This window comes from Mumia quercus, assembly GCF_025506335.1.
Taxonomy (GTDB): domain Bacteria; phylum Actinomycetota; class Actinomycetes; order Propionibacteriales; family Nocardioidaceae; genus Mumia; species Mumia quercus.
This window is the reverse complement of the sequence record NZ_JANZYO010000002.1, coordinates 448,064-558,106: the sequence shown is the minus strand read 5'-3', so window position 1 is coordinate 558,106 and position 110,043 is coordinate 448,064. Positions and strand designations below refer to the sequence as shown.

The following is a 110,043-nucleotide window of genomic DNA, read 5'->3' as shown; positions in this document are numbered from 1 at the left end:
AGCGGGCCTGCCGCGGCTCCCACGGCCGCTGCGGCGCCCCACAACGAGACCGCTCTGAGCTGCGCGTCGCCGGAGTTCGCGACCGACAGCAGGCTCAGCCCGCACGCGAGGATCGTGGCTCCGGCCGCGCCTTGGATCAATCGCCCGATGATGACCATCTCGCCGGAGCCCGCCAGCGCGATCACGAGGCAGGAGAGGACGAAGAGCAGCAGACCGAGCTGGAAGATCCGCTTGCGTCCGAACACGTCGCCGAGCGCACCCGAGGTCACGATCACCGCCGCCCCGACGAGCGAGTAGCCGGTCACCGCCCACTGCAACGTGTCGACCGACATCCCGGTGTCGTCGCTGATCGCCGGCAGCAGGATGCTCACCGCCGACGTGTTGGCGTTGACCACCAGCGTCGACAAGCACGTCGCGGCGAGCACGCCACCGGTCGTCGCCGCAGGACCCGGCTTGGTCGCCTCTGCCGTCATCGAACCCCCCAGCCCGACGGTCGTCGCGGGAGACCCCGACGCATCGGCCACAGGCTAGTGGGCCAGACGGTCCGCTGCACAGCGCTGATGCACATCCGCTTCTACGCTCGGAACATGGACGACCCCCGAAGCCCGTACGTCGCCGACGTCCTCGTCGTGGGAGCCGGCCCGACCGGCCTCACGCTCGCCCTCGAGCTCGCCACCCACGGCGTCCCCGTACGGGTGGTCGACGCCGCACCCGACTCCGTGCACGAGTCGCGCGCGCTCGTGGTCCAGGCGCGGACGCTGGAGGTGCTGGCGCGGCACGGCGTCGCCGACGCGCTCGTGGCCGAGGGCGAGAAGGCGTTCGGCCTGACGGCGCACGGCGCAGCCAAGGTCGCGACGATCGGTCTGTTCGACACGACGATCACGGAGACGGCGTACCCGTACCTCCTCTTCCTCTCCCAGGCCCGTACGGAGCAGATCCTCCTCGCGCACCTTGAACGTGCCGGCGTCGAGGTGACGCGTGACCGTGCGCTGGTCGACCTGCACCAGGACGCCGACGCGGTGACGGCGACCGTACGAGGTGCCGACGGGACGACCGAGACCGTGCGCGCGGGTTACGTGGTGGGCTGCGACGGTGCACACAGCGCCGTCCGTACCGCGTGCGGGATCGACTTCACCGGGTCGACCTACCCCCAGACGTTCGTGCTCGCCGACGTCGACGCGTCCGGGCTGGAGCGCGGGCGCATCCACGCCTTCCTCGGCGAAGAGGGCCTGCTGTTCTTCTTCCCGCTCCGCACCCCTGCGCCGTGGCGGCTGCTGACCGTACGTCCGTCGGGGGCCGAGGCGACGACCTTCGGCGACGTCCAGGCGCTGGTGGAGCGGCGCACCGGGCGGACGGTGAGCGTACGGGACCCGGTGTGGCTCACCGACTTCGCGATCTCCGAGCGCTGCGTCGACCAGATGCGTGAGGGGCGGGTGATGCTCGCCGGCGACGCGGCCCACATCCACAGCCCGGCGGGCGGACAGGGCATGAACACCGGCATCCAGGACGCCGTGAACCTGGGATGGAAGCTCGCGCTCGTGTGCCGCGGTCTGGCCCCCGAGATCCTGCTCGACTCCTACGGCGCGGAACGGTTGCCGGTCGCGCACGACGTCTTGGAGACGACGGGTCGGGTGTTCCGGATCGCGACGTCGTCCAGCCGGGTCGTCGCCCGGCTGCGTGCGGTGGTGGCGACGAGGGTGCTGCCGCTGCTGGTGCGGGTGCCTGCACTGCGCCGGGCTGCGTTCCGTGCGGTCGCCGAGCTCGACGTCCGCTACCGCGACGGCGCGCTCGCAGGGGAGCCGCATCCGAAGGCGTCACGGCGCGGGCTGCGTCCCGGCGACCGGGTCCCCGATGGCCCGGTCGTCGCCGACGGTGTGGTGACCACGATGCAGCGCAGTCTCTCGCCGACCGCGTTCACGCTGGTCCTGGTCGGACCGGACGACCACGCGCGCGCTGCCGACGTGGCGGTCCTCGTACGGCGCTGGGGTGAGCGGCTGCAGGTCGTGCGCGCGAGCGAGGTCCCGGCGACGGGGGAGGCGACCTTCGTGCTCGTACGACCCGACGGCTACGTCGGTGCGACGGACGCGGACGGCAACCTGGCGGCGGTGGACCGCTTCCTCGCCGACGCGGTGGGGCTCTCCCCTGCCCTCAGGTGATCTCGGGCAGCTCCTGCGCCGCGCCGAGCAGCACCCGGAACGGGTCGCCCTTCACCTCGAGCCGGTCCAGGACGGTCCGGATCGTCCACCGGTCGGGCCGCAGGTCGGGGTCGTCCAGCTCGTCCCACGTCAGCGGCACCGACACGGGCGCGCCGGGAGCGGGTCGGGGCGAGTACGGCGCGACGAGCGTCTTGTTGATCGCGTTCTGGGTGTAGTCGAGCCGTGCGAGCCCTTTGCGCGCCTTCACCTCCCACTGCCAGCTCACCAGCTCGGGCACGACGCGGCCCACCGTCTTCGACAGCTTCTCGACCCACGCGCGCGTGTCGTCGAAGGTGTAGCCCGGCACCACCGGGACCCAGACCTGGATGCCGCGTCGACCGGTGACCTTCGGCCGGGCGGTGACGCCGAGGTGCTCGAGCGCGGTGCGGTGCAGCCGCGCGAGGACGAGGAGGTCCTCCCACGACGTGTTCTCACCGGGGTCGAGGTCGATCAACGCGTACGAGGGCTCCTGCGGCGCGTCCGTACGGGAGGTCCAGGGGTGCCACTCGAGGCCGCCGAAGTTCGCGGCCCACACCAGCGCGGCCGGCTCGTCGGCCACGACGTACGTCGTGGTCTCGCCGTCGTCTGCGTCCTTGTTGTCCCAGGCGCCGAGCCAGTCCGGCGCGTGGGACGGCCGCTGCTTGTGCCAGAAGCCCTTCTTGTCCGCGCCGTCGGGGAACCGGTTGAGGTTGAGCGCGCGGCCCTCGAGGTAGGGGACCGCGACCGGGGCGATCCGGGCGGTGTACGCGAGCAGCTCGCGCTTGGTGACCGGCGGATCGCCGGGGAACAGCACCTTGTCGAGGTTGGTGACCTTGAGGCTGCGGCCGAAGACGTCCCAGGTGCCCTGCTTGCCGAGCGCCATGAGATCGTCGATCGCCTCGTCGGGGAGCGGGTCGGGCAGCAGCGACACCTCGGCGCTCGCGGCGGGAAGGTCGGAGCGCCAGAGGAAGTGGGGGTCGGCCTTCACCTCGTCATTCGTCCGGCCGCTGAGCACGGAGCGTGGATGGTCCTCCGGGTCCCATCCTTCGACGGCGTCGTCGTCGCGCTTGTGCAGCAGCATCCAGGCGTCCTGGTCTTCGCCGTCGCGGCGCACGAGCACGAACCGCCCGCGCAGCTTCTCGCCGTGGACCTCTGCGTGCAGCTCCCCGGAGGCGACGGCGGCGCGGGGGTCGTCGGTCTTGACCGGCTCCCAGGTGCCGGTGTCCCAGACGATCACGTCACCGCCGCCGTACTCGGCGGACGGGATGACGCCCTCGAAGTGCAGGTACTCGATCGGGTGGTCCTCGACGTGCATCGCGAGCCTGCGCACCTTCGGGTCGAGGGTGGGCCCCTTGGGGACGGCCCAGCTCACCAGCACCCCGTCGATCTCGAAGCGCAGGTCGTAGTGCAGCCTGCTCGCGCGGTGACGCTGCACCACGAACCGTGCCGGGGAGTCGCCCGACCCCTCGGCACGAGCTGCGGCCCCGGCAGGCTCCGGCGTACGTGCGAAGTCGCGCTTGCGGCGGTAGACCTCCAACGGATCGCCCATGCGCGACATGTTCCCTCGCGCCCCCGGACCATGCTCGTCGGATCAGTGACGGAGCAGCGCGTTCAGTCGGCCGTAGTCCGCCCCGTCCACGAGCCCGTCGAACGTGCCCTCGACCAGGACGGCACGTGCGAGCCGCTCAGTGAGCCCGTAGGCGACCTGGGCGATCCCGGCGCCGGTGCTGATCCTGCGCGCTCCGGCGGCGGCGAAGTCGCTCACGGACGGTGACCCCGGCCCGGCCATCACGTTGACCGGTGCGTCGACCGCAGCGGTGAGCTCCTGCAGGACGTCGAGGTCGACGAGGCCGGGGACGAACACGCCGTCGGCGCCGGCCGCCACGTACGCGCGGGACCGCCTGACGGCGTCGTCGAGGTCGTCGATGCCGAGCAGGAAGACGTCGGTGCGTGCGTTGATGAAGAGCGGGACGCCGTGTGCGTCGGCGACAGCCCGGGCCTCGCGCACGCGCTCGGACATGGTGTCGACCGGGACGAGCGCGCCGGACTCGGTGTCCTCGAGGTTGATGCCGACCGCGCCTGCGTCGATCACGCCGCCGACCGTGCCGGCGACGTCGCCGAAGCCCGCCTCGACGTCGGCCGAGACCGGGACGTCGACAGCAGCGACGATCCGCCGGACGGCGTGGATCAGCTCGGCCGGATCCATGCCGTGACCGTCCGGGCTCCCCAGGGCCCAGGCGACCCCGGCGCTGGTCGTGGCCACCGCGGCTGCACCAGCCTCTTGGACGAGCCGCGCAGATGCGGCGTCCCACGCGTTCGGCAGGACGAGCACGTCGTCGTGGAGGGCGTGGAAGGTCTTGGCGCGTTCGTCGAAGGTCATGCGAGCGAGTTTGGCGCGCGGGACTGACATCGGCTGGCGGGATTCAGACGGGACCAGGCTGCTGTCCTGAGGCTGTTGCCAGGAGGCCGGGAGCGCGGGAGGGTTGCCCTCGTGAAGAACGCGATCGTGACAGGGGCCGCCAGCGACATCGGGCGGGCCATCGCCCGCACCCTCGTGGCCGAGGGAACGCACGTCGTCCTGGCCGACAACGACCTCGACACCGTGCGGGCCGTGGCTGCGGAGGTGCCGGACACCGAGGCCGTCCACGTGGACCTCGGATCGGCGGAGTCGGTACGCGGGTTCGCCGCGGACGTGCTCGACCGAGTCGGTCCACCCGACCAGCTCGTGAACGGTGCCGCGCTGTGCCACGGCGGGTCGCTCCTCTCGGTGGAGGAGGACACGTGGGCGCAAGAGCTCGACGTCGTCCTCGCCGGCACGATCCGGGTGTCGCAGGCGTTCCTCCCCGCCATGCAGGAGGCAGGTGGCGGATCGGTGGTGAACATCGCCTCCGTCAACGGCCACGGCTACTTCGGCGCCGACGCGTACAGCGCCGCGAAGGCCGGCGTCCTCAACCTCACCAAGACTCTCGCCGTCCAGTACGGGCCGTACGGGGTCCGCGTGAACTCGGTGTCGCCGGGGTCGGTCATCAACGCCAAGCGTCGGCAGATGCTCGCTGAGGACCCGCACGTGCTCGACCGCGCGACCGACTGGTACCCGATGGGCCGCCTCGGTGTGCCGCAGGACGTGGCGGACGCGGTGGCGTTCCTGCTGTCGGACCGCGCGAGCTGGATCACCGGCACGGACCTCCTGGTCGACGGCGGCCTCCTCGCCGGCATGCGCGGCCTCGCCGAGGCGCTCGGCGGCACGCCCCCCGGCGAGCGGTGAGCCTGGTCCCACCCGCGAGGCCGCGGTGGGACCGGAGTCACCGCAGGGCGTCCCCCTTGCCCTCGAGCACGGCACGCTCGGCGGCGTTCCCGCACAGCTCGACGGCACGCGCGTACTCCTCCCGTGCCTCCTTGCGCCGGTCGAGACGGGCAAGCAGTTCGGCCCGTACGGCCGGGAGCAGGTGCGAGTGGGCGAGGTCGCCGCGCTCGGCGATCTCGTCGACGACGCGGAGACCGTCCGCCGCCCCTGACGCCATCGCGACGGCGACCGCGCGGTTGAGGTCGACCACCGGCGACGGAGCGACCTGCCCGAGCGCCTCGTAGAGCAGCACGATGCGGTCCCAGTCCGTCTCGCCGACCGACGGTGCGTCCGCGTGGCACGCCGCGATCGCCGCCTGCAGCCCGTACGGGCCCAGCCCGCGACCCGCCGCGGCGGCGCGTGCGAGCGCGGCACGTCCGCGGCGGATCGCGGACTGGTCCCACCGGCGCCGGTCCTGATCGGCGAGCAGCACCGGGTCCCCGTGCTCGTCGAGCCTGGCAGGGAAGCGCGCTGCGGTGAGCTCGAGCAGCGCGAGGAGCCCGAAGACCTCCGGCTCGGGGGTGAGCCGGACGAGCACCCGTGCCAACCGCACCGCCTCCCCCGCGAGGTCTGTCCTGATCCACGCGTCGCCACCCGACGCCGAGGAGCCCTCGGTGAAGATCAGGTAGACGACGCTCAGGACCGAGCCGAGCCGCTCGCGCCGTTCGTGCGGCTCGGGCACCGCGAAGGGGACGCGTGCGGCGGCCAGCGTCTTCTTCGCCCGCGTGATCCGTGCCTGCACCGTCGGCACGGGGACGAGGAACGCCCTGGCGATCTCCTCGCTGCTCAGACCTCCGACGACGCGCAGGGTGAGCGCGACCCGTGCCTCCTTGGCGAGCACCGGGTGGCAGGCCGTGAAGATCAGGGCGAGGACGTCGTCGTCGATCGCGTCAGGGTCGAACAGCTCGTCGGCACCGGCGACGCTCTCGTCGAGGTCACGCGCCAGCACCGCGTACCGCTCGTCGCGCGCCGACCTGCGCCGGAACGCGTCGATCGCCCGTCGGCGCCCGACCGCGAGCAGCCAGCTCACCGGACTGTCGGGGACGCCGCTCGTCGACCACCCGACCAGCGCCTCGGCGAGGGCCTCCTGGGCGACGTCCTCGGCCAGCGCCAGGTCGCCGGTGTAGCGCGCGAGCGCGCCGACGATCCGGGCCGACTCCATCCGCCACACGGCCTCGACCGCGCGCCTGGCCTCTCGTCCGTCCATCAGCAGCCCTCGCCGGCCGCGGTCCGGTCAGAGCAGCCTGGTCAGAGCTGTCCGGTCTGCTCGCGCCAGGCGCGCTCTCTGAAGACCCACTCGTTGTCCTGCGGGAACTCGTCGATCGACGGGACGCGGCGGATCTCGACCTTCGTCCCCTTGGAGTAGGGGAGGCGCTTGGCCCACTCGACGGCTTCCTCCTTGGAGGCCACGTCGAGGATGTAATACCCGCCGAACAGCTCCTTGGTCTCGCCGTACGGTCCGTCGGTGACGACAGGGGTCTCGCTGCTGAAGTCCACGACCACGGACTCCGCGGGATCATCGAGCCCTTCGGCCGCCAGCAGCACGCCGGCGCGCATGAGCTCCTCGTTGAAGCGGCCCATCGTCTCGAGCATCTCGTTGAAGTCCGTGTTCTCGAACTCCTTCATGCCCTCGTCGGTCGTCCGCATGATCAGCATGTACTTCGCCATCGTTCGCTCCCGTCTGCACAGGTCCCACTCGGACCCTCTCACCCCTGGGTCGAACGGGCCAGGCCTCGATCGACAGCGTCGAGAGATCGAGTGGCGAGTGGCGAGCGGGGTCAGTCCTTCTCGAGCCGCGGCATCTCGCCGAGGGCGTCCACCTGCTCGGTGAGTGCGTCGAGCACCGAGCGGAGCTGGATCTGCGCGACCTTCGCGAACGTCCGCACGTACTCGATCTCGGGGATCGGGTGGTCGTACGCCGCTGCGGCACCCTCACCGGACGAGGGGGCGACCGCCTCCGTCTTGCGGACGGCCTCGGTGGCGGCGTCGTGCGCCTCGCGGACGATGTCGCGCTGCTGAGCGCGTGCCGACATCATCAGGTCGCGGGCGTGCGTGACGGCCTCGTCGATGAGGCTGTCGGCGACCTTCTGAGCCTCGGCGAACATGAGGACCGCCTGCGCGCTGATCGGCTCGTTGCCGCGGTCCTCGCGGGCGCGCCGCTCCGTGCTGAGGTCGGCGCGCAGCCGCGCGTTCTCCGACTCGAGACGCTGCACCGTCGTCGCCAGCCGGCTCAGGTAGTCGACGACCTCGTCCTCGTCGAAGCCGCGCCTCCGAACGGTGAAGGTCGCCCGGCGGATCTCGGACGCGATACTGCTGACGTCTGTGGGGGTCGTCATCGCTTTCACCCGTCCTTTTGCGTGTCGGTACGCGGTCGGTAGCCGCCTTCGCCGAAGTCCTCGTACCGGATGTCTTCTGGGGGAATGCCTGCGGCCACGAGCTGCGAGACCGTGGCCTCGATCATCGCTCGCGAGCCGCACACCAGGGCGCGGTAGCCGCGCCAGCCGCCGCGGGAGACGGCGACGTCACCGACCGTGCCGTGCCGGCCGGGATAGGTCGCGTCGTCGGAGACCGCGGTGTCGTAGGAGAACCAGGGCCGGTCGGCGAGCGCGTTCATCGCGACCTCGTCGTACAGGTTCCAGGGCATCCGCGCACCGTGGAAGAGGTGGACCTTCGGGCCTCGGCCGGTGGCGAGCCAGTGGCGGTCGACCTGCTCGGCGACCGCCTTGAGAGGCGCGAGCCCGGTGCCGCCGGCGACGAGGAGCAGGTCCTGGGACATGTCGTCGACCGTGAGCGCGGTGCCGACGGCTGCGCTCAGCCGCAACGTGTCGCCCACCCGCACGTCCTTGACCATCGCGCTGCTGACCTGACCACCGTCGACGATCTGGACGTGCACCTCGAGGGTGCCGTCCTCGCGCGGGGCGTTGGCGGGCGAGTAGTAGCGCCACAGGCGGGGACGCTGTGGGACCTCGATCGCCACGGACTGTCCGGGCTGGTACGGCAGGGGCTGCTCGGGCCGCAGCTGGAGGACGGCGACGTCGAGCGTACGACGGTCGGCCGCCACGACCTCGGCGTTCCACCACGAGGGCGTGGTCTTGGCCGACTCCTCGGCACCCTGGACCATCGTCTTCGCGATCACGCCGTACGCGGTGGCCCAGTCGTTGGCGAGCTCGTCGGTCCACTGGTCACCGAGGAAGTGCTTCAGTGTGGCGAGGAGCGAGCCGCCGACCGCGTTGTACTGGTCGGGATCGACCCGGAACCGGCGGTGGTCGCTCCCCAGCTGGCCGAGCAGCGGAGCGACGGTGTCGAACTGGTCGACGTTGCTCACCACCGTGCCTAGCGCCGTGACCAGCTTGTCCCGCTGCGCCGACATGGAGACGGGGAACATGCTGCGCACCTCGGGGTGCGACAAGAAGAGGTGGGAATAGAAGAAGAGGGGGACGTCGTCGCCGCTCTTGGCGACGTACGCCCAGCTCTCCTTGAGTGCTGCAGGATCCACGGGCTCAGCTCTGCTGGCTGACGATGTCGGGTTGAACGGCCGTGAGGGTTTCGCCGAGGGAGGCCAGGATGTCGTCTGGGACGCCTGCCTCGACGAGGACGCCGACCAGGTGCTCGACCACGCGGCCGTACGCCTCCGGCGTGATGTCGAGACCCGCGTGCGCGTCGCGCAGCTCGCGTCCCTCGTACGACACCGGGCCGCCGAGGAGGTGCGAGATCAGCTGAACCTGGTGGCGCTTGAGGTTCGTCAGGTCGCTGTCGGTGAAGTACGGCGCGAGCGTGGGATCGGCCATCACGCGCTCGTAGAAGCGGTCGACGACGACGCGTACAGCGGCGCCCCCGCCGACGCGCGCGTAGGGCGACTGCTCGTCCTGGACAGTGTCGACGTCGGTCATCGTGGTGCTCCCGTCTGCGCGGTCGACTCCTTCTGCGACGCACGCGGTGTCGGCGCTTGTATACCAGCCGGATCGGTCCGCGGTAAAGGCTGCGAGCGAGGCGCCTGAAGGCGTCCGCGACATTTCCTGACACGCCGTCGATCTGGCGGGGCCGCCACCTGCGGCGTCACCAGCGGGCCGGTTTGCCCTGTGAGATCGGTCACATTTTGCATGCCCTGCGCGATCGGCGCGCGGGGCGGAAATGTGCTTGAACCGCTCGGTAAGGTGACGAAGTGCCGGCGTGCCCAGAGGTGGCCGCCGGGTGATGAAGGTGGACAGGAGAGCGACGTGCGGGACGCAGGAAGCGAGGCGGCCGTCTTGGCCTGCTTGGGCTCCGGCGCCGTCCTCTCGACCTCGGCCTCCTGACTCCCTCGCGAGCGGGCCGGGTCGAGCGTCTTCGCATCCCGTCCACGCCTTTCGAGAGTGAGTTCTCCCATGCAGTCCCTGACCCCTCAGCAGATCCGCGCGTCCTTCGTCAACGCCTCGCGCCGTGAGGCCGCCCAGGCGCCCCTTCCTCCGCACCTCGACGACCTCGCCTGGGAGGACCACGACGTTCTCGGCTGGGTCGACCCGAAGAGCCCGAGGCGCGCCTACGTCGTGGTGCCGACAGGGGAGCGTGTCGTCGGCCTGCTCCTCCGTACGACGAACCCGTCCGCGCAGCGTCCGGCGATCTGCACGTGGTGCGAGGACGTGAAGGAGACCGAGGACGTCGTGCTGTACGTCGCGAAGCGGGCGGGGGCCGCCGGCCGCAACGGCGACACCGTCGGCACGCTGCTCCATGCGGACCTGTCGTGCTCGCGGCACGCGCGACGCCGTCCAGGCCGCTCCGAGGGCGCCGGCGATCCCGAGGCTTTCATCGCCCGACGGGTCGCGGGGCTCCGTGACCGCTCGGCGCGGTTCGCGGAGCGCGTGCTGCGGGCGGACTAGTGCTCTCGTCGGTGTGGGGGCGCGGTGGCGCGAGCATCGCCATGACGGTGGTCGTCACCAGTCGCGGCGCGTCCTCAGCGGAGACCGACCCGTGGTGCACGGCGGTCGCCGCCGTGTGGAGGATGCTCTGGATGGTCGTGACCTGCCAGTCGAGCGGCAGGTCGCGCCGGAAGTCGCCGCTGCGTCGCCCGCGTCGGAGCAATGCCTTGGTGCGGTCGAGCTGGGCGATGTGAGCCTGCTGGAACCGCTCGGGGGACAGGGCCTGCTCGGCGGCCTGCACGAGGCCGCCGTACCGGTAGGTGACGCGCAGCGAGGCATCCAGCAGGCGCTCCATGGCCGGCGACGGGTCGCCGGTGACGTCGACGGCTCCGAGCGTGGCCTCGGCGTCGCGCAGGGCGCGGTCGACCACCTCGGCGACAAGGGCTGCGCGCGACGGGAAGTGGCCGTAGAGCGTCATGCGGCCCACGCCCGCCGCCTTGGCGATCGCGTTCATGCTGACGTCGGGGTCCGCGGCGAGGCTCTGTGTCGCGGCCTCGACGATCGTGGCGATGTTGCGCAGCGCGTCTGCCCGTCGCGGGGCAGACGCCTCCTGGACTCCGTCGACCATCTCGGCTCCTTCACTGAACGACCGTTCGCGACGCAGCCATGATAACTCGTACTCCCGGGTCCAGGTTCGTGCTACCGTCATCTCGTACATTCGAGTACGACTTAGGGGGAACGATGGACCGGAGCCACGACGCGGGTGCCGTCGCCGTCTCGACCGTGCAGCATCCCTGGTGGAAGCGGCCCGGCTGGGCCTTCACACGCCACTACCTGGAGATGATCGCCGCCATGCTCCTGGGCATGGTGACGCTGTACCCGCTGTGGACGCTGGCGACGGCGTCCGCAGAGTCGGCGTGGCTCCAGCGCGCCGACGTGGAGACCACCGTCATGGCGACCGCGATGGCCGCGCCGATGGTTGCGTGGATGGTCGTCCGGGGCCATGCCTTCCGGCCGGTCGTCGAGATGACGCTCGCCATGTACGCGGGGTTCTGGGTGCTCTACCCCCTGCTGTGGGCCGCTGTCCTGGGCGAGATGGGCGTCATGATGATCGGCCACGTCCTCATGCCTGTCTTCATGCTCCTTGCGATGCTGCTGCGCTTCGGCGAGTACGCGCACGTCCACCACTGACCGACGCTGACGCGTCGCGCCGGCGTCCGCGTGGGGTTAGGTTGCTGGGAGTCGACGGCAGGGGGAGACACGTGGCGGACGGCGACAGGCGGCTGCGTGCGCTGGTGATCGAGGACGACCCCGACGCCGCGAACTTCGCCCGCCTCGCGCTGACCCGCCTGGCGGGGATGGACGTCGAGCTCGCGAGGGACGCGGACGAGGCGGTCGCCGCGCTCGAGCAGAGGTCGTTCGACGTGGTCGTCAGCGACATCGAGCTGCCCGGGCTGTCAGGACTCGCGATCCTGCCGCGCCTGCGTGAGCTCGCGCCGGGGATCCCGGTCGTGATCTTGACCGCCCACGGCGTCGTCTCCTACGCCGTCGAGGCGCTGCGGCGTGACGCGGACGAGTTCCTGGTCAAACCGGTCCCCCCAGCCGACCTGGCACGTCGGGTCGACGAGGTCGCGCGGGAGGGCCTGGCGCGACGCGCGCGTGCACGTGAGACCGTGCTCGCCGTCGGGGCACATCCCGACGACATCGAGATCGGTGTCGGCGCCACCCTCGCCGCGCACGCGGCGGCCGGGGACGAGACCGTCATCCTCACGCTGTCGGGGGGCGCGGTCGGCGGCGAGGTCGATGCCAGGCACGAGGAGGCGCTCGCCGCGGCCGGCGTCATCGGGGCTCGACTCGTGCACCTCGACTTCGCCGACACCCACCTCGACCCCGCGAGCGGGCTGATCACCGCGATCGAAGAGGTCGTGGCGGACGTCGACCCCCAGCGCGTCTACACCCACAGCACGCACGACCGCCACCAGGACCACCGCGCCGTCCACCAGGCCGTCGAGGTGGCCACGAGGACGGTGCCCGGCGTGTGGTGCTTCCAGAGCCCGTCGGCGACGGTCGACTTCCGCCCGAACCGTTTCATCGACGTGGAGGGCTTCGTCGAGACGAAGCTCCGCATGCTCGCCGCGTACGCCTCCCAGTCCCACCGTGACTACATGGCGCCCGACCTCGTACGGGCGACGGCTCGCTACTGGTCGCGGTTCATGACCGCCCGGGAGGCCGAGCCGCTGGAGACCGTACGGGCGGCCGAGCTGATCGGGTCCCCTGCGGTGCTCACCGAGCTCTCCGGGGTCCACACGTGAGCGGACGCCCCTCCCTCGGCGACGGCTTCGGGCACGATCTGGGACGGCTGGTCAGGAGTCAGATCGACACAGGGGTGCTGGGCGCGCGCGAGCTGCCGTTCACGGTGGTGTTTGCGATCACGGTCACCGCCGTGCTCCTCGCCGACGACGTTCTCGGTCCGGTCTCGCTGCTGATCTCGGTGCTCCTCGCCGCCCTTGTCCAGGCGGTCGCGGCAGTCGGCCTGGTGCGTCGCTGGCCGCCTCGAGTGGGCCTCGTGTTCCCGCTCCTCCAGATCGTCGCGCTCGTGCTCTTCGCGTACGCCACCGGCTACGACCGTGGTCTCTTCGTCGGGCTGCTCTTCCTTCCCGTGATCAACCTCGCCCTGCAGCCGGGTCGCGCCGGTGTCGTGCTCGGCACGCTGGCGGTCGCGGTGCTGGTCTTCTTGCCCCCCGGGAGCGGAGCCACGCGCGAGCGCCTCGAGAACAGGATCGGAGGCGTCATCCTCGTCATCTGCGTCTTCCTGGTCGCTGCCGGCGCTTCGGCCGTCACGACCAGGCTGCGCGCGCAGGCCGACGCGCTCGCGGAGAGCCGTGACCGCGCGAAAGCCCTCGGTGACCGTGTCGAGGCGGCGCGGGCCGTGCTCGCCAGCATCGTCGACGCAGCCACCGAGCAGCTGGTGATCGCCACGGACCAGGACGGGCGGGTCCTCCTCGCGAGCCCTGGCGCGAGCACGCTCCTCCGTTCGCCCGACGTGACGAGGGTCGGTGCGTCGATCCTCCCGTACTTCTCCGAGGAAGAGCTGCGTGACGTCGCCGCTCAGCGTGGGATCCCGGACGCGCCGGCCGACCGGATGCGGATCATCGTCGGGGCGGCGGCGCACGGACGCACCGAGCAACGGGACTGGACCCTCGTCCGCGCCGACGGCAGCACGTTTCCCGCCGGCGTGATCGTCTTGCGCAGGCCGTCGCTCGACGAGCCGCTGCAGGACGGGTACCTCATCGTCGCCACCGACATCACCGAGAGGCGCAAGGTCGAACAGCTGCAAGACGAGTTCATCGGCCTGGTGAGCCACGAGCTGCGCACACCGCTCGCCTCGATCCTGGGTTATGTCGACCTCCTCCTGCTCGACGAGTCGCTCTCCGACGAGCAGGTCGGCCAGCTCGCCGTGATCGCGCGCAACGCCCGCAGGCTGCTCCGTCTCGTGGAGGACCTGCTGCTCAGCGGACAGGTCGCTGCGGGGACGTTCCAGCTGCACGGAGAGCACGTCGACGTCGGCGACATCGTTCGGGCCTCGGTCACCAGCCTGCGTCTCAATGCGGAGGCGGCGGGGGTCACGGTGGCCGTCGACGCACCCGTTCCCGTGCCGCTGCGGTCCGATGCCGAGCGCCTCGACCAGGTCATCGAGAACCTGGTCGCCAACGCCATCAAGTTCAGCGCGCGCGGTGCGACCGTCGACATCTCGGTCCGCCCGCTCGACGGGGGTGCGCGGGTCGTCGTGTCCGACACAGGTATCGGCATGACTGCGCGCGAGCTCGAGCAGGTGCGCACTCCCTTCTTCCGTGCCGACGAGGCGAGCCGCGGCCGGGTGCGGGGCGTCGGCCTCGGTCTGTCGGTCACCGACGCGATCGTCGCCGCGCACGGCGGGACCATGACGTTCGTGAGTGCGCCCGGGGAGGGGACGACCGTCACCGTCGACCTTCCTGACCTCCCCACACCGACGCCAGAACGGTCCAGTCCGCCGCGTCCAGCAGCGAGTACGGAGTGACGTTCACGGCGGCGATGCCATTGGTGCCCGCGCCCCTTAGCGCGACCTCGAACGTCTCGGGAGCGATCGTCCGTCGTGTGCCGTCAGCGTTGCGGCCTTCTGCCCAGACACCGACCGAGACGATGAGGCGCGTCATGTCGTAGCCCGCGCCGCGCAGCGCCGCCGTGAGGGCCTGCACCGAGGACGGCGCGCGAGCCGGGAGGCCCACGTACGCCCAGAGCTGGAGGCGCAGGTCGCGCACGGAGGACAGCAGCTGGGCGTAACCGTGCCCGTTGTACGGGCTGCCCGTCGCAGGCGCGTCCCAGTCGACGCGCACGTCGAGCACGAGCCCGATCTTGCGCCCCTCGCCGTCGCGGACGTCGTCGAGCGCGTCGCGCATCCGGTTGAGGACCCCCGCGATCACCGCGGTCCGCCAGCGACCGATCAGTGGAGAGGCAGTGTCGATGGCGCCGTCGCCAGTGCGGGGCCAGTCGGCCTCGCCGGTCATCTTCTTGTAGAGCGCGAGGTCGTCGTCCCCGAACGTGTACGCGCTGAAGTAGAGCTCGGTGATTTCGATCGCCGCCGGGTCGTAGCGGTCGCCGAGCTCGGCCACGTAGTCGACCAGGCGGTCGCCGACCTCGCCCTCGGCCAGCTGGGACGCCGAGGCGCTGTAGGCGCTGCGCTTCCCCTCGGCGGAGACCCCCGCGACCGACGGATCGGAGGCGATCCAGTTCGGGATGAAGGCGTCGGCGATGAGGTTGACGGCGCGCTGCCGCCCGTCGGGGGACTCGTAAAGCCCGCGTGCGGCGACGGCCAGGTGGTCGGTGCCCGCCTCCGCTGCGGCGTCCGGGTGAGCGTCCCAGTCGAACGCGGTGAACTCGACGCGGCCGGCGTTGAGGTTCAAGGCGTCGGCGTTCGCGTCGGCGAGCTGCTCGGAGACCTCGGCCCAGTCGGTGTCCGGGTCGGTGACGACACCGAAGTCGATGCTCACCGAACGGATCTCGCTGGGCAGCGGGTCGGGCCGCAGCGGAGGGATGACCACTGCCGCGTCGTCGTCGGGCGTCAGGCGAAGCACGGCAACCACGACGGCCACGACGGTGAGGACCGCAAGGACGCTCAGGACGAAGATCCGGTACGGCCGACCAGGCCGCTCACCGAAACCGTGCCAGTCCGGCTGAGCTTGTTCCATCGGTTGTCGGCTCCCTTCAGCTCGAGCCAGACGGCCCACAGCATCACGAGGCTCATCAGGGCGGAGTAGACGGGCCAGATCGGCAATGTCCACGCGAAGCGGAGGTCGCGCGGGGTCCGGTCGAGGAAGACGGCGACGAGCAGCAGGGCGACGGCGAGGGGGAGGCCGAGGACCGCGCCCGCCTGCCACAGCGTCGTCGGTGCGGTCGTCTCGCCCCCGAGCAGGAGGAGTGCGGCGACCGCGATCGTCCCGGCGACCTGCAGGAACGGCACGACGACCTGCGAGACGACGGTGTAGAGGAGGAACATCCCGAAAGCCCCGAGGTCGAGGTCGCCGATCATCGCGTGGTGGCGTCGGCTCACCTGGAGGAGACCGCGTGCCCACCGCACGCGCTGCTTCCACAACGCTGCAGGCGTCGAGGGGGACTCGGCGTAGAGGACGGCGTACGGCGCGAAGGCCACACGGTAGCCCGCGCCGTAGACGCGCCACGTGAGCTCGAGGTCCTCGCCGACGGTGTCGGTGCGCACGTCACCGATCATCGCCAGCACGTCTCGGCGGTAGGCGCCGATGTTGCCGGAGACGATCGGCAGGCAGTGCAGCTCGTGGAGGGCGCGGCGCATCAGGCCCGTACCGAGATGACCGATGAGGGCGAGGAAGCGCGTCTGGACGCGGTCGAGGTTCACCGTACGGTCGTTGCCGCAGACGGCGCCGATGTCGGAGTGGCGGAACCCCTTCAGCATCCGGGTGATGGTGTGCGGCTGGAAGAGTCCGTCCGCGTCGACGAGGAGGAGGACGGTGCCGCAGGCACGGGCGATGCCGGTGTTGAGCGCGGCGCCCTTGCCGGCGTTGGGCTGGGTGAGGGCCGTGACGTGAGTGGACTCGGCGGCGATCTCGCGCGCCACCGCGTACGTGCCGTCCGTGGACCCGTCGTCCACGCAGATCACCTCGTACGAGGGGTACCGGCTCTGGAGGATCGAGCGCAGGCAGTTCCCCAGGACGACCTCCTCGTTGTACGCCGGGACGACGATGCTGACCAGCGGCGGTGAGTCGAAGATCGTGTCGACGTCGACCGGCACGGTGTCGTCGGGCCGACGGTGCCGCTTCTCGAACACCAGCGCGAACGGGGTCAGCGCGAGCCGGAAGAACCCTGACAGGAGCAGGGTCAGGCTGATGACGGTGACGAAGGCGGCGAGGATCGCGGTCACGGCGTCGGCCGGACCCAGTCGTCGAGCACGTGGTCCAAGAGCTCCGGGGCGTGGGCAGAGAGGGCCCCGAAGCGCGCGTTGACCTCCAGGACGTACGGAGCGCCTGCGCCGTCGCGGCGTACGTCCATGTCGACCGGCCCGACGAGCCCGAGCGCCTCGACGGTGGACACCGCGAGCGCGGCGACGTCCGGTGCTGCTCCGTCCGCCAGCCGGACGGCTCCGGCGGCGTTGCCGACCCGTCCTTCCTTGAGCGCGGTCTTCTCGAGAACCACGACGGTCGTACGACCGTCGTGCGGTGACCGGTACGCCTGCGGGGCGTACTCGGCTCCGTCGACGAACCCCTGGACGACCCAGGAGGCGTCCGTGGAGGGCCACTCGAAGTCGTCGGGCTTCTCCACCACGGTGACGCCCCGCCCGCCGCGCGAGACCCGGGGTTTGACGACCACGGGCCCGCCCGCCCAGCCGAGCGCGTCGGCGCTGGTCGCGAAGTCCGTCGTCACGGCGTGCGTGGGCACGGAGATCCCTGCGGCGGCCAGCGCCCACATCGTGAGCAGCTTGTCTGCGGCGACGCCGGAGGGCCGGGCGCCGGAGAGGACGACCGAGGCGCCAGGGGCCGCGACGGCTGACAGCAGCCCGGCGAGCACGGCCGCCTGGGGCAGCTCGTCCTGGACCGTCGGGACCACGAGATCGGGGCGGAACCGCGCGACCGACGCCCGCATCGCCGGGGCGTACGCGGGGTCGACGGCGGCCGGGACGAGGGCGGTCTCGTCGAACGCCGTCCCGTCGAGGGGGCGTACGTCGACGCCGATCGCGCGGAGGTCATGGCCGTTCAGGCGCCGCTCCGCGAGCTGGCGCCCGAGGGAGGCGCCCGCGGGACCACCGGCGCCGGTCACGAGGACCGTGGTCATGCGTCGGAGTCTGCCACCGTCTGCGGGCCTGCGCCGGGGACCTGGAGCGACGCCGGCAACCCGAACGCCGTGAGGTCTGCCTCCAGGAACGCGACGACCTCGGTCACCCGCCCGCCCTCGACGGTGAGGACGTCCAGCCCACCGGGGCGGAACACCTCGAGGCCGGCGTCGTACAGGTACGTCCCGAACGCGAGCTGCCCGTTGGCGGTGGTCGGGAGGAACCGCCAGGACTCCCGGATCGGCCCGCTGCGCAGGAACGCGGTCACGTCGCGCAGGCCCCCGTACCACTGCGGAAGCGGAGGCATCGAGTAGCGGACGTCGTCGGCGAGCAGCGCCACGATCCGGTCGACGTCGCCCGCCTCCCACGCGCGGGCGTACCGGTCCGCCAGCGCGCGCACGTCCTCGTCCGCGGGGGAGCGGGGCAGCCCGCCCGCGACCGCTGCCCTGGCCCGCTGGAGCGCGCTGTTCACCGCGGCGACGCTCACGTCGAGGATGCCTGCGACCTCGGCCGCCCGGAAGGCGAGCACGTCGCGGAGCAGCAGGACCGCGCGCTGCGAGGCAGGGAGGTGCTGCAGCGCGGCCACGAACGCCAGCCGCACGGTCTCGCGGTCCAGGGCACGCTCCTCAGGCGTCACCTGGGTCCAGCTGCTGGGCAGCGGCTCCAGCCACGCCACCTCCGCCTCGGCGCCGTCGAGGGCGACCGGGAGCTCGCGGCGCGCGCGTCGTTCGGCGAGGGTCAGGCAGCGGTTGGTGGCGATGCGGTACAGCCAGGCACGGAGGTGACGTCCGTCGAAGCGCCCGAGCCCGTGCCAGGCCCGCACCAACGTCTCCTGCTCGGCGTCCGCGGCGTCGGCGGTCGAGCCGAGCATCCGGTAGCAGTGCAGGCGCAGCTCGCGACGGTGCGGCCCGACGAGGCGGGCGAAGGCATCCTCGTCACCCGCGCGGGCTCGCGCGAGGTCGCCGTCGTCACCGGCGGCGTCGGCGCGATGAGTCTCGTCGTTGCGCGGGGTTCCTTCCACGACAGCAGACTCTCAGAGAGAAGGCCCCACGATGGACCACGAATCCGACATCCGCTTCCTCATCACCCGCTGGATCGACGCCGTCGACCGGGGGACCGACCTCGACGCGGTGGTCGCCGACCACACCGACGACGTCATGATGTACGACGTCCCCCCGCCGTACGAGGGCAACCGCGGCCTTGCGGCGTACCGCGACTCGTGGCCCGAGTTCCTCGCCTGGCAGCGCGCGGACGGCCAGTTCGTCCTGGAGTCGTTGGAGGTGACGGCAGGCGAGGACGTCGCGTTCGCCCACGCCCTGCTGGTGTGCCGGTCGACGACGGCCGACGGCGAGCACCCGGACCAACGGTTGCGCCTCACCCTCGGCCTTCGCCGCGTCGACGGGCGGTGGCTCCTCGCGCACGAGCACCACTCGTTCACCGACGACAGCGCCTGGCGCAACCGCGAGGGCGAGGAGGCGGTCGCCGCCATCCTGCGGCGGTGGCACGACGACACGGCCGCGAAGGACCTCGACGGCCTGATGGCCGACGTCGCGCCGGACGTGGTGTCGTACGAGCACGAGGGGCCGCTCGTGCTGCCCGACCTCGAGGCCGTGCGCGAGAGCTGCCGACGGGGACTCGACGCGACGGAGGGCAAGGTCGACTTCACCGTTGTCGACCCGCAGATCGTGGTCCGCGACGACCTCGCCGTGGTGTGGGGGCTCGACCGCGTGACGATCCCTCAGCCTGAGGGCGACACGGCAGTGACCTCGCGGGGGACCCGGGTGTTCCGGCGACGGGGCGGCGCCTGGGTGCTCGTCCACCAGCACCTCTCGTTCCCGCAGGGCGGTGACGACCGCGCTCCCTAGACTGACGAGATGTCACGGACAGACGCTGCCTCGGTCGTGATCCCGAGGCGCTGGTGCAGTGGCTCCCGGGGGCCGGTCTCGCGTCCTCCCTGGAGAACCTCTCCCGGTACGTGACGGCGCACGGCTGACCGTTCTGCCACGCTGGGGCGATGGGGGAGACCGAGGTCGTTCTCATCGGCTTGCTGGTGGCGGTCGCCGGTCTGGGTGCGCTCGCGCAGCGCATCGCGGTGCCGTACCCGATCGTGCTCGTCGTCGGCGGCGCCCTCCTCGGCTTCGTGCCGGGGCTGCCAGAGATCGTGCTCGACCCCGACATGGTGCTCGTCCTCTTCCTGCCGCCGCTGCTCTACAAGGCGGCCATCTACGCCAACATCGGTGACTTCCGGGCCAACGTGCGCGGACTGCTGTTCAGCACGGTCGCGCTCGTCCTCGTCACCATGTGCGTGGTCGCGTGGGTCGCGCACGCGCTGATCCCGGACCTCCCGTGGTCGGCCGCGTTCGTCCTCGGGGCGATCGTGTCGCCGACCGACGCGGTGGCCGCGGCGACCGTGATGCGCAGGCTCGACGTCCCGCGACGTCTGCTCAGCGCCATCGAGGGGGAAGGGCTGTTCAACGACGCGACGGCGCTCGTCGCCTACCGGGTCGCCGTCGCGGCGGTCGTCGCCGGGAGCTTCTCGCTCGTCGACGCGGGTGGGGAGTTCGTGCTGGGCGCGGTCGGGGGAGTCACGATCGGGCTCGCGGTCGGCTTCGTCGCGGCGCTGATCCGGCGCTACGTCACCGATCCTCAGCTGAGCGTGACGATCTCCCTGCTCACCGGGTACGCGGCGTTCGTCCCGGCGGACGCCGTCGAAGCCTCCGGGGTGCTCGCTGTCGTCACCGCGGGGCTCTACATGGGGATCCGCGCTCCGCAGATCCTGCCCGAGTCGCAGACTCGGCTCCAGGGCTACTTCGTGTGGGACCTGCTCGACTTCCTCATCAACGCCCTCCTGTTCGTGCTGATCGGGCTGCAGCTGCGCACCGTCGTCGACGAGCTCTCGGGCTACTCCGTCGGCGCTCTGGTCGGCTACGGGATCGCCGTGGCCGGCGCGGTGGTGCTGGTACGCCTCGTCTGGTTCTTCACGGTCCCGTACCTGATCCGCGCGATCGACCGCCGACCGTCGCAGCGGGCCCGTCGCGTCGACGCGCGCTGGCGGCTGGTGATGGCGTGGAGCGGGATGCGCGGCGCCGTCTCGCTCGCCGTCGCGCTGTCCCTGCCGCTCGCCGTCGAGCAGGGTGACGCGTTCCCTCATCGCGACCTGCTGATCTTCCTCACCTTCACGGTCATCTTCATGACGCTCGTGGTGCAGGGCCTCACGCTGTCACCGCTGATCCGCGTCCTGGGCGTGAGCGACGGGGGAGCGGACTCCGAGGAGGAGGTGCGCGGCCGGCTGTCGGCCGCACAGGCGGCGCTCGCCGAGATCGACCGGCTGGCCGAGGAGCGCTGGACCCGCGACGACTCCGTCGAGCGGATGCGGGCGATGTACGCCTACCGCGAGGCCCGCTTTGCCGCACGTGCCGGTGCGATCGAGGACGAGGGGTACGAGGAGCGCAGCGCCGCGTACCAGCAGATGGTGCGGCGCGTGCTCGCCGCGCAGCGCGCCGCGCTCTTGCGGCTGCGGCACGAGGGCGAGCTCTCGAACGAGGCGATGAACCGGATCCTGCGCGACCTCGACCTGGAGGAGACCCGCCTGGACCGGTGAGAGCGGTGCAGCGCGTGCCCCGTGCGTCGGGCGCGACGGTCTGACGCACGGGGCACGCTCATCGGCGCGGGCAGGTCACGGCATGACCGGGAGCCGCCAGCAGTCCGAGGTTGCCCGCTTGCCCTGGAGGCGGTCGGTGAGCCAGCCGATCGCCTGGCCCTGGTCCTCGATCATCGGGAGGAAGTGGTTGGGCAGGACGAGCCCGTTCCCGAGGTTCGGCAGATAGATCGGCTCGTACGTCACGGTGGCCCGCTTGGCGCACCAGTCGACCGCCAGCTGCCGGGCCTGCCGGTGCGGGACGGTGTCGTCGGCCACGCCGGTCGCGATCCGCACCGGGGCGTTCGGCTTGATCCGACCGATCCGCTGCGCGTCGACTGCGGCCGTCACCGCGGGCTCGCGTGCGATGACGTCACCGAGCGAGATGCCGTCCTTGGTCCAGCTCTTGGTCTTGGTGAAGCCGTAGGCGAAGATCCCGTCACCGACGCACCGCGTCGCCACGTCGGCGAGCGCGGCGCGCCCCTTGTCGTTGATGTAGCGGTCGACGATCGGCTGCAGAGCCGGCACCGACTGGACGAGCCCGTTCACGGTCCACCCCGCCGCCGCGGCGAGCGCGCTGCCGTCGATGCCGGGCAGGACCTTCACGAGGTCGGCCGGCGGTGCGCCCGCGTACACGCCGGCGAGGATGACGTCGGGTGCGTACGCGGGCTGGAGCTCGGCCGCCGACGCCGTCGCGCCTCCGCCCTGGCTGTAGCCGTACAGGCCGACGGGGGAGGAGGCGGTGAGCGAGGTGCCGCTGAGGGAGCGGGCCGCGCGGACGGCGTCGAGGACGGCGTGGCCCTCGTCGACTCGGTTCACGTAGGTGTGGAGCCGGTCGGTCGCGCCGAGACCCACGTAGTCGGTGACCGCCACCGCGATGCCCTTGGCGAGGAGACGGTACGTCGCGAGGTTCTCGTAGCCGACCGACACCGTGCCCTCGGTGAGGTTGAGCGAGGCCGGGTTCTCGAGCGCCAGCGACGCCGCGCACTGGTCACCCTGGCCCATGGTCCCCGGGGCGAGGACGACGAGCGGGCGGGGACCGCCTCCGGTCCAGCGGGCCGCGGGCTCGATGTACGCCCCCGTCACCGCGACCGGCTGGCCGCTGGAGTCGGTCGACTTGTACATCAGGCGGGTCGCTGTCCCCGGGAGCGGGCCGGTGAGCCCCGGGAGGCGCAGCCCGAGCTGCAGCGGCTCGCTGCGGATGACGGTGCCGTTGGCCGACGGCAGGGTCGACGGTGGGTTGTAGAACGTCGGGATGGTGATGCCCCGGGACACCACCGGGGCGTCGTCGGCCGCCGACGCCGGGGCCTGGAGACCCACGAGGGCAAGTGCGGACAAGGCCGCGACCACGAGAGAACTGCGCAGCTGCTTCATGAGTGGCTCGCTTCGGAGTGCCGTCACACCTGTTTGCAACGACGTTGACGGGGAATGTAGTGGCCGCGCGTCGCCCCCGCAACCGGTGTCACCGCGCGGGGACCGGCGAGGCGGCGAAGGTGAGGCAGGCGCGCCCACCGGGGAGACCGTGGGGTGCCGCCTCGTGGGCGCGGGCACGCCCCAGGTTCCACTCGAGCCAGTCGCCGGTGGTGGTACGGCCGACCACCACGCACGGCTGCAGCGCCGGCGGGAGCGCCGCGAGGACCGGCGTCGCATCGGCGGACAGACTGTTGAGGTAGTACCAGTCGATCTTGCCGGTGGCCCGGTACCGTTCGATGTTGCGCTCCGCGACGTACGCGTCGGGGTTGAGCATCGCCAGCGCCAGCAGCGTGGTCGCGCCGGTCAGCAGTGCGGCCCGCGGCACCCATGCGCCCGACAGCCTGATCCCCGCGACGAGCACGAGCAGGACCACGACGCCGAGCCAGCCCTCGAAGAACGAGACCAGCAGCCGCAGAGTGGTGTACCCGTACGCTTCCTCGTAGATGTCCATCCGGTGCAGCGCCGAGGCCACGACCACCAGCGCCAGCACGCACAGCACGCCCAGCACCAGCCGCAGCAGCAGGCGGTCCCTGGCCGTGGCGCGAGGAGCCTTGCGCGCGGCCACGGCGACGACGGCGAGCGTGAGGACGGTCGCGAGCGTGAGCTGCGCGAAGCCCTGGTGGACGTACTCGGCGTACGTGAGCCCGGTCGTACGCCGGACGTAGTCGTGTCCGCCGAACATCACCGTGAGCTGCGCGACGACGAAGAGCGCGAAGACGGCGACGACCAGCGTCACCGGGACCAGCCATTCGAAGCGCCGCGTCACGGGCGCGTCCGGCAGCACGGCCAGGCGGGCGACCCGCGGCGGGTTGAGCGCGACGTAGACGCCCGCCAACGTCAGGCCCCCGATCGCGAGCACCACGAAGACCCGTAGCGGCGCGCCGTCGAGCGTGAGGTCGGGGACGAGCGCGTCCATCCAGCGGGCGAAGACCGCGTCGGCGGAGGCGAAGAGGGCGCCGAAGACGACGACCGCGAGGACGGACAGCACGACCGTCCGGACGATCGGCGCCCACGTGCGCGAGCGGGGCGCCTCGGCGAGCGAACGGCCCAACCAGGGGAGACCGCGCAACGCCGCCAGCGGGACCGCGGCCATCGACGCGGCGATCCCCGGCACGGAGCGTCCGCCCGCCAGCGCCGTGGCACCGACGGCGAACGCGGCGAGCAGGCAGAGCACGCCCACCCACTCCGCGGCGCGGAGGAACAGAGGCGTCAGCAGGAGGAGGCTCAGCGTGGCCGACGCGAGGTGGTACGGACGGCGGATCCGGTCGTCGGCGACCGCGACGACGACGCACACGCAGGCGAGCACGAGGAACGTGCCGATCCCGATCGTCCGGAACGGCAGGACGACGGCGGCGAGCACACCGACGGCCCCGGCGGCCGCGACCAGGCGAGGGCGCGCGCGCACGTCCCGGTCGGGCCACAGGTTCCCGAAGAGGACGTCGAGCATCGGCTCGGTCGAGGGGGTCGACGGCCTCGGAAAACGCGGGTACGCAGACGAGCTCACGCGGGGGTTCCTTCCTGAAGGTGACGGGGAAGACAGGCACGGATGCGGCAACCGGTCGCAGTGTCGGCGACCTCGATCGAGCCGCCGTGGAGGTCGGTGACCCAACGGGCGATCGCGAGCCCGAGACCGGTGCCGCCGTCGTGCGGCGCGACGCCGGAGCCGGTGGTGAACCGCTCGAAGACGGCCGCACGCTCCGCGGGGGCGATGCCGGGTCCGTCGTCGGCGACCTCCAGCACGGTCCCGCGGTCGTCGGTGTGCGCCCGGACGTGCACGGTGCCGCGCTCCGGACTGTGGCGCGCCGCATTGTCGAGCAGGTTGGCGACGAGCTGGTGCAGGCGGGCACGGTCGGCCCGTACGAGCAGGTCGGGCGGCTCGACGGCGACCTCGAACCGCACCGGTCGCCCGGCGAGCGCCGCCTCGCGTACCGCGTCCTCGAGGAACGGGAGGACCTCCATCGGACGCGCGTCCAGGGCGCTGAGCCCGGAGTCGACGCGCGAGAGGTCGAGCAGGTCGGAGACGAGGTGGCTGAGGCGCTCGGTCTGCGCGAGCGCGGTCCGCAGCTGCGCGGGGTCGGGGTCGACGACACCGTCGGCAAGGTTCTCCAGCAGCGCCCGCAGCGCGGTGACCGGCGTCCGGAGCTCGTGGGAGACGTTCGCGACCAGCTCGCGGCGCTGGCGGTCGACGGCCTGGAGGTCGGCCGCCATCGTGTTGAAGGCACGCGCGAGCTCGCCGACCTCGTCGCGCGAGGAGGCGGTCACCCGGCGCGAGTAGTCGCCGGTCGCCATCGTCCGGGCCGCGGCCGTCATCTCTCGCAGCGGCGAGGTCATGCCGCGGGCGAGCAGCTGGGTGAGGAGCAGGGCGACCGCCACCGTGACCGGCACGGTGACGACAGGGTTGAGACCGAGCCGCGAGCCCGCCAGCGGCAGGACGGCGGCGACCGCGACGGTCACGGCGACGAGGACGCCGAGCTTGGTCTTGATCGAGCGCAACCGGTCCAGCGGCCTCACGGCGCGACCTCCAGGGCGTACCCGACCCCGTGGACCGTACGGACGACGTCCGCGCCGAGCTTGCCGCGCAGCGAGCGGACGTGGCTGTCGACCGTACGGGTGCCCGCGGCGTCGGGCCAGTCCCACACGTCGGTGAGCAGCCGTTCGCGGCTGAGGACGGTGCCGGGTGCGGCGGCGAGGCAAACGAGCAGGTCGAACTCGGTCGGTGTCAGGTGGACGAGCTCGCCGTCGCGGCGGACCTGGCGGCGAGCGCGGTCGATCCGCAGCGGACCGACCTGGAGCGCGTCCGGGGCGGCGCTCGTGAGGACGGCAGCCCGTTCGACCCGCCGCAGCAGGGCGCGTACGCGGGCGACCAGCTCGCGCATGCTGAACGGCTTGGTGAGGTAGTCGTCGGCTCCGACGCCGAGCCCGACGAGCACGTCGGTCTCGTCGTCGCGGGCGGTCAGCATGAGGACGGGGACGGGACGCTCGGCCTGCACTCGGCGGCACACCTCGTGACCGTCGAAGCCCGGCAGCATCACGTCGAGCACGACCACGTCGGGCGGCCACGCGGCAGCGGTGGCGACGGCGCTGGGGCCGTCGTACTCCGACCGGACGTCGAACCCTTCGGCGACGAGCCTGTCCACGACGGACTGATTGATGACACGCTCGTCCTCGACCACCAGGATGCGTGCTGCCGCGTTGTCCATCTCATGAGCGTAGGAGCGCGGCTGCGCAGATGGCGCCGAGAAGGTGTGAAGATCCTGTGCAGGTTGACAGGGCTGCCTACGCTCTCGGCATGAGCCGCCTGCGTCGTCGCCTCGTCATCGTTGCCGGCACCGTCGCGCTGTCGGGCACCTTGGCGGTCGCGGCCGCCAACGCCGTCGTCCTCAAACGCTCCGACGGGTGGACCACTGCCGATCCGGAGGAGCTGCCGCACGCGCAGGTCGCGATCGTCCCGGGGTCGTGGGTCATGGCGGACGGGCGGCTCGGTGCCGTGGTGCAGCAGCGTGTCGACGCGGCGGTGGACCTCTACCGCTCCGGGAAGGTCGACAAGATCCTCGTCTCCGGCGACAACCGCACCCACGCGTACAACGAGCCGGACGCGATGCGCGACGCCGCGCTGGCCGCGGGGGTCGCACCCGAGGACGTCTTCACCGACTACGCGGGGCGCAGCACATGGCACACGATGCGCCGCGCGCGCGAGGTCTTCCGCGTCGACGAGGCCGTCGTGGTCACGCAGGACTTCCACGTGGCGCGCTCGGTCGACCTCGGGCGTGCGGCGGGGATGGACGTGCACGGTCTCGCCGTGGGTCACGCGAACCGGCTGCGGGTGGATGCGCGCGAGGTCGCGGCACGCGTACGCGGCCTGGGCGAGGCGACGCTGCGCCCGGACGTGGTGCTCGGCCCGCCGATCCCGATCACCGGGGACGGCCGCACGTCCTGGGCGCAGCAGTGACGCCTCGCGCGACGCTCAGGTGACGTCGCGCCGCCTGACGACGACGAGCACGAGAACCACGAGGCCGACGCAGTACGCGAGGACGGTCGCGAGCGCCTGGCCTCCGGACAGCACGTCGAGGACGCCCGGGGTCTCGTTGGGGTTCGTGGCGACGTCGACGAGCGCGCCCACCAGCGAGCCGCCGGCCGTGCCCGGCAGCACCTCCGTCACCGCCTCGACCGGCCCGAGCAGGGCGCCGACGCCTCGGAGCAGGTTTTCCACGACGAGCGCCCAGACCAGGCCCAGCCCGACGGCCAGCGCCGGGCCCCGCGCCACCGTACCCAAGGCGTAGCCGATCAGGGCCCACATCTCGAGCACCAGGAAGCCACCGGCGAACGATTCGGCGAGCGCGCCTGCCGACGGCCAGGCGAGAGCCTGCGACTCCGTCGCCGTGACGAGGAGCGAGACACCGGTGAACAGCACCAGCGTCAGCGCCAGGATGCCGACGACCGTGACCGTGAGGGCGGTGAGCGAGCCGCCCACGGTCGCCGTGCGCGACGGCCCCTGCGTGAAGACGGTCTTCCACGTGCCCCAGCCGTACCCGTTGCCGGCCACGATCGCGCCGAGCACCAGCGCGAGCGCCCCTCCGAACATCGGCAGACCCTGCACCAGCACGGTCGGCAGCGCCGCCGGGAGCATCTCGGCGAGCAGCTGGTCCCGGGTGTCGCCGTCGCCGGCGAAGCTGAGGTCGCCCGTCCGGTACGACAGGTAGGGGAACAGGTAGCCGAACACCAGGGCGAGCGCGACCCACACGGCCACCGTCACCCACACCGCCGGCCACTTCCGCATCCGCAGCATCTCCGCCCGCGTGCTCCGGGCGACCGGGTTCTCCACCAACGTGGTCATGCTGCCTTCTCCTTCGTCGTGGGTGCCTCGCTGGTCATCTCGAAGAAGACCTCCTCGAGGCTGCGTTCGGTGGGGGACACCTCGTGGACGTCGACCCCTGCGGTGACCAGGTCGCGCACCAGCGCGGGGGCACCGTCGGCCGTCATCGCGAGCTCGAGCCCGAGAGGCGTCCGACGTACGGCGTCCTCGCCGGCGACCCTCATCGCCACCGCGATCGCCGTGTCCTCCGGCGTCGCCCGGACGCGCAGGCTCGCCTCGCCGCGCAGCTCGTCGACACGCGCCTCCCGCAGCAGGCGACCGCCGTTGATGACGCCCACCCGGTCACAGATCTCCTGGACCTCCGTGAGCAGGTGGCTCGACAGGAGCACGGTCTGCCCGCCGCGCGCGAGGGAGAACACGAGGGCACGCATGTCGGCCATGCCCGCCGGGTCGAGCCCGTTGGTGGGCTCGTCGAGGACGATCAGCTCCGGGTCGCCCATGAGCGCCGACGCCACGCCGAGCCGCTGCTTCATGCCGAGCGAGTACGCCTTGAACGTGTCGCCCGCGCGGTCCGTGAGGTCCACCCGTGCCAGCGCGGCCTCGACGGCGTTCTCACCGAGGCCTCGGTAACGGGCCATCACCCGGAGGTTGTCGCGTCCTGAGAGGTACGGGAAGAAGCCCGGCCCCTCGACGAGCGCGCCCACGCGGGCGGTCACGTCAGGACGTCCAGCCGTCGTTCCCAAGACGCTCGCCGTGCCGGCCGTCGGCCGGATCAGTCCGAGCATCATCCGCAGGGTCGTCGTCTTGCCGGCCCCGTTCGGGCCGAGGAATCCGTAGACCTCGCCCCGTCGTACGGTCATGCTGACCGAGTCCACGGCGAGCCGGTCGCCGTACCTCTTGGTCAACCCGTCTGTCTGCACCACCAGATCGTTCATGGGCTCCACGGTGGTCGCCGTACGGCCGTGACGCGTCCGCCCCGACGCGGCAGTGCCGTACGCGGATCTGCGTACGCCGGAGCCTCGCGTGGTCGTACGCCTCCGGGCTCGGCGCGTTCTATCCTCGGCCCGTGAGCGACCGGTGGAGGGACCTGACGCACGCTCCCGCCTGGTGGCCGTGGACCGTGCTGATCGTGGTGCTGTTCGGGACCTTCGCCGCCAACCGTGAGGCAGGCGCCGGTCACGGCGAGGTCCTCGGTGCCGTCCTCGTCGCCGCGCTCGCCGTCGTGCCGGGCGTGCTCCCCGTACGGCCCGAGCTCGCGCTCCTCGCGAGCGGCCTCTGCACGGCGGTGTACTTCGGTGCGGGGTTCGCGGACGGGCCGGTCTTCCTCGCGCTGCCGACCGTCACCTTCGTGGTCGCGCTGCGGACGCGTTCGGCGCGCTGGATCCCGTGGGCCGCGGGCGCCGCGCTGGTCGCGGCGGGTGCGCTGCTGAGCCGGGCCCTCGCGACCGACAGCATCCGGACGCAGGAGGTCTGGCAGGCGATCGGTCTTGTCGCCGTCGTCGCGGCGGCGGGTGCGGTCGCGGTCGCGGTGAGCCAGCTCCAGGCCTCGCGTGCCGACCGGACCGCCCGTGCCGCGACGGAGGAGCGGCTGCGGATGGCGCAGGACCTGCACGACGGCGTCGGCCACGGGCTCGCGGTGATCGCGATGCAGGCGGGCGTCGCGCTCCACGTGCTCGACCGCGACCCGGACAAGGCGCGCGCGAGCCTCGAGGCGATCCGCGCGACGAGCCGTGAGTCGCTGGACGCGCTCCGCACGGAGCTCGGGCGCATGGCCGGCCGCGACGCCGTACGCCGGCCCGCGCGCGGGATCGGCGACCTCGATGCGCTGATCGAACGCGTGCGTGCCGGGGGCATCGAGGTCGTGCGCACCGGAGGTGCCGAGGTGGTCGACGAACGCGTCGGCGAGGTGGCCTACGCGGTCACGCAGGAGGCGCTGACGAACGTCCTGCGCCACGCCGAGGCCACGCGGGCCGTCGTCGACCTCGCCCTGGTCGACGGGGCGCTCGTGCTGACGGTGACCGACGACGGACGCGGTGGACCGACCTCCGGCAAGGATGAGGGCATGGGGATCCCCGGCATGCGCGCACGGGTCGCCGAGATCGGCGGCACGCTCGACGTCGGCCCGGCCGACGGATCGGGTCTGCGCGTCCGAGCGACGCTGCCGGAGCACCTGTGATCAGGGTGGCGCTGGTCGACGACCAGCCGCTGGTCCGGATGGGCCTGGCCACCCTGGTCGAGACCGAGCCGGACCTCGTGCTCGTAGGCGAGGCCGTCGACGGCCGCGACGGGCTGGCGCTGATCCGGCGGACCCGTCCCGACGTCGTCCTCTGCGACATCCGGATGCCGGTGCTCGACGGCCTGGCGCTGCTCGCCGAGGTGACCCGCGACCAGGCGCTCGACGACGTACGGGTGGTGATGCTGACGACCTTCGAGCTCGACGAGTACGTCTTCGAGGCGCTGCGCAACGGCGCCAGCGGCTTCCTCCTGAAGGACGCCGAGCCGACGGCGCTGCTGGACGGCATCCGCGTGGTGGCCGCCGGCGGGTCGCTGCTCGCACCGTCGGTGACGCGCACCGTGATCGAGCGGTTCAGCGGGGGACCGGCCGCTGCGCGTCCGCACCCGCAGCTGGGAGCGCTCACCGAGCGCGAGCGCGAGATCCTCGGCTGGGTCGCCACCGGGCGCTCCAACCAGGAGATCGCCGACGCCCTGGTGGTCAGCCCGGACACGGTCCGCACCCACGTCAGCCGCGCGATGGTGAAGCTGCAGGCGCGCGACCGGGCGCAGCTGGTGGTGTTCGCGATCGAGTCCGGCCTCGGGCGCTGACGCCGATATTCGGGTGACAGCCCGGGCCGTCGTCCGTACGGTGGCGTCCATGTTGATCACCTCCGCGCTGGCCGGCGCGTACGCGTGCGCCCCCTCGGCGCGCCTGCGCCGCGCCTGACGGCGCAGTCCCTCACCTGACCGCGCCGTCCTCCCGGATGCCCACGCACCCGGCAGCGCGACGCCCCACTCCCCGTGCCCGGGTGCTCCTCTCCTCTCCGGTTGGAGCGCTCCATGCGATCACATACCCCTCACGGCGGCCGACACGAGCTCGGTCAGAACTTCCTCCACCACCGTCCGACCATCGAGCGCATCGTCGCGCTCGTCCGCGCGACGGAAGGGCCGATCCTCGAGATCGGCTGCGGCGACGGCGCGCTCACGCACCCGCTGGCCCGTCTCGGACGCGACCTCGTCGCCCTCGACCTCGACCGGCGGCGGGTCAGCCGTCTCCGCGCGCAGCTGCCGTCCGTCACCGTCCGGCACGCTGACGCGCTCGACGTCCCGCTCGACCGTCCGGTGGTGGTCGGCAACGTCCCCTTCCACCTGACGACCCCCATCCTGCGACGCCTGCTCCGCTCGCCGGGATGGCGTCACGCCATCGTGCTCACCCAGTGGGAGGTCGCCCGCAAGCGCGCGGGAGTCGGGGGGAGCACGATGATGACGGCGCAGACCGCGCCGTGGTTCTCGTTCGGGCTCGACCAGCGGGTGCCGGCCCGTCACTTCACCCCGATGCCCAGCGTCGACGGCGGGATCCTCACCGTCGAGCGTCGCGCCCGACCGCTCGTCCCCGCACGCGAGCGTGCCCCGTACGAGCAGCTCGTCCGTGCGGTCTTCACGGGACGCGGCTCGGGTCTGGAGCAGATCCTCGCCCGGGCGAGCGGTCAGCCACCTCGGGTGGTGGCGCGCGCGCTGACGGGCGCCGAGGTCGCGAAGGGCGCGTTGCCGCGTGACCTCACGCCGTCGCAGTGGGCGTCGTTGTGGATCGCTCTGGGGCGACGGCGCGTCTGAGTCAGCCCAGCGCGAAGCCGAGAGCGACCGCCCTCGGCACCTTCGCGATGGAGGCGTACGCGTGGGCCTTCCCGTCGAAGATGACGGCACGGCCCTCTCGTACGCCCTCCGCCGTCAGACGGAAGATCTCCTCGGAGTAGAACGGGTCGTCGCTGCCGCCGAGCACCAGCGTCGGGGCTTCGATGCGGTGGAGGTCCGACTCGACGTCGAACGCGTCCTCGGCGTCGATCGTCGCCATCATGTCGGACACGTCGCCCTTCGCGAAGGCGTTGCCGACGAGCCACCCGACGCCGCGCACGGGGAGCGAGAGCGACCGCGGTGCGAGGCTCCCGAGGAGCAGGGCGGTGGCGCCACGGCGGTCGCCCGCCTCGACGAGCGCCTTCAGCTCCGCCTGCACCTGTCGCCCGTGCTCCGACAGGCGACAGGCCGAGGCGGCGACGATCAGCCGTTCGACGAGGGCGGGCGAGTCGACGGCGAGCTGGAGGGTGACGGACCCGCCGGTCGAGGTGCCGTGGACGACGGCAGGGCGACCGATGTCGTGCTCGATCACGTGCGCGTAGTCGGCCGCGATGTCGCCCATGGTCACCCCTGGGACCAGGCCGGGGCGACGGTTCGTCAGGTAGACCGTGAAGTGCTCCGCGAACGGCGCTGCCCAGGCCAGCGCCCGCTTGCGTGCGCTCCCGGTCGGGTTGAGGTGGTCCGTGCCGAGCCCGGGCGAGACGATCAGCGGCGGGCCGTCGCCGACGCGCAGGTAGTGCAGACCGGTCGAGAACTGTCCCTCCGCGACCGGCCTCATGCGCCGAGGCCGCTCAGCCGTGCGGAGAGCGCGGTCATGCGCATGTGGCGCGCGGCCTGGGCCGGCGTCATCTCGTCGAGCTCGGACTCGAGGTGCGGGTCGGCGCCGTGGTCGAGCAGCACCCCGGCGACCTCTTCCTGACGGGCGAGGATGCTCGCGACGAGCGCCGTCGACTGGAGCTCGGGATGGGCGTAGTCCACGTCGACGCCCTGGTCGAGGTGGTACTGCACGAGAGCGACGTCTCCCGTGCAGGCCGCGCCGAACATGTCTTTCCAGTCTCCGCCGGACATCGCGTCCTCCGTGCTCGCCCCGGGCTCGGATCCTCAGCCTAGTCCGCTCGTCGCCCGGTGGCCGCCTCGAGCGCGTGGGCGATCTGCACCGCGTCAGACGTGCTGAGGAGGAGCTCGTCGAACCCTGAAGCCGCGCGGTCGAGCGCCACCCGCAGCAGCGGCATCCCGCGCCGCATCGAGACCAGGCGCCGAGCACCGGACGGGTGCCGGAACGTGCCGACCTTCAGGTATCCCGAGACGACGAGTCCCGAGCGGAAGCCGAGCACCTCGGACGACCACCCCGGCTCGACCGTCACGCCGGTGACCGCGTCGTAGGGAGCGCTGAACGTCGCCCGGCCGGCCATCCACCGCTCCCAGCCCGGGAACGTGACGTGGATGCCGGTGGCATCGGCGCTGACGTGCGTCATGAGGGTCCTCCGTCGCTCTAGAATCAATCTGTCGTTGCGAACATTATCAGAGTGAGAATGATGAGAGGAGTCCTCATGGCGACACGCACGTCGGTGACCGATGTGGTGACGCATCCGGTGCGTCTGCGGATCGTCCAGCAGCTCGGGGGACGCCGGCTCACGACCGCCGAGCTGCGCGAAGCGCTTCCGGACGTCACGCAGGCCACGCTCTACCGGCACGTCGCGTCCCTCGTGGAGGCCGGGATCCTCGAGGTGGTCGGAGAACGACGCGTACGCGGGGCCGTGGAGCGCACGCTCGCGCTGGGGGAGCGGATGGCGCACGTCGACCACGACGAGCTCCAGATGATGAGCGACGCCCAGCTGCGTACGGCCTTTCTCACCTTCCTCGGTGACGTGAGCGGCGCCTTCGACCGCTCCGTCGCGCACGAGGACCCGACGACGAGGGACTTCCTCGGCTTCGGGGCGACGCCGCTCTACGTGACGACGGACGACCTCGCGGCGATCCAGGCCGGACTCGGCGAGCTGCTCGCGCCGTACCTCGTGGACGACGGGCAGGGAAAGCGCCGCGTCAGCCTGGCGACCGTCCTCGTCCCCGAGCCCGAGAACGGCTGAAACCTCTCCGGCGGCGACCGTCCTCGCGCACTACCCTCCGACCAGGTCGCGCGGGCGGCCACGACACGAGGGGGCCGCACGTGACAGACCTGGCGAAGGCGAGGGAGGCCGTCAGCACTCCTTCCCACCTGTCGACACCGTTGGGGGAGTTCACGCTGTTCGACGGCGTCCCGGTCGGTGACTCTGTCGCGAGGCTGTACGACGGGCTCGACTTCCTGCGCGGCGTCGAGGTCTTCCTCAACTCCGTCCCGGGCGCCGCGCTCGTCGCCATGCGACGTGGCCTCCGCAGCATCGGCCTCACCGGACCGCACCAGCTCGCCTACACCGACCCCCGCGCGAGCTCGGGGAGCTTCTTCCTCACCCCGAACACCGAGACCACGTACGGCACGATGTTCCTCGACCTGCGGGCCCACGGGCCGATGGTGATCGAGCCTCCGAAGCAGTCGCTGTGCGTCGTCGACGACTTCTGGTTCCGCTACGTGGCCGACATGGGCCTCGCCGGACCCGACCGCGGCGAGGGCGGCCGCTACCTGTTCCTGCCGCCCGGCTACGACGGCGAGGTGCCCGACGACTACTTCGTCTACCGGACGCCGACGTTCACGAACTGGGTGGTCTTCCGGGCGCTCGGTGGCGTCCCGGCGCTCAAGGAGACGACGGTCTACCCGTTCGCCGAGGCGCACGACCCCCTGCCATGGAGTACGTCAACATCGCCGACGCGGTGTTCAACACCGTCCACGCCAACGACTTCTCGTTCTTCGAGGAGATCGACGAGCTGGTCCAGGAGGAGCCCACCGGCTCCTTGGACCCGGAGCGTGCGGGCCAGCTCGCGGGCCTCGGCATCGTCCACGGCAAGCCGTTCGCGCCCGACGACCGCCTGCGCGCGGTCCTCGACGACGCAGCGCGGACGGGTGCGGCGATCAGCCGCGCCCTCGTCTACGCGCCCCGTGATCCCGAGGCGTACCTCTACGAGGGGTCCGCGTGGATGTCGGCGTTCCTCGGAGGCAGCTACGAGTTCCTCCGCGACGGTGCACGGCTCCTCGACGCCCGTACGCAGTTCCACTACTTCGCGACCGTGATCACGCCCGCCATGGCGCACGCGCAGGTCGGCTCCGGCTCCGCGTACGCGTACGCCGTTCGCGACGCCGAGGGGGAGGTCCTCGACGGGGCCAGGACGTACACGCTGACCCTGCCCGCCGACCCGCCCGCGAAGAACTTCTGGTCGATCGACGTCTACGACACGCAGACGCGTTCGCTGCTGCAGACCGCCGACCCGTACCCCAGCGTCATGAGCCTGACCGGCGACGTCGCCGCCGACGACGACGGGTCGACCACGATCTGGTTCGGACCGGTCGCACCCGAGGGGCGCGAGGCGAACTGGATCCAGACCGTGCCCGGCAAGAGCTGGTTCCCGATGCTGCGCCTGTACGGGCCGCTCGAGCCGTGGTTCGCGCGGACGTGGCGGCCCGGGGAGCTGACGCCCACCGCCCCGGTCAGCCCTCCCGCTCCTCCAGCGCCTCGGTGAGCAGAGCGACGAGCGCCTCCAGCTGGACGTCGGCAGACGCCTGCTCGTCGGCAGCCACGCCGTCGAGCGCCGTCGCCGCCAGCGCCGCCTTGGAGTCGATGAGCTCGGCGACCTTGGCGTCGATGGTCTGCGCCCCGATGATGCGCCAGGCGGTCACCGGCTCGGCCTGACCGATCCGGTGGACGCGGTCGATCGCCTGGGTCTGCTCGGCGTCGGTCCACGAGAGCTCCGCGAGCACGACGTTCGAGGCGACCTGCAGGTTGACGCCCACGCCGGCTGCGGTGAGCGAGCAGACGATGACGGCGACCTCGGGGTCGTTCACGAACGCGTCGATGTCGCGCTGGCGCTGCGTCGAGGTCTGGTCGCCGCGGATCGTCGCGTAGCGCAGGCCGCGCTTGGCGAACGTCTCCTCGGCGACGTCCATGACGTCGAGGTGCTTGGCGAAGAAGACGACCTTGCCGACGCTGCGCGCGAGCTGAGCGGTGTAGTCGGCGGCGAGCCCGGCCTTGGCCAGACCGATCCGGCGCATCATCCCGAAGACGTTGCCGGTCTCGTTGGTGTCCTCCTCGCGCTCCCACTTGGCGACGAGGCGGACGAGCTCGCGGTCGATCCCGTCGACGGTCTTGCCGGCGCTGCGGTGCTCCAGCGCGTTGTCGTACCGCGCCACCATCCGCCGGGCCAGCACCCGCTCGGCCTCGCGGATCGAGCGGCCGGTCTCGTCGTCGAGCTCGACCGGGATGTCGGCGACCCGGCGGGCCGGGATGTCCGCAGCGACGTCGATCTTGCGCCGCCGCACGATGCCCATGTCGACCACGCACTTGCGCGCCGCGGCGTAGAAGCCTGGCTCACCAGGGGACAGGCCGGTGTCCTCCAGGGCACCCATCAGCTCCGGGAGCGGCTTGCGGTCGTCGATCCAACCGAGGAACTGCCAGATGGCGCGGAAGTCCTCGATGTCGTTGATGAGCGGCGTGCCGGTCAGCGCCATCAGCAGCGGACGCATCGTCCGCGCGCGAATGCGCTCGGACAGCTCGAGGGCGTGCTGGGAGCGCTGGGACTTGCGGTTCTTGATGAAGTGGGCCTCGTCGACGACCATCCCGCGGAAGCCGTGCTCGCCGAGCCAGCCGATGTGGCGGTCGAGGACCTCGTAGTTGACCACGACGATGTCGGCGAACCCGTCGATCGTGGTGCCGTCGCCGTGGATGACGGTGGTGGTGCGGCGCGGGGTCCAGAGACCGGCCTCGCGTGCCCAGTTGATCTTGACGACGTTCGGGGCGACCACCAGCAGCGGGTACGCGTCGGCGGCCTGGGCGGCCAGGAGGGCCTGGGCGGTCTTGCCGAGGCCGGGCTCGTCGGCCAGGAGGAACGTGCGGTGGCCCTCCGCCGCCGACGCGATGAGCTGCGCCTGGTGCGGCATGAGCTCGCGACCGTCGAGCGTGTTCAGCGTCGTCGGGGTCGGCAGGTCCATGCTCGACGCCGGACCGCCGCGCTCGAAGGAGCGCAGGAGCGGCTCGATCAGCTCCCAGTTGGCGAGCCGGCCCGTACGAGGACGGCTCGGCGCGGCCGCCGAGAAGTCGGGGGTGAGGAAGGGGTTCGCGAGCTGGCGGGAGACGACCGACTGCGGGCGGACCTGCCGCTCGGTGGTCGACGCGGGAGCTGCGTCGGGCTCCGGCTCCGGCTCCTCCTCGACCTCGCGACCGGCGGCGACGAGCATCTCGCGGCGCAGCCGGTTCGCGGCGGGGGACACGACGGCGTCGTCGGCGAGCAGGGTGAACAGGGAGGGGTCGCGCGCCGCGGTCGTCGCGAGGATCGTCGCGATCCCGTCGAGGCGCTTGAGCTGCTCGGTCCGCCGGGCCTCGGGCATCGACTCGGTCTTCACGCGGGAGCGCTCCTCGCGGACCAGGAGCGCGACGACCTGGAAGGCGGTCCGGGTGGAGGCCGTCGCGGTGCCGCGCTGGACGGCCCGCTCGACCTCCCGTACGGCTTGAGCGAGCAGGGGAAGCAGGCCGACGTTGTCGGCGTCGTTGCTGCGCTCACGCTGCGGTCGGCGAGAACCCCCCTTGCGGCGGGGGTCAGGTCGACGCTGGGCCGGTCGGGCCAACGATCCTCCTCGGACTCGGTACGCCTGCGGGCGCTGGCGCACCCCGTTGCCAGCCGGACGACCAGGCCGAGACGCAGAGGAGACGGTCGTCGTCCCCGGTGCCTGCGGGCCCCGGCGTGGGAGGGACCGCCGAGCGAGTGCTCAGGGAGGAGAGCGTTGGTCGCCCCTCGAAAGAGGGCGCGGGCGCGGGTGTCCTCGTATGGGCTTCCGGTTGGCTGCGCCTTCGATGATACGCGCCCCGGCGGCCGACGTGTGGCGGGATGCGCCCGGCGCGCCCCCTCGCGCCGGGCCGCGCCTCATCCCAGGTCCTCGGCGAAGCCCTGCCGCCACGACGGGTAGCGCAGCCGCCAGCCGAGCTCGCGCTTCGCCTTGGCGTTGGAGAACGCCCGCCCCTCCGTCATCATCGCCACCGCGACGTCACCGGCCATGAGGCGCGCCACCCACACCGGCACGCGCATCGGCGGCTTGGCGCCCGCGCACTTCGCGAGGTACGGCAGCCACTCGCTCGCCGGGGCGGGTTCGTCGTCCACGACGTTGTACACCCCGCGTGCCTGCTGCTCGACGGCGAGGACCGTCGCGCCGGCGGCGTCGTCGAGGTGGACCCAGGAGGAGTAGCCGTTGCTCCGCCCGACCAGCGGGAACTGGCGCTTGCGGATCAGCGTGACCTGGTCGTCCGTCGCGCCCGGCCCGTACAGGCCGCCGTAGCGCAGAGCGGCCCCACCGGCCGCGAGGACGCTCTCCTCGACGTGCGCGATCGCTCGCATGCCGACGTTCGCCGGCGTGCCCTCGAACAGGTCGAGCGGGTCGTCCTCGGTCTTGATCCATCCGCCCTCGCGGATGCCGTTCCAGTTGCCGTAGCTCTGCGCGACGACGTGCGGCGAGCCGTGCCGCGCGGCCGCGGCGAGGAGGTGGTCGGTCCCCTCCGTGCGCAGCCGGTTCGTCGTCGCGAACCACTTGTCCATGTGCTTGATGTCAGGCTTGCCGGCGATGGCGGTCATCTGGTGGACGATCGCGTCGGCGTGGGCGCCGGCGACGGCCTCGTCGACCGACGCGGCGTCGAGCCCGTCCATGACGACGGCGTCGGCGCCCAGCTCCTTGAGCATCCCGAGCTTGGACTCGTCGGTCGTCGTCGCCGTCACCTGGTGACCTCGCTCGACGAGCTGCGGGACGAGACGTCTCCCGAGGACGCCGCTCCCGCCTGCCACGAACACCCGCATGTCACTCACCTTCCGTTCGGGTTGATCTCTGTCATGAAGACGAGACGGCCCGTCGGAACGTGACGTCTGGGCGTCACCAGCGGTTGCGGACGTCCTCCGCCCAGCCCGTGAGGCCGTCGAGGGTCACCCAGGAACCGGCGTCGTCGCGCACCCGACCGGACCAGTGGCCGAAGCACTGGTGGGTGCGTGAGGAGAAGACCTTGAGGTCGGTGACGGACTCCTTGAGGTGGAACGGGACGAACGTGAGGTCGACGGTGTCGCCGGCTACCTGCCAGGGTGCGAGCCAGTCGTCGGTGTCGTAGGTCCAGACCAGCTCCTCGCTGATCTTCGACAGGTGCCCGTCGACGACGAGCGCGTTCTCGACCGAGCCCGTCCCGTCGGTCCACCTCCCGCCGACCTGCAGCCCGACGACGCGCCCGTCGGTCCGGCCGGAGCCGGCGCCCCAGTTCCAGTGGACGGCGTACGGCCAGCGCCCTCGTCCGTGGTCCAGCGTCGCCCACGACTCGCCCGCCGTGACGTCCACCGCCATCCCGTCGACACGGATCGTGCCGGTGGCGGGGCGCGCGACGTCCTTGACGGTGTACTGGAAGAGGCGGTCGCTCCACGGGACGACCACGCCCAGGCACTCGTGGCCGGCCGGCCGGTGCGCGACCACGTCGACCTCGACCCGGTCCGTACGGGCACGCAGGCGTGTGCCGCCGTCAACCTCGTCGAGGGCGATCTGCAGCTTCTTGGTCGTGGCCCGGACCGGGCCGCCACCGAGCGTGCCGGGCAGGGTCGCGCTTGCGCCGAGCACACCGATCGCGTCGTACGAGACGGTCTCGCCGCTCGTACGGTCCAGCAGCCAGAGCCCGTGGACGGCGGCGTAGTCGATGTCGGAGACCACGAGCGCGACCACGTGGGTCGGCGTCGTGACCGCCCAGTACTCCCACCGCTTGTTGCGGCCGCGCCCGACGCGCCCGCGGCCGATGCCGTCGGTGGTCACCCACGGCGTCCGCGTCCATCCGACCGCGTCGGGGTTCAGGCGTCCGTCGGTCCGGGTGAGCGAGACCGGCGCCGTGATCTCACGCTCGCGCACGGGCACGGGCAGCGGGGGGCCGCCCGCGGCGTGGTCGAGGCGCTGTCGCAGGCGCTGGTTGGAGGTGCGGACGGCCTCGACGTCGACCTTCAGCACGCGGCGGTCGTACGTCATGAGGCCGTTGGTCTCGTCCTCGACGTCGGCGAGCTGGGTGTAGACGAAAGCGGCGAGGCCGTCGTCGACCGCCGGGCCGATCTGGGCGTGCTGCAGGCGGAGGAACGCACGCTCGAAGGTGTCACGGTCCGCGTACTTGCGGTAACCGAACTCCTGGTCGTTCCAGACGTGGCCGGGCACGCGGTAGGAGTAGCCGCCGTACTCGGAGAGCACGGCGGCGCGCGGGTCCTCGGCGTCCGCGCGCGAGAGCCGGTACGGCCGGAAGTAGACGTGCCTGCTGGCCATGTCGCCGCCACCCTGGTCGTGCCAGCCGCTGACGTGGTCGACCGGGCGGGTCGGGTCGAGCGCCTTCACGCGCGCGGCGGTGGCGAGGGCGTCGAACTGGCCCCAGCCCTCGTTGAACGGGACCCAGGCGGCCACGCTGGGGACCGAGCGCAGCAGCGCGACGGTCGCGTCGAGCTCCTCGAGGAACTCGACGCGGCCCTCCTCGTCCTGCCGCCCGAACAGCGCGTGGCGGGTGTCGTCCAGCCGTACGGGCAGGACGACCGGCGTCGTGATCACCACCGGGTTGTAGCGCCGTCCGCCGTTGACCATGTCCTGCCAGACGAGCATCCCGAGCCGGTCGCAGTGGTGGTACCAGCGCAGCGGCTCGACCTTGATGTGCTTGCGCAGCATCGTGAAGCCGAGCTCCTTGGCCGTACGGACGTCGTGGGCGAGCGCCTCGTCCGACGGGGCCGTGTAGAGGCCGTCGGGCCAGTACCCCTGGTCGAGCAGCCCGGCGTGGAGGTACGGCTCGCCGTTGAGCAGCAGCCGGGTGCGGCCGTGCGCGTCGGGTCCGAGCCCGAACGTGCGCATGCCGACGTAGCTGGTGACGTGGTCGTCGCCGAGCCGGACCTCGACGTCGTACAGGAACGGGTCGTCGGGCGACCAGAGACGTGGCTCCTCGCCGAGGTCGACGCGGGTGGGTACCCCCGCGGGCACCGTCGTACGGGCGACCTCGCGGCTGTCGGCGCGGACGACCACCTCGGCCTCGTCCGCGCCGTGGCTCTCACCAGCGGGGACGACGTGGACCTCCACCTCGGCGGGGGAGAGGTACGGGGTCAGCACGAGCTGGTCGATCCACCGCCGAGGGACCGACTCGAGCCAGACCGTCTGCCAGATGCCGGACTGCGGGGTGTACCAGATGCCGCCGCGCGCGAGCCGCTGCTTGCCGCGGCTGCGCCACGAGGTGTCGGTGACGTCGCGGACACGGACGACGACCTCGTGCGCGTCGCCGGAAAGGGCGTCGGTGACGTCGAGCGCGAACGGCAGGTAGCCGCCGCGGTGGGCCCCGACGGCCGTCCCGTCGACCCAGACCTCGCAGTCCTGGTCGACCGCGCCGAAATGGAGGAGCACCCGGTCGCGGACGAATCCGTCGGGCAGCGTGAACGTGCGGCGGTACCAGAGCGCCTCGTCGGCCGCGAGCGTGCGGCCGACACCGGACAGCGGCGCCTCGGGCGAGAACGGGACCACGATCTCGCCGTCCCAGCGGGCGGGGACATCATGCACCGAGGCGGGCGTGAAGGCGTGGTCCCAACGGCCGTTGAGGTTGACGCACGAGTCGCGGACGAGCTGCGGGCGCGGGTACTCGGGCAGCACGTCGTCAGGGTCGAGGGCCTCGCCCCACGTCGTGATCATGCGGTCCGCTCCAGGGTCTTGGGGGTGAGGCCGACGTCGCGCAGGCGGCGGGCGGGCAGGACGAGCAGCAGCACGACGACCGCGGCGGCCACGAAGATCCACGGGGTCGGCACCTGCTTCACCACGCCGAGCTCGGTGAACGTCTCGTCCGCGCCGGCGATCACCGCGGCGCCGAGGAACGGGCCGACGACCATCGGGACCAGGATCGCGAAGATCATCCGCAGCCCCTGCACCTGGCCGGCGCGGTCGGGCGGCGTGAGGTTGCGGACGGTCGCGGAGATCGCGGCCACGCCGAGCATGAAGCCCGACATCATGACGATCCCGGCACCGATGACGGCGAGCATCCCGCGCGCGGGGAACATCAGGAGGAGACCCACGAGGTAGATCGCTGCGATCGGTAGGACCGCGCGCGCCGGCCCGACCCGGTCGAGCACCCGGCCGCCGACGATGCTCACGGCGGCCGCCCCGAGCAGGACCGACGCGAGCACGATCGCGTAGCCGTCGATGTCGAGGTAGCGCTGGACGTAGATGATCAGGTACGGCAGGAACACCTGCGTGCTCGTGCCGAGGATCGCCCAGGCGACCAGCGCGACGTAAAGCGGCGGGTTCGCGCGTACGGTGCTCGGCCGCAGCCCGTGGACGACCGAGGCGAGGTAGGTCCCGCCGGGCCGCGGCTGCGGAGTCTCGCGCAGGCCGAACCACGCGATGACACCGACGACGGCGGTCACGCCGCCGACGACGGAGAAGAAGAGGACCCAGTGGCCGCCTCGCGTGAGCGGATCGAGCGCACCGAAGACGAGCAGCATCGCCAGCAGCGGCATGGTGGCGAGCACGCCGTCGACCTTGCCCCGGTTGCCGGGGTTGGTGGAGTCGGTGACCCACGCGTTGAAGGCGGCGTCGTTGGCGGCGGCGCCGAGGACGCTCATGACGCAGTCGAGCACGATGATCGTGACCACGGCGACGACCACCGCGTCGAGCATCGGCAGCATCGAGGCGGCGGTGTCGACCCCGACGAGGCCGAACGACGCGGTGCACGCTCCCCACAGGACGTAACCGAGGGCGATGAACTCGCGTCGCCTGCCGGTGCGGTCGGACGCGGCGCCTGCCAGCAGCGTGGCGAGCGTGGCGGCGCACGCGCTGAGTGCGACGAGGCTGGCCAGGGCGGTGGGGGAGTCGGTGATCGTGTCGTAGACGAACACGTTGAGGTACATGTTCTCGACCGTCCACGCCAGCTGGCCCGTCAGCCCGAGAACGACCACCCAGGTCCAGAGGCGACGGTCCGCCCGAGGTTTTTCCATGACGCGGACGATAGTGCTCCAGGTCACGCTCTCCGTGGGCGGACCGGCGAGGGGGGTGACCGGGAACCCGCGTTCCGGCGTGGCGAGGGCGTTGGCCGCCCTATGCTCACGCCTCGACACCACATTTCTGAGAGGGAAGAATTCACGATGCTCCGACGTCCCGCCGCCCTGCTGGTGAGCGTGCTCTTGTCCGTGTCCCTGCTAGGCGCCGCCCCGGCCGGCGCCACCGCGCCCGCGGCTCCTGCAGGCCACGCCGCGGCCAAGGTCGCCAAGCCCGCGACGCCGTCGAAGAAGTGCAAGGCCCGTCACAAGAAGCCCCGCAAGGCCGTGGGGTCGAAGCGGTTCGCCCGCTGCGCCGTCGCCGCCATGCGCAAGGGCACGACGGTCCAGGTGCGCGGCACCTTCGACGACGGGCGATGGAACAAGGGGCCGGCACGCTTCCGGAAGGCCGGCACCGACGCCTCCGTGGTCTACAGCGAGGGAGCCAAGCTCGTCGTGATCGGCACGAACGTCTGGCACAAAGAGGCGGGCAAGCCGTGGGTGAAGGGCAAGAAGGGCGGCACCGCGGACGAGCAGCTCGCGTGGATGGTGGGGCAGGTCTGGCTCGCGAGCTCGTCGCTGAAGGCGTACCGGGGCTACCTCCGCTCGAGCAACAACGGCTGGACGTGGACCGGCCGGACGCGGAAGCTCAACGGGGTCCGCGCCAAGGAGTACGTCGGCAACCCCAAGCTGATGGGTCACCGTCCTGACCGCTACGCCGTCTGGCTGGACAAGTGGGACCGACCCGTCCGAGTCGACTCCCGGCTGACGATCGGGGGCATCACCTCCACCGCGCGCCAGGACTTCTCGAAGTGGGGCAAGAAGGTAACCATCAAGGCTCCCCGCGTCTCCTGAAGGTTGGGTCGGCGCTCCGGTGGGTACCTGCCGTGCTACAGAAAGGAGCGACACATGTCTTACTCCACCGGGGGCCGAGGTGGCCCTGACTCGAACACCGCCCCTCCTGCGAAGACGATCCGCACCGTCACCATGGTGGTCGCGGCAGTCTTCCTGCTCGTCGGTGTGCTCGGATTCATCCCTGGCATCACGACGAACTACGACACGATGACGTTCGCCGGCCACGAGAGCGAGGCGAAGCTCCTCGGCATCTTCCAGGTGTCGATCCTGCACAACGTCGTGCACCTGCTCTTCGGAGTGGTCGGACTCTGGGCGGCGCGTGCTGCGTCGACCGCCGTCGTCTACCTGATCGCCGGTGGCGCGATCTACCTGGTGCTCTGGCTGTACGGCCTGTTCATCGATCACGACCACTCGGCGAACTTCATCCCGGTCAACAACGCAGACAACTGGCTCCACCTGGTGCTGGGTGTCGGCATGATCGGGCTCGGGGTGTGGGGGCGGCGCGCGCTTCCCGCCCGTACGACGCGCACGGCGTAGGCCCTAGGTCCTACGTCTGCCGATCGCGCCCACGGGGTCGCGCGAGCGCTGCCTGCAGCCTCGTCGCGACCCCTTCGGGCATGAGCGCGCTCACCGCGCTCTCGACCTTGAGGAACCACGAGCCGGGGACGATGCTGGCCTTGCCTGCTGTCATCGCGGCGAACGCCTCCCGGGCGACGTCGGCCGGGTCCGCCTTCGGTCCCCGCGCGATCCACGTCCGTCCCATGTCGGCCCGCTCGAAGAACAACGTGTCCGTCGGGCCGGGCAGGAGCGACGTCACGGTCACGCCGGTGTCGCGGAGCTCGTAGCGCAGCGCCCTCGCGAACGCGTGCAAGAACGCCTTCGACGCCGCGTACGTCGACTGGTAGGGGCCAGGTCCCTGGGCGGCGACCGAGGAGGTGACGAGAATCCGGCCGAATCCCTGCGCCGCCATCGTGCTCGTGAGGTGGTGTGCGAGCCTGAGCGGGGACACGATGTTCACCGCGACGAGCTGGAGGTGCGCGGCGAGCGGCGTCTCGTCGAAGCGCCCGCTGACACCTCTGCCGGCGTTCAGCGCCGCGGCGACGACCGGGCGCTCCTCCAGGGTGATCGCCTCCACCACGTCGTCGTTGCCCTGAGGCGTCGCGAGATCTGCTCGGACGTACCGTGCGCCGTCGGGGAGGGCGCAGACGTCCTCGTCGGCAACGGCGAGGACGTCGAGGCCCGCGGCGACGAACTCGTCCACGAGCGCCCTGCCGATCCCGCTGGACGCACCGGTGACGAGCCCGAGGGCGCGCGTCGTGCTCCGATCGCCGCTCACGACTCGTCTCCCGCCTGCTGCTCGAGCAGTCCCAGCGCCCGTTCGCCGTCCGGGCCCTCCTGCTCGAGACCGCGCCGGAAGCTGTCGAGCTTCTCCTCCCCACCGGGGAAAGGGGGCAGCAGCGGTGCGTCTCGGTCCACCACCGCCTCGATCACCGTGGGTCGGTCAGCCGAGAGGGCACGCTCCCACGCGGCGTCGACCTCGTCGGCGACCGTCACCCGGATCCCGTGCAGCCCGAGCAGGTCGGCATAACCGGCGTACGGGAACGCAGGCAGCGCCTGGCTCGCCTCGTACCGGGGCTCTGCCTCGGTCTCGCGCTGCTCCCACGTGACCTCGGAGAGGTCGCCGTTGGCGAGGACGAGGACGACGAACCTCGAGTCGGCCCACTGCGGCCAGAGCCGCGAGACGGTGACGAGCTCGTTGATCCCGTTCATCTGCATGGCGCCGTCACCGACCAGCGCGACGACGGGTCGCGAGGGGTCGGCGAGCTTGGCGGCGAGCCCGTACGGGAGACCGGAGCCCATGCTCGCCAGCGTCGACGACAGGTGGGCGGGAACACCGGGCGGCAAGATGAGGTGGCGGGCGTACCAGTACGTGATCGAGCCGACGTCGACGCTCACCAAGGCGTCGCCGGGTAGCCGAGACGAGAGGGCGTGGACCACGGTCTCCGGGTTGAGCGGGTCGGTACGGCGAGCGGCGCGGCGGTCGCGGACGGCCCGCCAGCGGGTCACCTGTTCCTCGACCTCGTGCCGCCACGGTGCGTCCTGCTCACGCTCGCGTACGCGGGGGAGGAGGGCGCGCAGCGCCTGACGGGCGTCACCGTGGACGCCGGCGGTGATCGGGTAGCGGTGCCCGAGGTTGCGGCCGTCGATGTCGATCTGCACCGCCCGCGCGGCACCCGGAGGCGGGTAGAACTCCGTCCACGGGTCGTCGGACCCGATGATCAGCAGCGTGTCGCAGTGACCCATCAGCCAACCCGAGGCCGTGGTGCCGAGATGTCCCATCACGCCGCAGCTCAGGGGGAGCGTCTCGTCCCACCACGGCTTGCCGAGCAGGCTCGTCGTCACGCCGGCGCCGAGCTTCTCGGCGATCGCGCGCACCTCGTCGCCGGCGTCGCGCGCTCCCTGCCCGACGAGCACGGCGACGCGTTCGCCCGCGTCGAGGACCTCTGCCGCCGCGTCGAGGTCGGCGTCGGTGGGGAGGAGGTGGCTGTCGCTCCAGGTCGGTGCGCTCACCGTGACCCCGTGCTCGTGCGGAGGCTCCTCGGGCAGCGTCGCCTTCTGGACGTCGTGCGGCAGCACGACCACGCAGGGCGAGCGGCGGTCGCGCGCGGTCCGGAACGCGCGGTCGAGCACCACGGGCACCTGCTCGGGCGACATGACGGTCTGGCAGAAGTCGCGCGCCACGTCGGCGAACATGAGCGCGAGGTCGATCTCCTGCTGGTACTCCGAACCCAGCACGGTGGTCTGCTGCTGCCCGACGATCGCCACCACGGGGACGTGGTCGAGCTTCGCGTCGTACAGGCCGTTCAGCAGGTGGACCGCGCCCGGCCCCTGGGTGCTGGTGACGACGCCGACGCCGCCGGTGTACTTCGCGTGGCCGACGGCCATGAGCGCCGCATTCTCCTCATGCCGCGCTTGGACGAACTCGGGGTCGCCGGCCGCGCGCCGCAGGGCGCCCATGAACGGGTTGATGCCGTCGCCGGAGTAGCCGAAGACCCGCGCCACACCCCAGGCGCGGAGCCGTTCGACCACGAAGTCGGACACCAGCGTCTCGTCAGTCATCGTGCACCTCTCGTCGTACGGACATGTCGTCTCAGCCCTCCACGCCCGTGCTGCCGTGGGAGGAGCCGACCGGTTTGCTCTCGGGGGATCCGCGCTGGCGGAGGAAGACGGCGAAGACGGCCATCGAGCCGACCGCGAGGAACTCCGACTGCCAGTTCTGGAGCGTGCGCGACCAGAAGTCGGAGCCGACGACATAGCTGCCCCAGCCGATCGGGTCGCGCGTCTGCTCGAGGAGCGTCTCGTTGTACGCCGCCCAGCCCGCGACGGACTGCACAGCCCACGACGCGAGGAAGATCGCGCCCATCACCAGCAGGAGCGAGTGGGAGAACACGGTCGTCCGCCACCCGCCGATCCGGGCCCAGCCCGGGGAGTCCGCATCGGCGTGCGGGCCGACCTTCTGCTCCTCGTCCGACTCGGTCCCGGCCTTGTCGAGCTCCTTGGACTCCGGCGAGCCGCGTTGGAGCAGCCAGACCGTGACGCCGATGAAGAGGAAGAATTGGAGGTACTCGCTCTGCCAGTTCTCCGTGACGTCCACGGCGAAGTCGACCGACGCGACGTACTCGACCAGGCTGACCTCGCCGAACCCCTCGGCTGCCTGCTCCTCGTTGAAGGCGTTCCAGCCCGCGAACGCCTGACCGATCAGCGCGACGAGGAAGAGGACGAAGAAGAACAGGCTGAGCCCGTTGTCGCGGACGAACCCGCGCGCACCCTCTCGCGAGCCGCGCGCGCTCACACGTGCCTCACGGCGACGGCCAGGAAGAAGGCCAGACCGCCCACGATCACGACGAGGTAGCTGACGAAAATGACGCGCATCTCAGCCTCCGCTCACCGGGCAGTCGTACGGCGTCGCCGCCGTGGTCTCGACGCAACCGGCCGACGTCACGCGCCAGCCCTCGTCGTACCGGCTGAGGAAGACGGTCTCGGGCGGCTCGTCACCGGGGACGTCGAAGGTCACCTGCGCCATCACGCCGAAGACGTGGACTCCCGCCGTCCGGTCGAGCACCTCTGGGACGTCCTCCGCGAGGACGGCCTCCTCGCACGGCGCTTGGGCGCTCGTCTCGAGCTCGGCGCGCGTACGGATCGACAGCAGGGTGCACGCCGCGGCGCCGTCCCCCGTGGCGAGCGCCTGGTGGAACCGCTGCGCGACCGACCTCGCCGGCGCGACCTGCGAGGCGCCGCACGCGGCCAGCGAGCACGCGAGCGCCACCGCTGCGCCCGTGACCAGGACCTTCCCCGTCGATCGCCTCACGCCCGGGTGGTACCCGGTGCGCGGGGCGTCAATCGAGCGCGGTGGCGTCGTCGGCGGCCGCGCGCAGCGCCGCGTTCTCGTCCTCGAGGTCGAGGACGCGTGCGACGCCGGCGAGGTTGAGGCCGTCGTCGAGGAGAGCGACGATCCGGCGCAGACGTACGACGTCGTCGTCGCTGTAGCGTCGCGTGCCGCCGCTGGTCCGTACGGGTGTCAGCAGGCCGGACCGCTCGTAGACCCGAAGGTTCTGGACCGCAGTGCCGGCCAGCTCGGCCGCGACGGAGATGGCGTACACCGCATGCTGCGGGCTTCGTGTCGGCATCGTCCGGGGTCCCCTTGCGCTCTTGTCACGAACTTGCTATATAAAAACTGTATCAGCCATTACAGAACATGCGCCAGGCATGTCGGAGTTCTGTGGAGGTGAATGACCATGCTCATGCGCACCGATCCGTTCCGTGAGCTCGACCGTCTGACCCAGCAGGTCTTCGGGACCGCTGCTCGGCCGGCGGGGATGCCGATGGATGCGTGGCGTGAGGGCGACACCTTCGTCGTGGAGCTCGATCTCCCGGGCGTCGAGCCTGGGTCGATCGACATCGACGTCGAGCGCAACGTGCTGACGGTGCGGGCCGACCGTCCGGCGCGCGAGGGCATCGAGGAGCTGATCGCGGCCGAGCGCCCGCGTGGCGTGTTCAGCCGCCAGCTGATCCTCGGTGACACGTTGGACACCGAAGGTGTCCAGGCTCGCTACGCCGACGGCGTGCTGCGGGTCACGATCCCGGTCGCGGAGAAGGCGAAGCCGCGCAAGGTCGAGATCGTGCACGGCACGAGGGACGAGAGCCGGGCGATCAGCGCCTGAGGTCACCAGACCAGCGAGGCGGGGGACATACGCTGGCCCCCGCCTCGTCGCGTCCGGTTGCGCCCTTCCGCAAGGAGGAGCAATGTCGATCCTTAGGTCCGATTCGGACATTTGAGACACTCGTCTCTCGGGTCGGCGGAGCACGGAGGGCATCATGCGGCTCGGCTCACGGATCCTCGCGACGGCGGCATCGACCCTCGTCCTCTCTGCACTCGCGCTCGTCCCGGCGCTCGCGCCGAGCAGTGCACAGGCGGCCGACCCGCCGTGGATGGACACCTCGCTGAGTCCCGACGAACGCGCCGACCTGCTCGCCGACGCCATGACGCTCGAGCAGAAGCTGACGTTGTTCGAGGGGAGCGGATCGGGAGCCGTCGCCATCCCCGAGCTCGGGATCCCGGCGCGGCGTGAGATCGACGGCGCGACCGGCGTCATCACCGGCGGGACGCCGACGACGGCGTTCCCTGCGGGTCTCGCGATCGCCTCCACCTGGAACCTCGCACGAGCGCGCCAGTTCGGTCGGCAGGTCGGCCTCGAGACCCACCTCACCGGGTACAGCGGCTGGGCCGGCCCTGAGGTCGACCTGCTGCGCACCCCGTACAGCGGCCGCCAGTGGGGCTCCTTCGGCGAGGACCCGCTGCTTGGTGCCGCGATCCCCGCGGCGGCGGTCGACGGCGTCGACCGGACGAACGACACCAACGGCGTCTACTCGATCGTCAAGCACTACAACGTCTACAACCAGGAGACCCAGCGCACGACCCTCGACGCGGAGCTGGACGAGCGCACGCTGCGCGAGGTCTACACGCGCCAGTGGGAGCCGATCGTCGCCGAGGAGCCGGGCGTCATCATGTGCGCCTTCCCGAAGGTCAACGGCAGCCCGTCCTGCGAGAACCCGCACCTCCTGTGGGACATCCTCAAGGGCGAGCTCGGTTTTGAGGGCTGGGTGAGCTCCGACTTCAACGCGTGCAAGAGCCTCGACGCCTACGTGTACGGCACAGACGTGTGCGGCCCGAGCTTCCCGGATCCCGCGACGCTGCGCGCGGCGGTCCTCGACGGGACGATCCCCGCCGAGCGCTTCGACGACATGGTCCACCGCGTCCTGCGGACGTACTTCGCCGACGGGCTGATCGACAACCCGCCGCCGGGGAGCCTCGAGAACCCCCGACCGAACCCGGACGCCCTGCCGGCCGACGTCGTGGCCACCGGCCGCCAGCGGGCGTACCGCACGGCCGTCGACGGCTCGGTGCTGCTGCGCAACCGCCGCGACGCGCTCCCGCTGGGCTCGCGCGACCTGGAGTCCGTGGCCGTCGTGGGTGAGTCCGCGGACCGCTACATCCAGGGGTTCGGCAGCGACACGGTCATCGACCCGACTGGCGTGAGCACCGTCGTCGAGGGAATCGAGGACCGTGCCGGCACCGACGTCGACGTCACGCACGTGGCGGGCAGCGACCCGGTGCGCGCCGGCGACAACATGCCGGGCGACCAGCCCGTGCCGTCGAGCGTCCTGCGGCCGGCCGAAGGGCAGGGCGACGGGCTCACAGCCGAGTGGTTCACGACGCCGGACCTGAGCGGGACGCCGGTCGCCACCCGGACCGAGGACCAGGTGAACTGGGGGCAGGGTCTGGTCGGGACGCTCGCGGGGTTCGGGTACGACCCGACTCCCGCGCCCAAGCTCCCCGACCCGATCCTCGCGGCGGAGACGCCGTCGGCACGCTGGACCGGGACGCTCGAGCCGACCGTGAGCGGGCGGTACGCGCTCGGCCTCACGCTGCTGGGCAGCGCGACCGTGTGGGTGGACGGTGAAGAGGTCCTCTCCGCCGAGGCCGACCGCATCCGTCAGGAGTCGTTCACGATGCGGCTCGAGGCCGGCCGGACGTACGACGTGCGCATCGAGTACGTCGCCGACGCGCCTGACCAGTGCTGCATCGTCACGTCCAACTTCGGACCCGGGATCCGCTTCACGTGGGAGCCGCCCGCTGCCGACGCCTCGCCTCAGATCGACGAAGCGGTCGAGGCGGCGCGCGACGCCGACGTGGCCGTCGTCGTCGCGACCAACTACATGGGCGAGTCGCTCGACCGCGGCGAGATCGTGCTCCCGCAGAACCAGGACCGTCTGATCAGCGCCGTCGCGCGGGCGAACCCGAACACCGTGGTCGTCCTGGCGACCGGTGGCGCCGTGTCGCTCCCGTGGCTGAGCCGCGTCCCGGCGGTGGTGGAAGCCTGGTACCCCGGCCAGGAGCAGGGGCGCGCGATCGCCGCGCTGCTCTTCGGCGACGAGAACTTCTCGGGCAAGCTGCCGCTGAGCTGGCCGCGCTCGGACCGTCAGGTCGCGCGAGGGCTCGGCCTGGAGAGCCCGTTCCCGGACGTCAACGAGCCCGACATCACGGTCGACTACGACGAGGGAGTCTTCGTCGGCTACCGCGGTTACGAGGAGAACGGGGTCCGGCCGCTCTACCCGTTCGGGCACGGACTGTCGTACTCGACGTTCCGCTACCGCAACGTCCAGGTGGTCAACCCGCGCGCCCGCAGCGACGCACGCCCCAACGCCTACCGGCCGGGACGTGTACGGGTGCGGGTGACCAACACGAGCGGGCGACGCAGCACGGAGATCGTCCAGCTCTACAACGGCCGCCTGAACACGAACCGTGCCGAAACGCCGCCGAAGCAGCTGCTCGGCTGGTCGCGGGTGACTCTGGGGCCGCGCGAGACGCGGTGGGTGACGATCCCGATCGACCTCTACACGCCAGATCACAAGCTCGCGTACTGGGACACCGAGTGGGGCTACTGGATCACGCCCACCGGGCGTACCCGGCTCTACGTCGGCAGCTCCTCGCAGGACATCCGGTTCACGCGGACGCTCACGGTCCGGAGGCCTACCGGCTGAGGGGCGCCTCGACGTCGATCATGCGGAGCTTGTCGGGGTTGCGCACCGCGTAGACGCGCCTGATCCGGCCGTCCTCGACGAGGAAGCTGATCGCGGTGTCGAAGCCGTCCTCGGTGCCGACAAGCCGAGCGCCGACGGCTCCGTTGAGCACGGCCGGCAGGAAGGTGGCTCCCGGTGCCAGCCGTGTGAACGGCCTCAGGATGTTCGCGACCTTCTTGGCGCCGACCACCGGGTTGAGCACGGCCTGGGCGACTCCGCCGCCGTCGGCCACGAGCACGACGTCCGGCGCGAGGACGTCGAGCAGCCCTTGCAGGTCACCCTCCGTCACCGCCGCGAGGAAGCGCTCGACCACCTGCTGCTGCTCGTCGCGACGGACCTCCATCCGCGGCCGGCGTGCCGCCACGTGCTCGCGCGCCCGGTGCCCGATCTGGCGTACGGCGCCAGGCGTCTTGCCCAGCGTCTCGGCGATCTCGCCGTACGGGGTCTCGAACACCTCGTGCAGCACGAAGACCGCGCGCTCGGTCGGCGTCAACGTCTCGAGCACGGTGAGCATGGCGATCGAGACGCTCTCGGCCAGCTCGACGTCCTCCGCGAGATCCGGTGTCGTCAGCAGCGGCTCGGGCAGCCACTCACCGACGTAGTCCTCGCGTCGTCGCGCGTTCACGCGCATCTTGTCGAGGGCCTTGCGTGTCACCATCCGCACGAGGAACGGGCGCGGCCGGCGTACGTCCGCGCGGGCGTCTCGCCCCATCGCGTCCCAGCGCAGCCACGTGTCCTGGACGACGTCCTCGGCGTCGGCGGCCGAGCCGAGCATCTCGTACGCGATCGTGAAGAGCAGCCCGCGGTGGGTGAGGAACGGGTCGTCGGACACGCTCACGTCGCCACCGGTCAGGCGTCGGTCCACGGCTCGCTGGCCCCCCTGTTCGCCGAGACCAGCCGATCCTGGATGGCGCGGCGAGCGCGGTCGTACGCGTGGTCGCCTCCGCCGAGCAGCGACTCGAAGTTGGCGCCGTCGAGGAACGCGCTCAGCTCGAACGCGAGCTGGGGGAGCGAGTCGTCGGGGTCGAGCTCGCCGAGCGCCTGCGCCTCGCGGAGCGTCTGCTCGACGAGCGCGAGCCACTCGTGGCGGGCGGCGATCAGCGCGTCGCGGACCTTGCCCTCGCGGGCGGCGTACTCATAACCGGTCCTCGCGAAGAAGCAGCCGCCGGGGAAGACGCGTCCGCGCGAGTAGTCGAGCCAGGCGCTGACCAGCGCCCGCACGCGTCCGAGCCCCGGCGGTGTCTCGAGCGAGGGCGTGACGACGGTGTCGACGTAGATGCGCTTCGCCGCCCGGATGGTGGCCAGCTGGAGCTCCTCCTTGGCTCCGAACAGGGCGAAGAGGCCGCTCTTGCTGATCGAGAGCTCGGTCGCGAGCCGTCCGATGGAGAGTCCGTCGAGCCCTTCGACGGAGGCGACGTCGACGGCGTGCCGGAGAACGGTCCGCCGCGTGGCGTTGCCGCGGCGCACCCTGCCGTCGGGGTGGTCCTCGAGCGTCGTCTCGGCCTTCATGCTCCCTGACGATATCGCGTGAGCTCGGCGAGAACAAATGATACGATCGTTCGTATTGTTTCCGAGGGGGACCGATGACCGCCACGATCGACACGACGACTCTCGTCGAGCTGCGCCGCGGAGGCGCCATGGACCTGGAAGCGCTGGAGGCATTCCTGCTCGGGCTGTCACCCGACACCTCCTACCGGCGATTCCTCACCGGCTTCGGCCCCCGGACGCCACCCGGCCTCGCGAGACGGCTTCTGCAGCCGGGGACGACCGGGGGTTCGCTGCTCGCGTGGCAAGGCGGCATCGTCGCCGGGCACGGGATGTGGGCGCCGATCCGGAGCGTGCACGACCAGGAAGACGTCGCCTCCACGGCCGAGATCGGGGTGGTCGTCGCCGACGCGTGGCAGGGCTGCGGCATCGGTTCACGCCTGGTCGACGGGCTAGCCCTCGAGATCGCGCGCCACGGGTTCCCTCGCGTCCAGGCCGTCATCAGCGCGGAGAACCACGTCGTACGGCACATGGTCGCCAGGCGGGCGCGTGGCGCGGACTACGCGCGTGACGGCGCGGAGATCACCGTCACCGTCCGTGCGAGCGCGCTGGAGGCGCGCTAGGCGCGGCGAGGGGAGCGAGCCCGCACGCGTCGGCGAAGCCGTCAGACCCGATGCCGAGGGCGACGTTGCCCCGCGTCGTGAAGTTGGCGAAGGCGATCACCGCGGTCAGCTCGATCACGGCGGCCTCACCCAGCTGGGCCACCAGCGACGCGACCATCTCATCGGTCACCGTGGGCTCGGTCGTCGTCATCGCCTCGGCGTACGCCAGCACCTCGCGCTCGAGCGGGGAGAAGACGTCGGACTCGTGCCACCGGGGGATCTCACGCGCCTTCGCCACGTCGAGGTCCTTGTTGAAGCTCTCGAAGTAGTTGTAGTCGAGGCACCAGCTGCACCCGACCTGCGAGGCGACCGCCATGTGCGCGAACGACTTCAGCTGCTCGTCGCAGGCGTGCCACCGCTCGACCTTGGCGCTCAGGCCGCTCAGGCTCATCATGACCGGCTGGTTGTGCCAGTAGACACCGACCGAGGCGGGCACCTGGCCGAGCTTCTTCTTGGCGAACCGTCTGATGAGGGCGCCCTTGATGCCGGTGATCTCGGCGGGGGTGATGCGGGGTGATCCGGTCATGTCGGCCTCCTCCTGTGAGAACGGGGTACGACATGACGACGCCGGCCGGCCACGAAACGTGACACGGCCGGCGCCGTTCGCGGTCAGAGCCTGCGGCACACGTTCGGGCCCTGGTCCCCTTCCCAGGAGTCCTGGCGGTGCAGCATCGCGTCGCGCGTACGAGGCCCGTACACGCCGTCGGCCGTGATGCCGGCGAGCTGCTGGACGCGCTTGACCGCGGCCTTGGTCTTCGTGCCGTCGTTGCCGTCCACCGTGATGTTCAGGACGGCTTCCCCGCGGCTGCGGTAGCACCAGCGGATGTTGTCCTGGAGCGTCCGGACGGCGGCCGAGGCGTACCCCTGCTGGAGGTGGCAGCACGAGTCATGAACGAATCCCCTCGTGAGGTTGAGGGAGCCGGACGCGGTGGTGCAGCACCTCGGTCAGGGGAGCGTGCCTCTCGCGGGTGGGGTGAACGGAAGGCCCTTCGAGCAGGCTCAAAGGAGTTGCGCTCGACGTGCGGCATCATTCTCGGCGGGTCCCCCTGTCGACGGCCCGAGGAGCTTGCATGCGCACTGCGCTCAAAGTCGCGTTGTCGGCGGTCGCCGGTGGCCTTGCGATCGTCCTGGTGGTGGCGGCGCTCACCGCCGGCGGGCTGCTCACCAACCCGTTCACGACCCGCACGGTCGACCGCAGCCAGCCTGTGCTGCTGAAGTCGGTCCAGAACATCAGCCAGTACCACGCCGCGGTCGGCAACTTCGAGGTCGTGCTCGACGTCGAGCGGGACGTGCGGTGGGTGCCGGACTTCGTGCTCGGCGAGCGCTCGCTCTTCGTCGCCGCCGGCACGGTCAACGCGTACGTCGACTTCTCGGGCCTGGCCGAGGAGGACCTGAAGCTTTCCCGAGACGGTCGCTCGGTCGAGGTGCGGCTGCCGGACGCGCAGCTCGACGAGCCCAACCTCGATCAGGACCGGACGTACCTGTTCACGCAGGAGCGCGGCGTGGTCAACCGCTTGAGCGATGCCTTGTCCGCGCGCGACCAGAGCGGTCTGTACGAGCTCGCCGAGAAGAAGCTGGAGGCCGCCGCGAAGGAGTCCGAGCTCGCCCGCCGTGCGGAGGAGAACACCAAGGCGATGCTGGTCGGGATGTTCGGCTCGCTCGACATCAGGGCGACCTTCGTGGAGGGCTCCGACGAGTAGGAGTGCGCTGCCGGCGAGATCTCTGCCAGAGTGCGGGGATGGCTTCGTGGGTACGCAAGGTGCTGGCGTCGGTCGGACGGACCTACCGGGGGAGCGGCGCCGACTGGCCGTTCGGTGATCCGCTCCGTGCGCACGGCGTCGCGATGGAGGGCTACTTCTGGCGCTTCACCGACCCCGCCTCCGGGCGCGTGCTGCTCGCGCTGGACGGGGTCAACCGGGCGGACGACGGCACGTGGTCGACGCTCGGGCTCGCGGCACACCCGAACGGCTTCCTCCGTACGACGGAGCACCCCGAGGGAGCCGCGGACCCGGGCGGCCTGGGCGTGCGCTCCGGTGACGCGTTCGAGGGGACGCCGGACCGGCTGCGGGTCGACCTCGGCCCGGACGCGCGGGTGGACGTCGAGGTCAGGTCCCCGGTGGCGTGGTCGCGCCGCAGCTTCGGCGGGTCGAGCGTCTTCCAGACCGTCCCGGGGCTGAACCAGTACTGGCACCCGTGGCTCCTCGGCGGCGCCGCGTACGGCCGGGCCGTCGTGGGGGAGGAGACCTGGGACCTCGACGGGTGGTCGGTGTACGCGGAGAAGAACTGGGGCAAGGGCGGGTTCCCCGAGTCGTGGTGGTGGGGCCAGGCGCAAGGGTTCGACGACCCGTCGGTCTGCGTCGCGTTCGCCGGGGGAGAGGTCTACGCCGGACCGATCCGTACGACCGTGACGGCGGTCGTCGTGCTCCTGCCGGGCGGGCGGCTGGTCCGGCTCGGGGACCCGGTCGTGTCACCGGTCGAGGCCGAGGTCACCGACGAGCGGTGGAGCCTGCGTGGGCGCAGCGCCCAGTGGCGGATCGACATCGAGGGGACCGGCAGCCTGGCCAGCGCCCATGTGCTCCCCGTCCCGCTGCCTGCCGAGCGGCGCAACATCGCGGGCGCGATCGAGCACCTCGGCGCGACGATGCAGGTCACCGTGCGGCGCCGAGGCCGGGTCGTGTGGCAGGGCGAGTCCCGCCTCGCCGCGCTCGAGCACGGCGGCATCGCGCGCGCCCAGGCCGAGGTCGTACGTCGCGGCCGCGCCGCCGATGCCGTCGACGCCGCGCCGGTGGGTTGAGTCGGTGGGTTAATCGGTCGCCTCTCGGCAACCGGCGGTGAAAGGGTGACGCGCATGGGATCCTTCGAGCTCCAGCTCGACATCGATCGTCCCCCTTCCGTCGTCTGGTCCGTGCTCAGCGACGTGAGCCGGACCCCGGAGTGGTACGAGGCCGTGCAGCGCGTCGTGCCGGTCGTCCCGGCAGGAGACGGACGCGGTCCGTCGTACGAGCTCGTCCGGTCGCTTCCCGGTGGGAAGGCGGTCAACCTCGTCGAGGTCACGGAGTCCGAGCCTGAGGAGCGGTTCAGCCTGACGAGCAGGAGCGGGCCGACCCCTTTCACGTACCGCTACACGCTGACGCCGATCCCCGGCGGGACCCGCCTGGTCCTCGACGCCGAGATCTCGGCAGCCGGTCTCCCTGGCCCGCTCTCTGCGCTCGGCCCGGTGGCGACGAGGTTGTTCAAGAACGGGATGCGCACGAATCTCGGCGCACTGGCGCGGATGCTCGAACAGTGAACCGACTGCTGCTGGTCGAGGGCGAGAGCGACGCGATCGCCGTACGCGCCCTGGCGCGCCGGCTCGGTCTGGACCTCGCGGCCGCCGGTGCGGATGTCGTCCCGATGGGCGGTGTCACCAACCTCGGTCATCACCTCGACGGCATCGACGAAGCCGACGTCGTCGCCGTGCTGCACGACGTCGGCGAGACCCCGTACGTCGCCAGGACGCTGGCACGTGTCCACGACCTCCCGACGCGCGCGTTCGCCTGCCACCTCGACCTCGAGGACGAGCTGATCCGCAGCCTCGGTGTCGCCCGCACCCTCGACGTGGTCAGGAGTGCGGGCGACCTCGGCAGGTGGCGCACCCTGACCCGCCAGCCGTTCCACCGCGGCCGACCGGAGGCGCGGGTGCTCCGTCGCTTCATCGGGACCACGAGCGGGCGCAAGGCGCGCTACGCCCAGCTGCTCGTCGACGCGCTCGACCTCGACCAGGCCCCCGCCGTGCTGGTCGAGGCCGTCGTCGCGGTCACGCAGGCGTCGTCTCCCGCGGGCCAGGCCCCGTGATCCTCCGTCGCACAGTGAGCGTGTCCGGTGACAGCGCTCGCAGGAAGTCCTCCGCGTCGAACACCTCGCCCGGCGCGACGACCCCCGTACCCGCGGCACGTCCGTCGAGCAGCCGCACCACCGCCTCGACCGCCAGCGGGGCAGTCGCCGCGTAGATGTCGCGTCCACCGACCGACATCCGCTCCTCCCTGTCGCCGACCTGCGCCACCACCTCGACAACGAACTGCTGCGGCGACCGTCCGCGCTCGTCCGTGGCCGGGGGAGGAGGGGTCGACGGGTCGCGGATGTCGCTGAGCGCCGATGCGCTGAGGTACGAGTCGAGCCGTGCGACCGGCAGGTGTCGCGCGAGCAGGAGGGGTTCGGAGAACGGGAGCGCGGCGACGGGCTGGTCGCCCAGCGTCCCGAAGTCCCACGACGTGCGCGGCGCGGTGTGGGGGACCGGTGCCAGCGTGCCGTCGACGATCGTGCGTCGCGGCGCGGTGTTGCGCGCCCCGGTGAGGCGGGTGCCGGCGGTCGGCCACCACGCGTCGAGCCCGATCGCCACTGACAGCGAGGCCGGCTCGGACGTCCCCGCGAGCAGGGCGGTCGCCAGCAGGTCCGCGAGCCCGCCGTAGAACGCCATCGCCGGGATCACCGCGACCCCCGCCTGCTCCGCATCGTCGGGCCGCGCCGCGTACACGGCCTCCACGGCAGGTTGCTCCGCCGTCACGTCGAGGTAGTGCGCGCCCGCGGCGACGGCTGCCCCGGACACGGCGACGCCGGTGTCGAGGAACGGCCCGGCGACGTTGACGACAGCCGCTGCCCCGGTCACGGCGGCGCGCAGCGCGCCGGGGTCGTCGACGCGCGCGGGCCGCACCTCGAGGCCGGGACGATCTTCGGCCATCGCGGCCAGACGTGACGCGTCGCGACCCGACAGGACGGGCGTGAGTCCGCGCCGCAGGAGCTCGTCGACGACGAAACGACCGGTGTGACCGTACGCCCCGTACACGACGACGGGACCGGAGGGAGAAGTGCTCATGTCCCCATCCCACCGGGTGCGCGTCCGTGCAGCCAGTGTCTGAAGTGACGCCTGTCGTACAGTTTCCGACATGGTCTCCGTGGGGCTGGCGCTGCACGCCGACGCGATGCTGTACGAGACGGCGATCGCCGCCGAGGTCTTCGGCGTCGACCGGTCGGACCTCTCGGCCGACGGCCGCTGGTACGCGCTCGTCGTCGCCACCCCCGACGGCACCTCGGCGCCGTGGCTCGGCGCTGCCCCGGCCGTCTCGTACGCCGCCCTCGCCGATGCCGACCTCGTGATCGTGCCGTCGACGGACCACCTCGACGGCGTGCCGGACCCCGCCCTTCTCGACGCGCTGCGCACGGCGTACGACCGCGGAGCCCGGATCGCGTCCCTGTGCACCGGCGCGTTCGTCCTCGCCGCAGCAGGCCTCCTCGACGGGCGGGAGGCCGCGACGCACTGGATGCACGTCGACGAGCTCGAGCGCCTCTATCCCGCCGTACGTGCGCGCGCCGACGTCCTCTTCGTCGACGACGGGCAGATCCTCACGTCGGCAGGCAAGACCGCCGCGCTCGACCTGTGTCTCCATCTCGTCCGCGCCGACTTCGGGAGCGCCGCCGCCAACGGGCTGGCGCGTCGGCTGGTGGTCGCCGCACAGCGACCCGGGGGACAGGCGCAGTTCATCGCGAGGCCGCCGGCCCCGACCGGGTCCGACCACGTGGGTGCGGCGATGGACTGGGCGCGCGCACGCCTCGATCAACCGCTCGCCGTCTCCGACCTCGCCCGCGAGGCCGGCCTCGGCGCGCGCCAGCTCGCCCGCCGGATGAGCGCCGAGACCGGCATGACGCCGCTGCGGTGGCTCCACCGCGAACGCGTCCTTCGTGCGCAGGAGCTGCTCGAGCGTACGGACGCGTCCGTGGAGCAGATCGCCGCCCGCTGCGGACTCGGCACCGCGACGACGCTGCGTCGGCACTTCGTCCGCGCGGTCGGCGTCAGCCCGACGACCTACCGCGCGACGTTCCGCGGCTGAGCCCGCCAGCCCGTACGGTCGGGAGATGTCGCAGACACCTGAGCCGGGCCCGTACGAGGAGGCCCGCGCCGCCGACGTCCCCCTCGTCGCCGCAGTCGTCCTGGACTGCCTCGACCCCCGCGCGCTCGCCGAGTTCTACCGCGAGCTGCTCGGGTACACCTATCGCCCCGGCGACGAGCCTCCCGCTCCGGGAGAGCCCGACCCGCGAGGAGAGGACTGGCTGGTGCTGTGGTCGTCGCCCGGTGCCCGGCACGACGGGCGGGCGCTCGCGTTCCAGCGCGAGCCGGACCACCGGCCCGCCGAGTGGAGCGCCGAGTCGCCGCCCAGCCCCTCCGGTCAGCGTCAGATGCTGCACCTCGACATGGTCGTGGCGGACACCGACGCCCTCCTCCGCCAGCGCGAACGCGCGCTCGCGCTCGGCGCGGTGCAGCTCTTCGACCGCTTCGATGACGACGAGGAGCCGTTGTTCGTGTTCGCTGACCCCGCCGGGCACCCGTTCTGCATCTACGTCGGCTAGCGCGCCGCAGCGCTCTCCACAAGCCGGGGCAAACGTCTAGAGAATCGCTCATGCGTTCGAATAGACTGTACCTGTGCTTGATCCGACGTTGACAGACGACCTGCGCCGAGCGGTGCGGGCGCTGCTCGACGCTCCTCTCGACCTGGCGACGAACGCGGAGAAGGCAGAGGTCCTCCGGGCCGTCCAGGACGCCCAAGACCGGCTCGACGGCATCAAGGCCATGACGCTGGAGGCGTTCGCGCAGTGCGGGGGCCCGGAGGACGACGGGGCGCCGACGCTCAAGGCATGGGCGCGGCGGACGCTGCGTCTCTCGGCCACGGAGGCCGGCAAGCCGACGACGGCGGGCCGCACGCTGCGGCGGCTTCCCGCCGTACGCGAGGCGCTCGCCGAGGGGCGGGTGCGGCTCCCGCACGTGCACGAGTTCTCCTCGGGCCTGGTCAAGGCGGGGGAGGAGATCATCTCGCTCGGGACCGACTACCTGCTGAGCGTCGCCGAGTCGCACGAGCCGGCGGCGCTGCGCGAGGAGGTGCGGGCGTGGATCGACGCGATCCACCCCGACAGCCTCGACGAGGCGTACATCCGCGGCATGGACAAGCGCGACCTGCAGGTGAGCCGCGTGGGCGACGGGTACGCCGTCAACGGCTTCCTCGACATCCCGACCGGAGCCAAGCTCAAGACCGTGCTCGACTCGCTCGGCAGCACGTCCGACCGCGACGACCGGCGTTCGCCCGCCGAGCGACGGCTCGCCGGGCTCGACGCACTGCTCGCCGCCGTCCTCGAGCACGGGCTGCCGACCCGCAAGGGCATCCGACCGCAACTCCACGTGACCGTCGACCTCGATCGGCTGCGCGGCGACGCCGCCGCCGAGCCTGCAAGGCTCCAGGGGTGGGGCGTGATCGGAGACCGGCTGCTCGGTTCGCTGCTCTGTGACGCCGACGTCACGGGCATCCTCACCGACGGGTTCACGAGCGGGTCGTTGCCGCAGGCCTCGGTGCTCAACGTCGGCCGCAGCGAGCGGCTCGCGACCCCCGCGCAGCGGTCGGCGATCATGGTCCGCCAAGGAGGGCGGTGCGGCAACCCCGGCTGTGACCACACCACCCTTGAGATCCACCACCTCGACTGGTGGGTGCGCGACCTCGGGCTGACCGATCTCGACCGACTCGTCGGCCTCTGCGCCCGGTGCCACCACCTCGTGCACGCAGGCAGGCTGCACACCCGGAGCGCGGGAGACGGGACGACCTTCTTCTCGCTCGCCGGTGGCACCCCGGTGCCCGACCGACGACGGACGACCCGACATCTCGCGCGCGAGCGGCTCCGCCTCCTCCGCGCCCTGGTCGCCGAGCCGCACGACGCGGCCGCCTGATCGCTACGGTGGGCCGATGACGTTCGCCGAGACACCCGAGCCTCCGTACACGGCGGTGATCTTCACGTCGCTGCGCTCCGAGACAGACCAGGGGTACGACGTCATGTCCGCGCGGATGGCCGCGCTCGCGAGCGAGCAGCCGGGCTACCTCGGCATCGAGTCTGCGCGCGACGGGCTGGGTCTCACCGTCTCGTACTGGCGTGACGACGCCGCTGCCGCCGCGTGGAAGCAGGTCGCCGAGCACCTCGTCGCGCAGCAGCGCGGGCGCGACGTCTGGTACGCGGACTACCGCGTGCGGGTCGCGACCGTGACCCGCGCTTACGGCCCTCACTCCGGCGACGGTCGCCCGCGCGCGGAGTGAGGGCCGTCCGGCTCAGCCGAGCAGGGTGGACCCCCACCAGTCGCCGGGTCGTACGCCCGGCGGTACCGCGAACACCGCCGACCCGATCGGCGTCGTCCACTGGTTGAGGAGGTCGAGCTCGTCGAGCCTGCGCTGGATCGGCAGGAACTGCGCCTCGACGTCGGCCTGGAAGGACACGAAGACCTGTCCGGAGTCCGACATCGTCCCGGCGGCCGGTGCCTGGTCGTAGTTGTACGACCGGCGGAGGAAGCGCTCGTCCGGGTCCTCGCTGCGGGCACGCCGGATGTGCGCGAACGACGCGATCTTCTCGAGCCCGAGCTCGTCGCGCGCCTCGAGGTCCGGCTCGTCGTGCTCCCGCTTCCCGGTCAGTGGCGCGCCGTCGGCGAGCCGGCGACCGATCGACTCCTCACGCGCCGGCCGGTCGAGCTCGTCCCACGTGTCGAGGTTCATCGCGATCCGCCGGATCACCAGCGAGGTGCCGCCGGTGATCCACTCCGGCTGCTCCCCGAACCGCCGCGCCGACTCCGCGCCGATCCAGACCAGCCGGTCGGCCTCGGCCGCCGTGACGTTCCGGGTCCCGTCGACCTGGCCCATGAGGTTGCGCATCGTCGTGCCCTCGGCCTCCGAGCCGCGGGCCCTCCGGAACCCGTGCTGCACCCACCGCACGGTGACGAAGGTGCGCGCCTCCTTCGCGAGCAGGCGCGTCACGTGGCTCACCGTGACGGGATCGTCGGCACAGATCTGGAGGACCAGGTCGCCCCCGTTCCACCGCTCGTCGAGGCGATCGATCGAGAACGCCGGGAGCGGACGGAGCCACCGCGGGGCGCGGTCCTCGGTCCCTGTCGCGACGAAGAACCCGGGGCCGAACCCGACCGTCACCGTCAGCCGTCCCGGTGCCGTCGCCAGCTCGGGCTCGGTGTCGGTGAGCCCAGGACGTCCCTCGGCCAGCCGTGAGGAGTCCTCGGTCCAGATCCGCATCAGCCGGGTCGCCGCCTCGCGGTCGACGCCGTCGCGCAGGTCGAACGCGATCCAGGTCGCGAACGCCTGCGGTGGGGTGAGGATCCCGGCCTGGTGCGGTCCGTGGAACGCGACCGTCGCGCTCCCGTGCAGCGCGGACGCCGCGTCGTCGTCGGACGACGACGCCAGGGCCCGCGCGCCTACGGCACCCCCGGCGGCGCCGATCACGGCGCCCCCGGCCGCGGCAGCACCCGTGGTCAGGAGGCGGCGACGACTCAGCCGCGCCGGGTCACCCATCGTGGCCGCCCGCGTGGGGGTCGTACTCTTCCTCCGCTCCGCTGAACGAGCGCGCCGGCGCCGAGAAGGTCAGCTCCGAGTCGTCGGCGAAGGTCAAGGTCACCTCGACCTCCTGGCCGGCGGCGAGCGGGCCGGTGAGCCCGATGAACATGAGGTGGTCACCACCGGGCGCCAGCTCAGCTGTCGAGCCGCCCGCGATCGGCAGCCCGTCCTCACGTTCCTGCATCACCATGGCGCCCGTGTCGGGGTCCTTGGCCATCTCGTGCAGCTCGACACTCTGCGCCGCAGCGCTCGAGGCCGAGACCACGGTGACGTCCTCGTCGCCCTTGTTGGCCAGCTGCGCGAACCCGCCGGTCATGCCCTTGTCGGCGGCCTTGATCCATGGTTCGGACACCGTGACGGCGTCGGCCTGCGTACGGGGTGCGTCGGCGTCCGCGCTCTCGTCGCTGCCGCAGGCGGCCAGCGCCGAGAGGGTGAGGAGCGCGGTGGCGGCGACCAGGATCCGGCGGGGGGTGCGGAAACGGGTGGCCTTCATCGGTTCTCCTCCGAGCGGTTCGTACGAGTGCGGTTGCGGCGCCGGGCGACCAGCGCGGCAGTGCCGAGGGCGACGACGGCGGCGACCGCCGCGAGCGCGACCACCAGGACAGGGGTGCCGTCGCTGTCGTCCTCCTCGCTGGCCGCGTCGGTCTGGTCGGCCTTCGCGGGAGGTGCGGTGGTCTCCGGCGAGGGGGTGGGGGTGGGGGAAGGGGCAGCGCCCTCCACCGAGAACGGGATCGCGCCCTGGATGGGGTGACCGTCGGACGAGACCACGCGCCATACGACGCTGTAGCGGCCGGCGGCGAGCGTGGTGGGGACCTGGGCTGTGACGACGGCGCCGGAGATGCGTGGCTCCAGCTCGGCGACGACGGCGTCGTCGGCGTCGCGCAGAGCGACGAAGGCGCCGATCTCCTGGACGTCCTCGCTGTAGGTGAGCTCGATGGTGGTCGGGGCGGCGGTGAGGGTCTGGCCCTCCCGCGGCGTGGAGTCGACGAGAGCGCTGTGGGCGCCGGCAGGTGCGGCGCTCACGCCGAGGGCGACCGCGGTGAGAGCGGTGCCGACGGCCGCGCCGAGGGCGCGTCTGAGCAGGGCAGAACGAGTCATGGGTCTTCCTGACGAGATGAGGAGGATGGAACGAGGGCGTCAGGAAGTGGGCGGGCCGCGCTGGCTGAGGCCGCGGGAGGTCCAGACCGTGACCGGCCGAGGAGAGGGGGCGGCGACCGCGAGCTGTCGGACGGGTCGAGGTGCAGCAAGCACCGGGACGCGCGAGGCGCGCAGGGCCAGCGCCTCGACGACCGACCAGAGCACCTGCTCGCCGTGCCGGACCGACACCACGAGCGCACCCGCGGCGAGGACGTGGGCGACGACCATCGCGACCGGCGACGTCGTCTGGGGCGCGGAGGCCATGCTGAGAAGGTGGACCGCGCCTTGGGCGAGCAGGAAGGCGGCGAGCAGGTCTCGCCGGCGCCACCGGTGACCGCTGGCACGCCAGGAGACGGCGCCCGTGAGCGCACCGACGGCGGCGACAGCGCCCCATCCGGGGGCCTGTCCGCCACCCGCGAGGTGCGCCGCCAGGCTCAGCGCCACGGTCGTGGTCGCCACGGTCGTGGCGCGGACCGTACGCACGGTCCCGCGGGTCAGCCCCGCGGTGGGCGTCGTGCGGACCGTCATGCCGCCACTGTAGGTGACGGAGAGACGGCGGCCGGGCGGTGCCTTCCCCCACGGGGCACCACCCGGCCGCGTCCCGATCATTCGTGCAGACCGGCGATCCTCGACCCGATCCGCGCGGGCAGGGCGGTCTTCTCGGCCTGCGTCCGCTCCTCCCAGCGGTCGGCCAGCCCGAACAGCACGTACATGCCGCGGACGCCCATCCACCGCAGCGGCTCGGGCTCCCACTGGCGGGTGCGGTAGTCGTTCCACGGCAGCCGGGCGAGCGTGGAGTCGACCCCCTCGAACCGGTCCAGGAGGGTCCGCGCGGCCAGGTTGGTCGCCGTGACGCCGTGCCCGGCGAACCCGTACACGACGCCCACCCCGGTGCGCGCGTCGTACGTCACGTTCGCGCACCAGTCGCGGGTCACCCCGATCACGCCACGCCAGGCGTGGGCGACAGGGAAGTAGACCCCGGGGAACATCGACTCCAGCCGCTCGCGCAGGTTGGTGGTCGTCCGCGCGTCCGACGCACCGTCACCCGGCGTCCCCGAGCCGTACTTGTACGGCGTCCCGCGCCCGCCGATCGCGATCCGGTCGTCGGCCGTGCGCTGCGCGTAGACGAACGTGTGGGCGGAGTCGTTGAGGCACTCGCGCCCCTCCCACCCGATCTGCTCCCACGCCGAGGCGGGGAGCGGGTCGGTCACGATCATCGACGAGTTCACCGGGATCACCCGGCGCCCGCCGAGGAGCGTGCTCGTGTACGCCTCCAGGCAGACGGCGATCCGGCCCGCCTCGATCGAGCCGCGGCGGGTCCGTACGCGGTGGGCCGTCACCTCGGCCGCCGGGGTCTGCTCGCTGATCGTGACCCCGCGACGGCGCAGGACCTCGGCCAGCCCGCGGGTCAGCTTCGCCGGGTCGACGCGGGCGGTGTCGGGGTAGAACAGGCCGCCGCGCGCCGTCGCCGAGTTCACCCGAGCACGGGTCTCGTCGACGTCGAGCAGGACCGCCTGGGACGGCTCGTACCCGTAGCGCAGGTGCGCCTCGCGGGTCGCCTTGACCCGGGCCATCGCAGCCGGCGTGGGTGCGAGGGTCAGCTGCCCGCCCCGCACCTGGTCGGCGTCGACGCCCTCGCGGTCGAGCACCGCGAGCACCTCGTCGATCGCCCCGAACATCTCGTGCTGGAAGTCGAGGACACCCTGCGTGCCGTGCGGCGACTTCCGCGCGTACACCGCCCGGTTGCCCGGCAGCAGCGGCGAGAGCCACCCGCCGTTGCGCCCGGACGCCCCGTACCCGACCTCCGCGGCCTCGAGCACGAGGATCCGTGCCGCCGGGTCGCGCTCGATCGCGTAGTACGCGGTCCACAGGCCGGTCAGGCCGCCCCCGATCACGACCAGGTCGTAGGCGTCCTCCAGCGTGGCGGGCCCGAAGGCCGGGGCTTTGCCCGCGTGCATCCAGTGCGAGACGTCGCCGTTGCGATAGCCCATGTCAACGCTCCACGTAGAACACGCGCTTGTTGGCGAACTCGTCGATCCCCAGCGGCCCGAGCTCGCGGCCGAAGCCGGAGCGCTTCACACCACCGAAGGGGATCTCGGTGCCCTCGCCGGCCGGCGTGTTCACGTTCGCCATGCCGACCTCGAGCCGCTCGGCCACACGTCGCGCACGCTCGGGGTCCGTGCTGAACACGGCGCCACCGAGCCCGTACGCCGACGCGTTGGCGAGCGCGACCGCCTCGTCCTCGTCCTTGACCGCGTAGACGACGGCGACGGGTCCGAACAGCTCCTCGTCGTACGCGCGCATCTGCGGCGTGACTCCGGAGAGGACGGCGGGGGAGAGGTACGCGGCGGGGCCCGGCTCGAGGATGCCGCCGGCGTGCAGCGTCGCACCCTTGGAGACGGCGTCCTCGATCTGCGCGGCGAGCGTCTCGGCGGCGGCGCGCGACGAGAGCGGGAGGTACGTCCCCGGCTTCGGGTCGGTCGGGTCACCGGGCACCAGCCCGTCGGCGAGCGCGGTGAGCTCGGCGACGAACGCGTCGGCGATGCTCTCGTGCACGATCATGCGCTTGTTCGAGTTGCACGCCTGGCCCATGTTGCTCAGGCGCACCGACCACGCGAGCCGCGCGGCGGAGGCGACGTCGTCGGTGTCTAGGACGATGTACGGGTCGGAGCCGCCGAGCTCGAGGACGCACTTCTTCAGCGCGGCGCCGGCCCGCGCGGCCACGGCGCTGCCGGCCCGCTCCGATCCGGTGAGCGAGACGCCCTGCACGCGGGGGTCGTCGATGATCTGGCCGACCTGCTCGTGCGAGGCGTACAGGTTCGTGTAGACGCCGTCGGGCAGCCCCGCCTCGCGGGCGAGGTCGGCGATGACCTCTGCCGCGCGCGGCACCGACTCGGCGTGCTTGAGCAGCACCGTGTTGCCGAGCACCAGGTTGGGCGCGGCGAAGCGGGCCACCTGGTAGTACGGGTAGTTCCACGGCATGATGCCGAGCACCACGCCGATCGGGCGGCGCTGGACGACCGCGCTCGCGTCGCCGGAGACGGTCAGAGGCTGGTCGGCGAGCAGCGTCTCGGCGTTGTCGGCGTAGTAGGCGAAGATGTCGCCCGAGAAGCTCGCCTCACCGGCGCCCTCGCTCACCGACTTGCCCATCTCCTCGGCGGCGATCGCCCCGAGCTCGTCGGCGCGCTCAGCGAAGAGGCGGCCGAACGCGGCCACTCGTGCCGCGCGGTCGGCGAGGGTGAGCTGGCTCCACTCGCGGTACGCGGCCTCGGCACGGTCGAGCGCCTGGGCGATCTCGGCGTCGGTCGCGGTCTCGTACCGGCGGACCTCGACTCCGGTGGCGGGGTTGACGGTGCGGTACGGAACGGGCTGGGCGGTCATGGAACTCCTCTGGTTGCGGGTCTGGCGGCTAGGCGTCGACACGTCGCGGGGCGGCGCCTGCGGCGCGCGCGGCGCGACGACCGGCGTCCCTCGCGTCGTCGAGCGTCTGGGCGGGGAGGCCGGCGGCCGATCCGACGACGACGGTACGGTCCGTCGCGTGCGCGGTCGGGGCCCCCTTCGGGGCGTGGGTGTCTCCGGCCTCGACGTAGTGGCGCTGCCAGCGCAGCTCCTCGGCGGGGCGTTCGGGGCGGGAGACGACGACGAGGTCGGCCCGCAGACGACGCGTGCCGGAGCCTCCGGCGACGACGACGCTGCGAGCACCGCGCAGCCCTCGCACGCGCACCGGGCGGCCTGCGAGGACGGGCACCTTCGCCGCGTCCAGCGCCGCCACGAGGTCAGCGGGCCTGGCGCTGGGGTCCGGGTCGACCACGGCGCTCACCGTGACCCCCGCCGCCAGCAGCTCGTCTGCGATCTCGTACCCCGTCGCGTTCTCCGTCACGACGACCGCACGCCGCCCGGGGCGGACCCGCTCCACGTGCATCAGCTTGCGCACGGCCGACGCGAGCATGACGCCCGGCTTGTCGTTGCCGGCGAAGCTCAGCGGCACGTCGTACGAGCCGGTGGCCACGACCATCGCGGGCGCGCTGACCTGGATGCGGCGCCGACGCGAGACCACGATCAGGTCGACGCCGTCGAACGTCGCGACAGCCGTCCCGTCGAGCACCTCGATGCTCGGGTGGGCCGCGACGTCGGCGGCCAGCGCGAGGGCCGCCTCGCGGTCGGAGCCGTACGTGCGGTGGCGGCCGGCAGCCGAGCCGCTGCGGCCGAGCGACCGACCTCCGAGCACCCCACGATGGACGAGGAGCACCGAGGCGCCCTCGGCGGCGGCACCGAGCGCCGCGGCGAGCCCGCTGAGCCCACCGCCGACGACGGTGACGTCGACCGTGCGGGTCTCGTGCGAGGTGGCGCGGGTGGCCGCCGCGGCCTCCGCGGACGGCCGACGACCGGCGCCGGCGACCCACGCCATCACCTTCTCGGCGCGATGGGCGAGCCACGGCGTCTTGGTGAACAGGCGGAACTGGAACCCGGCGGTCAGCAGCGGCGCAGCCGCGTCGGCGAGGCGGAAGACGTCCACACCGGCGCTCGGCCAGCCTCGCTCGCGTCGGACGACCTCGCCGCCCTCGACCGTACGCTCGCAGGCGTTGACGCCCGGCAGGCCGTCGACGGTCAGCGGGCAGTTGCCGCAGGCGCCGTACCCGCAGGTGTAGCCGCGGGGACGCCGGTACTTGAAGCTGCGCGTCAGGATCCGGACGCCGTCGGCGTGCAGAGCGCCGCCGAGCGTCTGGCCGGGGAGCGCCTCGACGCTGCGGCCCTCGAACGTGAACCGCACCGGTTCGGACGTACGGTCGGCGGTCATGGGTGCTCCTCCCCAGTGGGAACGACGAGGGACGACTCGGCGATCAGGCGGCCCTCGACGAGGCGGCGCGGTGAGAACGGTTCGAGGATCGGCGACGGTACGCCCGTGACGATCTCCTCGGCCAGCAGCGTCGACGCACCCGGTGCGCCCATGAACCCGTACACCCAGCCGCAGCTCATGAGGTAGCCGTCGACGTCGGGCACCGACCCGATGACCGGCGCGAGGTCGGCGGCCTGCGTGACCGTCCCGGCCCAGTGCCGCAAGAGGCGGGCGCCGGAGAGCTGCGGGAAGAGCGTGACCCACTTCGTCGCCATGTCGGCGAGCAGGTCCCACGTGCTGTTCTGGCTGCGCGACTCGTCGACGTGGTGCATCTCCGTGCCGCCGACGAACTCGCCGCGCGCGGTCTGGTGGCAGTAGCCGAGCAGGGCCAGCGCGGCCAGACCCTGCCGGAGGAACGGCGCCAGCGGCTCGGTGACGAGCATCTCCAACCGGCTCGTGACCATCGGCAGCGTGATGCCGGCCCACGCGTTGACGTCCAGCGCGTGGCCGCCCGCGGCGTTGAGGACGAGACCGGCCGCGATCGGGCCGCGGCTCGTCCGCACGCCGGTGACGCGGCCGGCGCTGGTGGTCAGGCCGGTGACGGTGACGTCACAGTAGACCTCGACGCCACGGCGCGCTCCGGCCTTCAGGTAGGCCCAGTTGACCGCGTCGTGGTGGGCGAAGCCGCCTGACGGTTGGAGGACGCCGCCACGTACGACGTCGCGGTTGAGCGCGGGGACGAGCTTGAGCACGTCGGCTTGCGAGAGCAGCTCGCTGTCGACGCCCTCCGAGAGGTGGTACGCATGGTCGCGCTCGCAGTTGGCCCACTGGTCGTCGGTGGAGGCGAGGACCAGGTAGCCGGACGGGCTGAAGAGGACGTTCATCTCGAGCTCGGCCGACAGGTCGTGCCAGCGGCGGAGGCTCAGGTCGAACAGCCCGACCCACTCCGGCGAGGAGAAGATCGACCGGATCAGCTCACCGTTGCGTCCGCTGGCGCCGCCGCCGGGCCAGGACCGGTCGAGGACCGCGATGCGCTTCACGCCGCGCTTGGCCAGCTCGTACGCCGTCGACAGGCCCTGGACCCCGGCGCCGATGACGACGACGTCGTACGAGGCGCCGGGGTCGCCGGCGCGGACACCCGGGGCGCTCACGCCGTCTCGCCGTCAGGGTCGGCCAGCTCGCCGAGCCGTACCGAGTACAGCGGCGGGCGGACGGTGGGCCGGGCGGGGGAGTCGTCGGGTCCCGGCGCCGCCCCGACGCTCTCGAGGAACTCGTCGAGCGCGGGTGCGCAGAGCTTGCCCTGGCACGGGCCCATGAAGAGGGCGGTCGCGCGCTTCAGGGTCTCCGGGTGGGTGTAGCCGCGGTCCCAGCAGACCTTCAGGTCGTGCAGCGTGACGTCGTGGCACGGGCACACGATCGTGCGGCGGTCGGCGCGCGCGCTCATCGGCGACTCGCAATTGACTTCATAATACGACACTATTATGAAGGATTCTTGAGTTGTCAACGCTCTGAGCCTGTGAGTTCCTACGATCAACGCATCGGTTCTCGTCAGAGCTCGACCTGCAGGAGGAAATGTGGCCCCCGTCCGTATCGGTCGACCGCCTCTCGACGAGCAAGCCGTCGAGCAGCGCCGCTCCCGCATCCTCGGAGTGACGCTGACCCTCGTCGCCCGAGACGGCGCCGACCGGGTCCGCCTGCGCGACGTCGCCCAGGAGGCGGGCGTCTCCGTCGGCATGCTCCAGCACTACTTCGCCACCCGTGACTCGCTGCTGCACGAAGCCTTCTCCGCGCACGCGCACCAGGTCGTCGAGCGCGTCGAGGGTGCCTCGCGCGTCGACGCCGACCCGTGGGAGCGCATCCGGTCCCTGGTCCTGAGCATCACGAGCCCTGAGGACTACCTCCAGCGGTGCACGCTGTGGGTCGAGTTCGCCGCCGCCGCGTCGCGCGACCCCGCGCTCCGGAGGCTGATGAACGAGGCGTACGGGCGCTGGCGCGTCCCGCTGAACGACGCCGTGCAGGCCGGGGTCGAGTCGGGGATCTTCCGCCCGGTCCTCCCGCCGTCGTCGGTCGTCGAGAACCTCCTCGCCCTCATCGACGGGTACGAGGTGTCCCTGGCGATCGGGGAGAAGACCGACGTCGCACGCGTGGCGGAGGAGATGACGGCCGTGGCGCGCACCCTGCTGGGCTACGACCGCGGGAGCGACGCCGGCTGACCCGGGCGCGGCGAGGCCGCTGCCCGGGCCCTCCGACATGACCGACATCAGCTGCTCAGCACCACGCAGTCCTCGGCGGACCACGTCGCGCTGACCCGGTCGCCGCGCTCGAAGCGCGACCACTGTGCCGAGCGTGCGACCTTCGCGTGGACCTCGTCGCCACCGTCGCCGGCGACGATGTACTTCACCTGCGAGCCGAGGTACACGACGTCCGCGACCTCGCCGGTCATCTGGTTGACGGTCGACTTCGCGTCCTCGGCGGGGGACAGGCGGACCATCTCCGGGCGGATGACGACCGAGGCCGGATCACCCTTCGGCGTCGCGCCACGCTCCGGGCCGGCTGCGGTCCAGCCCGCGCCCACGACCGTACCGTCGCCCTGGGACTCGCCCTTCAGGATCGTCGAGTCACCGACGAAGTCCGCGACGAACGTCGTGGCGGGCCGCTCGTACAGATCCTCGGCGGTCCCGAGCTGCTCGATCACGCCCTCGTTGTAGATCGCGATGCGGTCGCTCATCGTGAGCGCCTCTTCCTGGTCGTGCGTCACGTACACGACCGTGCTGCCGACGCGTCGGCACAGGCGCATGATCTCGAGCTGCATCGTCTCGCGCAGCCGCTTGTCGAGCGCGCCGAGCGGCTCGTCCATCAGCAGGAGACCGGGCTCGAAGACGAACGCCCGTGCGAGCGCCACCCGCTGCTGCTGCCCTCCGGACAGCTGCGCCGGTCGCCGGTCGGCGCACTTCTCCAGCTCGACCAGCTCGAGGGCCCCGTGCGCACGACGCAGCGCCTCCTTGCGGGAGACGCCGCGCATCTCCAGCGGGAACGCGACGTTGCGCACCGCGCTCAGGTGGGGGAACAGCGCATAGTTCTGGAACACCACGCCGATGTTGCGCGCGTGGGCCGGGGTCCGGGTGATCTCGCGCCCGTCGAGCGTGACCGTGCCCGAGTCCGGCTGCAGGAACCCGGCGATCATGTTGAGCGTCGTCGTCTTGCCCGAGCCCGAGGGGCCGAGCATCGTGAGAAACTCGCCCGGCATCAGGTCGAGGTCGATCTCGTGGACGGCGACGGCATCCCCGAACTTCTTCGTGACTCCCGAGAGGGTCAGGGCTGCACCGGTGGTGACCGTGTTGTTGTCAGGCATCTCGTTCACTCCTGCGGAGGACTTGCATGGCGATGAGCGCGAGGCTGGAGACGAGCAGGAGGCACGTCCCGAGCGCCGCGAGGGTGGGGGTGACCTGCGTCCGGACCTGGATCCACATCTCGACCGGGAGCGTGCGGGTCTGCGCGTCGGTCAGGAAGATCGACACGACCACCTCGTCCCACGACGTCACGAACGCGAACAGCGCACCGGCGACGACGCCCGGCAGCAGCAGCGGCAGGACGACGCGGCGCAGCGTCTGGAACGGCTTCGCGCCCAGGCTGGCGGCGGCCCGCTCGTACACGGGGTCGAGCTGGGCGAAGCTCGCCCCGACGGCGATCACGACGAACGGGAGCGCGAGCACCGTGTGGGCCAGGATCAGGCCGAGCACCGTGCCGTTGAGCTGCCAGGTGAGGAAGACGCTGTAGAGGCCCACGCCGAGGATGACCGGCGGGACGACGACCGGGGCGATGCTCCCGCCCTGGATGGCGCGGCCGTACACGCCGAGCTTGCTGAGGCCCCACGCGGCCAACGTCCCCAGGACGGTGGACAGGACGGTCGAGCCGAGCGCGACCTGGAGGCTGTTGAGTGCCGCGGTCCGCCACGCGGGCGAGGTGAGGAGCTCGTCGTACCAGCGCGTCGTCCACGTCCCGTCGAAGACGCCCAGGGTCGAGGACCCGTTGAACGACATCGGGACCACGACCAGCGTCGGCAGGAGGAGGAAGCAGGCGGTGAGGACGGTCGCCGCGGTCAGCGCGACCCACCGTACGGGTGGCTTCTTCATCGTGCGGACCTCCCGAGCCGCTTGGCGAGCAGGGCGATCACCACGAGGATGACCAGCGTTCCCGTCAGCAGGACGATGCCGAGCGCGCTCGCGGTCGACAGGCCGAACTGCTCGACCTGCTCGGCGATGACCTCGCCGACCATCGCCTGGCTCGGAGCGCCGAGGAGCGCCGGCGTGATGTAGAAGCCGAGCGAGATGGTGAAGACGAGCAGGCACCCGGCGGCCAGGCCGGGCAGCGTCAGCGGCAGGAAGACGCGGACGAACCGGCGGCGCGGGTTGGCCCCGAGGCTCGACGCGGCGAGCAGCAGCCTGTCGTCGACGCGGGCCATCGCTGTGTAGAGCGGAAGCACCATGTAGGGGAGCATGATGTGCACCATCCCGATGAGGACTCCGGGCGTCGTGCGGATCAACGAGACCGGGTCGTCGGTGAGCCCGAGCGCCTGGAGTGCCTGGTTGACCAGGCCGCTGTCCTGGAGGAGGGCGATCCACGCGAAGCTGCGCACCAGCAGGCTCGCCCAGAACGGCAGCAGCACGAAAGCCATCAGCGCCAGCCGCATCCGCGGCGAGACGCGGTTCATGACGTAGGCGTACGGGTACGCGAGCACGAGGCAGATCGCCGTCGTGGCGGCCGCGATGGTGAGGGTGTTGCCGAAGACCTTGCGGTAGACCGGCGACGTCAGGATCGACTCGTACGCCGCGAAGCCGCCGGCGGCGCTCTCACGCGCCATCTGCACCAGCGGGTACAGGAAGAAGACGGCGAGGAAGAGGACCAGGGGGAGGACGAGGGCCCACCCCCCGCCGCCGAGGCCGAGAAGGCCGCGGCGGCGAGGGGCGGGCACCGTGCCGACCGTCACGCGAGGACCCAGGCGTTGAACTTCTCCATGACGCCCTCGAGGTTCTCGGCCCACCACTCGTCGTCCATCGGGACCTGCGTGTCGAGGTGGTTGCTCGGACGGTTCGGGTTGGCGCGGACGGACTCGTCCTCAGCGGCCTCGCGGTTGACCGGTCCGTAGTCGATGAGCTGGCTGAACTCGACCTGCGGATCCTTGGTCACCATGAAGGCGATGAGCTTCATCGCCTCCTCGGCGTTGGGGGAGCCCTTGGGGACCATCCAGTACGCGTCCTGGCTCAGCCAGGTGTTCCAGTCGATCTTGACCGGGCTCGACTTGCCGGCGTCGGCGGCGCGTCCGACCCAGACGAGACCCATCGAGACCTCGCCCGACTCGAGCAGCTGCTGGCTCTGTGCGGCGGTGTCCCACCAGACGATGCTGTCCTTGATGGTGTCGATCTTCTTGAGCGCGCGGTCGACGTCGAGCGGGTAGAGATCGGCCTGCGGGACACCGTCGGCGAGCAGCGCCGCCTCGAGGATGCCGCCGGCGGCGAACTTGTTGACCGCCCGCTTGCCCGGGAACGCCTTGGTGTCGAAGAAGTCCGCCCACGACGACGGGGCCGTGGCGAGCTTGTCCTCGCGGTAGGCGAGCACGGTGCCCTCGACGTCGGCGCCGGCGCGGTACTTGTCGGCGTACCCGTCGAGGAGCGCGTCCTTGTCGACCACGTCGTAGTCGATCTCCTCCAGCCACTCGCCCTGGCTCTCGTTGCCGAAGTCGTTGGCGAGGAGCACGACGTCCCACTGGGGCTTGCCGGCCTCGACCATCGCACGCAGCTTGGCGTTGTCGGACGGACCGTCCTGGACGATCTTCACGTCCGGGTTCGCCTTCATGTACGGCTCGAAGAACGCCTGGGCCTGGGCCTCCTGGTACGGGCCGCCGTAGCTGGCGACCGTCAGGGTCGTCGTGCCGTCGGCCTCGTCGCTGCCGCAGGCGCTGAGCAGCGCCAGCGGGAGCATGGTCGCGGCGATCGTGGTGATCGCCCGGACTCCGCGGGATGTCTTCATCGTCACGTGTGTGCACTCCTGCTTCGGCGGGCTGTCGCCCGGTTTTTAGTAGTGCACTATTATTAATGTCGGGTTGTCAAGCGTTTCGACCGAATCGAGACCATTTTTGAGACAGGGCGTCCGGATCCCGGCGCTGCTGCTACCCGGCCCGGACCCCGCCGAGCCGTGGGTGGGAGGGCGGCGGCCCTGCCCGGGTCCGCCCGTCGGCCGCATGCCACGCCCCGTCGTCCGCCCGACCGTGGGGGTGACCTCGCGGCGGCGACATTTTCACGTCACTTCTGCGCTTTCGTGAATGCTCCCCTAAAGTGACCGCCAAGAAGTTTGATTCCGCCAATCTCGGGTAGGCGTCACTCCGCTCTTCGGCGCGTCCCGAGGCTTTCGAGAATGCCCGGGAGAAATGGTCTTCCGGCAAACCCGCACGGCAGGACCAGAACGGGGACGCACGGTGAAGAACGACGCCCGCAAACGCATCGGTCGGCACACCAGCTCGGCTCGCTCGGCATTTCACGCGAATTCGTCAGCGCACGACACCTGATACGGACACCGTCCGTCTTCTGTCGGCTGAACGAGGGGGAAAGCGTGACCGTGTCAACCGGAGGCACCGAATGGGACTCCAGCGAGATGACGTGGGGAGGTCCGGCGTACGCGGACGGCGATGCCGAGCCGCCGCTGCTGGAGGCGACGTCGATCGGGGTCGATGCGTCGTGGGGACGGATCTACGGCCCGACGGACCTGGCGATCCGCCAGGGTGGACTCACCGTCCTCGTCGGCCCCGGAGGGCGGGGGCGCGTCGCGCTGCTGCTCACCCTCGCCGGCCGGATGAAGCCGACGACGGGGTTCCTCAAGGCGTTCGGGCGCATCAACGACGCCCGTGACCTCTTCGCGAGAGCTGCTCTGGCCGACGTGGACGAGGTCGACGGCATCGCGCAGGCGATCCGCGTCCGCGACATCATCACCGAGCAGATCCGCTGGGAGGCGCCCTGGTACCGGTGGGTCAGGCAGTCGCGCCAGGAGGACCTCGAACGCATCTGCCGCCCTGTCTTCGGGGACCTGACGCTGCCGCCGCTCGAGGCGTACGTGGAAGAGCTGCCTGAGCTGACCGCCGCGCTGCTGCGGATCGCCGTCGCCAACACGCACAGACCTCCGCTGCTCGTCGTCGGGGGCGTGGACAAGCTCTCCAGCGTGCGCGCCACGTACAAGCTCCTCGACCGGCTGATCGCACTCGGCAACGGGCAGACCGTCGTCACGGCAGACATCAACGGCGGGTACGGCGACCAGCGCCTCCACGACGTCATCGAGGTGCCGAACCTCATCGACGACGACTTCACGGACCTCGAGCTGGAGGCCCTGAGCTGATGTTCGCCGTCTTCTCGCCCGGTAGCGACCTCAAGCGCTACTACCGCGGCCGCATGCCGCGTCTCGCGCTGGTCGTCATCGTCTTGATGCCGCTGCTGTACGGCGCCCTCTACCTGTGGGCGTTCTGGAACCCGTTCGCCGCCGCCGACAAGATCCCGGTCGCCCTCGTCAACGAGGACAAGGGCGCAGTGGTGCAGGGAGAGGAGCTCGACGCCGGCAAGCAGGTGGCCGAGGGGCTGCTCGCCTCCAAGCAGCTCGACCTCCACCTGGTGTCCCCGCGGGAGGCTGCCGAAGGTGTCTCGGACGGCACGTACTACTTCTCCGTCACGCTCCCCAAGGACTTCAGCGAGGCCGTCGCCTCGCCGGCGGGGAGCAAGCCCCGCTCCGCCGACCTGATCTTCACCTACAACGACGTCAACAACTACCTCGCGACGATCATCGGCCAGGACGCGGCGCAGCAGGCGGTCAACGAGATCTCCGCCCAGGTCGGCGTCAAGACGTTCGAGATCGCTCTGAACGAGGTCACCAACGACCTGGTGCCGAAGGTCAAAGAGGCGTCCAGCGGTGCGACGAAGCTCGACACCGGCCTGCAGAAGCTGAGCTCCGGCGCGCAGGAGCTGGCCACGAAGATGGTCACGGCCGAGGACGGCTCGGCCAAGCTCGCCGCAGGTGTCGACGAGCTCGACCAGAAGGTCGACTCGGTCACCGGGGTGCTGCTCGCCGAGATCGACAAGTCCGGCATCACCGGCGCCGAGGTCCGGGCGACGGCCAGCCACCTGCGCGACACGACCGAGGACGTGGTGAAGGTCCTCGACGAGGTCACGGCCGCGCAGGCTGTCGCGAGCAAGCGCCTCGACTCGGTCGTCGCCGAGCTCCGCGCGAGCGGCGACCCTGCTCAGCGCCGGCTGGCGGACGCGCTCGCGCCGGTCGACAAGGCGCTGGCCACGCAGGGACTCGGTCCTCGCGCCAACGACCAGCTGACGGCGATCCGCGGCGACGCGCGCCTCCTCGACTCCGAGCTCGGCAACCCTCAGAGCAGGCTGAGCGGGGCGTTGCGCGTGCTGGAGAGCGGCGAGGTCGTGAGCCAGATCAAGACCGCCAGGACCGACGTCGGCGAGCTGCGCAGCGGGGCCGACGAGCTGAGCTCCGGACTGGTCAAGCTGAGCTCCGGTGCCGACGAGCTCGCCACTGGCAGCAAGACGGCCGCGAGCGGGTCCGCCCAGCTCGCGAGCGGACTGGAGCAGGGCGTCCGCATGATCCCGACCTGGACGGAGGGTCAGCGCACCGACCTTGCCAAGGCGCTCGCGAAACCCGTCCAGCTCAAGGAGGACTACCTCCACAAGGCGCCCACCTTCGGGACGGGATTCGCGCCGTTCTTCTTCGGCCTGGCGCTGTTCGTCGGCGGGATCATCGCGTGGATGCTCTTCACACCGCTGCAGCCGCGGCCGCTCGTCCAGGGTCTGGGCTCGTTCCGGGTCGTGCTCGCCTCGTACGCGCCGACGTACGCGATCGGCATGCTGCAGGCCGCGATCCTCTACAGCGTCGTCGTCTTCGCGGTCGGGCTGAGACCGACACATCCCTGGGGGACGCTCGGCTTCATGCTGCTGATCGTGGCGATGTTCATGGCCATGATCCAGATGTTCAACGCGCTCTTCGGAGCTGCGGTCGGCCGCGTGGTCACGCTCGCCTTCCTGATGGTCCAGCTTGTCTCGGCCGGCGGCGTCTACCCGGTCCCGACGACCACGAAGCCGTTCCAGTACATCCACGTCGTCGACCCGATGACCTACACGGTGACCGGCCTGAGACAGCTGACCGTGGGCGGCATCGACAGCCGGCTGTGGGTCTCGATCACCGTCGTGCTCGGGCTCACCGTCGCGTTCCTCGCGATCTCGACCTGGGCCGCTCGACGCAACCGGCAATACAACATGGACCGCCTCTACCCCCCGATCGAGGTCTAGCAATCCGTCGGCCCGCACGCCGCGGGTCGCGTACACCCACTCGTCACCGAGAGAGGACGACCATGTCCGTCAGACACACCAACGCCCGCCAGACCACCAACATCGGGGAGTCGCTCGTCATCAACCCCGTCTTCATCCGCCCGGGTGAGGCCACGGAGATGCCGAAGTTCGAGATGCCGGATCGTGCGAGCCTCCCGGAGACGGCGTACCAGATCGTCCACGACGAGGCGATGCTCGACGGCAACGCCCGGCTGAACCTCGCGACCTTCGTCTCCACCTGGATGGACGACGAGGCCAAGCGCCTCTACAGCGAGACCGCCGACAAGAACATGATCGACAAGGACGAGTACCCGCAGACCGCGGCGATCGAGGAGCGCTGCTGGCGGATCCTCGCCGACCTCTGGCACGCCCCGGACAGCGCCGCCACGATCGGGACCTCCACGATCGGCTCCTCGGAGGCCTGCATGCTGGGCGGCCTGGCGCTCAAGCGGCGCTGGCAGACGAAGCGGCGCGAGGAAGGCAAGTCCGTCGAGTCGCCGAACCTCGTCCTGTCGACCGGTGTGCAGGTCTGCTGGGAGAAGTTCTGCAACTACTTCGAGGTCGAGCCGCGGTGGGTTCCCGTCTCGGAGGAGCACCTGGTCCTCGACGGCCACGACCTCGAGAAGTACGTCGACGAGAACACGATCGGCGTCGTCGGGATCATGGGCCAGACCTACACGGGGATGTACGAGCCCATCGCCGAGATCGCGAAGAAGCTCGACGAGATCCAGGCCAGCACGGGCCTCGACGTCAAGATCCACGTCGACGGTGCCTCCGGCGCGATGGTGGCCCCGTTCTGCCAGCCCGAGCTCGAGTGGGACTTCCGCGTCGAGCGCGTCGTCTCGATCAACACCTCGGGCCACAAGTACGGACTGGTCTACCCCGGTGTCGGGTGGATCGTGTGGCGCGACACCGACGCGCTGCCGGAGAGCATGGTGTTCCACTGCAGCTACCTCGGCGGCGACATGCCCACGCTGGCGCTCAACTTCTCGCGCCCCGGCGCGCAGGTGCTCCTGCAGTACTACATGTTCTTGAGGCTGGGCCGCGACGGCTACCGCGAGGTGCAGCAGAGCTCGCTCGACGTGGCGCAGTACCTCGCGGCCGCCATCGAGAAGATCGGCCCGTTCACGCTGGTGAGCAAGGGCGACACCATCCCGGTCTTCGCCTGGCGCCTGAAGCCCGACCACACCGCCAACTGGACCTTGTACGACTTGTCGGACCGGTTGCGGATGAAGGGCTGGCTCGTGCCGGCGTACCCGCTCGCGGACAACCTCGCCGACATCACCGTCCAGCGCATCGTCGTACGCGCGGGACTCAGCCACGACCTGGCCAACGCGCTGCTGCGCGACCTCGAGGGCGAGGTTGCCTACCTCGACAACCTGAAGTCGCCCCTGCCTCGCGAGGTCGCCGGTGCGCACTTCCACCACTGACGTGCACAGTCCACGCGGAGCAGAGCCATGAGCGACGTCGTAGGGAGCGCCCCGCTGCAGCGCGCGGCGCTGACTCCGACGCTGTCGAAGCAGTGCGTGGGGTTCATGATCGGCTCGGCGCTCTTCGCGCTCGGGTCGGCGCTCGCGCTGGGGGACTGGGCGCCGGCGTCCACCTCGAACCTGTGCTACTTCGTCGGTGCGTGGTTCTTCACCGCGGCGGGGCTGGCCCAGCTGCTCCTGAGCGGAGCGGTCACGGTGCGGGTCCCGTACGGGCGGGGGACGATGGTGCGGGCGGAGTGGCTCGCCGCGGCGACGCAGTCGTTGGGGACCCTGCTCTTCAACGTGAGCACCACGGCTGCGCTGGACGCCAAGACGGTCGCCTCGCAGAAGCACTTCGTCTGGTCGCCCGACGCAGGAGGGTCCGTCGCCTTCCTCGTGAGCGGCGTCCTCGCGATCGTCGCCTACAACCACATCAAGGACGCCTGGAACCCGCGCGACCGGCAGTGGTGGTCGACGCAGATCAACCTCGCCGGGTGCGTCGCCTTCGGGATCTCGGCCGTCGGCGCCTATATCGGGCCCGGTGGGGATTCTCTGAACAATGACGTGGCAAATATCGGCACATTGGTCGGAGCGGTGTGCTTCTTCCTTGCCTCGTTGATCGTCCTTCCGGGGCGTGAGAGGGGTCGAGTGGCGCATTCCTGAATTCTTGGCAACCACCACCACGTGAAAGCGAGAAGATATGTGCACGCGAGTGATCTGGCCGGACGCTGCAGGATCTGTCGTCGTCGGCCGCAACATGGACTACCACCGCGACCTCGGGACCAACCTCTGGAAACTTCCCCGAGGCGTCGCGCGCGACGACGGTGTGAAGGGCGAGCTGTCCTGGACGGCGAAGTACGGGAGCGTCGTCGCGACGGCGTTCGACCTGATCTCGGTCGACGGGATCAACGAGGCAGGGCTCTCCGGCCACATCCTGTGGCTCGCCGAGTCCACGTACGAGCCGCGTGACGAGTCGCGCCCCGCGCTGAGCCAGGCGGTGTGGCTCCAGTATTTCCTCGACAACTACGCGACGGTGGCAGAAGCCGTCGCGTGGATCGAGGAGAACGACGCGCAGGTCGTCCAGCTGACGGACCCGTCGAGCGGGGAGGTCCCGGCGATCCACCTCGCGCTGGACGACGCGACCGGGGACTCGGCCATCATCGAGTACCTCGACGGCAAGGCCCACATCCACCACGGCCGCGAGTACCTCGTCATGACGAACTCGCCGCCCTTCGACCAGCAGCTCCAGCTGGTCGAGCAGTGGCAGGGGCTCGGGGGCGACAAGCCCCTGCCCGGCTCCACGCTGGCGACGGACCGCTTCGCCCGTGCGCTCTACTACGTGGGCAGGCTCGAGCAGCCCGCGTCGCAGGTCGACGCGATCGCCGCGATGTTCAGCGTCATCCGCAACGCGGCGCAGCCGTTCAGGGAGCCGGACCCCGGCAAGCCCGAAGCGTCGCAGACGATCTGGCAGGTCGTCGCCGACCTGACCAACAAGCGGTACGTCTTCGAGTCGACGACGCGGCCGAACATCGTGTGGGTGGACCTCGACGACCTCGACTTCAGCGAAGGCTCGCCCACGACCAAGCTGGACCTCTTGAGCAAACTGGCGCTGGAGGGCGGCATCGCGGGCAACGTGAGCGACAAGTTCGAGGAGGGCACGCTCACCTTCCTGACCCTGTCGATGGTCGAGGCGGCGAAGGCCGGCGCGAAGGCCTGAGGGCGTCCACCGCGCCCGTCCGTGCGGTGCCCCTGCTGTCGGGAGGCAGGGTCTCAGGCGGCGGGTGCGGTGGTTCTCGCGATAATTCAGGATGTGAGCAAATGCGGTGCGTCGCCAAGACACCGCACGTGAGCAGTCTCGGGGGAGAAGATGAGCGTAGAAGCGGTCCGTGGGGGACGAGGTGTGGCTGCCACGAAGGGTGGCTACAGGTACGCGGTCCCGCGCCTGCCTCGACCGTTGGCGCGGCGTCCCCGGCTCTCGGAGCGCCTCGCGTCGGCGGTCCCGCTCGTGGTCGTCCGTGGCCCTGTCGGCATCGGGAAGAGCACGCTCGTCGCCCAGTGGTTCGCCTGCATCCCCGAGGACCTCGACGCAGCGTGGGTGACGCTGGACGAGGAGGTGCACTCCGCCACCCGTCTCTGGGAGGAGATCGGGCGGGCACTGGCGGTCGCGGGCGTCGTCACGCCCTTCGGGGACGGCGGTACGTCGCGGCGGGCGATCCGCCACGCGGTCCAGGCGTGGCAGGCGCCGCTCGTGGTCGTCGTCGAGCGGTACGAGCAGATCCGCGACTCCGAGGCCGACCGGGGCATCGCCGAGCTGCTGCGCAGCTGCCCGAACCTGCGGGTCGTGGTGTGCGCCCGTGACGACATGCGGTTGCGTGAGGCCTGCCGACTCCAGGGCGTCGAGTCGGACGTCATCGGCGTACGCGACCTCCTCCTCACCCGGGACGAGACGCAGGCGTTGTTCGAGTCGTTCGGACTGGTGCTCGACCGGCAGCAGCTCGACGACCTGCACCGCGAGACCGGCGGGTGGCCGGCGATCCTGTGGGCGATCGGTGACGCTCTCGCGCACGAGCCCTCACCGTGGACCCAGCCGGTCGACGAGGTCGTGAGGGAGCACGCGCACGACTGGGTGCGCAACCAGGTCCTCAGCGCGCTCGCCCCCGTGGGCATCAGCGAACGGGTCTTCCGGTTCACCGTCCTCGAGCAGTTCGACGACGACGTGGCCCGGTTCGTCAACGGAGGCGTCAACCCGCGCTCGGTGATCGACTGCCTCGTGTCTCACGGGCTGCTGATGCCGACGCCGGTCGGCACGCGACGGTCGTACGCGTGGCCCCGGCTCGTCCGGTCGGCCATGCTGTCGCTGTTCGCCACCGAGATGCCCCACGCGCGCCGGACGCTCGAGAAGGACCTGGCCGGCTGGTTCCTCGAGCGCGGCGACCACGCCCGCGCGCTGACCCACGCGCTGGCGGGCGGTGACCTCGGTCGTGCTGCCGCGGCCGTCGAGGACGGCTGGCTCGCCCTTCTCGCAGGCCACCACCAAGCGCTCGAGGCGTTCTTCGAGTCCCTGCCCGCCGCCGACCTCGCTCGCCGGCGCAAGCTGCGGACGATCAAGGAGCTCTCGGTCTCGCTGCTGGGTGCGCCCGCCGGCAGTCAGGGCACACGCGAGGTTCTCGGCCGTACGGAGCTCGAGCTGATCGGCCGGTCGACCGACGCGCGGACCGCGTTGGACGACGGGCTGCTCGCGCTTCTCTCCTTACGCCTCAAGGGCGATCCGGCGCAGGCGCGCGAGGTCGCGTTGCGCCTCACCTCGATCGCCACGGCCGCCCGTACCGCGCACCCCGACGAGGTCGACGACCTGCTCTGCCCCGTGTTCAAAGAGGCCGGTGTCGTCCACCTCCTGGCGGGGGAGACCCAAAAGGCGTCTGACTCCCTGCTGTCGGCGTACGAGACGTCGGCGGAGTGCGTCGTCCCCGGTGCACGTACCGGGATCAGTGCGGTCCTCGGCCTGACCTTCGCCGTCGAAGGAGACTTCGCGGCGGGTGACGAGTGGATCGCCCAGCACGGGGCCGAGGCGTGCGAGTCGCCCGGCACCGAGCTCCTCGGGAGCCGGCTGGCCCACACCGCGCAGGCACTCCTGGCAGCAGAACGCCTCGACCGGTGCGGTGCCTACGAGGCCCTGGAGCGCGAGAGCCGCTCTGCGACACCGCCGTCGGACCTGTGGTTCTACGATCTCTTCGCCCGTGCTCAGACCGAGCTTCTGTGGGGCGACAGGATTGGGGTGCTGCACCAGCTCTCGGCCGAGCGTGCCCGACGTGCGCACGGGCTCGAGCCGGGGTCGTTCGCCGAGGCGCTGCTGGTCTCTCTCGAGGTCGACCTCCTCCTCTCGCTGCGGGCGACGTCGCGCGCGGGCGCGCTGCTGGCGACGGTGACGTCCGAGCAGCCGCTCGTCGACCTCGCGCGTGCGCGCCTCGCACTGGCGATCGGCGACCACGCGGCCGCGCAGCGGGTCGCCGGCGGGCGACGGTGGGACGAGAGCTGCAGCCGGCGCGTCCGCGCCGACCTCAAGCTGACGTACGCTGCCGCCCTGCTCGCCGACGGCCGTACGGCGGTCGCCGTTCCCGAGCTCACCCGGCTGCTGACACTCGCCGACAGCGGCGTCTACCGACCGTTCGCGCTCGTCCCGCGAGACCTGCTGGTCGAGGCCGCGGACGTCGTGCCTGCGATGGGACGGGTCATCGACGTGCTCGACGCGTCCGGCATCGGTGACGTCCTGCCTCGGCAGGTCGAGTTCGTGGAGCTGACGCCGCGCGAGGAGGTCGTCCTCGCGGCGCTGGCGACCGACCGCTCGCTCGAAGAGATCGCACGGACGCTCTACGTGTCGGTCAACACCGTCAAGACCCAGACGCGCAGCCTCTACCGGAAGCTGGGTGTGCGCTCCCGCGAGGAGGCGGTCCAGAGCGCGGCCGTCCGCGGCATGCTCCCGCCCGCGGGGGACGCCGCCGGCGGGCCAGGGTGAAGGCGCGGGTGAAAACGTCCGATCTGTGTAACGCCTCCGTGTGACCTCGGTCCTAATGGAGACCGAGGGGCCTGCTGCTCACCGCGACATTGCGGTCGGGTGAGCGGCCTCGGGGGTGGGCGGGACGTCGGGGTCGGGGGATCTGACGTCCCGCCCACGGCTTTGCGCGAGGCTCACATCTGCGCCGAGGCGGCGCGGATCGCCTGCCGGATCCGTGGGTACGTGCCGCAGCGGCAGATGTTGCGGATCGTGTCGAGGTCGTCGTCGGTGATCTCCCGCCCTTCCGCCGCGACCCGTCGTACGAGCGCGACGGCCGCCATGATCTGGCCGGGCTGGCAGTAGCCGCACTGGGCGACGTCCGCCTCGAGCCAGGCCTCCTGCATCGGGTGCAGGGCACGACCGACCGTCGCAGGCAGGCCCTCGATCGTGGTGACCTCGTCGTTCGGACCGAGGTCCTTGACCGGGACGGCGCACGGGTTGAACGCCGTGCCGTTCAGGTGGCTGGTGCAGGCTTTGCAGACGTTGATGCCGCAGCCGTACTTCGGTCCGGTGACGCCCAGGACGTCGCGCAGGACCCACAGCAGCCGGACGTCGTCCTCGACGTCGACGCTGACCTGGTGGCCGTTGAGCCTGAAGGTGTGCTCGGGCACGGGTGATCTCCTCTGTCAGCGGACGTGGTCCAGGCCGTCGGTGGGGGACTGGGGGATCGGCGGGACGGCGGGTTTGGGTTCGAACGAGAGCGTGCCGTGGTTGATCGGGAACGTGGTCGGCATCGTCCCGGTCGCCCGCGCGTAGGCGCAGGCGACGGCCGCCATCGACGCGGCGACCCCCAGCTCGCCGGCGCCGCCGGGCTCGTCGCTGGTCGGCGGCATGACGATGATCTGGAGGTCTGGGGGCGTGTTCCACTGGCGGGTGTAGAAGTAGTTGTCCCAGCTCGCCTCGAGGAAGTGCCCGTCGCGCAGATGCAGGCTAGAGGTCAGCGCCAGCGCGATCCCGTCCATCAGGCAGCCCATCATCTGCGCCTCGAGCCCGCGGGGGTTGACGGGGAGCCCGACGTCGACCGCGACGACCGCCTTCGTGACCCGCGGGCCGGTGACCGCGTCGCGGATCTGGCGTCCGACCGTCTCGGGACGGCAGTCGAGCTCCACCAGCACGGCGCTCACGGCGCGGTACTCGTCGTGGAACGCGATCCCCTGGGCCACTCCCGCGGGAAGCCGACGCCCCCAGCTCCCGACCTCGGCGACCTTGTCGAGCACGGCCCGCGCGCGGTCGGTGCGCAGCGAGGCCCGCCGCAGCTGGTACGGGTCCTTGTGCATCCGGGCCGCCAGCTTGTCGACCACGAGCTCACGCGCGCACGTCATGTCGGGGGAGTAGACGTTGCGCATGCTGCCGGTGTTGAAGCTCTTGTCGGTCTCGTTCAGCAGCCGGTTGCTCACGCCGAACTCGTACGGCATGGTCTGCGAGAGCTGGAAGAACACCTGGGAGAACGCGCTGTCGCCCACGGGTAGGCTCGCCGCCATCGCGGTGATGATCTCCCCGAGGCCGTGGCCGAGGTCCGTCGCGACGCTGGTGTGCACCTGCGTGAAGCGGAGCACCGAGCTGCCGAGGTAGCTCGCGCGCACCCGGGAGAGAGCCATCGGGTGGGTGCGGCCCTGGCGCGAGTCGTCGGCCCGGTGCCACATGAGCTTGACCGGCTTGCCCATCTTCTGCGAGATCTCGGCCGCCTCCAGCGCGGCGTCGAAGAAGAGCCGCCGTCCGAACGACCCTCCGCCCTCGGTCACGTGCACGGTCACCGCGTGCAGCGGGAGGCCGAGCCGTGCGGCGATCTTCTGGCGCGCCACGATCGGGGACTTCAGGGACGACCAGATCTCGGCTCGGCCTCCACGGACGTCGGCGACGGCGCAGTTGGTCTCGAGCGCGCTGTTGCTGCGGAAGTGGAACGTGAAGCGCTCGTCGACGGTCGGGGTGAGCGGCAGCGCACCGATCGGCAGCTCGGCGCGCCGAAGGTCCGCGATCACGCTCTCGTCGGACTTGCCCTCCGCGCTCCCGGGCCGCCAGGACACCTCCAGCGCGCGGACCGCGTCGATGCACTGGCCGAACGTCCGCGCCCGCACGGCGACGCCGGTCGAGACCGGCACGACGTCCGTCACGCCCGGCATCGCGGCAACCTGGGCAAGGTTGGCCACCGACCGTACGGTGCCGTTGAGGGTGGGGGCGCGGCAGACCATCGTCGGGAGCGCGTCGGGGACCTGAAGGTCCATGGCGAACACCTTGCGTCCCGTCACCGCCGCGAGGGCGTCGACCCTGTTGCGCGCGGTGCCGATCACGGCGAAGTCCTGCCGCGGCTTCAGGCCGACCCGGACCTCCTCCGTACGGGTGCTGGCCGCCGCCGTCGCCAGCCGGCCGATGTCGAGACCGTCGTGCCCCGGCGCGCGCACGATCCCGTCGCGCAGGGTGAGGTCGGACGCGCGTACGCCAAGCTCGGAGGCGGCGGCCGCCAGCAACCGCAGGCGGGCGATCGCCGCCGCGACCCTGATCGGGGTGTACGTCGCGATGGTGGTGTTGGAGCCTCCGGTGAGCTGGTTGAAGACCAGCTCGGGGCGGGCGTCGGCCAGGGTGACCCTGACCCGCTCCAACGGGACGTCGAGCTCCTCGGCGATCAGCATGGCCGACGAGGTCGTGATGCCCTGGCCGACCTCGGCGCGGGGCAGCGCGAACGAGACGGTGCCGTCGGTGTGCACCTGGACGGTGATGAGGTGCGACGTCGGGAGGGCGGCGACGGTCATCATGTCGTTGAGGTCGAGGAAGTCGGTGGGTTGGGGAGTGACAGCGCCGTGGGCGCTGGGCGCGACGCTGAGCTTCGCCGCGGTCGCCAGCGTGGGTGCCGCCATCACGTAGCCGAGGAACCGCCGCCGGCCGATGCCGTCTGGGGACGGGTCGCGCTCGAGATCGCTCATGGGTCCTCCTGGACGTGGAGCAGGCCCGCGCCGTGGCGCGGACCTGCTCCGTCCCCCGGCCGTCGGTCAGCTGGGGTAGTTCGGGTTGTTGGCGGTCGGGATCTCGATGTTGATCTTCTGGCCGGGCTCGAGGTAGAACAGCGCGAACTTGCGCAGCAGCTCGTCGAACATCCAGTAGATCTGCGGAGCGAGCGCGAGCGGCAGACCTGCCTCGCGGAAGCGGACGAACGGGATCCAGGCCGTACGTACGGCCGCGTCGAGGACGGGGTTCCGGTCGATGCCGAGCCAGTCGGTCACTTGGTCTCCGAGCATGTAGCGGGTGACCGACTCGAACGCGGGGCGCGTGATCAGCGTGCCATCGATGCGCTCGCCGAGCCGGACGAGCATCTCGGCGAGCTTCACGCCCTCGGGAGTTGGTCCGAGGAGCGGGACGAGCACCTGCTCGCGCTGGGCGAGAGCCTCGTCCCAGGTCGCCGGGATGTACTCGTCGAGCACGCCGAGCATGTGGGCGGTGACCTGCCAGAGGTGCAGGTAGGCCTCGGCCTCGTCGCGTGGGATGCGGATCTCCCACTCCATGAGCTTCTGCCAGACCGACGACGCGAGACTGTGCCAGGTCACCATGATGTCGAACTGGCTGATCGGGATGTCCTCGTCGGCGCTCGCCACCCAGTGCGGCGACTGGGGGAGGAGGTGTCGGACCGCCGCGTGCGTCAGGCGGGTCTTGACGCAGGTCGGGATCATCTGACCGGTCGGGCGGTACGCGTCCTTCTCGCCGATGTCGTACCCGAGCTTCGCGGTCTTCGCGATCCGGTCCCGCAGGTCGGCGCCGCCCTGCGAGTAGTAGACCGCACGCGCTTCGCGGGGGATGGCCGCGCTCATCATGCCGCTGTTCATCCCGTACAGGACACCCAGGTAGAGGCCGCGCTTCTGGGTGAAGCGGAAGGCCAGGTCGAGCTTGCCCATGTCCGCCCACGCGGGGAGTCGCCGTGCCTGCTCGACGAGAGACCGTACGTCGGTCGGCAGTCCGCTCGGGGTCGCCTGCCCGTTGGTGGCCCACGGTCGCAGCGCGTCGTTGACCGCGGGCACGCCCCCACGGTCGAGGAGGCTGGCGAGCACCGGGTCCGCCAGGTCGTCCCACACGTAGCGCGGGTCCCGGCCCGTGCCCGTACCCGCGATCGAGCCGGTGGACGCCCACGTCCATGCGGCCTTGGCCGGTGTCGCGGCGGCGACGACACCGAAGGCGCCCAGAGCGCCGCTTGCCCGTAAGAGTTTTCGCCTGCTGAGTTCTGCCATGTCGTCACTCCCCGTCGAGTCGCGCACCGTGGCCGGCGGCTTTCGTCGCATGATAGGACGGTATTGGCAAGGTGACAATAAACACTTGCTCTCGGCCAGTAGATGCCGCGGTTCTCGGAATGTTGCCGTGGTGGACGCCGTCACTGCGGCAAGATGACGACATGTCCTCCCCGCGTCGCCGTCTCCCGCCCGACGTGCGCCGCGAGCAGATCGTGAGCGCGGCGAGCCATGTGTTCGCCGAGCGCCCGTACGACGACGTGTCGACGACGGAGATCGCCCGCGCCTGCGGGGTCAGCCGCGGACTGCTCAACCACTACTTCCCGACGAAGCGCGAGCTCTACCTCGCCGTGATCGAGCGGATGCTGGATACCCCGCGGCTGCCCATGCCCGCCTTCGTGGAGGGGGCGACCGCCGAGGACCGGATCGCGCAGAGCGTGCACGAGTGGGTCCGGATGGTCTCGCGCAGCCGCCAGACCTGGCTCGCGGCGTCGAGCTTCCTCGGGACGTCCCGTGACGAGGAGATCGAGCGGCTGTTGAGCGGGTACGTCGAGAGCATGTCCGACCAGATCTGCGAGATCGCCGGGCTGCACGCCGTACGCCGGCAGCCTGCGGTGAGGGTCGCGCTGCACGGCTACTCCGCGTTCGCCACCGTCGTCGCCCGCCGCTGGCTGACCGACGGCGAGGTCACCCGTGACCAGACCGAGGCGCTCCTGCGTGGCGCCCTCGTCTCTCTCGTACGCCAGACCATCCCGTCAGTCGTCGATCCACCCCAGTAGGCCGAGCCGCGGTCCTGTGGTTGGTCGAGTAGCCCGAGCCGCTGGGCGAGGGCGTATCGAGACCCGCGTGGTCTCGATACGGGCTCCGCTGGCGCTCCGCCCTACTCGACCAGCGGACGGTTGGGTGGTCGAGTAGTCCGAGCCGCTGGGCGAGGGCGTATCGAGACCGGCGTGGTCTCGATACGGGCTCCGCTGGCGCTCCGCCCTACTCGACCAGCCAGGTTCCGGTGGTCGAGTAGCGGCATGCGGCGGCGGGATCTGGGTACCCGTCCGGCACCTTGATCCGGGAGGGTGACGAGATGCGAAACAAGAGCGACGCGGCGGTGTCGGTCGAGGAAGCGGCAGCTACGTACGAGGAGCGGAGCCGACGGACGCGGCGCATGACGTCGAGGGTGGTCGCGGCGGGTGCGGTCGGACTGGCCGGTGTCGTCGCCGCCGGGATCGCGGGCTGGGAGCCGATAGGCTGACGTGTGGACTTTCTCGCCCCCGACGGCACGCGCCTCGCTTATCGGCGTACGGGCACGGGTCACCCGGTGGTCTGCATCCCCGGCGGCCCGATGCTCCCGGCCGACTACCTCGGTGACCTCGGCGGCCTGAGCGAAGACGCGGAGCTGGTGCTCCTCGACCACCGGGGGAGCGGGGCGTCCGAGAAGCCGGCCGATCCGGCGACGTACCGGTGCGACCGCGTCGTGGACGACGTCGAGGCGCTGCGCGCGCACCTGGGTCTCGAGCGGCTCACCCTGCTCGCACACTCGGCCGGCGCGAACGTCGCCGTACGGTACGCGGAGCGGTATCCCGAACGTCTCGAACGGGTCGTCCTCGTCACCCCGAGCCCGCGGGCGGTGGGTGTCGAGATCAGCGACGAGGAGCGGTCTGCCGTGGCGCGCACGCGTGCGGGCGAGCCGTGGTACGCCGACGCGGCCGCCGCGCTCGCGCGGATCCAGGCGGGCGAGCCGACGCCGTCCGACTGGGCGGCGATCACGCCGCTCACGTACGGACGCTGGGACGCCGACGTCGCCGCGTACGACGCGTCAACGGACGCGTCGCGCAACGCGGAGGCGGCTGAGCACTTCGGTGCCGACGGCGCATTCGACCCTCCGGCCACGCGCGCCGCGCTCGCGACGCTCGACGTCCCCGTGCTCGTCCTCGCCGGGAGCGTGGACGTCGGCAACCCGGTCGGCGCGATGACGCGGGTCGTCGACCTGTTCCCGCGCGCCGAGCTCGTCGTGCAGGAGGGCGCGGGCCACTTCCCGTGGGTGGACGACGGGCCGGCCTTCCGCCAGCTCGTCGCGACGTGGCTCGCGCGGTGAGCGCGCCCGGCGGTCACCGCGTGGCGAAGAACCCGACCAGCGCGTCGGCGAGCGCGGCGGGTGCCTCCTCGGCCATGTGGTGCCCTGAGTCGATCCCGCCGCCGCGGACGTCGTCGGCCCACTTCCGCCAGATCGGCACCGGGTCGCCGTAGAGCTCCTCGAGGTCGTCGCGCAACGACCACAGGACCAGCAAGGGCATCGGCAGAAGGCGACCGGCGGCCCGGTCGGCCTCCTCGTGCTCACGGTCGATCGTGAGCCCGGCGCGGTAGTCCTCGAGCATCGCGCGGACGACGTCGGGGTTGCGCATCGCTCGCCGCCACTCGGCGTAGTTGGCCGCGCCCATCGTGGCGGGGTCGCCGGCGTACCAGCGGTCGGGGTCGGCGTTGATGACCCGCTCCGGGATGTCGGGCTGGGCGAAGAAGAACCAGTGCCACCACTGCGTGGCGAACCGGGCGTCCGCCCGGTCGAGGTGCTCGGTGACAGGGAGGCAGTCGAGGAGCGCGAGCCGCGCGACGCGCTCGGGGTGATCCAGGGCGAGGCGCAGCGCGACGAGGCTGCCGCGGTCATGACCGACGAGATGGAAGCGTTCGTGGCCGAGCGTCGTCATGAGCGCTGCCAAATCACCGGCGACGGCGCGCTTGCTGTGCGCGCTGTGGTCGTCGGTGGGTGGCGGACCGACGGACTGGCCGTAGCCGCGCAGGTCCGGGCACGCCACGGAGAAGCCCGCCTCCACCAGCCGGGGCGCGACGCGGTGCCACGTCGCACCCGTACGGGGGTGGCCGTGCAGGAGGAGCACCGCGGGCCCGGCCCCTCCGTGGCGGACGTGCACCGTCGCGCCCTCCACGGGGACGTCCTCGACCGTGAAGCCGTCGAACATCGAGGTCACTCGCGCGAGTCCCGGTCCTGCTCGTACTGCTGGTTGGTGGTGTCGACGAGCTCCTGAGCGACGTCGCGGAGCTTGATGTTGCTGGTCGAGGAGGCTCTCACCAGGAAGTGGAACGCCTGGTCCTCCGAGATCTTGTAGCGCTCGCTGACGATGCCGATGGCCTGCCCGATCACCTTGCGCGTCACCAGGGCGTCGTTGAGGTGCTCCTCCTGTCGTGCGCGTCCGAGAGCGATGGTGGCGTGCGAGGCGAACAGAGCGGCGAGCTCGACCGCGCCCTCGGCGATGGCGTCGGAGTTGACCGAGTAGAGGTTGAGGCCACCGAGCGTCTCGTCTTCGTCGAAGAGCCGGACCCCGAGCTGCGCGCGGAGGCCGACCTGCGCCGCCGCCGGCATGTAGTCGGGCCAGCGGGGATCGTTCGCGGCGTCCTCGACCGCCACGATCGAGGACTCACGGATCGCGTCGACGCAGGGCCCCTGACCCAGGTCGTACTGAAGGGTGTCCAGCTCCCACACGATCTGGTCGGTCCCCGCGAGAGTCTCGATGCGGCCGTCGCGGTGGATGACGGAGATGCCGACGTGGTCGAAACCCGGCACGGTCTGGCGCGCCGACTCGATGATGGCGTCGAGCGTCGCCTCCAGAGAACGTGGCTGGTGGATCGCCCGCGCGGCGTCGGTCAACGCCTGGGCGACCTCAAGTGACCCTGAGCTCATTGCCTGACAGTACACCCGCCGAACCACGTTCTCGGTTTATGCAAGAAGCCCTTGGGGAACCCCTCCGGGGAGCGTCTTTCGGAGGTCTCCCATGTCCCGACGTCACCTGGATCTGCGCCGTCCCGTGCTGGCGGCCACGGCCGCTCTCGCCCTCGGCGGCTCGTTGCTCGCGGCGCCGCCGAGCACGGCCGCGCCGACCGACCCCGCGCCCGACGGACCGGGGGTGAAGAGCACCTGGACCGAGGCCGACAAGACCGGATTCGGTACGGCGCGGACGCGTCGGAGCAACGTGTGGTTCACGCTGCAGCGAGGACGGGTGAGCGAGGTCTTCTACCCCGACCTGTCGACGCCGAGCGTGCGCAGCCTCGAGCTCGTCGTCACCGACGGCGCGACGTTCACTGATCGCGAGTCGGACATGAGGCCGGTCGTCAGCCGTCCGGACCGGCGAAGCCTGCGCTTCTCTCAGGTGACCGGTCGGCCGGGCCGCTACCGGGTCGTCAAGCACGTCGTCACCGACCCCCGACGCGACGCCCTCGTCGTCCGTGTCCGCCTCCGCTCGCTCGACGGGGGCCGGTACCGGCTGTTCGTCCGCCACGACCCCGCGCTGAACAACGACGGGATGGACGACCGCGCCCGTACGGTCGGCCGGACGCTCGTGGCCTCCGACGGTGAGGTCGCCACCGCCCTGCGCGCCCGCCCGCGGCTCGGTGCGACGAGCAACGGGTACGCCGGCACGGCCAGCGACGGGTGGCGCGACCTGCGCGCGGACCACCGGCTCGATCGACGCCACCGCTCCGCAGGTCCGGGCAACGTCGTCCAGACCGCACGCGTGAGCCGCGTCGACGGCCGGCCAGGTCGCCAGCGCGCGACGCTCACGCTCGGTTTCGGTGGGCGGCCGGCGCAGGCGCGAGCGACCGCTGCGGCCAGCGCGCGGACGCCGTGGTCCACTGTCGAGCGCCGATACGACCGGGGGTGGCACCGCTACCTGGCGGGGTTGAAGCCGATGCCCAGGAGTGCGGCGCCGGTCCGTCGCGAGTACCTCGCGTCGGCCCTCGTGCTCGCGGCCGCAGAGGACAAGCAGAATCCTGGCGCCGTCGTGGCGTCGCCCTCCGCGCCGTGGGTGTGGGGCGACGAGGTCCCGGACCTGTCGTCGCCGTCCGGCGCCTACCACCTGGTCTGGTCGCGTGACTCGTACGAGTTCGGCAGCGCGATGTGGGCGATGGGGGACAAGGCCGCCGCACGTCGCATCGTCGACTGGCTCTTCACCGTCCAGCAGAGGCCCGACGGCTCCTTCCCGCAGAACTCCGACGTACGGGGAGAGCCGGTGTGGTCGGAGCTGCAGCTCGACGAGGTGGCACTCCCGATCGTGCTCGCCCGCCTGACGGGCAAGACCGACCGTGCCACCTACCGCGGCGTACGGCGCGCGGCGACCTTCTTGGAGCGGTTCCGCGACGAGGAGACGGGCCGTGCTGCGCCGTACTCGCCGCAGGAGCGTTGGGAGAACCAGTCCGGCTACTCCCCGAACTCCATCGCCGCCCAGATCGCCGGGCTCGTCTGCGCCGCCGACCTCGCCCGCAAGAACGGGGACGTGGCGTCGGCGCGGCGCTGGGAGCAGCTGGCGGACCGGTGGGCCGCTGGGGTGAAGGGCTGGACGGTCACCACCAACGGTCCGCTCTCCGACCGGCCGTACTTCCTCAGGCTCACCAAGAACGGCCTCCCGAACACGGCGTCCCCGTACGCGATGGGTGACGGCGGCCCGCCGCAGATCGACCAGCGGCGCGTGGTGGACCCCAGCTTCCTCGCGCTCACGCGGTGGGGGATCCTGCCTGCCGACGACCCGGTGGTCGCCTCGTCGCTCGCCGTCGTCGACCGCGAGCTGAAGGTGCAGACGCCGAACGGCCCGTTCTGGCGCCGGTTCAGCTTCGACGGGTACGGCGAGACGCGCGACGGCGGGCAGTGGACGATCACCGACCCGGGCACGTTCACCACGCTCGGTCGTGCCTGGCCTCTCCTGACCGGTGAGCGTGGCGAGCACGAGGTCGCCACGGGCCGCGACGCCTCGACGTACCTCTCGGCCATCGCCGCGTCCGCGAACGCCGGCGACATGATCTCCGAGCAGGTCTGGGACGGTCGGCCCCCGACCGGTCGCCCCTGCTGCGAGGAGGGCGAGGGCACCCGTGCGGCGACACCGTTGGTGTGGTCGCACGGGCTGCTCGTCCGCCTCGCCTGGACCATGCAGCGCGGCCGCCCGGCGGACCAGCAGGACGTCGTCGCGCGGCGCTACCTCGACTGATCCTCAGACCTCGACGTCGGTGGGCGAGCGCGTGGCCGCGACCCCAGGGAGACTAGAAGGACGATCTGGCCCCGGCGGGTGACGAGCACGAGCCGAAGGAGATCGCCGATGCGCGGAGTCATGATGTACGGCGCCGGTGACGTGCGTACCGAGGAGCGCGAGGACCCGACGATCGTCGCGCCGACCGACGCCGTCATCCGTGTCACCGCGACGTGCATCTGCGGCTCGGACCTGTGGCCGTACCGCGGGCTCGAGTCGCTGGCGGCGACGCCGGCGCCGATGGGTCACGAGTACGTGGGCGTGGTCGAAGAGGTCGGCCCGGACGTGCGAGGCGTCGACGTCGGCGCGTTCGTCGTCGGCTCCTTCGTCGCGTCCGACAACACCTGCGAGATCTGCCGTGCGGGTTATCAGTCTCGGTGCGTCCACCAGGTGATGATGGGGGCGATCGGAACCCAGGCGGAGCGGGCCCGCATCCCGTGGGCCGACGGCACCCTCGTCGCCTCCGCCGGGCCGCCGAGCGCCGACCTCGTCCCCTCGCTGCTCGCCGCCTCCGACGTCCTCGGGACAGGCTGGTACGCAGCGGTTGCTGCAGCGTCCGGTCCGGGCAAGACGATCGCCGTCGTCGGAGACGGTGCCGTCGGTCTCTCGGCGGTTCTCGCCGCGCGCCAGCTCGGGGCAGAACGCGTCGTCGCGTTCAGCCGCCACCCCGCGCGGCAGGCGCTGGCGCGCGAGTTCGGCGCTACCGACGTCGTCGAGGAGCGCGGGGACGACGGCGCGGCGAGGGTCGTGGCACTCACCGGCGGGTACGGCGCTCACGGGGTCGTGGAAGCAGTCGGCACGCAGGAGTCGATGTGGCAGGCCATCCGAGCGACGCGACCGGGTGGCTACGTCGGATATGTCGGCGTCTCGCACGGTGTCGAGCTGGAGGGGCTTCCGTTGTTCTTCAGCAGCGTGCACCTGCACGGCGGCCCCGCCCCCGTGCGGCGTTTCCTTCCGGAGCTGCTCTCGCTGATCGAAGACCGGACGATCGATCCCGGTCGGGTGTTCGACTTGACGCTTCCGTTGGAGGAGGCGGCCGAGGGGTATCGAGCGATGGACCAGAGGCTCGCCACGAAGGTGCTCCTCACCCTCTGAGGTGCACGAGGGGTTTCGACGTGCGGCTCCGGGGAATGTCACCTGAGGATGGAGCTTCGGGCGACCTGTCCGCAGCGAGCCCACATCAATCGAGCGCGCCTGGTGGCGCGGGCGGAAGGAGATCACCATGAGCGAGTTCGATCCCGAGTCCACGGAAGGTCCCGCGGACGGGGGTGCCGAGGGCGTCCCCGGCGTGCACGACGGTGGTGCTGACGGCGGTGCCGACAGCGGTGCCGACGGCGGTGCCGACGGCGGCGCCGAGGGTCCCGCGGACGGGGGTGCCGAGGGTGTCCCCGGTGTCCACGACGGTGGTGCTGACGGTGGCGCCGACAGCGGTGCCGACGGCGGGGCCGACGGCGGCGCATGACGACGGTTCACCCGAGCGGGGCGTCCCTCAGCGAGGGGCGCCCCGGTCACCGCCGGGACGCTGACGCACGACGGCCGCTGGAACGCCTCCTGGGCTGCTCGGCCGAGACGTTCGCCGAGGTCGCCTGGGGACGCGAGCCGCTGCTGGTCACGGCCGAGGAGCGAGACGGCCGGTTCGAGGAGCTGTTCGACGAAGCGGCCGTCGACTCCCTGCTGTCCGAGAACGGCCTACGGACTCCGTTCCTTCGCGTCGCCCGGGACGGGACGACGTTGCCGAACCGCGACTTCACCGCGGGCGCCGGCGTCGGAGCGGGCATCGGTGACCAGGCGGACGACTCGCGGCTCAGCGCGCTCTTCGCCGACGGGGCCACGCTCGTCCTTCAGGGACTCCACCGGACGTGGCCGCCGCTCGTACGCTTCGTCGCCGACCTGGCCGGCGAGCTCGGGCACCCCGTGCAGGCCAACGCGTACGTCACGCCGCCGCAGTCCCAGGGGTTCGACGACCACTACGACGTCCACGACGTGTTCGTCCTGCAGGTCAGCGGCGAGAAGGAGTGGCGCATCCACCGGCCCGTCCTCGAGTCGCCGCTGCGCGACCAGCCGTGGACGCTCCACCGAGAGGCGGTGAGGCTCCGGGCCGAGGAGCCGCCGCTGATCCGTACGGTGCTGCGGCCCGGTGACTGTCTCTACCTGCCGCGCGGCTACCTGCACGCGGCCACCGCCCTCGGCGACGTGAGCACCCATCTGACCCTTGGTGTCCACGCCTGGACGCGGCACGCGGTCGCCAACGAGGTCGTCGCGGCCGTCCTGTCGGCGCTCGCCGACGACCCCGAGGTTCGGACCTCCCTGGCCGCGGGCCTCGATGTGGGGAGCGTTGACGACGTCCGCGGCGACGTCTCCCTCGTACGCGAGCGTCTCGCCGCCGCGTTGGAGCGCGTCGACGAGAGCCTCGTGGCCGAACGGCTCGCCGCCGCGTCGCGAGCAGCGGGGCGTCCTGCCCCCGTCGGCCCCGTACGGCAGCTTCGCGCAGCGCAAGAGCTTGCGGCCGACGACCGCCTCCTGCTGCGTGACCACCTGCAGCCCGTCCTGGAAGACGCCGACGGAGAACGGGGCGCGCGCCTCGTGAGCCGCGTCGGCACCGTGGCGCTCGGGTCAGCCGACGTCGCCGCCGTGCGGGAGCTCCTCGACCACGGGGAGTGCGCGGCCGCGAGGCTCGGGGACGACCTGGCGCGTCGCTTGCTCGCGCGTGCGGTCGTGGTCCGTGCCGACTGAGCGGGTGACGCCTCCCGCAGGTGCGAGCGCGGAGCCGTTCCGGTGCGCGACGGCAGCACGCCGCCGCGGTGACCCGTTGGTCGCGACGGCGACGCCCGCGCGACGGTGGTTGCTCATCGAGCACCCCGGCCCATGGCCGTTCAACGCCTTCGCCTCCGACGCGATCGCCCCCGACGTGCTCGGCGCCCTCGCGAAGGCTGCCCGCTCCGCGCAGGCGCGGCTGCTCATGATCCGGCGTCCCGGTCGTCAGACGGTGGGAGCCGTGCGGCGGTGGGCGGTCATCGACGACGACCCCGCGTGCGGTCAGGTGTGGGGGACCTGGCGCGACAGCCTCGACCTGCGCGAGGCCGCGGCGGTGGTCGGCGAGCCGCTGTCGGACACGGTCGGCCCACCTCGTACGACGCTGCTCGTGTGCACCCACGGCAGGCACGACGTCTGCTGCGCTGTGCGCGGGCGTCCGGTCGCCGCCGCGCTGGCCGCACGATGGCCCGAAGAGACGTGGGAGTGTTCCCACCTTGGCGGCGACCGGTTCGCCGCCAACGTCGTCGTGCTGCCGGGAGGGACCACGTACGGCAACCTCGACGCTGAGAACGCGGTCGACGTGGTCGGCAGCCATCTCGGCGGGGCCGTCGTGCCCGAGCACCTGCGCGGCGTCGCCTCTGCACCGCCCTACGGGCAGGCCGCCGTCATCGCCGTCTACGAGCGGTACGGCCCGCTGCCGCCCGAGGCGGTCCGATTCGTCGCAGGCCACCCCGTGGCGGACGAGACCTGGGCGTGCGAGGTGGAGGTCCGCCGCGACGGCCAGGTGCTGCGCCTCACGGCGCAGGTCGAGGCGAGCGCGCAGCCGCCCGCGCTGCTGACGTGCGGAGCGGGCGCGGAGACCTCCGCGACGGCGTACGCGGTGACGAGCCTGGAGCCCGTCTAACTTCTCGAAATTCGGAGCAATCCGTCGCCGTACGGGTTCCGAAGCACTCGCATGGAGCTTCCCGACCTCGGCCAGCAGGCCTGCACGCTGAGGGGACGCGTCCTGACCGCTGAGGAGGAGGCGCGATGAGGTCGCGACCTCCGAATCACGCGGTCCCTAAGGGTCCACGGACCGAAGGAAGGGTGGGCCAGGAACCTGGCCGCCATCGACAGGGAGGAAGTGACCGCATGTCCAAGCGTGCGTTCATCAGGATTCTCGCGGCGTTCGCCGCGGTCGTCGGACTGGTCGCCACCGGGGTGGGATCCCCCGCACAGGCGCAGGCGCAGGAGCAGAAGCGACGGGTCGGCTACACCCAGGTCGTCGTCGCGCCTGCCGTGTACGACCTCATCGGCAGCGCCGGCATCACCCCCGCAGCGGTGGGTGGAGCCAAGGCGTTCGCCTACAAGGGCACGCTCGCGGCCCGCTTCCCGATCACGGGCTACTCGGTCGGCAAGCTCCGCATCAAGCACAGCGGGGGCATCAGCCTCTCCGCCGGCTCTGCCAACATCACGCTCCGCAGGTTCAACATCGATCTCGGCCGGCTGCGGGTCAGCGGCAAGGTCACCGGTTCGGCGGTCGGCAACGCCGGACGGGTTGACCTGTTCAAGATCCGCCTGACCGACCGCCCGGGGCTCGGCCTGGTGAAGCTCCAGCTCACCGGGACGGCTGCGGGTGCGCTCAACGCGACGTTCGGCGTGAACGCGTTCAGCGCCGGCGACACCTTCGGGTACGCCACGCCTCGTCCGCTCGGGAGGTTCTGAGCGCGTACGACCGTCGGCGGGAGCGGATGACAGGTCCGCTCCCGCCGACTGCACATCTGCCCGTGTGGGCGGCGTCCTCGCTGGGCACCGGACGGTCAATGCTTGGCCGGCGGCGCCAACGGGCAAGCACCAGGCCCGGGCGGCTCGAAAACAGCGGACGCCCGGGCCGCCCCCCGGGGGCGTGCCCTCGGCGGTCAGGCCGCCGGGTTCCCGCCGGCGCCCAGGGAGGGGATCTCTCGGGTGGCGACGACGTGCTGGGCCACCGCGAGGAGCTTCCTGTTCGTGACGCTGGAGACGCGTTGGAGGGTCTGGAAGCTGCGCACCGGGTCGAGGCCGTAGCGTTCCATCACGATTCCCATCGCCTGACCGATCACCGTGCGTGTCTGCACCGAGCGTCCGAGCTGCTCGATCTTGCGCGAGGCAGCGAGCGCGACTGCGATGTGGGCGGCCATCGCGTAGCCGACGGCGTCGTCGTTGTCGTCGAAGGCGTCCACCCTGTCCGAGTAGAGGTTGAGGGCACCGTAGTCGTCGGCGGCGGTGAACAGCTGGAAGCAGTAGATGCTGCCGAACCCGAGGTCTCGATGGACCTGCTGGCTCCACCTCGTCCACCGCCGGTCGGTCGCGAGGTCGCGCACGAGCGTCGTCTCGTGGTCGCGGATGGTGTCCAGGCACGGCCCCTCGCCGAGGGTGTACTGCAGACGGTCGGCCTGCGCCGCTCGCGGCCCGGTGGAGTGCGGGGTCTCGACCTGGCCGCCTCTCCCGACGAGGCTCACCGCAGCCTCGTCGCAGCCGTCGATGGTCTCGACCGTGAGCTTGAGGGCCTGGTCCAGGGTGTCGGACTCGTCGGCCTGGTCGCGAAGCGAGCGCGCCAGCTCGGCGAACCCGCCGTCGGACTCTCGCCCTCCTGCCATGGGGCGAGCGTACTGGCGTGCTCGCCGGGCCTACAGGCCACTTGCCGAATTGCCCGCGTATGTCTCGTCTGTCGGGGTACCACACGCACCTGGAGTCGCGGTGCACCAGGCACGTGGCGCAGGACGACGAGGAGAAGGCGATGCCCCCTAGGAAGAAGGCAGCCAACAGCGGCGGCGGCACCCGCGTGACCGACGACAGCCTGCGGGTGCGTCAGGTCACCCACTACCAGTTCAGCTGGGCCGCCGAGGGCGGTGGCCAGGACGGTCTCTGGACGCTGCAGCTGGTGCTCGACGAAGGCGCGTGGGAGGAGGTGCTCACTGTCAGCACGGAAGACGCCGACGTCCTGCAGGACGTCCTGACGAACACGGGCACCGTCTTCTACGACATCGATCGTCGCGTGCTGATGTTCGGCGTGACCAAGACCGGGGCCTGAGCACGTCGCACCGGGGGTGCGACCGCGCACCGCACCCCCGGTGCGTCCGACGGGCCAGCCCGCTACCCGTGCAGCGACGGCCGGTAGACGAGCTCCACGGTGCCGCCGTCGAGCGTGCGGCTCTCGAGCAGCTCCAGGTCGAAGTCGTCGGCGCCGGCGAAGACCGGGTCCGTCCCCGTCCTCCCGGTGAGAACGGGGAAGACGGTGACCTGCACGCGGTCCACGAGTCCCGAGGCCATCAGCGCGTGGTTCATCGAGAGGCTGCCGTGGGAGCGCAGCGGCACGTCCGACTCCTGCTTGAGACGAGCCACGACGTCGACGGCGTCGCCGCTGGCGAGCGTCGCGTGCGGCCATTCGAGCGGGCCGTCGAGCGTGCTCGACACGACGGTCGTCGGGAGGCTCATCATCCGCGCGTTGATCGGGTCGCCCTTCAGTGCTTCGGGAGACGGTCCGAGCATCTCGACGAACTCCCGGTAGGTGCGGGCCCCGAGGACCAGCCGTTGCTCCTGCTCGTACTGGGCGAGCCGGTGCGCGAGGAACTCGGGGCCGTGCTTGCCCCAGTAGCCGCCCCAGTCGCCGCCCTCTCCGTACGAGCCGAAGCCGTCGAGAGTGGAGACGACGTCGAACGTGTAGGTCGCGGCCATGTGGGCTCCCAGGGTGCAGTGGACTGCGTACGAAGGGAGGACCGACCCCACGACGAAACTCATCGGTGGCACCCTTCGTGCCCGAGATGACTGGTGAGCCGTTCGCGCGTACGATTCACGTGATCGTGAACGTCATCCGGTGCGCGGGGGTGCGAACGTGACCGACGAGGCACTCGATCACCACGAGATCGTCGACTTGGTGGAAGATCTTCATGCGGCAGAGTCGTCGGAGCAGACGGCGGACCAGATCGTCCGGTACCTCTGCGAGACCGTCGAGATGGACTATGGCGGCGTGACGATGCTCCGCGGCGGGGGTCGGCTCGACACGGTGGCAGCGACGGACGATCTCATCACGAAGGCCGACGAGCTGCAGGTCGCCCTCGGCGAGGGACCTGCTCGAAGCGACGAGTGGGACCAGACCCTCCGCACGGGGAACCTGCGCGATGAGCGGCGGTGGCCCCAGTGGACGCAGGCGGTCTCGGAGATGGGCGTGGCGAGCATGCTCTGCGTGAGCCTGGCGCCGCGGTCCCGTCGGATCGCCGTGGTGTCCCTCTACTCGAAGACCCCGCGCGACTTCGACGAGGACGACGCCGCGTTCGCGCACCTCTTCGCCCGGCACGCGGCGATCGCGCTGCACCGTGCCGAGCGCGAGGAGAACCTGCAGATCGCCCTCGACGCGCGCAAGCTGATCGGGCAGGCCCAGGGGATCCTGATGGAGCGGTACCAGCTCGACGAGTCCCGCGCGTTCGAGCTGCTGCGGCGCTACTCCCAGCTGCACAACCTCAAGCTGCGTGCCGTCGCCCGACTGCTCGTCGACACCCGCAAGCTGCCGTCCTGACGGCGCCCGGCGGCGAGCGTCAGCGGTCCGGGGCCCGCTCGATGACCTCGGCGGCCTCGGGTGACGTCGCGGCGACGACCGCGCGTGCCGCCTGACCCAGCGCCTGGAGCTGAGCCGGGTCCAAGACGTCGACGACCCTCCTGCGGACTTCGCGGACATGACCGGGGGCCGCAGCCTCCAGCCGCGCGCGTCCGGCATCGGTGAGGACCGCCCCCATGCGTCGGCCGACTTCGTTGCAGGCGCCGCGCCGGACCAGGCCGTCACGCTCGAGCCGTCCTACCGCGTGCGACAGCCGGGAGAGGGACCCCTGGGCGAGGAGTGCCAGGTCGCTCATCGAGACCATCCCGTTCGGCGAGGCGTCGAGGTGGACGAGGATGTGGTACTCGAAGAGGTTGAGTCCTGCGTCGCGCTTGAGCTGCGCGTCCAGCGCGGACGGCAGCGTGCTGCACAGTGCCACCACCGAGACCCAGTCCTTGAGCTCGGACGGGGTGAGCCAGGGGACGTCGGTGTCGTCTGTGTGCTCGGCCATGGGACGATCCTACCCCGACTTGAACATTCAACTCAGGTGCTCTACCGTCTCACTTGAACATTCAAGTCCATCTCGCGAACCCTATCTCCGAGGAGCGCCCATGACTGTCCTCCGTGTCGACTCCAGCATCCAAGGCCCGTGGTCGGCGAGCACCGCGCTCGCCGACCTGGTCATGTCCGAGCTCACCGCCGTCCGTCCGGACGTGCCTGTGGTGTCGCGCCACCTCGCCGCCGACCCGCTCCCCGCCGAGGCGTGGCCGACCGCGATCAGCGCCGGAGCCACGGCAGTCGACGACCGTACGCCCGCGCAGCGCGCTGCCGTCGCCCTCGCCGGCGAGCTGGCCGAGGAGCTCCGTGGTGCCGAGCTCGCGGTGCTGGCGCTGCCTCTCTACAACTGGGGCGTGTCCCAGCACGTGAAGGCGTGGATCGACCTGGCGCTCGCAGGCGGCCAGCAGGGCGAGCCGTTGCTCGAGGGCACGCCGACGGTCCTCGTCACCACGCGTGGCGGGGCCTACGGGCCGGGCACGCCGAAGCACGGCTGGGACCACAACCTCGACTATCTCCGGAGGATCCTCGCGGACGTCTGGCAGGCGGACCTGACGGTGGTCGAGCGCGAGTTCACTCTCGTCGGAGTCAACCCTGCGCTCGACGCGTTCCAGGAGCCGGCGGCGCTGATGAAGAAGGAGGCGGAGGAGTCAGCGCGGGCTGCCGGGCGGGCGTTGGCGACGCGCGCCCGGCGGTGAGGGATCCGGAACGTAAGTGGGGGAAGCGGGGGCAGTGCATTCTGAGCGCCCAGGCGCTACAGTCGTGTGACCCACGTCACGCGACGGGCCTCCGGAGGCGCTCATGTTCGGTCGGTCAGCAACCCTCGCCCGCGACGCTCGGACACTGCTCCGGCCGTTGATCATCGGACTGGCCGCGGTGCTGGTCGCCGCAGCCGGTTCACCGGCTGCGTCCGACGACAGCCCCGGACACTCCGGCGACGCTCCCTACCGCGGCAAGGTGATCTCGCAGCTGCGCCACATGTCGGTGGAGGAGAAGGTCGGCCAGCTCTTCGTGATCGAGGTGGCCGGCCGCGACGCCAACAACCCGAGCGACGCCGCCAAGGCGATCAACCGGCGGATGTACGGCGTCGACACGCCGGCGCAGGCGGTCGCGAAGTACCGCCCTGGTGGGGTCATCTACTACACGACCCGCAACAACGACGACAACATCGGCGACCCCGCCCAGGTAGCGACCCTCTCGAACGGGCTCCAGGAGGCGGCGCTCGCGCAGCCCCAGCGGATCCCGCTGCAGATCTCCGTCGACCAGGAGGGCGGCGCGCTCGTCGCCCGTTTCGGACCGCCGGCCACCCAGATGCCGGGCAACATGGCGCTCGGCGCCGGCCGCTCGGCGGCCGACGCCGAGCGTTCGGCCGAGGTCATCGGCACCGAGCTCGACGCCGTCGGAGTCACCCAGGACTACGCGCCGGTGGCCGACGTCAACGTGAACCCGGCCAACCCGGTCATCGGGATCCGGTCGATCGGGTCCGACCCCGCGTTGGTCTCCGAGCTCGTCAGCGCCCAGGTCCGCGGCTACCACGCGGGTGGGGTCTCGGCGGTCGCGAAGCACTTCCCCGGGCACGGCGACACCGGCAAGGACAGCCACTTCGGCCTCCCGGAGGTGACGCACGACAGGGAGGAGCTCGAGGCGATCGACCTGCCGCCGTTCCGCGCGGCGATCGACGCCGGTATCGACACGATCATGACGGCGCACGTGGTGCTCCCGGCGATCGATCCGGGCGTCCCGGCCACGATGTCGCACAAGATCCTCACCGGGCTGCTCCGCGACGAGCTCGGGTTCGACGGGATCATCGTCACCGACGCGCTCGACATGCAGGGCGCGACGTCGACCTACCCGCCGGACGTCGCCCCCGTGCGCGCCTTCCTCGCCGGTGCGGACCAGCTGCTGGTGCCGCCGCAGATGGACACCGCGTACAACGCCGTGCTCGACGCCGTCCGCAGCGGCGAGATCAGCAAGAAGCGGCTCGACGAGTCGGTCTACCGGATCCTGCTGCACAAGCACCGCCAGGGCATCTTCCGCGATCCGTTCGTGGACCCGGCGCACGCGGTGGCGACGATGGGGGCACCCGAGCACGTCGCTGACGCCCAGGCGATCACCGACCGGACGACGACGCTGGTGAAGAACGAGGACGGGGTCCTGCCGCTGGCGTCCGGTCCGCGCCGGGTGCTCGTCGCCGGATGGGGCGTGGCCACGACGCAGGCGATCGCCAACGCGTTCGGCTCCCGAGGGGCCACGACCCGCGTGCTGGAGTCGGGGACGACGCCGTCGGCTGCGGCGATCGCCAACGCCGTCACCGCTGCTCAGAGCTCCGACGTCGTCGTGGTGTCGACCAACAACGCGTACGCGTTGAACCCGGACACCGGCGGGCCGACCGCGGCCGCCGTGGCGCAGACCGCCCTGGTCCGCGCACTGATCGCGACGGGCAAGCCGGTCGTGGTCGCGGCCGTGCGCAACCCGTACGACGTGGCCTCGTTCCCGGAGGCGCCGACGGTGCTCGACACGTACGGGTACACCGTCCACCAGATGGAGTCGCTGGTGCGGGTGATGTACGGCGAGGTGAACCCGTCCGGACGCCTGCCGGTCTCGATCCCGCGCGCGGACGGCTCAGGCGAGCTGTTCCCGTTCGGGCACGGGCTCGGCTACTAGCGACCACCCCGCGACGCCCCACGCGAGGAGCATCGGCCAGACACCGAGCGCCTGCGTGGACACCATCACCAGCACCTGCGAGAGCGGGAAGGACAGCGCGAGCACCCAGCCGGTGAGGCGCGGCCGGAAGCCGCTGCGGAGCAGGCCGATCCCGAGCATCGTCTGCCCGACGGCGTTGAGGAGGAGTGCGGGCATGGTGACGGCGAGGTGCACGAGATCCACGTTGGCGACCCAGTACGTGAAGAAGATCGCGCACGCGAGCAGGACGTACGAGGCGAGGGTGACCCGCCACCCCCACCGTTCCGACCCTCGTACGGTGGCGGGTCTCCTGCTGCGGACCGCCAGTGCGCACGCGAGCACCGCGAGCACGGCGACGACGTAGAACTTGCCGTACGTCTCGTACACGGTGTCGGGCGGTCCCCAGTCGAGCAGACCACCGGCGGCGTCGCTCGCAGGCGCCGCCCACCAGTGCGCGAGAGGGTTCTCGAAGTCGGCGCGCCCGTCCTCGGTGCGCATGCGCGCCAAGGCGTTGAGCGGGGCGATCACCACGCTCGCGGCGGCGAGGACGACGCAGGCGAAGCCGGCGTTTCGCGTTGCTGTGCGGGTCATGGGACGCCTCCTGTCAGCGGATCGGACCCCCGACGCTAGGGAGGGCGCCGACCCCTCCGGATCGGCTCGACGGTGGCACCCGGTCAACCCTCGGGTTGACTCCGCGGACCACCGATCGGACGTAGCGTGGCCCCATGGAGGGGCGAACGACCCTGACGCGCGGCGACGTCGCGCTGCCTGCCGTGCTGACGCTCGCCGGCTTCGCCGAAGCGGCCGTGTCCGACGTGAACGTGCCCGTCGCCATGGCGGTCAGCGTCGCCGCGGGTGCGCTCCTGTGCGGGCGGCGTCGGTGGCCTGTCGTCACCTCGGTCGGCGCGTGCTTCCTGCTCGTGCTCCAGACCCGGCTCGGCGTGCCCGAGGACCAGCTCGTCGCGCCGCTGGCGATGATCTTCACGGCCTGCTTCGCCCTCGGCCGCTACGCCGCCCGGTTCGACGGCGTCGTCGGGCTGGTCCTGGTGAACCTCATGGTCCCCCTCAGCGAGCGTGTGGACCTCCCGCGCGCGCAGGACGTCCTGTGGGTCCTCCTCCTGACCGCGGGGCCATGGTTGGCCGGACGCCTGATGGGGGAGCACGCGCGGCGCGGTGAGGAACTGGCGCGTCAGAGCCGACAGCTCGTGCTCGAGCAGCGCCAGCTGGGGGAGCGGCTCGTGGCCGACGAGAGGCGGAGGATCGCGCGCGAGATGCACGACATCATCGCCCACTCGATCAGTGTCATGGTCGTCCAGGCGGGCGCCGCGTCGGACCTCCTCCGCCGTGATCCCGACGCCGCGGAGCGTGCCGTGGCAGAGATCCAGAGCGCGGGTCGCGCGGCGCTCGACGAGACCGGCCGCCTCCTCCGGCTCCTGCGCGAGGACGGGGGCTCGGAGCTCGACCCTCAGCCGGCGGCCGCAGACCTGCCTGGGCTCGTGGAGGTGTTCAGGTCGGCCGGTCTCGACGTGACGCTCGTTGTCGAGGGGTCGACGGACGGTCTGCCGGCCGGAGTCGACCTCTCCGTCTTCCGCATCGTGCAGGAAGGGCTCACGAACGCGCTGAAGCACGCCCCAGGCAGTCGTACGGTCGTCACGCTCCACCGCAGAGCCGACGGCATCGAGGTCGATCTGCAGAACGCTGCGGGGAGCGCGGCTGGCCCGCCGCCGTCCGGGCGAGGACTGGTCGGCATGCGCGAGCGCGTCGCCGTCTTCGGCGGCGCCCTGGACGCCGGGCCCACCGAAGAAGGCGGCTACCGTCTCCACGCCCGCCTGCCGCTGCCGACGGAGTGAGGGAGCGCCCATGACCAGCGTCGTGATCGCCGACGACCAGGAGATGATCCGGGTCGGCCTCAAGGTCATGCTCGAGTCGCGCGGGGTCGAGGTCGTCGGCGAGGCCGCCGACGGGCGTGAGGCGATCACGCAGGTCCGCCGCCTCCAGCCGGACGTCGCCCTGATGGACGTACGCATGCCCGGGGTCGACGGCATCGCCGCCACGGAGGCCATCGTCGCCGCAGGCTCGCCCACCCGAGTCCTCGTCGTCACGACGTACGACATCGACGAGCTCGTCTACCGCGCCCTGCGCGCCGGAGCAGCCGGCTTCCTGCTGAAGAGCCTGCCCGTCGACCGGATCGTGCACGGGGTCGAGCTGGTCGCGGCAGGGGAGTCGCTGCTGTCGCCGTCGGTGACGCGGCGCCTGATCGAGCAGTACGTCAGCCGACCGCTCCCCGGTCAGGACGCCGGACTCGTACGACGGCTGACCGATCGGGAGCGGGAGGTGCTGCGGCTGATCGCGCAGGGCCTGTCCAACGCTCAGATCGCCGAGGCCCTGGTGGTCTCCGTGCCGACCGTGAAGACGCACGTCAACCGCATCTTCGCCAAGCTCGGTCTTGAGACCCGCGCCCAGGCGGTGATCCGCGCCTACGAGTGCGGCCTCGTCGTGCCCGGCGGTTCACCGGAACAGGTCGACCCGGTCGCGCGCCCACGTCGCGAAGCGTCTCGGTGACGTGCCCGTGACGTCGGCGACGGTGGTCGTCACCGGCTCGGGGTGCTCGATGAACGACTCCCACGCGTCGAGCACGGTGTCGGGAGACGAGAATCCGCCCAGGGCAGTGCGCAGGAGCGCGCGAGCCTCGTCACGTGTCATCTCCTCCCAGCGCACCGTCCGGCCCAGCGCCTGGCCGATCAGCTCGACCTGCTCGTCCTGGCGGAGGAGCTCAGGTCCTGTGAGCACGTAACGGTGACCAGCGTGGCCGTCGCGGGTGAGCGCGAGCGCAGCGACGGCGGCGATGTCGCGCTCGTCGACGAGCGGGCGTCTCGCCTCGCCGAACGGCCAACGCACCACGTCACCGGCCCTGATCTGGTCCGCCCACATCGCCGTGTTGGCCGCGAACCCGACCGGACGCAGTTGCGTCCACTCCTGGGCACGTGCCTCGACCTCGCGCTCGACGATCGCCCAGAACGAGTCTGGACTGCGCTCGGCGGCCTGCGCGGACAGGTGGACGACACGTGGTGAGCGGGCAGCGATGGTGGCCACGACGCCTGGCGCCAGGCGCGCTGCGTGCTCGGGCTCCGAGAACGGCCACAGGAGGAACGTCGCTCGGGCACCGTCGGCGGCATCCCCGAGAGCATCGAGGTCGAGCAGGTCGCCCGCGAGGGCGTCGACCCCGGCCGGGAGGTCGGCGCGGTTCACCGAGCGCGACATCGCACGTACCTTGTGGCCGTCGCCTGCGAGCCGTTCAACAAGTCGACGCCCTACCTTGCCGGTCGCTCCCGTCACGAGAATCATCGAGATTCGCTCCATCCCTGGTCCGTCGTCGGCTGACTTCGCCCACGCTAGGAGTTCAAGCGCAGTTGAGGTCAACGTGCGAAGTGGGGCTGCTGAGACCGCCTGATGCCGTACGGTGTTGCGCGTCGAGCGACGTCTCAGCGACGAGGGGGAGCCATGAGAATCTGTGCGACGTGCGGGGTCGAGTACGACGAGCCGACGCCCGACGTGTGCCCGATCTGCGCCGACGAGCGCCAGTGGGTGCCGGCCGACGGGCAGCACTGGACGACGCTCGACGACCTGCGGGCGGCGGGCCAGAGGCTGGTGTGGACCGAGCGGGAGCCAGGGCGCGCAGAGATCACCACGAAGCCGACCGTCGGGATCGGCCAGACGGCGCAGGTCGTGACGACGGAGCACGGGTCGCTGCTCTGGGACCCGCCGGGTTACGTCGACGACGAGACAGCCACGCAGGTCCTCGCGCGCGGGCCGGTCCTCGCGGTGGCCGCGAGCCATCCGCACATGTACGGCGTGCAGGCGGCGTGGGGCGAGGCGCTCGACGCTCCGGTGCTGGTGTGCGCATCGGACGCGGAGTGGCTCGGCCGTCGTACGGAGCGCGTCCAGCTCTGGGAGGACGACCACGAGCTCGCCCCAGGGCTGAGCCTGCACCGCGTCGGCGGGCACTTCGTCGGCGCGGCAGTGGCGCTCTGGTCCGCAGACGAGACCGGTCGCGGCCTGCTGCTCAGCGGGGACACGGTGTTCCCGAACCCCGATCGCCGGTCGCTGGGGTTCATGCGGAGCTACCCCAACAAGATCCCGCTGTCGGCCGCTGTCGTGCAGGCGATCGCGGACCGGCTCTCCGGCTTCGCGTTCGACCGGATCGTCGGCAACTTCGGCAACCTCATCGACGCTGACGCCAAGGCCGTGCTCGAGCACTCCGCTGCCCGTCACATCGCATGGGTGCGCGGTGACCACGACGACGAGACCGGGATCCTGCCTGGCGGACGAGCCGGCTGAGGCCGTCGCGTGCAGAGCTACGACATCAAGAAGGAGCGCAAGGACCTCTACGCGCCGAGAGCGGGCGCCTTCACCATCGTCGAGGTCCCCGAGATGCGGTTCCTCATGGTCGACGGACACGGCGACCCCAACACCTCACCGGCGTACAAGGAGGCGGTCGAGGCGCTCTACACCTCGTCGTACGCCGTGCGCGCGCTCGCGAAGACTCGCCTGGAGAAGGTCCACACCGTGGCGCCGCTGGAGGGGCTGTGGTCGGCCGACGACTGGGAGGTGTTCCGGACCCGCGAGAAGAGCGCGTGGGACTGGACGATGATGATCGCCCAGCCGGACTGGATCACAGCCGACCTCGTGGACGACGCGCTCGCCACGGCGCGGGCGAAGAAGGCTCTGCCCGCCCTCGACCTCGTCCGCTTCGCGCCGTACGACGAGGGGC

General features: G+C 71.5%; 109 protein-coding genes and 2 pseudogenes (2 of these 111 only partly in view). 52 read left to right on the top strand and 59 right to left on the bottom strand.

Annotated elements, in window-relative coordinates; translation table 11 throughout:
• On the bottom strand, window positions 1-473 hold the beginning of the coding sequence (locus tag NYZ95_RS06045; protein ID WP_262849752.1) for an MFS transporter. 1,027 nt of this gene lie to the left of the window's left edge; the window shows 473 of its 1,500 coding nt (coding positions 1-473); its start codon is at window positions 471-473; its stop codon lies beyond the left edge, outside the window.
• Window positions 474-587: 114 nt separating this feature from the next.
• Here NYZ95_RS06045 and NYZ95_RS06040 point away from each other — a divergent pair, with 114 nt between their 5' ends.
• Entirely contained in the window at window positions 588-2,156 is a 1,569-nt protein-coding gene (locus NYZ95_RS06040) for an FAD-dependent monooxygenase (RefSeq protein ID WP_262849750.1), read from the top strand.
• Here NYZ95_RS06040 and NYZ95_RS06035 read toward each other — a convergent pair.
• Together NYZ95_RS06035 and NYZ95_RS06030 are read right to left on the bottom strand one after the other, a co-directional pair.
• A complete protein-coding gene (locus NYZ95_RS06035) occupies window positions 2,149-3,723 on the bottom strand; it encodes a non-homologous end-joining DNA ligase LigD (protein ID WP_262849749.1) in 1,575 nt (524 codons plus the stop codon). The two genes, NYZ95_RS06040 and NYZ95_RS06035, sit on opposite strands and share 8 nt — an antisense overlap.
• A gap of 42 nt (window positions 3,724-3,765) precedes the next feature.
• A complete protein-coding gene (locus tag NYZ95_RS06030; protein WP_262849747.1) occupies window positions 3,766-4,554 on the bottom strand; it encodes an isocitrate lyase/PEP mutase family protein in 789 nt (262 codons plus the stop codon).
• A gap of 111 nt (window positions 4,555-4,665) precedes the next feature.
• Here NYZ95_RS06030 and NYZ95_RS06025 point away from each other — a divergent pair, with 111 nt between their 5' ends.
• Window positions 4,666-5,439, top strand: a complete 774-nt coding sequence (locus NYZ95_RS06025; protein WP_262849746.1) for an SDR family NAD(P)-dependent oxidoreductase — start codon at window positions 4,666-4,668, stop codon at window positions 5,437-5,439.
• A gap of 37 nt (window positions 5,440-5,476) precedes the next feature.
• Here the strand turns inward: NYZ95_RS06025 and NYZ95_RS06020 are convergent, their stop codons facing one another.
• The 5 genes from NYZ95_RS06020 to NYZ95_RS06000 all read right to left on the bottom strand — a co-directional run bounded on the left by NYZ95_RS06020 (window position 5,477) and on the right by NYZ95_RS06000 (window position 9,407).
• Window positions 5,477-6,724, bottom strand: a complete 1,248-nt coding sequence (locus tag NYZ95_RS06020; RefSeq protein WP_262849744.1) for an RNA polymerase sigma factor — start codon at window positions 6,722-6,724, stop codon at window positions 5,477-5,479.
• A gap of 41 nt (window positions 6,725-6,765) precedes the next feature.
• Window positions 6,766-7,185, bottom strand: a complete 420-nt coding sequence (locus NYZ95_RS06015) for a YciI family protein (RefSeq protein WP_262849742.1) — start codon at window positions 7,183-7,185, stop codon at window positions 6,766-6,768.
• Between the two features lie 110 nt (window positions 7,186-7,295).
• Complete coding sequence (locus tag NYZ95_RS06010) at window positions 7,296-7,853, bottom strand: DivIVA domain-containing protein (RefSeq protein WP_262849740.1); 558 nt, start codon at window positions 7,851-7,853, stop codon at window positions 7,296-7,298.
• Between the two features lie 5 nt (window positions 7,854-7,858).
• Window positions 7,859-9,013: a globin domain-containing protein gene (locus NYZ95_RS20355; protein ID WP_262849738.1), complete on the bottom strand. Its 1,155-nt coding sequence runs from the start codon at window positions 9,011-9,013 to the stop codon at window positions 7,859-7,861.
• Window positions 9,014-9,017: 4 nt separating this feature from the next.
• Window positions 9,018-9,407, bottom strand: coding sequence for a group I truncated hemoglobin (locus tag NYZ95_RS06000; protein ID WP_262849736.1), 390 nt, complete (start codon window positions 9,405-9,407; stop codon window positions 9,018-9,020).
• A gap of 474 nt (window positions 9,408-9,881) precedes the next feature.
• Between NYZ95_RS06000 and NYZ95_RS05995 the strand changes: the two genes are divergently transcribed.
• The gene (locus NYZ95_RS05995; protein WP_262849734.1) at window positions 9,882-10,373 is read left to right on the top strand and encodes an FBP domain-containing protein; all 492 of its coding nucleotides are present in this window, start codon (window positions 9,882-9,884) and stop codon (window positions 10,371-10,373) included.
• On the opposite strand, the gene NYZ95_RS05990 is transcribed toward NYZ95_RS05995, so the two are convergent.
• Window positions 10,300-11,061, bottom strand: a complete 762-nt coding sequence (locus tag NYZ95_RS05990) for a TetR/AcrR family transcriptional regulator (RefSeq protein ID WP_262849732.1) — start codon at window positions 11,059-11,061, stop codon at window positions 10,300-10,302. The two genes, NYZ95_RS05995 and NYZ95_RS05990, sit on opposite strands and share 74 nt — an antisense overlap.
• A gap of 32 nt (window positions 11,062-11,093) precedes the next feature.
• On the opposite strand from NYZ95_RS05990, the gene NYZ95_RS05985 reads away from it, so the two are divergent.
• The 3 genes from NYZ95_RS05985 to NYZ95_RS20350 all read left to right on the top strand — a co-directional run bounded on the left by NYZ95_RS05985 (window position 11,094) and on the right by NYZ95_RS20350 (window position 14,409).
• Window positions 11,094-11,543, top strand: a complete 450-nt coding sequence (locus NYZ95_RS05985) for a hypothetical protein (RefSeq protein ID WP_262849730.1) — start codon at window positions 11,094-11,096, stop codon at window positions 11,541-11,543.
• 71 nt (window positions 11,544-11,614) lie between these two features.
• Window positions 11,615-12,664, top strand: a complete 1,050-nt coding sequence (locus tag NYZ95_RS05980; protein WP_262849728.1) for a response regulator — start codon at window positions 11,615-11,617, stop codon at window positions 12,662-12,664.
• Window positions 12,661-14,409: a sensor histidine kinase gene (locus tag NYZ95_RS20350; protein ID WP_262849726.1), complete on the top strand. Its 1,749-nt coding sequence runs from the start codon at window positions 12,661-12,663 to the stop codon at window positions 14,407-14,409. The genes NYZ95_RS05980 and NYZ95_RS20350 overlap by 4 nt, the downstream gene beginning before the upstream one ends.
• Here the strand turns inward: NYZ95_RS20350 and NYZ95_RS05970 are convergent.
• Genes NYZ95_RS05970 through NYZ95_RS05955 form a run of 4 tightly spaced genes read right to left on the bottom strand, consistent with a single transcriptional unit; the run spans window position 14,330 to window position 18,709 of the window.
• The gene (locus NYZ95_RS05970; protein ID WP_262849724.1) at window positions 14,330-15,577 is read right to left on the bottom strand and encodes a hypothetical protein; all 1,248 of its coding nucleotides are present in this window, start codon (window positions 15,575-15,577) and stop codon (window positions 14,330-14,332) included. The genes NYZ95_RS20350 and NYZ95_RS05970 overlap by 80 nt on opposite strands.
• Window positions 15,505-16,782 (bottom strand): glycosyltransferase family 2 protein, encoded by a 1,278-nt coding sequence (locus tag NYZ95_RS05965; protein ID WP_262849722.1) that lies wholly within the window; start codon window positions 16,780-16,782, stop codon window positions 15,505-15,507. Before NYZ95_RS05965 ends, NYZ95_RS05970 begins: the two co-directional genes overlap by 73 nt.
• Entirely contained in the window at window positions 16,779-17,690 is a 912-nt protein-coding gene (locus NYZ95_RS05960) for an ATP-grasp domain-containing protein (RefSeq protein ID WP_262849720.1), read from the bottom strand. The genes NYZ95_RS05965 and NYZ95_RS05960 overlap by 4 nt, the downstream gene beginning before the upstream one ends.
• Window positions 17,687-18,709 carry an RNA polymerase subunit sigma-70 gene (locus tag NYZ95_RS05955; RefSeq protein WP_262849718.1) on the bottom strand — a complete coding sequence of 341 codons (1,023 nt, stop codon included), beginning with the start codon at window positions 18,707-18,709 and terminating at the stop codon, window positions 17,687-17,689. The genes NYZ95_RS05960 and NYZ95_RS05955 overlap by 4 nt, the downstream gene beginning before the upstream one ends.
• Before the next feature lie 31 nt (window positions 18,710-18,740).
• Between NYZ95_RS05955 and NYZ95_RS05950 the strand changes: the two genes are divergently transcribed.
• The gene (locus NYZ95_RS05950) at window positions 18,741-19,553 is read left to right on the top strand and encodes a nuclear transport factor 2 family protein (RefSeq protein ID WP_262849716.1); all 813 of its coding nucleotides are present in this window, start codon (window positions 18,741-18,743) and stop codon (window positions 19,551-19,553) included.
• 149 nt (window positions 19,554-19,702) lie between these two features.
• Entirely contained in the window at window positions 19,703-21,289 is a 1,587-nt protein-coding gene (locus NYZ95_RS05945; protein ID WP_262849714.1) for a Na+/H+ antiporter, read from the top strand.
• A gap of 75 nt (window positions 21,290-21,364) precedes the next feature.
• On the opposite strand, the gene NYZ95_RS05940 is transcribed toward NYZ95_RS05945, so the two are convergent.
• From NYZ95_RS05940 to NYZ95_RS05925, 4 genes are all read right to left on the bottom strand, one after another.
• Window positions 21,365-22,699: a lipase family protein gene (locus tag NYZ95_RS05940; protein ID WP_262849712.1), complete on the bottom strand. Its 1,335-nt coding sequence runs from the start codon at window positions 22,697-22,699 to the stop codon at window positions 21,365-21,367.
• Between the two features lie 88 nt (window positions 22,700-22,787).
• A complete protein-coding gene (locus NYZ95_RS20345; protein WP_262849710.1) occupies window positions 22,788-24,302 on the bottom strand; it encodes a DUF4153 domain-containing protein in 1,515 nt (504 codons plus the stop codon).
• The gene (locus NYZ95_RS05930; RefSeq protein WP_262849708.1) at window positions 24,299-25,309 is read right to left on the bottom strand and encodes a HAMP domain-containing sensor histidine kinase; all 1,011 of its coding nucleotides are present in this window, start codon (window positions 25,307-25,309) and stop codon (window positions 24,299-24,301) included. The genes NYZ95_RS20345 and NYZ95_RS05930 overlap by 4 nt, the downstream gene beginning before the upstream one ends.
• Window positions 25,306-25,998, bottom strand: a complete 693-nt coding sequence (locus tag NYZ95_RS05925; protein ID WP_262849706.1) for a response regulator transcription factor — start codon at window positions 25,996-25,998, stop codon at window positions 25,306-25,308. Before NYZ95_RS05925 ends, NYZ95_RS05930 begins: the two co-directional genes overlap by 4 nt.
• 89 nt (window positions 25,999-26,087) lie before the next feature.
• On the opposite strand from NYZ95_RS05925, the gene NYZ95_RS05920 reads away from it, so the two are divergent.
• Window positions 26,088-26,747, top strand: a complete 660-nt coding sequence (locus NYZ95_RS05920; protein ID WP_262849704.1) for a SanA/YdcF family protein — start codon at window positions 26,088-26,090, stop codon at window positions 26,745-26,747.
• Window positions 26,748-26,762: 15 nt separating this feature from the next.
• Here the strand turns inward: NYZ95_RS05920 and NYZ95_RS05915 are convergent, their stop codons facing one another.
• Window positions 26,763-27,632: an ABC transporter permease gene (locus NYZ95_RS05915; RefSeq protein ID WP_262849702.1), complete on the bottom strand. Its 870-nt coding sequence runs from the start codon at window positions 27,630-27,632 to the stop codon at window positions 26,763-26,765.
• Window positions 27,629-28,546 (bottom strand): ATP-binding cassette domain-containing protein, encoded by a 918-nt coding sequence (locus tag NYZ95_RS05910; RefSeq protein ID WP_262849700.1) that lies wholly within the window; start codon window positions 28,544-28,546, stop codon window positions 27,629-27,631. The genes NYZ95_RS05915 and NYZ95_RS05910 overlap by 4 nt, the downstream gene beginning before the upstream one ends.
• 131 nt (window positions 28,547-28,677) lie before the next feature.
• On the opposite strand from NYZ95_RS05910, the gene NYZ95_RS20340 reads away from it, so the two are divergent.
• The 3 genes from NYZ95_RS20340 (at window position 28,678) to erm (ending at window position 31,439) form a co-directional block, all read left to right on the top strand.
• Entirely contained in the window at window positions 28,678-29,787 is a 1,110-nt protein-coding gene (locus NYZ95_RS20340) for a sensor histidine kinase (protein WP_262849698.1), read from the top strand.
• Window positions 29,784-30,434: a response regulator gene (locus tag NYZ95_RS05900; RefSeq protein ID WP_262849696.1), complete on the top strand. Its 651-nt coding sequence runs from the start codon at window positions 29,784-29,786 to the stop codon at window positions 30,432-30,434. Before NYZ95_RS20340 ends, NYZ95_RS05900 begins: the two co-directional genes overlap by 4 nt.
• Window positions 30,435-30,665: 231 nt before the next feature.
• Entirely contained in the window at window positions 30,666-31,439 is a 774-nt protein-coding gene (gene erm / locus NYZ95_RS05895; protein WP_262849694.1) for a 23S ribosomal RNA methyltransferase Erm, read from the top strand.
• Between the two features lies 1 nt (window position 31,440).
• Here the strand turns inward: erm and NYZ95_RS05890 are convergent, their stop codons facing one another.
• The 3 genes from NYZ95_RS05890 to NYZ95_RS05880 are packed head-to-tail and all read right to left on the bottom strand — an operon-like array spanning window position 31,441 to window position 32,932.
• On the bottom strand, window positions 31,441-32,235 hold the full coding sequence (locus NYZ95_RS05890; RefSeq protein ID WP_262849692.1) for an alpha/beta fold hydrolase: 795 nt from the start codon (window positions 32,233-32,235) through the stop codon (window positions 31,441-31,443).
• Window positions 32,232-32,525, bottom strand: a complete 294-nt coding sequence (locus NYZ95_RS05885; protein WP_262849690.1) for an ankyrin repeat domain-containing protein — start codon at window positions 32,523-32,525, stop codon at window positions 32,232-32,234. Before NYZ95_RS05885 ends, NYZ95_RS05890 begins: the two co-directional genes overlap by 4 nt.
• A 38-nt stretch (window positions 32,526-32,563) precedes the next feature.
• Entirely contained in the window at window positions 32,564-32,932 is a 369-nt protein-coding gene (locus tag NYZ95_RS05880) for a hypothetical protein (RefSeq protein WP_262849688.1), read from the bottom strand.
• 75 nt (window positions 32,933-33,007) lie between these two features.
• Here NYZ95_RS05880 and NYZ95_RS05875 point away from each other — a divergent pair, with 75 nt between their 5' ends.
• The 3 genes and pseudogenes from NYZ95_RS05875 to NYZ95_RS05870 all read left to right on the top strand — a co-directional run bounded on the left by NYZ95_RS05875 (window position 33,008) and on the right by NYZ95_RS05870 (window position 35,066).
• Entirely contained in the window at window positions 33,008-33,544 is a 537-nt protein-coding gene (locus NYZ95_RS05875; RefSeq protein ID WP_262849686.1) for a helix-turn-helix domain-containing protein, read from the top strand.
• Between the two features lie 269 nt (window positions 33,545-33,813).
• Window positions 33,814-34,158 (top strand): annotated as a pseudogene (locus NYZ95_RS20545) (DUF1254 domain-containing protein); the annotation flags it as partial.
• Window positions 34,159-34,235: 77 nt separating this feature from the next.
• Window positions 34,236-35,066, top strand: a complete 831-nt coding sequence (locus NYZ95_RS05870) for a DUF1214 domain-containing protein (protein ID WP_262849684.1) — start codon at window positions 34,236-34,238, stop codon at window positions 35,064-35,066.
• Here the strand turns inward: NYZ95_RS05870 and NYZ95_RS05865 are convergent.
• The 4 genes from NYZ95_RS05865 to NYZ95_RS05850 all read right to left on the bottom strand — a co-directional run bounded on the left by NYZ95_RS05865 (window position 35,035) and on the right by NYZ95_RS05850 (window position 42,548).
• A complete protein-coding gene (locus tag NYZ95_RS05865; protein ID WP_262849682.1) occupies window positions 35,035-37,164 on the bottom strand; it encodes a DEAD/DEAH box helicase in 2,130 nt (709 codons plus the stop codon). The genes NYZ95_RS05870 and NYZ95_RS05865 overlap by 32 nt on opposite strands.
• A gap of 296 nt (window positions 37,165-37,460) precedes the next feature.
• The gene (locus NYZ95_RS05860; RefSeq protein ID WP_262849679.1) at window positions 37,461-38,381 is read right to left on the bottom strand and encodes an NAD-dependent epimerase/dehydratase family protein; all 921 of its coding nucleotides are present in this window, start codon (window positions 38,379-38,381) and stop codon (window positions 37,461-37,463) included.
• A 73-nt stretch (window positions 38,382-38,454) separates the two neighbouring features.
• Entirely contained in the window at window positions 38,455-41,250 is a 2,796-nt protein-coding gene (locus NYZ95_RS05855; protein ID WP_262849677.1) for a DUF2804 family protein, read from the bottom strand.
• Window positions 41,247-42,548 (bottom strand): MFS transporter, encoded by a 1,302-nt coding sequence (locus tag NYZ95_RS05850; protein WP_262849676.1) that lies wholly within the window; start codon window positions 42,546-42,548, stop codon window positions 41,247-41,249. The genes NYZ95_RS05855 and NYZ95_RS05850 overlap by 4 nt, the downstream gene beginning before the upstream one ends.
• Window positions 42,549-42,695: 147 nt before the next feature.
• Between NYZ95_RS05850 and NYZ95_RS05845 the strand changes: the two genes are divergently transcribed.
• Window positions 42,696-43,442, top strand: coding sequence for a hypothetical protein (locus NYZ95_RS05845; RefSeq protein WP_262849675.1), 747 nt, complete (start codon window positions 42,696-42,698; stop codon window positions 43,440-43,442).
• Between the two features lie 54 nt (window positions 43,443-43,496).
• Entirely contained in the window at window positions 43,497-43,979 is a 483-nt protein-coding gene (locus NYZ95_RS05840; RefSeq protein WP_262849673.1) for a DUF4383 domain-containing protein, read from the top strand.
• A gap of 10 nt (window positions 43,980-43,989) precedes the next feature.
• Here NYZ95_RS05840 and NYZ95_RS05835 read toward each other — a convergent pair whose 3' ends face one another.
• From NYZ95_RS05835 to NYZ95_RS05815, 5 genes are all read right to left on the bottom strand, one after another.
• Window positions 43,990-44,778 carry an SDR family NAD(P)-dependent oxidoreductase gene (locus NYZ95_RS05835; protein WP_262849671.1) on the bottom strand — a complete coding sequence of 263 codons (789 nt, stop codon included), beginning with the start codon at window positions 44,776-44,778 and terminating at the stop codon, window positions 43,990-43,992.
• Window positions 44,775-46,562 (bottom strand): thiamine pyrophosphate-requiring protein, encoded by a 1,788-nt coding sequence (locus tag NYZ95_RS05830; RefSeq protein ID WP_262849669.1) that lies wholly within the window; start codon window positions 46,560-46,562, stop codon window positions 44,775-44,777. Before NYZ95_RS05830 ends, NYZ95_RS05835 begins: the two co-directional genes overlap by 4 nt.
• A gap of 31 nt (window positions 46,563-46,593) precedes the next feature.
• Entirely contained in the window at window positions 46,594-47,295 is a 702-nt protein-coding gene (locus NYZ95_RS05825; RefSeq protein WP_262849667.1) for a DUF6766 family protein, read from the bottom strand.
• 81 nt (window positions 47,296-47,376) lie between these two features.
• On the bottom strand, window positions 47,377-47,811 hold the full coding sequence (locus NYZ95_RS05820) for a hypothetical protein (protein WP_262849665.1): 435 nt from the start codon (window positions 47,809-47,811) through the stop codon (window positions 47,377-47,379).
• A 28-nt stretch (window positions 47,812-47,839) separates the two neighbouring features.
• A complete protein-coding gene (locus tag NYZ95_RS05815; protein WP_262849663.1) occupies window positions 47,840-48,130 on the bottom strand; it encodes a MerR family transcriptional regulator in 291 nt (96 codons plus the stop codon).
• Between the two features lie 108 nt (window positions 48,131-48,238).
• On the opposite strand from NYZ95_RS05815, the gene NYZ95_RS05810 reads away from it, so the two are divergent.
• Window positions 48,239-48,664, top strand: a complete 426-nt coding sequence (locus NYZ95_RS05810; protein WP_262849661.1) for an Hsp20/alpha crystallin family protein — start codon at window positions 48,239-48,241, stop codon at window positions 48,662-48,664.
• A gap of 154 nt (window positions 48,665-48,818) precedes the next feature.
• Window positions 48,819-51,545 (top strand): glycoside hydrolase family 3 protein, encoded by a 2,727-nt coding sequence (locus tag NYZ95_RS05805; protein ID WP_262849659.1) that lies wholly within the window; start codon window positions 48,819-48,821, stop codon window positions 51,543-51,545.
• Here the strand turns inward: NYZ95_RS05805 and NYZ95_RS05800 are convergent.
• On the bottom strand, window positions 51,535-52,449 hold the full coding sequence (locus NYZ95_RS05800; RefSeq protein WP_262849657.1) for an RNA polymerase sigma-70 factor: 915 nt from the start codon (window positions 52,447-52,449) through the stop codon (window positions 51,535-51,537). The two genes, NYZ95_RS05805 and NYZ95_RS05800, sit on opposite strands and share 11 nt — an antisense overlap.
• Window positions 52,434-53,093 carry a TetR/AcrR family transcriptional regulator gene (locus tag NYZ95_RS05795; protein ID WP_262849655.1) on the bottom strand — a complete coding sequence of 220 codons (660 nt, stop codon included), beginning with the start codon at window positions 53,091-53,093 and terminating at the stop codon, window positions 52,434-52,436. The genes NYZ95_RS05800 and NYZ95_RS05795 overlap by 16 nt, the downstream gene beginning before the upstream one ends.
• Window positions 53,094-53,167: 74 nt before the next feature.
• Between NYZ95_RS05795 and NYZ95_RS05790 the strand changes: the two genes are divergently transcribed.
• Window positions 53,168-53,692, top strand: a complete 525-nt coding sequence (locus tag NYZ95_RS05790) for a GNAT family N-acetyltransferase (protein ID WP_262849653.1) — start codon at window positions 53,168-53,170, stop codon at window positions 53,690-53,692.
• On the opposite strand, the gene NYZ95_RS05785 is transcribed toward NYZ95_RS05790, so the two are convergent.
• Together NYZ95_RS05785 and NYZ95_RS05780 are read right to left on the bottom strand one after the other, a co-directional pair.
• Window positions 53,658-54,257 carry a carboxymuconolactone decarboxylase family protein gene (locus NYZ95_RS05785; RefSeq protein WP_262849650.1) on the bottom strand — a complete coding sequence of 200 codons (600 nt, stop codon included), beginning with the start codon at window positions 54,255-54,257 and terminating at the stop codon, window positions 53,658-53,660. The two genes, NYZ95_RS05790 and NYZ95_RS05785, sit on opposite strands and share 35 nt — an antisense overlap.
• An 83-nt stretch (window positions 54,258-54,340) precedes the next feature.
• Window positions 54,341-54,571 (bottom strand): annotated as a pseudogene (locus tag NYZ95_RS05780) (peptidoglycan-binding domain-containing protein); the annotation flags it as partial.
• Between the two features lie 230 nt (window positions 54,572-54,801).
• Between NYZ95_RS05780 and NYZ95_RS05775 the strand changes: the two are divergent.
• The 4 genes from NYZ95_RS05775 to NYZ95_RS05760 are packed head-to-tail and all read left to right on the top strand — an operon-like array spanning window position 54,802 to window position 57,565.
• Window positions 54,802-55,431, top strand: coding sequence for a DUF4230 domain-containing protein (locus NYZ95_RS05775; protein WP_262849648.1), 630 nt, complete (start codon window positions 54,802-54,804; stop codon window positions 55,429-55,431).
• 38 nt (window positions 55,432-55,469) lie between these two features.
• Window positions 55,470-56,525: a tocopherol cyclase family protein gene (locus tag NYZ95_RS05770; RefSeq protein ID WP_262849647.1), complete on the top strand. Its 1,056-nt coding sequence runs from the start codon at window positions 55,470-55,472 to the stop codon at window positions 56,523-56,525.
• A gap of 54 nt (window positions 56,526-56,579) precedes the next feature.
• Window positions 56,580-57,020, top strand: a complete 441-nt coding sequence (locus tag NYZ95_RS05765; protein ID WP_262849646.1) for an SRPBCC family protein — start codon at window positions 56,580-56,582, stop codon at window positions 57,018-57,020.
• The gene (locus NYZ95_RS05760) at window positions 57,017-57,565 is read left to right on the top strand and encodes a TOPRIM nucleotidyl transferase/hydrolase domain-containing protein (RefSeq protein WP_262849644.1); all 549 of its coding nucleotides are present in this window, start codon (window positions 57,017-57,019) and stop codon (window positions 57,563-57,565) included. Before NYZ95_RS05765 ends, NYZ95_RS05760 begins: the two co-directional genes overlap by 4 nt.
• Here the strand turns inward: NYZ95_RS05760 and NYZ95_RS05755 are convergent.
• Complete coding sequence (locus NYZ95_RS05755; protein WP_262849642.1) at window positions 57,528-58,583, bottom strand: saccharopine dehydrogenase NADP-binding domain-containing protein; 1,056 nt, start codon at window positions 58,581-58,583, stop codon at window positions 57,528-57,530. The two genes, NYZ95_RS05760 and NYZ95_RS05755, sit on opposite strands and share 38 nt — an antisense overlap.
• Window positions 58,584-58,653: 70 nt before the next feature.
• Between NYZ95_RS05755 and NYZ95_RS05750 the strand changes: the two genes are divergently transcribed.
• The 4 genes from NYZ95_RS05750 (at window position 58,654) to NYZ95_RS05735 (ending at window position 61,836) form a co-directional block, all read left to right on the top strand.
• Complete coding sequence (locus tag NYZ95_RS05750; RefSeq protein ID WP_262849640.1) at window positions 58,654-59,595, top strand: GlxA family transcriptional regulator; 942 nt, start codon at window positions 58,654-58,656, stop codon at window positions 59,593-59,595.
• 25 nt (window positions 59,596-59,620) lie between these two features.
• A complete protein-coding gene (locus NYZ95_RS05745; protein WP_262849638.1) occupies window positions 59,621-60,112 on the top strand; it encodes a VOC family protein in 492 nt (163 codons plus the stop codon).
• Between the two features lie 73 nt (window positions 60,113-60,185).
• Window positions 60,186-61,475 carry an HNH endonuclease gene (locus tag NYZ95_RS05740; protein ID WP_262849636.1) on the top strand — a complete coding sequence of 430 codons (1,290 nt, stop codon included), beginning with the start codon at window positions 60,186-60,188 and terminating at the stop codon, window positions 61,473-61,475.
• 16 nt (window positions 61,476-61,491) lie between these two features.
• Window positions 61,492-61,836, top strand: a complete 345-nt coding sequence (locus NYZ95_RS05735) for an antibiotic biosynthesis monooxygenase family protein (protein WP_262849634.1) — start codon at window positions 61,492-61,494, stop codon at window positions 61,834-61,836.
• 12 nt (window positions 61,837-61,848) lie between these two features.
• Here NYZ95_RS05735 and NYZ95_RS05730 read toward each other — a convergent pair whose 3' ends face one another.
• The 9 genes from NYZ95_RS05730 to NYZ95_RS05690 all read right to left on the bottom strand — a co-directional run bounded on the left by NYZ95_RS05730 (window position 61,849) and on the right by NYZ95_RS05690 (window position 70,550).
• Window positions 61,849-63,090 (bottom strand): Dyp-type peroxidase, encoded by a 1,242-nt coding sequence (locus NYZ95_RS05730; protein ID WP_262849633.1) that lies wholly within the window; start codon window positions 63,088-63,090, stop codon window positions 61,849-61,851.
• Complete coding sequence (locus tag NYZ95_RS05725; RefSeq protein WP_262849630.1) at window positions 63,083-63,625, bottom strand: copper chaperone PCu(A)C; 543 nt, start codon at window positions 63,623-63,625, stop codon at window positions 63,083-63,085. Before NYZ95_RS05725 ends, NYZ95_RS05730 begins: the two co-directional genes overlap by 8 nt.
• Window positions 63,622-64,230 carry a copper resistance CopC family protein gene (locus tag NYZ95_RS05720; RefSeq protein WP_262849628.1) on the bottom strand — a complete coding sequence of 203 codons (609 nt, stop codon included), beginning with the start codon at window positions 64,228-64,230 and terminating at the stop codon, window positions 63,622-63,624. The genes NYZ95_RS05725 and NYZ95_RS05720 overlap by 4 nt, the downstream gene beginning before the upstream one ends.
• 39 nt (window positions 64,231-64,269) lie before the next feature.
• Window positions 64,270-64,797, bottom strand: coding sequence for a hypothetical protein (locus tag NYZ95_RS05715; RefSeq protein ID WP_262849625.1), 528 nt, complete (start codon window positions 64,795-64,797; stop codon window positions 64,270-64,272).
• Between the two features lie 77 nt (window positions 64,798-64,874).
• Window positions 64,875-66,260, bottom strand: coding sequence for an NAD(P)/FAD-dependent oxidoreductase (locus NYZ95_RS05710; protein WP_262849623.1), 1,386 nt, complete (start codon window positions 66,258-66,260; stop codon window positions 64,875-64,877).
• 1 nt (window position 66,261) lies between these two features.
• Window positions 66,262-67,650: an NAD-dependent succinate-semialdehyde dehydrogenase gene (locus NYZ95_RS05705; RefSeq protein WP_262849621.1), complete on the bottom strand. Its 1,389-nt coding sequence runs from the start codon at window positions 67,648-67,650 to the stop codon at window positions 66,262-66,264.
• A 28-nt stretch (window positions 67,651-67,678) separates the two neighbouring features.
• Window positions 67,679-69,067 (bottom strand): 2Fe-2S iron-sulfur cluster-binding protein, encoded by a 1,389-nt coding sequence (locus NYZ95_RS05700; protein ID WP_262849620.1) that lies wholly within the window; start codon window positions 69,065-69,067, stop codon window positions 67,679-67,681.
• Window positions 69,064-70,257 (bottom strand): NAD(P)/FAD-dependent oxidoreductase, encoded by a 1,194-nt coding sequence (locus tag NYZ95_RS05695; RefSeq protein WP_262849618.1) that lies wholly within the window; start codon window positions 70,255-70,257, stop codon window positions 69,064-69,066. Before NYZ95_RS05695 ends, NYZ95_RS05700 begins: the two co-directional genes overlap by 4 nt.
• Entirely contained in the window at window positions 70,254-70,550 is a 297-nt protein-coding gene (locus NYZ95_RS05690; protein WP_262849615.1) for a (2Fe-2S)-binding protein, read from the bottom strand. The genes NYZ95_RS05695 and NYZ95_RS05690 overlap by 4 nt, the downstream gene beginning before the upstream one ends.
• Window positions 70,551-70,680: 130 nt before the next feature.
• On the opposite strand from NYZ95_RS05690, the gene NYZ95_RS05685 reads away from it, so the two are divergent.
• Window positions 70,681-71,319: a TetR/AcrR family transcriptional regulator gene (locus NYZ95_RS05685; protein WP_262849613.1), complete on the top strand. Its 639-nt coding sequence runs from the start codon at window positions 70,681-70,683 to the stop codon at window positions 71,317-71,319.
• Between the two features lie 47 nt (window positions 71,320-71,366).
• On the opposite strand, the gene NYZ95_RS05680 is transcribed toward NYZ95_RS05685, so the two are convergent.
• The 4 genes from NYZ95_RS05680 to NYZ95_RS05665 are packed head-to-tail and all read right to left on the bottom strand — an operon-like array spanning window position 71,367 to window position 75,133.
• Window positions 71,367-72,458, bottom strand: a complete 1,092-nt coding sequence (locus NYZ95_RS05680) for an ABC transporter ATP-binding protein (RefSeq protein ID WP_262849610.1) — start codon at window positions 72,456-72,458, stop codon at window positions 71,367-71,369.
• A complete protein-coding gene (locus NYZ95_RS05675) occupies window positions 72,451-73,239 on the bottom strand; it encodes an ABC transporter permease (protein ID WP_262849608.1) in 789 nt (262 codons plus the stop codon). Before NYZ95_RS05675 ends, NYZ95_RS05680 begins: the two co-directional genes overlap by 8 nt.
• On the bottom strand, window positions 73,236-74,093 hold the full coding sequence (locus NYZ95_RS20335) for an ABC transporter permease (protein WP_262849605.1): 858 nt from the start codon (window positions 74,091-74,093) through the stop codon (window positions 73,236-73,238). Before NYZ95_RS20335 ends, NYZ95_RS05675 begins: the two co-directional genes overlap by 4 nt.
• Window positions 74,090-75,133, bottom strand: coding sequence for an ABC transporter substrate-binding protein (locus tag NYZ95_RS05665; protein WP_262849603.1), 1,044 nt, complete (start codon window positions 75,131-75,133; stop codon window positions 74,090-74,092). Before NYZ95_RS05665 ends, NYZ95_RS20335 begins: the two co-directional genes overlap by 4 nt.
• A 579-nt stretch (window positions 75,134-75,712) precedes the next feature.
• Between NYZ95_RS05665 and NYZ95_RS05660 the strand changes: the two genes are divergently transcribed.
• The 6 genes from NYZ95_RS05660 to NYZ95_RS20330 all read left to right on the top strand — a co-directional run bounded on the left by NYZ95_RS05660 (window position 75,713) and on the right by NYZ95_RS20330 (window position 84,468).
• Window positions 75,713-76,489, top strand: coding sequence for a hypothetical protein (locus NYZ95_RS05660; protein ID WP_262849601.1), 777 nt, complete (start codon window positions 75,713-75,715; stop codon window positions 76,487-76,489).
• Window positions 76,489-78,447, top strand: a complete 1,959-nt coding sequence (locus tag NYZ95_RS05655) for a YhgE/Pip family protein (protein WP_262849598.1) — start codon at window positions 76,489-76,491, stop codon at window positions 78,445-78,447. Before NYZ95_RS05660 ends, NYZ95_RS05655 begins: the two co-directional genes overlap by 1 nt.
• A 62-nt stretch (window positions 78,448-78,509) precedes the next feature.
• Window positions 78,510-79,916, top strand: coding sequence for a glutamate decarboxylase (gene gad / locus NYZ95_RS05650; RefSeq protein WP_262849597.1), 1,407 nt, complete (start codon window positions 78,510-78,512; stop codon window positions 79,914-79,916).
• A gap of 27 nt (window positions 79,917-79,943) precedes the next feature.
• Window positions 79,944-80,618 carry a hypothetical protein gene (locus NYZ95_RS05645; RefSeq protein ID WP_262849594.1) on the top strand — a complete coding sequence of 225 codons (675 nt, stop codon included), beginning with the start codon at window positions 79,944-79,946 and terminating at the stop codon, window positions 80,616-80,618.
• A 37-nt stretch (window positions 80,619-80,655) separates the two neighbouring features.
• Window positions 80,656-81,672, top strand: coding sequence for a linear amide C-N hydrolase (locus tag NYZ95_RS05640; protein WP_262849592.1), 1,017 nt, complete (start codon window positions 80,656-80,658; stop codon window positions 81,670-81,672).
• Window positions 81,673-81,855: 183 nt separating this feature from the next.
• Window positions 81,856-84,468: a LuxR C-terminal-related transcriptional regulator gene (locus NYZ95_RS20330; protein ID WP_262849589.1), complete on the top strand. Its 2,613-nt coding sequence runs from the start codon at window positions 81,856-81,858 to the stop codon at window positions 84,466-84,468.
• A gap of 173 nt (window positions 84,469-84,641) precedes the next feature.
• On the opposite strand, the gene NYZ95_RS20325 is transcribed toward NYZ95_RS20330, so the two are convergent.
• From NYZ95_RS20325 to NYZ95_RS05620, 3 genes are all read right to left on the bottom strand, one after another.
• Window positions 84,642-85,118 (bottom strand): (2Fe-2S)-binding protein, encoded by a 477-nt coding sequence (locus NYZ95_RS20325; protein WP_262849588.1) that lies wholly within the window; start codon window positions 85,116-85,118, stop codon window positions 84,642-84,644.
• Between the two features lie 15 nt (window positions 85,119-85,133).
• Complete coding sequence (locus NYZ95_RS05625) at window positions 85,134-87,425, bottom strand: molybdopterin cofactor-binding domain-containing protein (RefSeq protein WP_262849585.1); 2,292 nt, start codon at window positions 87,423-87,425, stop codon at window positions 85,134-85,136.
• Between the two features lie 66 nt (window positions 87,426-87,491).
• Window positions 87,492-88,769 carry an oxygenase MpaB family protein gene (locus NYZ95_RS05620; protein ID WP_262849583.1) on the bottom strand — a complete coding sequence of 426 codons (1,278 nt, stop codon included), beginning with the start codon at window positions 88,767-88,769 and terminating at the stop codon, window positions 87,492-87,494.
• Window positions 88,770-88,879: 110 nt separating this feature from the next.
• Here NYZ95_RS05620 and NYZ95_RS05615 point away from each other — a divergent pair, with 110 nt between their 5' ends.
• The 3 genes from NYZ95_RS05615 to NYZ95_RS05605 all read left to right on the top strand — a co-directional run bounded on the left by NYZ95_RS05615 (window position 88,880) and on the right by NYZ95_RS05605 (window position 90,804).
• A complete protein-coding gene (locus NYZ95_RS05615; RefSeq protein ID WP_262849580.1) occupies window positions 88,880-89,494 on the top strand; it encodes a TetR/AcrR family transcriptional regulator in 615 nt (204 codons plus the stop codon).
• A 299-nt stretch (window positions 89,495-89,793) separates the two neighbouring features.
• Window positions 89,794-89,961 (top strand): hypothetical protein, encoded by a 168-nt coding sequence (locus NYZ95_RS05610; RefSeq protein ID WP_262849578.1) that lies wholly within the window; start codon window positions 89,794-89,796, stop codon window positions 89,959-89,961.
• A gap of 3 nt (window positions 89,962-89,964) precedes the next feature.
• A complete protein-coding gene (locus tag NYZ95_RS05605; protein WP_262849575.1) occupies window positions 89,965-90,804 on the top strand; it encodes an alpha/beta fold hydrolase in 840 nt (279 codons plus the stop codon).
• Between the two features lie 13 nt (window positions 90,805-90,817).
• On the opposite strand, the gene NYZ95_RS05600 is transcribed toward NYZ95_RS05605, so the two are convergent.
• Window positions 90,818-91,681, bottom strand: coding sequence for an alpha/beta fold hydrolase (locus NYZ95_RS05600; protein WP_262849963.1), 864 nt, complete (start codon window positions 91,679-91,681; stop codon window positions 90,818-90,820).
• 5 nt (window positions 91,682-91,686) lie between these two features.
• The gene (locus tag NYZ95_RS05595) at window positions 91,687-92,400 is read right to left on the bottom strand and encodes a GAF and ANTAR domain-containing protein (RefSeq protein WP_262849573.1); all 714 of its coding nucleotides are present in this window, start codon (window positions 92,398-92,400) and stop codon (window positions 91,687-91,689) included.
• Window positions 92,401-92,491: 91 nt separating this feature from the next.
• On the opposite strand from NYZ95_RS05595, the gene NYZ95_RS05590 reads away from it, so the two are divergent.
• The 6 genes from NYZ95_RS05590 to NYZ95_RS05565 all read left to right on the top strand — a co-directional run bounded on the left by NYZ95_RS05590 (window position 92,492) and on the right by NYZ95_RS05565 (window position 99,190).
• Window positions 92,492-94,693, top strand: coding sequence for a glycoside hydrolase family 15 protein (locus NYZ95_RS05590; RefSeq protein ID WP_262849570.1), 2,202 nt, complete (start codon window positions 92,492-92,494; stop codon window positions 94,691-94,693).
• Window positions 94,694-94,801: 108 nt separating this feature from the next.
• The gene (locus NYZ95_RS05585; protein ID WP_262849568.1) at window positions 94,802-95,827 is read left to right on the top strand and encodes a zinc-dependent alcohol dehydrogenase family protein; all 1,026 of its coding nucleotides are present in this window, start codon (window positions 94,802-94,804) and stop codon (window positions 95,825-95,827) included.
• 127 nt (window positions 95,828-95,954) lie between these two features.
• Window positions 95,955-96,194: a hypothetical protein gene (locus NYZ95_RS05580; RefSeq protein WP_262849566.1), complete on the top strand. Its 240-nt coding sequence runs from the start codon at window positions 95,955-95,957 to the stop codon at window positions 96,192-96,194.
• Complete coding sequence (locus tag NYZ95_RS05575; protein ID WP_262849564.1) at window positions 96,191-97,465, top strand: cupin domain-containing protein; 1,275 nt, start codon at window positions 96,191-96,193, stop codon at window positions 97,463-97,465. The genes NYZ95_RS05580 and NYZ95_RS05575 overlap by 4 nt, the downstream gene beginning before the upstream one ends.
• Before the next feature lie 4 nt (window positions 97,466-97,469).
• Window positions 97,470-98,390 carry a ferredoxin family protein gene (locus NYZ95_RS05570; RefSeq protein WP_262849562.1) on the top strand — a complete coding sequence of 307 codons (921 nt, stop codon included), beginning with the start codon at window positions 97,470-97,472 and terminating at the stop codon, window positions 98,388-98,390.
• Between the two features lie 227 nt (window positions 98,391-98,617).
• A complete protein-coding gene (locus NYZ95_RS05565; RefSeq protein WP_262849560.1) occupies window positions 98,618-99,190 on the top strand; it encodes a hypothetical protein in 573 nt (190 codons plus the stop codon).
• Between the two features lie 194 nt (window positions 99,191-99,384).
• On the opposite strand, the gene NYZ95_RS05560 is transcribed toward NYZ95_RS05565, so the two are convergent.
• Window positions 99,385-100,101 (bottom strand): GAF and ANTAR domain-containing protein, encoded by a 717-nt coding sequence (locus tag NYZ95_RS05560; protein WP_262849558.1) that lies wholly within the window; start codon window positions 100,099-100,101, stop codon window positions 99,385-99,387.
• A gap of 113 nt (window positions 100,102-100,214) precedes the next feature.
• Here NYZ95_RS05560 and NYZ95_RS05555 point away from each other — a divergent pair, with 113 nt between their 5' ends.
• The gene (locus NYZ95_RS05555; RefSeq protein ID WP_262849556.1) at window positions 100,215-100,535 is read left to right on the top strand and encodes a hypothetical protein; all 321 of its coding nucleotides are present in this window, start codon (window positions 100,215-100,217) and stop codon (window positions 100,533-100,535) included.
• Between the two features lie 62 nt (window positions 100,536-100,597).
• Here the strand turns inward: NYZ95_RS05555 and NYZ95_RS05550 are convergent, their stop codons facing one another.
• Entirely contained in the window at window positions 100,598-101,242 is a 645-nt protein-coding gene (locus NYZ95_RS05550; protein WP_262849553.1) for a dihydrofolate reductase family protein, read from the bottom strand.
• A gap of 94 nt (window positions 101,243-101,336) precedes the next feature.
• Here NYZ95_RS05550 and NYZ95_RS05545 point away from each other — a divergent pair, with 94 nt between their 5' ends.
• On the top strand, window positions 101,337-102,017 hold the full coding sequence (locus NYZ95_RS05545; protein WP_262849551.1) for a GAF and ANTAR domain-containing protein: 681 nt from the start codon (window positions 101,337-101,339) through the stop codon (window positions 102,015-102,017).
• A gap of 19 nt (window positions 102,018-102,036) precedes the next feature.
• On the opposite strand, the gene NYZ95_RS05540 is transcribed toward NYZ95_RS05545, so the two are convergent.
• A complete protein-coding gene (locus tag NYZ95_RS05540; protein ID WP_262849548.1) occupies window positions 102,037-102,546 on the bottom strand; it encodes a MarR family winged helix-turn-helix transcriptional regulator in 510 nt (169 codons plus the stop codon).
• A gap of 100 nt (window positions 102,547-102,646) precedes the next feature.
• Here NYZ95_RS05540 and NYZ95_RS05535 point away from each other — a divergent pair, with 100 nt between their 5' ends.
• Both NYZ95_RS05535 and NYZ95_RS05530 read left to right on the top strand, forming a co-directional pair.
• A complete protein-coding gene (locus NYZ95_RS05535; RefSeq protein ID WP_262849545.1) occupies window positions 102,647-103,288 on the top strand; it encodes an FMN-dependent NADH-azoreductase in 642 nt (213 codons plus the stop codon).
• Between the two features lie 157 nt (window positions 103,289-103,445).
• The gene (locus NYZ95_RS05530; RefSeq protein WP_262849543.1) at window positions 103,446-105,254 is read left to right on the top strand and encodes a glycoside hydrolase family 3 protein; all 1,809 of its coding nucleotides are present in this window, start codon (window positions 103,446-103,448) and stop codon (window positions 105,252-105,254) included.
• On the opposite strand, the gene NYZ95_RS05525 is transcribed toward NYZ95_RS05530, so the two are convergent.
• Entirely contained in the window at window positions 105,213-105,863 is a 651-nt protein-coding gene (locus NYZ95_RS05525) for a hypothetical protein (protein ID WP_262849541.1), read from the bottom strand. The two genes, NYZ95_RS05530 and NYZ95_RS05525, sit on opposite strands and share 42 nt — an antisense overlap.
• A gap of 134 nt (window positions 105,864-105,997) precedes the next feature.
• Between NYZ95_RS05525 and NYZ95_RS05520 the strand changes: the two genes are divergently transcribed.
• Together NYZ95_RS05520 and NYZ95_RS05515 are read left to right on the top strand one after the other, a co-directional pair.
• The gene (locus tag NYZ95_RS05520) at window positions 105,998-107,122 is read left to right on the top strand and encodes a sensor histidine kinase (protein WP_262849539.1); all 1,125 of its coding nucleotides are present in this window, start codon (window positions 105,998-106,000) and stop codon (window positions 107,120-107,122) included.
• 10 nt (window positions 107,123-107,132) lie between these two features.
• On the top strand, window positions 107,133-107,834 hold the full coding sequence (locus NYZ95_RS05515; protein ID WP_262849537.1) for a response regulator: 702 nt from the start codon (window positions 107,133-107,135) through the stop codon (window positions 107,832-107,834).
• Here NYZ95_RS05515 and NYZ95_RS05510 read toward each other — a convergent pair.
• Entirely contained in the window at window positions 107,781-108,617 is an 837-nt protein-coding gene (locus tag NYZ95_RS05510; protein ID WP_262849534.1) for an NAD(P)H-binding protein, read from the bottom strand. The two genes, NYZ95_RS05515 and NYZ95_RS05510, sit on opposite strands and share 54 nt — an antisense overlap.
• A gap of 156 nt (window positions 108,618-108,773) precedes the next feature.
• Here NYZ95_RS05510 and NYZ95_RS05505 point away from each other — a divergent pair, with 156 nt between their 5' ends.
• Window positions 108,774-109,610 (top strand): MBL fold metallo-hydrolase, encoded by an 837-nt coding sequence (locus NYZ95_RS05505; RefSeq protein WP_262849532.1) that lies wholly within the window; start codon window positions 108,774-108,776, stop codon window positions 109,608-109,610.
• A gap of 9 nt (window positions 109,611-109,619) precedes the next feature.
• Window positions 109,620-110,043, top strand: the 5' portion of a protein-coding gene (locus NYZ95_RS05500; protein ID WP_262849530.1) for a GyrI-like domain-containing protein. Its footprint extends 188 nt past the window's final position; the window shows 424 of its 612 coding nt (coding positions 1-424); its start codon is at window positions 109,620-109,622; the stop codon falls past the right edge of the window.

Bases quoted from the DNA above. Each gene is read 5' to 3' on its own strand.
- NYZ95_RS06040 (WP_262849750.1), top strand. From the start codon at position 588: ATGGACGACCCCCGAAGCCCGTACGTCGCCGACGTCCTCGTCGTGGGA.
- NYZ95_RS06035 (WP_262849749.1), bottom strand. From the start codon at position 3,723: ATGGGCGATCCGTTGGAGGTCTACCGCCGCAAGCGCGACTTCGCACGT.
- NYZ95_RS06030 (WP_262849747.1), bottom strand. From the start codon at position 4,554: ATGACCTTCGACGAACGCGCCAAGACCTTCCACGCCCTCCACGACGAC.
- NYZ95_RS06020 (WP_262849744.1), bottom strand. From the start codon at position 6,724: ATGGACGGACGAGAGGCCAGGCGCGCGGTCGAGGCCGTGTGGCGGATG.
- NYZ95_RS06015 (WP_262849742.1), bottom strand. From the start codon at position 7,185: ATGGCGAAGTACATGCTGATCATGCGGACGACCGACGAGGGCATGAAG.
- NYZ95_RS06010 (WP_262849740.1), bottom strand. From the start codon at position 7,853: ATGACGACCCCCACAGACGTCAGCAGTATCGCGTCCGAGATCCGCCGG.
- NYZ95_RS06000 (WP_262849736.1), bottom strand. From the start codon at position 9,407: ATGACCGACGTCGACACTGTCCAGGACGAGCAGTCGCCCTACGCGCGC.
- NYZ95_RS05995 (WP_262849734.1), top strand. From the start codon at position 9,882: ATGCAGTCCCTGACCCCTCAGCAGATCCGCGCGTCCTTCGTCAACGCC.
- NYZ95_RS05990 (WP_262849732.1), bottom strand. From the start codon at position 11,061: ATGACGGTAGCACGAACCTGGACCCGGGAGTACGAGTTATCATGGCTG.
- NYZ95_RS05985 (WP_262849730.1), top strand. From the start codon at position 11,094: ATGGACCGGAGCCACGACGCGGGTGCCGTCGCCGTCTCGACCGTGCAG.
- NYZ95_RS05970 (WP_262849724.1), bottom strand. From the start codon at position 15,577: ATGGAACAAGCTCAGCCGGACTGGCACGGTTTCGGTGAGCGGCCTGGT.
- NYZ95_RS05960 (WP_262849720.1), bottom strand. From the start codon at position 17,690: ATGACCACGGTCCTCGTGACCGGCGCCGGTGGTCCCGCGGGCGCCTCC.
- NYZ95_RS05950 (WP_262849716.1), top strand. From the start codon at position 18,741: ATGGACCACGAATCCGACATCCGCTTCCTCATCACCCGCTGGATCGAC.
- NYZ95_RS05945 (WP_262849714.1), top strand. From the start codon at position 19,703: ATGGGGGAGACCGAGGTCGTTCTCATCGGCTTGCTGGTGGCGGTCGCC.
- NYZ95_RS05940 (WP_262849712.1), bottom strand. From the start codon at position 22,699: ATGAAGCAGCTGCGCAGTTCTCTCGTGGTCGCGGCCTTGTCCGCACTT.
- NYZ95_RS05925 (WP_262849706.1), bottom strand. From the start codon at position 25,998: ATGGACAACGCGGCAGCACGCATCCTGGTGGTCGAGGACGAGCGTGTC.
- NYZ95_RS05920 (WP_262849704.1), top strand. From the start codon at position 26,088: ATGAGCCGCCTGCGTCGTCGCCTCGTCATCGTTGCCGGCACCGTCGCG.
- NYZ95_RS05915 (WP_262849702.1), bottom strand. From the start codon at position 27,632: ATGACCACGTTGGTGGAGAACCCGGTCGCCCGGAGCACGCGGGCGGAG.
- NYZ95_RS05910 (WP_262849700.1), bottom strand. From the start codon at position 28,546: ATGAACGATCTGGTGGTGCAGACAGACGGGTTGACCAAGAGGTACGGC.
- erm (WP_262849694.1), top strand. From the start codon at position 30,666: ATGCGATCACATACCCCTCACGGCGGCCGACACGAGCTCGGTCAGAAC.
- NYZ95_RS05890 (WP_262849692.1), bottom strand. From the start codon at position 32,235: ATGAGGCCGGTCGCGGAGGGACAGTTCTCGACCGGTCTGCACTACCTG.
- NYZ95_RS05885 (WP_262849690.1), bottom strand. From the start codon at position 32,525: ATGTCCGGCGGAGACTGGAAAGACATGTTCGGCGCGGCCTGCACGGGA.
- NYZ95_RS05880 (WP_262849688.1), bottom strand. From the start codon at position 32,932: ATGACGCACGTCAGCGCCGATGCCACCGGCATCCACGTCACGTTCCCG.
- NYZ95_RS05875 (WP_262849686.1), top strand. From the start codon at position 33,008: ATGGCGACACGCACGTCGGTGACCGATGTGGTGACGCATCCGGTGCGT.
- NYZ95_RS05870 (WP_262849684.1), top strand. From the start codon at position 34,236: ATGGAGTACGTCAACATCGCCGACGCGGTGTTCAACACCGTCCACGCC.
- NYZ95_RS05860 (WP_262849679.1), bottom strand. From the start codon at position 38,381: ATGCGGGTGTTCGTGGCAGGCGGGAGCGGCGTCCTCGGGAGACGTCTC.
- NYZ95_RS05855 (WP_262849677.1), bottom strand. From the start codon at position 41,250: ATGATCACGACGTGGGGCGAGGCCCTCGACCCTGACGACGTGCTGCCC.
- NYZ95_RS05850 (WP_262849676.1), bottom strand. From the start codon at position 42,548: ATGGAAAAACCTCGGGCGGACCGTCGCCTCTGGACCTGGGTGGTCGTT.
- NYZ95_RS05845 (WP_262849675.1), top strand. From the start codon at position 42,696: ATGCTCCGACGTCCCGCCGCCCTGCTGGTGAGCGTGCTCTTGTCCGTG.
- NYZ95_RS05840 (WP_262849673.1), top strand. From the start codon at position 43,497: ATGTCTTACTCCACCGGGGGCCGAGGTGGCCCTGACTCGAACACCGCC.
- NYZ95_RS05830 (WP_262849669.1), bottom strand. From the start codon at position 46,562: ATGACTGACGAGACGCTGGTGTCCGACTTCGTGGTCGAACGGCTCCGC.
- NYZ95_RS05815 (WP_262849663.1), bottom strand. From the start codon at position 48,130: ATGCCGACACGAAGCCCGCAGCATGCGGTGTACGCCATCTCCGTCGCG.
- NYZ95_RS05810 (WP_262849661.1), top strand. From the start codon at position 48,239: ATGCTCATGCGCACCGATCCGTTCCGTGAGCTCGACCGTCTGACCCAG.
- NYZ95_RS05805 (WP_262849659.1), top strand. From the start codon at position 48,819: ATGCGGCTCGGCTCACGGATCCTCGCGACGGCGGCATCGACCCTCGTC.
- NYZ95_RS05795 (WP_262849655.1), bottom strand. From the start codon at position 53,093: ATGAAGGCCGAGACGACGCTCGAGGACCACCCCGACGGCAGGGTGCGC.
- NYZ95_RS05790 (WP_262849653.1), top strand. From the start codon at position 53,168: ATGACCGCCACGATCGACACGACGACTCTCGTCGAGCTGCGCCGCGGA.
- NYZ95_RS05785 (WP_262849650.1), bottom strand. From the start codon at position 54,257: ATGACCGGATCACCCCGCATCACCCCCGCCGAGATCACCGGCATCAAG.
- NYZ95_RS05775 (WP_262849648.1), top strand. From the start codon at position 54,802: ATGCGCACTGCGCTCAAAGTCGCGTTGTCGGCGGTCGCCGGTGGCCTT.
- NYZ95_RS05770 (WP_262849647.1), top strand. From the start codon at position 55,470: ATGGCTTCGTGGGTACGCAAGGTGCTGGCGTCGGTCGGACGGACCTAC.
- NYZ95_RS05765 (WP_262849646.1), top strand. From the start codon at position 56,580: ATGGGATCCTTCGAGCTCCAGCTCGACATCGATCGTCCCCCTTCCGTC.
- NYZ95_RS05755 (WP_262849642.1), bottom strand. From the start codon at position 58,583: ATGAGCACTTCTCCCTCCGGTCCCGTCGTCGTGTACGGGGCGTACGGT.
- NYZ95_RS05750 (WP_262849640.1), top strand. From the start codon at position 58,654: ATGGTCTCCGTGGGGCTGGCGCTGCACGCCGACGCGATGCTGTACGAG.
- NYZ95_RS05745 (WP_262849638.1), top strand. From the start codon at position 59,621: ATGTCGCAGACACCTGAGCCGGGCCCGTACGAGGAGGCCCGCGCCGCC.
- NYZ95_RS05735 (WP_262849634.1), top strand. From the start codon at position 61,492: ATGACGTTCGCCGAGACACCCGAGCCTCCGTACACGGCGGTGATCTTC.
- NYZ95_RS05730 (WP_262849633.1), bottom strand. From the start codon at position 63,090: ATGGGTGACCCGGCGCGGCTGAGTCGTCGCCGCCTCCTGACCACGGGT.
- NYZ95_RS05725 (WP_262849630.1), bottom strand. From the start codon at position 63,625: ATGAAGGCCACCCGTTTCCGCACCCCCCGCCGGATCCTGGTCGCCGCC.
- NYZ95_RS05720 (WP_262849628.1), bottom strand. From the start codon at position 64,230: ATGACTCGTTCTGCCCTGCTCAGACGCGCCCTCGGCGCGGCCGTCGGC.
- NYZ95_RS05715 (WP_262849625.1), bottom strand. From the start codon at position 64,797: ATGACGGTCCGCACGACGCCCACCGCGGGGCTGACCCGCGGGACCGTG.
- NYZ95_RS05710 (WP_262849623.1), bottom strand. From the start codon at position 66,260: ATGGGCTATCGCAACGGCGACGTCTCGCACTGGATGCACGCGGGCAAA.
- NYZ95_RS05705 (WP_262849621.1), bottom strand. From the start codon at position 67,650: ATGACCGCCCAGCCCGTTCCGTACCGCACCGTCAACCCCGCCACCGGA.
- NYZ95_RS05700 (WP_262849620.1), bottom strand. From the start codon at position 69,067: ATGACCGCCGACCGTACGTCCGAACCGGTGCGGTTCACGTTCGAGGGC.
- NYZ95_RS05690 (WP_262849615.1), bottom strand. From the start codon at position 70,550: ATGAGCGCGCGCGCCGACCGCCGCACGATCGTGTGCCCGTGCCACGAC.
- NYZ95_RS05680 (WP_262849610.1), bottom strand. From the start codon at position 72,458: ATGCCTGACAACAACACGGTCACCACCGGTGCAGCCCTGACCCTCTCG.
- NYZ95_RS05675 (WP_262849608.1), bottom strand. From the start codon at position 73,239: ATGAAGAAGCCACCCGTACGGTGGGTCGCGCTGACCGCGGCGACCGTC.
- NYZ95_RS05665 (WP_262849603.1), bottom strand. From the start codon at position 75,133: ATGAAGACATCCCGCGGAGTCCGGGCGATCACCACGATCGCCGCGACC.
- NYZ95_RS05655 (WP_262849598.1), top strand. From the start codon at position 76,489: ATGTTCGCCGTCTTCTCGCCCGGTAGCGACCTCAAGCGCTACTACCGC.
- gad (WP_262849597.1), top strand. From the start codon at position 78,510: ATGTCCGTCAGACACACCAACGCCCGCCAGACCACCAACATCGGGGAG.
- NYZ95_RS05645 (WP_262849594.1), top strand. From the start codon at position 79,944: ATGAGCGACGTCGTAGGGAGCGCCCCGCTGCAGCGCGCGGCGCTGACT.
- NYZ95_RS05640 (WP_262849592.1), top strand. From the start codon at position 80,656: ATGTGCACGCGAGTGATCTGGCCGGACGCTGCAGGATCTGTCGTCGTC.
- NYZ95_RS05625 (WP_262849585.1), bottom strand. From the start codon at position 87,425: ATGAGCGATCTCGAGCGCGACCCGTCCCCAGACGGCATCGGCCGGCGG.
- NYZ95_RS05620 (WP_262849583.1), bottom strand. From the start codon at position 88,769: ATGCGACGAAAGCCGCCGGCCACGGTGCGCGACTCGACGGGGAGTGAC.
- NYZ95_RS05615 (WP_262849580.1), top strand. From the start codon at position 88,880: ATGTCCTCCCCGCGTCGCCGTCTCCCGCCCGACGTGCGCCGCGAGCAG.
- NYZ95_RS05610 (WP_262849578.1), top strand. From the start codon at position 89,794: ATGCGAAACAAGAGCGACGCGGCGGTGTCGGTCGAGGAAGCGGCAGCT.
- NYZ95_RS05600 (WP_262849963.1), bottom strand. From the start codon at position 91,681: ATGTTCGACGGCTTCACGGTCGAGGACGTCCCCGTGGAGGGCGCGACG.
- NYZ95_RS05595 (WP_262849573.1), bottom strand. From the start codon at position 92,400: ATGAGCTCAGGGTCACTTGAGGTCGCCCAGGCGTTGACCGACGCCGCG.
- NYZ95_RS05590 (WP_262849570.1), top strand. From the start codon at position 92,492: ATGTCCCGACGTCACCTGGATCTGCGCCGTCCCGTGCTGGCGGCCACG.
- NYZ95_RS05585 (WP_262849568.1), top strand. From the start codon at position 94,802: ATGCGCGGAGTCATGATGTACGGCGCCGGTGACGTGCGTACCGAGGAG.
- NYZ95_RS05580 (WP_262849566.1), top strand. From the start codon at position 95,955: ATGAGCGAGTTCGATCCCGAGTCCACGGAAGGTCCCGCGGACGGGGGT.
- NYZ95_RS05575 (WP_262849564.1), top strand. From the start codon at position 96,191: ATGACGACGGTTCACCCGAGCGGGGCGTCCCTCAGCGAGGGGCGCCCC.
- NYZ95_RS05565 (WP_262849560.1), top strand. From the start codon at position 98,618: ATGTCCAAGCGTGCGTTCATCAGGATTCTCGCGGCGTTCGCCGCGGTC.
- NYZ95_RS05560 (WP_262849558.1), bottom strand. From the start codon at position 100,101: ATGGCAGGAGGGCGAGAGTCCGACGGCGGGTTCGCCGAGCTGGCGCGC.
- NYZ95_RS05550 (WP_262849553.1), bottom strand. From the start codon at position 101,242: ATGAGTTTCGTCGTGGGGTCGGTCCTCCCTTCGTACGCAGTCCACTGC.
- NYZ95_RS05540 (WP_262849548.1), bottom strand. From the start codon at position 102,546: ATGGCCGAGCACACAGACGACACCGACGTCCCCTGGCTCACCCCGTCC.
- NYZ95_RS05535 (WP_262849545.1), top strand. From the start codon at position 102,647: ATGACTGTCCTCCGTGTCGACTCCAGCATCCAAGGCCCGTGGTCGGCG.
- NYZ95_RS05525 (WP_262849541.1), bottom strand. From the start codon at position 105,863: ATGACCCGCACAGCAACGCGAAACGCCGGCTTCGCCTGCGTCGTCCTC.
- NYZ95_RS05520 (WP_262849539.1), top strand. From the start codon at position 105,998: ATGGAGGGGCGAACGACCCTGACGCGCGGCGACGTCGCGCTGCCTGCC.
- NYZ95_RS05515 (WP_262849537.1), top strand. From the start codon at position 107,133: ATGACCAGCGTCGTGATCGCCGACGACCAGGAGATGATCCGGGTCGGC.
- NYZ95_RS05510 (WP_262849534.1), bottom strand. From the start codon at position 108,617: ATGATTCTCGTGACGGGAGCGACCGGCAAGGTAGGGCGTCGACTTGTT.
- NYZ95_RS05505 (WP_262849532.1), top strand. From the start codon at position 108,774: ATGAGAATCTGTGCGACGTGCGGGGTCGAGTACGACGAGCCGACGCCC.